96 protein-coding genes, 3 tRNA genes and 3 pseudogenes are annotated in these 102,168 nt (G+C 41.3%); 50 read left to right on the top strand and 52 right to left on the bottom strand.

Annotated elements, in window-relative coordinates; genetic code table 11:
• The 3 genes and pseudogenes from HHA43_RS04140 to HHA43_RS04130 form a co-directional block, all read left to right on the top strand.
• On the top strand, nucleotides 1-145 hold a 145-nt coding region (locus HHA43_RS04140; RefSeq protein ID WP_168460208.1), incomplete at its 5' end, for an integrase core domain-containing protein.
• 24 nt (nucleotides 146-169) lie between these two features.
• Nucleotides 170-529 (top strand): annotated as a pseudogene (locus HHA43_RS04135) (transporter); the annotation flags it as partial.
• Between the two features lie 249 nt (nucleotides 530-778).
• Nucleotides 779-1,849 (top strand): ArsO family NAD(P)H-dependent flavin-containing monooxygenase, encoded by a 1,071-nt coding sequence (locus HHA43_RS04130; RefSeq protein WP_416240599.1) that lies wholly within the window; start codon nucleotides 779-781, stop codon nucleotides 1,847-1,849.
• 130 nt (nucleotides 1,850-1,979) lie between these two features.
• Here HHA43_RS04130 and HHA43_RS04125 read toward each other — a convergent pair whose 3' ends face one another.
• Both HHA43_RS04125 and HHA43_RS04120 read right to left on the bottom strand, forming a co-directional pair.
• The gene (locus HHA43_RS04125) at nucleotides 1,980-2,672 is read right to left on the bottom strand and encodes a pirin family protein (RefSeq protein ID WP_168541770.1); all 693 of its coding nucleotides are present in this window, start codon (nucleotides 2,670-2,672) and stop codon (nucleotides 1,980-1,982) included.
• A gap of 204 nt (nucleotides 2,673-2,876) precedes the next feature.
• Nucleotides 2,877-4,136, bottom strand: coding sequence for a L,D-transpeptidase family protein (locus tag HHA43_RS04120; RefSeq protein ID WP_168526311.1), 1,260 nt, complete (start codon nucleotides 4,134-4,136; stop codon nucleotides 2,877-2,879).
• Nucleotides 4,137-4,407: 271 nt separating this feature from the next.
• On the opposite strand from HHA43_RS04120, the gene hemE reads away from it, so the two are divergent.
• The 5 genes from hemE (at nucleotide 4,408) to HHA43_RS04095 (ending at nucleotide 10,517) form a co-directional block, all read left to right on the top strand.
• On the top strand, nucleotides 4,408-5,478 hold the full coding sequence (gene hemE / locus HHA43_RS04115; protein ID WP_168526313.1) for a uroporphyrinogen decarboxylase: 1,071 nt from the start codon (nucleotides 4,408-4,410) through the stop codon (nucleotides 5,476-5,478).
• A 76-nt stretch (nucleotides 5,479-5,554) separates the two neighbouring features.
• Entirely contained in the window at nucleotides 5,555-6,388 is an 834-nt protein-coding gene (locus HHA43_RS04110; RefSeq protein WP_168417809.1) for a DUF817 family protein, read from the top strand.
• A gap of 155 nt (nucleotides 6,389-6,543) precedes the next feature.
• On the top strand, nucleotides 6,544-7,014 hold the full coding sequence (locus HHA43_RS04105) for a DUF3015 family protein (RefSeq protein WP_168541768.1): 471 nt from the start codon (nucleotides 6,544-6,546) through the stop codon (nucleotides 7,012-7,014).
• 95 nt (nucleotides 7,015-7,109) lie between these two features.
• Nucleotides 7,110-9,059, top strand: a complete 1,950-nt coding sequence (locus HHA43_RS04100) for a DUF4105 domain-containing protein (RefSeq protein ID WP_168541766.1) — start codon at nucleotides 7,110-7,112, stop codon at nucleotides 9,057-9,059.
• Between the two features lie 102 nt (nucleotides 9,060-9,161).
• Complete coding sequence (locus tag HHA43_RS04095) at nucleotides 9,162-10,517, top strand: diguanylate cyclase (RefSeq protein ID WP_168526332.1); 1,356 nt, start codon at nucleotides 9,162-9,164, stop codon at nucleotides 10,515-10,517.
• Nucleotides 10,518-10,606: 89 nt separating this feature from the next.
• Here HHA43_RS04095 and folE read toward each other — a convergent pair whose 3' ends face one another.
• The 5 genes from folE to HHA43_RS04070 all read right to left on the bottom strand — a co-directional run bounded on the left by folE (nucleotide 10,607) and on the right by HHA43_RS04070 (nucleotide 14,430).
• The gene (folE, locus tag HHA43_RS04090; protein ID WP_171062567.1) at nucleotides 10,607-11,155 is read right to left on the bottom strand and encodes a GTP cyclohydrolase I FolE; all 549 of its coding nucleotides are present in this window, start codon (nucleotides 11,153-11,155) and stop codon (nucleotides 10,607-10,609) included.
• A gap of 93 nt (nucleotides 11,156-11,248) precedes the next feature.
• On the bottom strand, nucleotides 11,249-11,938 hold the full coding sequence (locus HHA43_RS04085; protein WP_168526317.1) for a Smr/MutS family protein: 690 nt from the start codon (nucleotides 11,936-11,938) through the stop codon (nucleotides 11,249-11,251).
• Nucleotides 11,939-11,953: 15 nt separating this feature from the next.
• A complete protein-coding gene (trpC, locus tag HHA43_RS04080; RefSeq protein WP_168526319.1) occupies nucleotides 11,954-12,760 on the bottom strand; it encodes an indole-3-glycerol phosphate synthase TrpC in 807 nt (268 codons plus the stop codon).
• A 21-nt stretch (nucleotides 12,761-12,781) separates the two neighbouring features.
• Nucleotides 12,782-13,828 (bottom strand): anthranilate phosphoribosyltransferase, encoded by a 1,047-nt coding sequence (gene trpD / locus HHA43_RS04075; protein WP_168417737.1) that lies wholly within the window; start codon nucleotides 13,826-13,828, stop codon nucleotides 12,782-12,784.
• Nucleotides 13,829-13,845: 17 nt separating this feature from the next.
• Nucleotides 13,846-14,430: an anthranilate synthase component II gene (locus HHA43_RS04070; protein WP_168541764.1), complete on the bottom strand. Its 585-nt coding sequence runs from the start codon at nucleotides 14,428-14,430 to the stop codon at nucleotides 13,846-13,848.
• Between the two features lie 896 nt (nucleotides 14,431-15,326).
• Between HHA43_RS04070 and glnA the strand changes: the two genes are divergently transcribed.
• From glnA to HHA43_RS04050, 4 genes are all read left to right on the top strand, one after another.
• Nucleotides 15,327-16,742 carry a type I glutamate--ammonia ligase gene (gene glnA / locus HHA43_RS04065; protein ID WP_171501112.1) on the top strand — a complete coding sequence of 472 codons (1,416 nt, stop codon included), beginning with the start codon at nucleotides 15,327-15,329 and terminating at the stop codon, nucleotides 16,740-16,742.
• 208 nt (nucleotides 16,743-16,950) lie between these two features.
• Nucleotides 16,951-17,439, top strand: coding sequence for a chorismate--pyruvate lyase family protein (locus tag HHA43_RS04060; RefSeq protein WP_154320927.1), 489 nt, complete (start codon nucleotides 16,951-16,953; stop codon nucleotides 17,437-17,439).
• Nucleotides 17,440-17,453: 14 nt separating this feature from the next.
• On the top strand, nucleotides 17,454-18,332 hold the full coding sequence (gene ubiA / locus HHA43_RS04055) for a 4-hydroxybenzoate octaprenyltransferase (protein ID WP_168417739.1): 879 nt from the start codon (nucleotides 17,454-17,456) through the stop codon (nucleotides 18,330-18,332).
• Between the two features lie 218 nt (nucleotides 18,333-18,550).
• Nucleotides 18,551-18,808: a hypothetical protein gene (locus HHA43_RS04050; RefSeq protein ID WP_168417740.1), complete on the top strand. Its 258-nt coding sequence runs from the start codon at nucleotides 18,551-18,553 to the stop codon at nucleotides 18,806-18,808.
• 13 nt (nucleotides 18,809-18,821) lie between these two features.
• On the opposite strand, the gene HHA43_RS04045 is transcribed toward HHA43_RS04050, so the two are convergent.
• The 7 genes from HHA43_RS04045 to HHA43_RS04015 form a co-directional block, all read right to left on the bottom strand.
• Entirely contained in the window at nucleotides 18,822-19,265 is a 444-nt protein-coding gene (locus tag HHA43_RS04045) for a DUF2726 domain-containing protein (protein ID WP_168417741.1), read from the bottom strand.
• Between the two features lie 55 nt (nucleotides 19,266-19,320).
• A tRNA-Asn gene (locus HHA43_RS04040) sits at nucleotides 19,321-19,396 on the bottom strand.
• 116 nt (nucleotides 19,397-19,512) lie between these two features.
• Nucleotides 19,513-19,815 (bottom strand): hypothetical protein, encoded by a 303-nt coding sequence (locus tag HHA43_RS04035; RefSeq protein WP_168417742.1) that lies wholly within the window; start codon nucleotides 19,813-19,815, stop codon nucleotides 19,513-19,515.
• A 214-nt stretch (nucleotides 19,816-20,029) separates the two neighbouring features.
• A tRNA-Asn gene (locus HHA43_RS04030) sits at nucleotides 20,030-20,105 on the bottom strand.
• A gap of 6 nt (nucleotides 20,106-20,111) precedes the next feature.
• Nucleotides 20,112-20,187: transfer RNA gene (locus tag HHA43_RS04025), tRNA-Asn, on the bottom strand.
• Between the two features lie 146 nt (nucleotides 20,188-20,333).
• Entirely contained in the window at nucleotides 20,334-20,960 is a 627-nt protein-coding gene (locus HHA43_RS04020; protein WP_154320925.1) for a superoxide dismutase, read from the bottom strand.
• Nucleotides 20,961-21,140: 180 nt separating this feature from the next.
• Nucleotides 21,141-21,899 carry a Nif3-like dinuclear metal center hexameric protein gene (locus HHA43_RS04015; protein ID WP_168541762.1) on the bottom strand — a complete coding sequence of 253 codons (759 nt, stop codon included), beginning with the start codon at nucleotides 21,897-21,899 and terminating at the stop codon, nucleotides 21,141-21,143.
• 165 nt (nucleotides 21,900-22,064) lie between these two features.
• Here HHA43_RS04015 and HHA43_RS04010 point away from each other — a divergent pair, with 165 nt between their 5' ends.
• On the top strand, nucleotides 22,065-23,243 hold the full coding sequence (locus HHA43_RS04010; protein ID WP_168541757.1) for a S1C family serine protease: 1,179 nt from the start codon (nucleotides 22,065-22,067) through the stop codon (nucleotides 23,241-23,243).
• A 392-nt stretch (nucleotides 23,244-23,635) separates the two neighbouring features.
• Here the strand turns inward: HHA43_RS04010 and HHA43_RS04005 are convergent, their stop codons facing one another.
• The 3 genes from HHA43_RS04005 to HHA43_RS03995 all read right to left on the bottom strand — a co-directional run bounded on the left by HHA43_RS04005 (nucleotide 23,636) and on the right by HHA43_RS03995 (nucleotide 27,644).
• Entirely contained in the window at nucleotides 23,636-24,613 is a 978-nt protein-coding gene (locus HHA43_RS04005; protein ID WP_168526325.1) for a Tim44 domain-containing protein, read from the bottom strand.
• 134 nt (nucleotides 24,614-24,747) lie between these two features.
• Complete coding sequence (gene radA / locus HHA43_RS04000; RefSeq protein WP_070154081.1) at nucleotides 24,748-26,136, bottom strand: DNA repair protein RadA; 1,389 nt, start codon at nucleotides 26,134-26,136, stop codon at nucleotides 24,748-24,750.
• A gap of 152 nt (nucleotides 26,137-26,288) precedes the next feature.
• The gene (locus HHA43_RS03995; protein WP_168541755.1) at nucleotides 26,289-27,644 is read right to left on the bottom strand and encodes an alanine/glycine:cation symporter family protein; all 1,356 of its coding nucleotides are present in this window, start codon (nucleotides 27,642-27,644) and stop codon (nucleotides 26,289-26,291) included.
• 363 nt (nucleotides 27,645-28,007) lie between these two features.
• On the opposite strand from HHA43_RS03995, the gene lptM reads away from it, so the two are divergent.
• The 12 genes from lptM to serC all read left to right on the top strand — a co-directional run bounded on the left by lptM (nucleotide 28,008) and on the right by serC (nucleotide 40,832).
• Complete coding sequence (lptM, locus tag HHA43_RS03990; protein ID WP_168417744.1) at nucleotides 28,008-28,247, top strand: LPS translocon maturation chaperone LptM; 240 nt, start codon at nucleotides 28,008-28,010, stop codon at nucleotides 28,245-28,247.
• Between the two features lie 24 nt (nucleotides 28,248-28,271).
• The gene (gene lysA / locus HHA43_RS03985) at nucleotides 28,272-29,516 is read left to right on the top strand and encodes a diaminopimelate decarboxylase (RefSeq protein WP_168460185.1); all 1,245 of its coding nucleotides are present in this window, start codon (nucleotides 28,272-28,274) and stop codon (nucleotides 29,514-29,516) included.
• 12 nt (nucleotides 29,517-29,528) lie between these two features.
• Complete coding sequence (dapF, locus tag HHA43_RS03980; RefSeq protein ID WP_168417746.1) at nucleotides 29,529-30,374, top strand: diaminopimelate epimerase; 846 nt, start codon at nucleotides 29,529-29,531, stop codon at nucleotides 30,372-30,374.
• Nucleotides 30,375-30,505: 131 nt separating this feature from the next.
• A complete protein-coding gene (locus tag HHA43_RS03975) occupies nucleotides 30,506-31,132 on the top strand; it encodes an alpha/beta fold hydrolase (protein WP_154320917.1) in 627 nt (208 codons plus the stop codon).
• Nucleotides 31,132-32,046 (top strand): tyrosine recombinase XerC, encoded by a 915-nt coding sequence (xerC, locus tag HHA43_RS03970; RefSeq protein WP_168526329.1) that lies wholly within the window; start codon nucleotides 31,132-31,134, stop codon nucleotides 32,044-32,046. The genes HHA43_RS03975 and xerC overlap by 1 nt, the downstream gene beginning before the upstream one ends.
• Nucleotides 32,047-32,311: 265 nt before the next feature.
• Entirely contained in the window at nucleotides 32,312-32,683 is a 372-nt protein-coding gene (locus HHA43_RS03965; RefSeq protein WP_168541753.1) for a hypothetical protein, read from the top strand.
• 546 nt (nucleotides 32,684-33,229) lie between these two features.
• Nucleotides 33,230-33,979 carry an electron transfer flavoprotein subunit beta/FixA family protein gene (locus HHA43_RS03960; RefSeq protein ID WP_168417750.1) on the top strand — a complete coding sequence of 250 codons (750 nt, stop codon included), beginning with the start codon at nucleotides 33,230-33,232 and terminating at the stop codon, nucleotides 33,977-33,979.
• Between the two features lie 18 nt (nucleotides 33,980-33,997).
• Nucleotides 33,998-34,930 (top strand): electron transfer flavoprotein subunit alpha/FixB family protein, encoded by a 933-nt coding sequence (locus HHA43_RS03955; protein ID WP_168541751.1) that lies wholly within the window; start codon nucleotides 33,998-34,000, stop codon nucleotides 34,928-34,930.
• A 108-nt stretch (nucleotides 34,931-35,038) separates the two neighbouring features.
• Nucleotides 35,039-35,734, top strand: a complete 696-nt coding sequence (locus tag HHA43_RS03950; protein ID WP_228284148.1) for a hypothetical protein — start codon at nucleotides 35,039-35,041, stop codon at nucleotides 35,732-35,734.
• A 334-nt stretch (nucleotides 35,735-36,068) separates the two neighbouring features.
• A complete protein-coding gene (gyrA, locus tag HHA43_RS03945) occupies nucleotides 36,069-39,050 on the top strand; it encodes a DNA gyrase subunit A (RefSeq protein ID WP_168541749.1) in 2,982 nt (993 codons plus the stop codon).
• Between the two features lie 84 nt (nucleotides 39,051-39,134).
• Nucleotides 39,135-39,578 (top strand): DUF3887 domain-containing protein, encoded by a 444-nt coding sequence (locus HHA43_RS03940; RefSeq protein ID WP_168541747.1) that lies wholly within the window; start codon nucleotides 39,135-39,137, stop codon nucleotides 39,576-39,578.
• 174 nt (nucleotides 39,579-39,752) lie between these two features.
• Nucleotides 39,753-40,832 carry a 3-phosphoserine/phosphohydroxythreonine transaminase gene (serC, locus tag HHA43_RS03935; RefSeq protein WP_168460168.1) on the top strand — a complete coding sequence of 360 codons (1,080 nt, stop codon included), beginning with the start codon at nucleotides 39,753-39,755 and terminating at the stop codon, nucleotides 40,830-40,832.
• 103 nt (nucleotides 40,833-40,935) lie between these two features.
• Here serC and HHA43_RS03930 read toward each other — a convergent pair whose 3' ends face one another.
• Both HHA43_RS03930 and HHA43_RS03925 read right to left on the bottom strand, forming a co-directional pair.
• The gene (locus HHA43_RS03930; protein ID WP_168417755.1) at nucleotides 40,936-41,076 is read right to left on the bottom strand and encodes a hypothetical protein; all 141 of its coding nucleotides are present in this window, start codon (nucleotides 41,074-41,076) and stop codon (nucleotides 40,936-40,938) included.
• 420 nt (nucleotides 41,077-41,496) lie between these two features.
• Complete coding sequence (locus HHA43_RS03925; RefSeq protein WP_168417756.1) at nucleotides 41,497-42,429, bottom strand: hypothetical protein; 933 nt, start codon at nucleotides 42,427-42,429, stop codon at nucleotides 41,497-41,499.
• A 240-nt stretch (nucleotides 42,430-42,669) separates the two neighbouring features.
• Here HHA43_RS03925 and HHA43_RS03920 point away from each other — a divergent pair, with 240 nt between their 5' ends.
• The gene (locus HHA43_RS03920) at nucleotides 42,670-43,149 is read left to right on the top strand and encodes a YaiI/YqxD family protein (protein ID WP_168417757.1); all 480 of its coding nucleotides are present in this window, start codon (nucleotides 42,670-42,672) and stop codon (nucleotides 43,147-43,149) included.
• A 12-nt stretch (nucleotides 43,150-43,161) separates the two neighbouring features.
• Nucleotides 43,162-44,079, top strand: a complete 918-nt coding sequence (locus HHA43_RS03915) for a DMT family transporter (protein WP_168460166.1) — start codon at nucleotides 43,162-43,164, stop codon at nucleotides 44,077-44,079.
• Between the two features lie 67 nt (nucleotides 44,080-44,146).
• Here the strand turns inward: HHA43_RS03915 and HHA43_RS03910 are convergent, their stop codons facing one another.
• A complete protein-coding gene (locus HHA43_RS03910) occupies nucleotides 44,147-44,719 on the bottom strand; it encodes a PilZ domain-containing protein (protein ID WP_168460165.1) in 573 nt (190 codons plus the stop codon).
• 25 nt (nucleotides 44,720-44,744) lie between these two features.
• Here HHA43_RS03910 and HHA43_RS03905 point away from each other — a divergent pair, with 25 nt between their 5' ends.
• From HHA43_RS03905 to HHA43_RS03895, 3 genes and pseudogenes are all read left to right on the top strand, one after another.
• Nucleotides 44,745-45,980: a lipoprotein-releasing ABC transporter permease subunit gene (locus tag HHA43_RS03905; protein ID WP_168417760.1), complete on the top strand. Its 1,236-nt coding sequence runs from the start codon at nucleotides 44,745-44,747 to the stop codon at nucleotides 45,978-45,980.
• Nucleotides 45,973-46,656 (top strand): lipoprotein-releasing ABC transporter ATP-binding protein LolD, encoded by a 684-nt coding sequence (gene lolD / locus HHA43_RS03900; protein ID WP_168541745.1) that lies wholly within the window; start codon nucleotides 45,973-45,975, stop codon nucleotides 46,654-46,656. Before HHA43_RS03905 ends, lolD begins: the two co-directional genes overlap by 8 nt.
• Before the next feature lie 154 nt (nucleotides 46,657-46,810).
• Nucleotides 46,811-49,247: pseudogene (locus HHA43_RS03895) on the top strand (DNA internalization-related competence protein ComEC/Rec2).
• Here the strand turns inward: HHA43_RS03895 and HHA43_RS03890 are convergent.
• Nucleotides 49,204-50,193: a lysophospholipid acyltransferase family protein gene (locus HHA43_RS03890; protein ID WP_168541743.1), complete on the bottom strand. Its 990-nt coding sequence runs from the start codon at nucleotides 50,191-50,193 to the stop codon at nucleotides 49,204-49,206. The pseudogene HHA43_RS03895 and the gene HHA43_RS03890 overlap by 44 nt on opposite strands.
• Nucleotides 50,194-50,320: 127 nt before the next feature.
• Here HHA43_RS03890 and sppA point away from each other — a divergent pair, with 127 nt between their 5' ends.
• Both sppA and HHA43_RS03880 read left to right on the top strand, forming a co-directional pair.
• Nucleotides 50,321-51,343 carry a signal peptide peptidase SppA gene (sppA, locus tag HHA43_RS03885; protein ID WP_168541741.1) on the top strand — a complete coding sequence of 341 codons (1,023 nt, stop codon included), beginning with the start codon at nucleotides 50,321-50,323 and terminating at the stop codon, nucleotides 51,341-51,343.
• Entirely contained in the window at nucleotides 51,340-52,158 is an 819-nt protein-coding gene (locus HHA43_RS03880) for an alpha/beta fold hydrolase (RefSeq protein WP_168541739.1), read from the top strand. Before sppA ends, HHA43_RS03880 begins: the two co-directional genes overlap by 4 nt.
• Before the next feature lie 79 nt (nucleotides 52,159-52,237).
• Here HHA43_RS03880 and purN read toward each other — a convergent pair whose 3' ends face one another.
• Together purN and purM are read right to left on the bottom strand one after the other, a co-directional pair.
• Complete coding sequence (gene purN, locus HHA43_RS03875) at nucleotides 52,238-52,867, bottom strand: phosphoribosylglycinamide formyltransferase (RefSeq protein ID WP_168541737.1); 630 nt, start codon at nucleotides 52,865-52,867, stop codon at nucleotides 52,238-52,240.
• Between the two features lie 10 nt (nucleotides 52,868-52,877).
• A complete protein-coding gene (gene purM / locus HHA43_RS03870) occupies nucleotides 52,878-53,948 on the bottom strand; it encodes a phosphoribosylformylglycinamidine cyclo-ligase (RefSeq protein WP_168460155.1) in 1,071 nt (356 codons plus the stop codon).
• A gap of 135 nt (nucleotides 53,949-54,083) precedes the next feature.
• Here purM and cxpE point away from each other — a divergent pair, with 135 nt between their 5' ends.
• The 4 genes from cxpE to HHA43_RS03850 all read left to right on the top strand — a co-directional run bounded on the left by cxpE (nucleotide 54,084) and on the right by HHA43_RS03850 (nucleotide 60,438).
• Nucleotides 54,084-55,304, top strand: a complete 1,221-nt coding sequence (gene cxpE, locus HHA43_RS03865) for a chloramphenicol efflux transporter CxpE (RefSeq protein WP_168541735.1) — start codon at nucleotides 54,084-54,086, stop codon at nucleotides 55,302-55,304.
• A 14-nt stretch (nucleotides 55,305-55,318) separates the two neighbouring features.
• On the top strand, nucleotides 55,319-56,023 hold the full coding sequence (gene hda, locus HHA43_RS03860; RefSeq protein ID WP_168417769.1) for a DnaA regulatory inactivator Hda: 705 nt from the start codon (nucleotides 55,319-55,321) through the stop codon (nucleotides 56,021-56,023).
• Between the two features lie 122 nt (nucleotides 56,024-56,145).
• Nucleotides 56,146-57,966 carry a rhombotarget A gene (rbtA, locus tag HHA43_RS03855; protein ID WP_168541733.1) on the top strand — a complete coding sequence of 607 codons (1,821 nt, stop codon included), beginning with the start codon at nucleotides 56,146-56,148 and terminating at the stop codon, nucleotides 57,964-57,966.
• 57 nt (nucleotides 57,967-58,023) lie between these two features.
• Nucleotides 58,024-60,438, top strand: a complete 2,415-nt coding sequence (locus HHA43_RS03850; RefSeq protein WP_228284147.1) for a CSLREA domain-containing protein — start codon at nucleotides 58,024-58,026, stop codon at nucleotides 60,436-60,438.
• A 127-nt stretch (nucleotides 60,439-60,565) separates the two neighbouring features.
• On the opposite strand, the gene HHA43_RS03845 is transcribed toward HHA43_RS03850, so the two are convergent.
• The 5 genes from HHA43_RS03845 to HHA43_RS03825 all read right to left on the bottom strand — a co-directional run bounded on the left by HHA43_RS03845 (nucleotide 60,566) and on the right by HHA43_RS03825 (nucleotide 63,847).
• On the bottom strand, nucleotides 60,566-60,967 hold the full coding sequence (locus HHA43_RS03845; RefSeq protein ID WP_168460147.1) for a DUF3106 domain-containing protein: 402 nt from the start codon (nucleotides 60,965-60,967) through the stop codon (nucleotides 60,566-60,568).
• A complete protein-coding gene (locus HHA43_RS03840) occupies nucleotides 60,957-61,277 on the bottom strand; it encodes a hypothetical protein (RefSeq protein ID WP_168417773.1) in 321 nt (106 codons plus the stop codon). Before HHA43_RS03840 ends, HHA43_RS03845 begins: the two co-directional genes overlap by 11 nt.
• Nucleotides 61,274-61,888, bottom strand: coding sequence for an RNA polymerase sigma factor (locus tag HHA43_RS03835; RefSeq protein WP_168417811.1), 615 nt, complete (start codon nucleotides 61,886-61,888; stop codon nucleotides 61,274-61,276). The genes HHA43_RS03840 and HHA43_RS03835 overlap by 4 nt, the downstream gene beginning before the upstream one ends.
• 156 nt (nucleotides 61,889-62,044) lie before the next feature.
• Complete coding sequence (locus HHA43_RS03830; protein WP_168417774.1) at nucleotides 62,045-62,821, bottom strand: TrmH family RNA methyltransferase; 777 nt, start codon at nucleotides 62,819-62,821, stop codon at nucleotides 62,045-62,047.
• Nucleotides 62,822-62,875: 54 nt separating this feature from the next.
• On the bottom strand, nucleotides 62,876-63,847 hold the full coding sequence (locus tag HHA43_RS03825) for a class 1 fructose-bisphosphatase (protein WP_168541728.1): 972 nt from the start codon (nucleotides 63,845-63,847) through the stop codon (nucleotides 62,876-62,878).
• A 177-nt stretch (nucleotides 63,848-64,024) separates the two neighbouring features.
• Here HHA43_RS03825 and HHA43_RS03820 point away from each other — a divergent pair, with 177 nt between their 5' ends.
• Nucleotides 64,025-64,210, top strand: a complete 186-nt coding sequence (locus HHA43_RS03820; protein WP_168417776.1) for an NF038105 family protein — start codon at nucleotides 64,025-64,027, stop codon at nucleotides 64,208-64,210.
• A 219-nt stretch (nucleotides 64,211-64,429) separates the two neighbouring features.
• Here the strand turns inward: HHA43_RS03820 and pal are convergent, their stop codons facing one another.
• From pal to ybgC, 6 genes are all read right to left on the bottom strand, one after another.
• Complete coding sequence (gene pal, locus HHA43_RS03815) at nucleotides 64,430-64,999, bottom strand: peptidoglycan-associated lipoprotein Pal (RefSeq protein WP_168541726.1); 570 nt, start codon at nucleotides 64,997-64,999, stop codon at nucleotides 64,430-64,432.
• A 71-nt stretch (nucleotides 65,000-65,070) separates the two neighbouring features.
• Complete coding sequence (gene tolB / locus HHA43_RS03810; RefSeq protein WP_168541777.1) at nucleotides 65,071-66,354, bottom strand: Tol-Pal system beta propeller repeat protein TolB; 1,284 nt, start codon at nucleotides 66,352-66,354, stop codon at nucleotides 65,071-65,073.
• A gap of 195 nt (nucleotides 66,355-66,549) precedes the next feature.
• Nucleotides 66,550-67,785, bottom strand: a complete 1,236-nt coding sequence (tolA, locus tag HHA43_RS03805; RefSeq protein WP_168541724.1) for a cell envelope integrity protein TolA — start codon at nucleotides 67,783-67,785, stop codon at nucleotides 66,550-66,552.
• 3 nt (nucleotides 67,786-67,788) lie between these two features.
• Nucleotides 67,789-68,241 (bottom strand): protein TolR, encoded by a 453-nt coding sequence (gene tolR / locus HHA43_RS03800; RefSeq protein ID WP_168541722.1) that lies wholly within the window; start codon nucleotides 68,239-68,241, stop codon nucleotides 67,789-67,791.
• A complete protein-coding gene (gene tolQ / locus HHA43_RS03795; protein WP_168541720.1) occupies nucleotides 68,241-68,939 on the bottom strand; it encodes a protein TolQ in 699 nt (232 codons plus the stop codon). The genes tolR and tolQ overlap by 1 nt, the downstream gene beginning before the upstream one ends.
• A gap of 26 nt (nucleotides 68,940-68,965) precedes the next feature.
• On the bottom strand, nucleotides 68,966-69,373 hold the full coding sequence (gene ybgC, locus HHA43_RS03790; protein WP_004971791.1) for a tol-pal system-associated acyl-CoA thioesterase: 408 nt from the start codon (nucleotides 69,371-69,373) through the stop codon (nucleotides 68,966-68,968).
• Nucleotides 69,374-69,600: 227 nt separating this feature from the next.
• Between ybgC and HHA43_RS03785 the strand changes: the two genes are divergently transcribed.
• Nucleotides 69,601-70,179: a hypothetical protein gene (locus HHA43_RS03785; protein WP_168460138.1), complete on the top strand. Its 579-nt coding sequence runs from the start codon at nucleotides 69,601-69,603 to the stop codon at nucleotides 70,177-70,179.
• Nucleotides 70,180-70,245: 66 nt separating this feature from the next.
• On the opposite strand, the gene ruvB is transcribed toward HHA43_RS03785, so the two are convergent.
• The 3 genes from ruvB to HHA43_RS03770 form a co-directional block, all read right to left on the bottom strand.
• A complete protein-coding gene (ruvB, locus tag HHA43_RS03780) occupies nucleotides 70,246-71,253 on the bottom strand; it encodes a Holliday junction branch migration DNA helicase RuvB (protein WP_168460137.1) in 1,008 nt (335 codons plus the stop codon).
• Nucleotides 71,254-71,539: 286 nt separating this feature from the next.
• On the bottom strand, nucleotides 71,540-72,142 hold the full coding sequence (ruvA, locus tag HHA43_RS03775; RefSeq protein ID WP_168460136.1) for a Holliday junction branch migration protein RuvA: 603 nt from the start codon (nucleotides 72,140-72,142) through the stop codon (nucleotides 71,540-71,542).
• Nucleotides 72,143-72,254: 112 nt separating this feature from the next.
• A complete protein-coding gene (locus tag HHA43_RS03770; protein WP_168417784.1) occupies nucleotides 72,255-73,598 on the bottom strand; it encodes a deoxyguanosinetriphosphate triphosphohydrolase in 1,344 nt (447 codons plus the stop codon).
• Nucleotides 73,599-73,906: 308 nt separating this feature from the next.
• Between HHA43_RS03770 and purL the strand changes: the two genes are divergently transcribed.
• Together purL and HHA43_RS03760 are read left to right on the top strand one after the other, a co-directional pair.
• Nucleotides 73,907-77,743 (top strand): phosphoribosylformylglycinamidine synthase, encoded by a 3,837-nt coding sequence (gene purL / locus HHA43_RS03765; protein WP_168460133.1) that lies wholly within the window; start codon nucleotides 73,907-73,909, stop codon nucleotides 77,741-77,743.
• A gap of 177 nt (nucleotides 77,744-77,920) precedes the next feature.
• Nucleotides 77,921-78,238 (top strand): NGG1p interacting factor NIF3, encoded by a 318-nt coding sequence (locus tag HHA43_RS03760; RefSeq protein WP_168417786.1) that lies wholly within the window; start codon nucleotides 77,921-77,923, stop codon nucleotides 78,236-78,238.
• On the opposite strand, the gene HHA43_RS03755 is transcribed toward HHA43_RS03760, so the two are convergent.
• Both HHA43_RS03755 and HHA43_RS03750 read right to left on the bottom strand, forming a co-directional pair.
• Nucleotides 78,235-79,011: a nitroreductase family protein gene (locus HHA43_RS03755; RefSeq protein WP_168541718.1), complete on the bottom strand. Its 777-nt coding sequence runs from the start codon at nucleotides 79,009-79,011 to the stop codon at nucleotides 78,235-78,237. The genes HHA43_RS03760 and HHA43_RS03755 overlap by 4 nt on opposite strands.
• A 150-nt stretch (nucleotides 79,012-79,161) precedes the next feature.
• On the bottom strand, nucleotides 79,162-79,962 hold the full coding sequence (locus HHA43_RS03750; protein ID WP_168460130.1) for an enoyl-CoA hydratase-related protein: 801 nt from the start codon (nucleotides 79,960-79,962) through the stop codon (nucleotides 79,162-79,164).
• Between the two features lie 100 nt (nucleotides 79,963-80,062).
• On the opposite strand from HHA43_RS03750, the gene HHA43_RS03745 reads away from it, so the two are divergent.
• A complete protein-coding gene (locus HHA43_RS03745; RefSeq protein ID WP_168541716.1) occupies nucleotides 80,063-80,638 on the top strand; it encodes a nicotinate-nicotinamide nucleotide adenylyltransferase in 576 nt (191 codons plus the stop codon).
• A gap of 64 nt (nucleotides 80,639-80,702) precedes the next feature.
• On the opposite strand, the gene HHA43_RS03740 is transcribed toward HHA43_RS03745, so the two are convergent.
• From HHA43_RS03740 to dapD, 5 genes are all read right to left on the bottom strand, one after another.
• The gene (locus tag HHA43_RS03740; protein ID WP_168541714.1) at nucleotides 80,703-81,164 is read right to left on the bottom strand and encodes a peroxiredoxin; all 462 of its coding nucleotides are present in this window, start codon (nucleotides 81,162-81,164) and stop codon (nucleotides 80,703-80,705) included.
• A 70-nt stretch (nucleotides 81,165-81,234) separates the two neighbouring features.
• Nucleotides 81,235-81,639: a hypothetical protein gene (locus tag HHA43_RS03735; protein ID WP_168525778.1), complete on the bottom strand. Its 405-nt coding sequence runs from the start codon at nucleotides 81,637-81,639 to the stop codon at nucleotides 81,235-81,237.
• 13 nt (nucleotides 81,640-81,652) lie between these two features.
• Entirely contained in the window at nucleotides 81,653-82,324 is a 672-nt protein-coding gene (queC, locus tag HHA43_RS03730; RefSeq protein ID WP_168460124.1) for a 7-cyano-7-deazaguanine synthase QueC, read from the bottom strand.
• Between the two features lie 74 nt (nucleotides 82,325-82,398).
• Nucleotides 82,399-83,109 (bottom strand): 7-carboxy-7-deazaguanine synthase QueE, encoded by a 711-nt coding sequence (gene queE, locus HHA43_RS03725; RefSeq protein WP_168460122.1) that lies wholly within the window; start codon nucleotides 83,107-83,109, stop codon nucleotides 82,399-82,401.
• A gap of 79 nt (nucleotides 83,110-83,188) precedes the next feature.
• Entirely contained in the window at nucleotides 83,189-84,010 is an 822-nt protein-coding gene (gene dapD / locus HHA43_RS03720; RefSeq protein WP_168541712.1) for a 2,3,4,5-tetrahydropyridine-2,6-dicarboxylate N-succinyltransferase, read from the bottom strand.
• 303 nt (nucleotides 84,011-84,313) lie between these two features.
• Here dapD and carO point away from each other — a divergent pair, with 303 nt between their 5' ends.
• Nucleotides 84,314-85,060: an ornithine uptake porin CarO gene (gene carO / locus HHA43_RS03715; protein ID WP_168541710.1), complete on the top strand. Its 747-nt coding sequence runs from the start codon at nucleotides 84,314-84,316 to the stop codon at nucleotides 85,058-85,060.
• Between the two features lie 55 nt (nucleotides 85,061-85,115).
• Here the strand turns inward: carO and HHA43_RS03710 are convergent, their stop codons facing one another.
• The 7 genes from HHA43_RS03710 to HHA43_RS03680 all read right to left on the bottom strand — a co-directional run bounded on the left by HHA43_RS03710 (nucleotide 85,116) and on the right by HHA43_RS03680 (nucleotide 92,229).
• Entirely contained in the window at nucleotides 85,116-86,288 is a 1,173-nt protein-coding gene (locus HHA43_RS03710; protein ID WP_168541705.1) for an outer membrane protein transport protein, read from the bottom strand.
• Nucleotides 86,289-86,489: 201 nt separating this feature from the next.
• Entirely contained in the window at nucleotides 86,490-87,413 is a 924-nt protein-coding gene (locus HHA43_RS03705) for a CysB family HTH-type transcriptional regulator (RefSeq protein ID WP_168525785.1), read from the bottom strand.
• Between the two features lie 53 nt (nucleotides 87,414-87,466).
• Complete coding sequence (locus HHA43_RS03700; protein WP_168541703.1) at nucleotides 87,467-88,528, bottom strand: sulfate/molybdate ABC transporter ATP-binding protein; 1,062 nt, start codon at nucleotides 88,526-88,528, stop codon at nucleotides 87,467-87,469.
• A gap of 11 nt (nucleotides 88,529-88,539) precedes the next feature.
• Entirely contained in the window at nucleotides 88,540-89,433 is an 894-nt protein-coding gene (gene cysW / locus HHA43_RS03695) for a sulfate ABC transporter permease subunit CysW (RefSeq protein WP_168460110.1), read from the bottom strand.
• Nucleotides 89,430-90,263: a sulfate ABC transporter permease subunit CysT gene (gene cysT / locus HHA43_RS03690; protein ID WP_168460108.1), complete on the bottom strand. Its 834-nt coding sequence runs from the start codon at nucleotides 90,261-90,263 to the stop codon at nucleotides 89,430-89,432. The genes cysW and cysT overlap by 4 nt, the downstream gene beginning before the upstream one ends.
• An 84-nt stretch (nucleotides 90,264-90,347) precedes the next feature.
• Nucleotides 90,348-90,953, bottom strand: coding sequence for an alpha/beta hydrolase (locus HHA43_RS03685; RefSeq protein ID WP_168460106.1), 606 nt, complete (start codon nucleotides 90,951-90,953; stop codon nucleotides 90,348-90,350).
• A gap of 265 nt (nucleotides 90,954-91,218) precedes the next feature.
• A complete protein-coding gene (locus tag HHA43_RS03680; RefSeq protein ID WP_168541701.1) occupies nucleotides 91,219-92,229 on the bottom strand; it encodes a sulfate ABC transporter substrate-binding protein in 1,011 nt (336 codons plus the stop codon).
• 171 nt (nucleotides 92,230-92,400) lie between these two features.
• Here HHA43_RS03680 and pabC point away from each other — a divergent pair, with 171 nt between their 5' ends.
• The 5 genes from pabC (at nucleotide 92,401) to mtlD (ending at nucleotide 97,750) form a co-directional block, all read left to right on the top strand.
• The gene (gene pabC, locus HHA43_RS03675; protein ID WP_168541775.1) at nucleotides 92,401-93,234 is read left to right on the top strand and encodes an aminodeoxychorismate lyase; all 834 of its coding nucleotides are present in this window, start codon (nucleotides 92,401-92,403) and stop codon (nucleotides 93,232-93,234) included.
• Entirely contained in the window at nucleotides 93,227-94,291 is a 1,065-nt protein-coding gene (mltG, locus tag HHA43_RS03670; protein WP_168541699.1) for an endolytic transglycosylase MltG, read from the top strand. Before pabC ends, mltG begins: the two co-directional genes overlap by 8 nt.
• Nucleotides 94,292-94,293: 2 nt before the next feature.
• On the top strand, nucleotides 94,294-94,902 hold the full coding sequence (gene tmk / locus HHA43_RS03665) for a dTMP kinase (RefSeq protein WP_168541697.1): 609 nt from the start codon (nucleotides 94,294-94,296) through the stop codon (nucleotides 94,900-94,902).
• A 107-nt stretch (nucleotides 94,903-95,009) separates the two neighbouring features.
• Nucleotides 95,010-95,426 carry a PaaI family thioesterase gene (locus tag HHA43_RS03660; RefSeq protein ID WP_168460100.1) on the top strand — a complete coding sequence of 139 codons (417 nt, stop codon included), beginning with the start codon at nucleotides 95,010-95,012 and terminating at the stop codon, nucleotides 95,424-95,426.
• Between the two features lie 194 nt (nucleotides 95,427-95,620).
• The gene (gene mtlD / locus HHA43_RS03655) at nucleotides 95,621-97,750 is read left to right on the top strand and encodes a bifunctional mannitol-1-phosphate dehydrogenase/phosphatase (RefSeq protein WP_168541695.1); all 2,130 of its coding nucleotides are present in this window, start codon (nucleotides 95,621-95,623) and stop codon (nucleotides 97,748-97,750) included.
• Between the two features lie 178 nt (nucleotides 97,751-97,928).
• Here mtlD and nadB read toward each other — a convergent pair whose 3' ends face one another.
• Nucleotides 97,929-99,563, bottom strand: coding sequence for an L-aspartate oxidase (nadB, locus tag HHA43_RS03650; RefSeq protein WP_168460098.1), 1,635 nt, complete (start codon nucleotides 99,561-99,563; stop codon nucleotides 97,929-97,931).
• Nucleotides 99,564-99,893: 330 nt separating this feature from the next.
• On the opposite strand from nadB, the gene HHA43_RS03645 reads away from it, so the two are divergent.
• The 3 genes and pseudogenes from HHA43_RS03645 to HHA43_RS13145 form a co-directional block, all read left to right on the top strand.
• Nucleotides 99,894-101,276 carry a Do family serine endopeptidase gene (locus tag HHA43_RS03645; RefSeq protein ID WP_168460096.1) on the top strand — a complete coding sequence of 461 codons (1,383 nt, stop codon included), beginning with the start codon at nucleotides 99,894-99,896 and terminating at the stop codon, nucleotides 101,274-101,276.
• A gap of 146 nt (nucleotides 101,277-101,422) precedes the next feature.
• Nucleotides 101,423-101,869 (top strand): acyl-CoA thioesterase, encoded by a 447-nt coding sequence (locus HHA43_RS03640; RefSeq protein ID WP_168460095.1) that lies wholly within the window; start codon nucleotides 101,423-101,425, stop codon nucleotides 101,867-101,869.
• A gap of 93 nt (nucleotides 101,870-101,962) precedes the next feature.
• Nucleotides 101,963-102,168, top strand: a pseudogene (locus HHA43_RS13145) (hypothetical protein); the annotation flags it as partial.

Raw genomic sequence — 102,168 nt, 5'->3', positions numbered from 1 at the left:
GACCATACGTTATAGTTGGCTGAGCAAGCATTTATTTGATACTTTGGATGAAGTACAAGATTATGCAACAAACTGGTTGTGGCATTACAACCATGAAAGACCACATCAAGCTAACAAAGGAAAGCCACCTCTAATGGCTGCTTAACCTCTACTTTTAACTTCGGTTATTTATGGGAGGATTACCCCACAAGGTTGGGAGTTTTCGACCAAACTGTCTTATAGCTTCAATACTGAAAATGACGATACTAACTATCAATCGGGTGATTATTTTGCTGGGGATTATGCAATCGGTTATCAATTGAATGATCAACTCAAACTTGCGCTAGAAGGCTATATGTTTAAACAAACCACAGATGATGAAGTGAACGGTGCCAGTATTGGCAATAAAGGACAGGCGTTGGCATTTGGCCCTGCAATTCAATATAAGAAGGATAACTGGTCATTAGAGGCGAAGTTCCTGAAAGAAACCGAAGTGGAGCATCGTCCTGAAGGACATTCCACCACCTTGAAAATGGTGTGGGCGTTTTAAGGTCTAACTTTATCTAGCATTTGCTCTTGCAGCCTTGCAGTACAAAGCCAAGTTCTAGGACTTGGCTTTGCTTTTTTGGACATTCTTTTCTAAAAAGCTTGTTCTGTGGACTGAGTGTTAAATTAATGCTGTGCTTTATGTGTACTCTGCCCAAAAATGATCTAAAAGCTAGAGCAAAGATCATAGAGTAAACTGTTCACACAGGGTTAGAATCAAACATAGCATGTGCGTCTTGTATGCAGGAGAGTCATTTTGAGTCAAACAATTGATACCGATGTGATTATTATTGGTGGTGGACAAGCTGCATTAGCCACGGCTTACTTTTTAAAACGGCAAAAAATCAATTTTCTGATTTTGGATAATCAAACGCAAGCGGGCGGTGCATGGCAACATGCGTGGGATTCTTTGCAGTTATTTTCTCCAAATACATGGAGTTCTTTGTCGGGTTGGTTGATGCCTAAAACTGAACAGGAATATCCAAAGCGATTAGAAGTGATTGACTATTTAAGGGCTTATGAAGCGCGCTATCAATTCCCAGTGCTGCGTCCTGTGCAGGTCGAAAACATCATAGCTGAAGGCAATGATTTAATCGTTTGTTCGGCACAGCGAAGCTGGCGCGCCAAAGCGGTCGTGAGTGCAACAGGCACATGGAGTCAGCCTTTTATTCCAGCCTATGCAGGGCGTGAACAATTTTTAGGTACACAAATTCATTCGGCCCATTACCGCAATGCTGAAGCTTTTCAGGGAAAAAAAGTGATGATTGTCGGTGGTGGTAACTCTGGCGCACAAATTTTGGCAGAAGTGTCTAAAGTGGCTGAAACCTTTTGGGTTACACAGCAACCCCCAAGTTTTTTAGCCGATGATGTAGATGGACGGGTTTTATTTTTACGTGCCACGGAACGCTTAAAAGCCCAGCAAGAAGGTCGCAGCATTGAACAACCGATTGGCAGTTTGGGTGATATTGTGATGATTCCAAGTGTCAAAGATGCACGGCAACGCAATGTATTGCATGGCCTGCCGCCATTTGACTATTTAACTGAACATACTGCAGTTTGGGCAGATGGAAGTGAACAGGACATTGATGCCATTATTTGGTGTACAGGTTTTAAGGCAGCAGTGTCACATTTGCAAAGTTTGGGTGTGGTCAATGCACGCGGTACAGTCGATGTGTCAGAAAATCGAGCGCTACAACAGCAAAATTTGTGGTTGGTCGGTTATGGTGATTGGACTGGTGCAGCATCGGCAACTTTAATTGGCGTTTCCCGAACAGCACGAGATGTGGCAGCGCAAATCGCAGCGTATTTACAGACAACAGTGTAAGGTCATCATTGTGACTAAAAGTTATGATTAAAAACTGAAAACAGCAACTATAGCCATAAAAAAAGCCCTCTGTAGTAGAGGGCAAGAGGGTAACTTAAAAGTATTTACAGGCACTACTCAAAATAAGCAGTTACTGTTTTGGTAAATCAAACCAAATAAATTGGCTGTCTTGCTTTGCTTCAATCACGGCATCATCAGCAAATAACAAGGCATCGCCTGCTTTCACGGTCTGCTCACCAATGCTGATTTCACCACGAATCACATGCACATAGTTGACCGCTTGTGTTGCAGCAACATCTAGCTGCTTTCCTGCTTGCAATACTGCAGCTTTCACTTCGGCTTGTTGGCGTATATGCATTGGGGCATTGTCATTCGGGCCGACAATTAAATGCCACTGGTTCGGTTCAGCATTTGGGTCACGCTGAATTTGTTGGTAAGTCGGTTCCGCATTGCGTACATTGGGTTGAATCCAAATTTGCAACATGTGCACTTCTTCATCGCCATTGTTAATTTCGCTATGCTGAACGCCTGTACCCGCACTCATCAGCTGCCATTCACCAGCACTGATATGACGCTCATTGCCCATACTGTCACGGTGGGAAATCGTACCATTTAACACACAGGTCAAAATTTCCATATTGTCGTGGGGGTGTGTGCCAAAACCATTGTGCGCTGCAATACGGTCATCATTAATGACACGTAAAGCACTCACACCCATATATTTCGGGTTATACCAGCTACCAAAAGAGAAACTGTGTTTGGTGTCTAACCAACCCATTTTGACGTGACCACGTTTTTCGCTACAGTGTAAATAAGCATTCATGATCATGCTCCTATCATTTTTTTAACTTAAAGCCATCTTATGCTTTTTTATGTTGCCAACCTACAGCCGTTCTGCAACATGCCGTTCTAAAATTGCAACATTTAGGGTGGTGATCTGTAAAAGCATACTTTTTTCAAATATCAAAAAACCCACGTAAAACGTGGGTCATTCGCTGCCTAAGCAGGGGGATTATACGGTGTGCGATTATTCAAGGAATTTCACAGTCACACCAGAACGTACTTTACGACCTAAGTCATTGGCATCCCAGTTGGTTAAACGAATACAACCGTGTGATGCTGTTTTTGAAATAGTCGATGGGTTTGGCGTACCATGAATACCAAAGGATTTTTTACTCAAGCCAATCCAGATATTACCTACAGGGCCATTCGGGCCAGGTGGTAAAGACAGTGGTTTTAAGTTTTTACCCTGAATAAAGTTACTTGGTGAATAGCTATACCATGGGTTTGGCGCAACACCTGTAATTTTATAGGTACCTGTTGGTGATGGTGTATCTGCACTACCAATGGTTGCAGGGAATGAACCAACCATTTGGTTTTGCTTATTGAACAAATACAATTGTTTTGCGCCTTTGTGCGCCACAATCAGGTGAATGTCTTCTGGTAAGTCATTGCGGACATTGGTCACCAATAACTTTTCACCCGCTTTGTTAAATGTCGCATTTGGATTTAATTTCTTTAAGAAATTTTCATCCATGTGGAATTTTTCACCTAGCATTTCGCTGACACGGGTGTAGTACAAGCCTTTCATTTTGGCTTGTTCTGCATAGTCATGTGGAATGGACTTAGCATACGGACCTTTTAGGTCAGCTTCAGTAATTGTGTATTCTACAAATGCAGGACGTGAACCTTGACGTGCCACCAAAGCATCCCAAGTTTCTTGGGTTAAAATACCTGTAGGTTTAATGCCGTTCATTTGCTGGAAAGATGCAATGGCTTTCAGGGTATTTTTACCGCTGGTACCATCAATTGCACCCGGAGAAGCATGGGCATTATTCAACATGACATGCGCACGCGCATACACTGGAAATTGACCTTTGCCAATATTTTCATACCAAGTGGCATTATTAAGACCGTCTAAAGTCCACGAAGCTTTTGGCGCTGCAGTGGTTGTGGTTTCAACAGGCTGGCTTGGCGTGGTTGTGGTCGGTGCTGTGGTCGGTGCTGCACCTACATCGGCAGTGGTATCTTCAGTTTTGTGTAGATCATCTAAGGTTTGTGATGCCTTATTTAAATCATTTTGTTCTTGTTGCGTAATAGCAGTATCGGTTGCATTGAGCGTGCTTTGTGCTGCAGAAGCTTCTGTTGCTAAAGGATCAATTGGATCTTCAACCGCAGTATTGCTGATCACTTGTGGATTTAACGGTTGTTCAGCAGTAGATGCAGCAAAAGTAGTTCCTGCAAAAATGCAACTTAAACTCATTGCGAGTATTGTGCGAACGAACATGTAATTCAACCTTGAGAATTATTCATTTACATAGATAAAAACTAGCCAAGTATTGCAGAAAAACTAAGGAGATGCAGTAGTTGTTTTGTGTAAATGTGCAAGAGGATGATGCTTTTACCGATGCTTTTGTTTATGTGATGTATTTCACGAAAATAAAAATTGAAATTGCACGTAAAGTTTAGGATAAAAAGACCAACCAGAAATGAAGTTATTAAAACTTCAACCTTTTTGATATGATGGCTGCAAGATTGAAAATGAGTTGGGAAAGTAAATGACGACCTTAAAAAATGATCGTTTTCTTCGTGCCTTATTACGTGAGCCAGTAGATTGCACGCCCGTATGGATGATGCGTCAGGCAGGACGTTATTTACCAGAATATCGTGCCACACGTTCGCAGGCAGGAGATTTCCTTTCTCTATGTAAAAATACAGAATTTGCATGTGAAGTAACCTTGCAACCACTGCGCCGTTATGAATTAGACGCTGCTATTTTATTTTCAGATATTTTAACCGTTCCAGATGCTTTAGGTTTAGGACTGTATTTTGAGGCAGGCGAAGGGCCAAAGTTTCATAAAACCGTGCGTACTGAGCAAGATGTTGCCAATTTACCTAAATTCAATGCCAAGTCAGATTTAGACTATGTTATGAATGCAGTATCGACCATACGTTCTGCTTTGGGTGGACAAGTGCCTTTAATTGGTTTTTCAGGCAGTCCGTGGACCTTAGCGACCTATATGGTAGAAGGTGGTTCAAGTAAAGATTTCCGTTTTACCAAAAACATGATGTATGCACAGCCTGAAGTATTGCATGCGCTGTTAGGTCGTTTGGCAGACGCAGTGACTGAATATTTAAATGCACAAATTGATGCAGGCGCACAGGCAGTTCAAATTTTTGACAGTTGGGGCGGTGCATTAGCACATCGTGAATATATTGAATTTTCACTGAACTATATGCAGAAAATTGTGTCAGGTCTGCAGCGTGAAAAAGATGGCCGTAAAATTCCTGTTATTTTATTCACCAAAGGTGGTGGTCAATGGCTTGAGCCAATGATTGCAACAGGTGCAGATGCCTTTGGTTTGGACTGGACAACACCACTGAATGTGGCACGTCAAACTGTAAATGGTCGTGCGGCTTTACAAGGAAACTTAGACCCTGCCACTTTATATGGTTCACCTGAAGCGATTGCCAAAGCTACTCGTGCAATGCTGGATGATGCTTACGCCAATGGTGAAAAAACTGGTTATGTGGCCAACTTGGGTCATGGTATTACCCAATGGGTTGACCCTGAACGTCCTAAAGTGTTTATCGATACCGTACATGAATACAGCGCTAAATATCTATAATAAAAGCAATCATATAGATCAGTTAGTTGTAGATGGAAATGGGTAACGTGAGCTTCAGTCGGGTCGTCAAATCATGATGTGGCGAACATGGCTGAAGTCAGGATTTGAATTTTCGACTAAGGCAGCTTCGGCTGCCTTATTTGGAATTTTATTGCTGATTGCATTTGCATTTACAGCACCTATGGCCAGTCAGGAATATTTTGGCTTTTTTCGTTATGACTATTTGCTGTTTTATGCCTTAATCATTCAGGTTTGTCTTTTATATTTAAAACTAGAATCTTGGGCTGAAGCCAAGGTGATTGCTTTATTTCATATTTTGGCAATGATCATGGAAATTTTTCTGACCCATCCACAGATTGCTTCATGGCAATATCCGCAACCTGCTGTGTTTAAAATTATGACTGTGCCGCTGTTTGCAGGCTTTATGTATTCAGCAGTTGGTAGTTTTTTTGCACGTTCCTTGCGTTTGTATCGGGTATCGTTACTGAATTTGCCAACTTTCCCGAATATGCTGGCTTTAGCGGTTTTGTCTTATATTAATTTCATGAGCAAATTTTTTATTCCAGATATTCGCTACGGCTTATTTGCGTGGAGTGTGCTGATTTTCTGGAAAACCAAAATCCGTTTTCAATTGCAACAGCATCAATTGCAGCTGCCAATGTTACCTATATTGTTGCTATTGGCATTTATTATTTGGGTGGCAGAGAATATCAGTACCTTTTATCAAATTTGGCTATATCCAAGTCAGGTCGATACGTGGCACATGGTGGGTTGGGGCAAGTTGGGGTCTTGGTACTTGTTGCTGCTATTGAGTCTAGTTTTAGTCATGCAAATACTTGGTATTCGTGATGCTCAAGGACGATGGACACTTAAAGATGAGGCTCCGAAAACAGACTCAATTCAGGGATGATCTTACGCTACAAAAATAATGCATGACTTTGGTATAAATGTTTTGCGTTCTTAGTCGCATCTCGCTATCTTAAAGCGGTGTAATAAAAGTTACACAAAGCAATAATAATGATTCGAAGCATAACTTTTCGGATAATAAATTTCTGGAGTACGACTATGATGAAAAAATTAGCATTGGCTGCAGTGTTGGCAGTGGGTTCTACAGCAGCATTTGCAGACCGTGATGCAGGTTGTGGTATCGGTTCACAAGTTTGGGCAGGTCAGTCTGGTAAAGTGGCTAAAATTTTAGCAGCAACCACCAACGGTATTTTTGCTAACCAATTATTTGGTATTACATTTGGTACTTTAGGTTGTAGCGGTACAGGTACAGTAACTGCACAAGTCGTGACTTTTACCAATGAAAATGCTGAATCATTGGCACGTGATATGGCAGTTGGTGAAGGTGAAAGCTTAAATGTATTGGCTGAATTGCTAAACATTAAAGCTGAAGATAAAGCACACTTCTTTACAGTTTCTAAGCAAAACTTTGCTTCTATCTACTCTGCAGAAAACCAAACGTCTTTAGAAGTTCTGGCTTCTTTACAAAACGTAATGGCAAATGATGACGTATTAAAAGCATACGTTTAAGTTTGAATGAAAGCCCTGTGTAATTGCAGGGCTTTTTTATACCCAAATACAATGTTGAAATTCAAATTTGCCTATAAAAAACATATAAGATGTCCATGAAATTTTTTGTCTTGTGTACTGCTGCTTTTTTATCTCCTACGGTTTTTGCTTTATCTTCTGAAATATCAACCAGCCTGACTCAACAACTTTCTCCAAGTTCTGTGGCACAAAGGGCTGAAACTTTAGCCACATCTGCAAGCAATTATGTGCAAAAAGCCAAAGATTTGCACTTAGCAGAACAGGTGACTTGGCAGCGCTTAATGTATGCGCAGCAAGGCAAAAGTGAAGTGCAATATGCGGGCTATTTTGTGTCAGAACAAGGTGGAAGCAATTTAGACCAAGAGTTACTTCGCAATGTGCAGGCATTATTTGAAATAGCGCCTGCCAATCAATCGGTGCAGTGTAAATTTCCTGCACGCAGTCGTTGGCTGATTGAACAATTAAATATTCCTCAACAGGACTTAGCACAGGTGCAATGCCCTGAATTGGATGAATGGATTGGGCAAATTAAGCCCTATAAAGCAGTGCTGATTTATGCCACAGACTTTATGGGCAATCCAAGTTCTATGTTTGGGCATACCTTATTGCGCTTGGACCCGAAAGATCAAAAACAATTAAATCTTATATCCTATGCCGTGAATTATGCAGCAACCGTCACTGGCAGTGAAGGTTGGTCTTATGCGTGGAAAGGGCTTACAGGGCAGTATCCAGGTGAATATTCATTAATGCCGTATTACCGTAAAGTAAAAGGATATGGCGATTTAGAAAGCCGTGATTTATGGGAATATGAACTGGCACTGAATGAACAAGAAACCACATTTTTAGTGCAGCACATTTGGGAAATGAAGCATGTGCAATTCCCTTATTATTTTATTAGTGATAATTGCGCCTATCGTTTACTAGGGTTAATTGATCTGGTACGCCCTGAACTGAATTTACAACAACAATTTAAAGTGGCATCTATCCCAATTGAAACGTTGAAAGCTATAGAACAGGAAAACTTAGTTGCCGATGTAGTTTATCGTCCTGCTTTGGAAACCCAGTTATTGGCACAAGCTCGACAGCATGGTACGGCTTTGGCAAAAACAGCGCATCAAGTGGCTGAAGCAGAACCTCAGAATGTTGCTTCAATTTTGAAAAATTACAGCCAAAGCGATCAGGCTAAAATTTTAGAAATGGCCTATGACGATTTATACCTAAAACTGATTGGACGCAAAATTGAAGCTAAACAGGCACAGCCACGGCTTAGACAAATTCTAAGTTTAAGAAGTCACATCAATTTAGAAAAACAACGTCAGGATGCTCCGCGCCCTCAGGTTGATCCTGTACAGGGGCACGATGCACGAACTGTTGCGGTACACACAGGCGAGGTGCAAGGGGAGCACTTTATCGAATTGAACCATCGTCAGGCGTACCATGATTTACTCGACCCACAAGGCGGTTTTCGTACAGGGACGCAGCTGAATTTCTTAGACCTATCCTTACAATACCGTGAAGAGCGTTTAAAACTGAATCAGTTAGATGTACTTTCGGTGAACTCTTATAACCCAGTCACGCCATTTAAAACACCGCTCAGTTGGGGCTTTAATTTTGGTTGGCAGCAAGAAGCATTGAATTCACACGGAACTTTTAGTGAAACTGAGCAGCATGGCGTGATGAGCATCAAGACCCAGTTTGGCTATAGTTTGGCTAGTCAGACGCGTGAGCATTTATGTTATGCACAAGTGCAGAATCATATTCAAGCTGGAAAGGCTTTAGATAAAGGCTGGCGCGTGGGCATTGGCCCGACACTGGGTTGTCAAAATATCTGGTCAAAACGTATTAATAGCCTTGTTCAAGTGGAATTGCCGTATTGGGAAGATTCACATCAATGGCAATTTAAATTGAATAGTCAGTTTCAATATATGTTTCATCCACAACATGTTTTACGTTTGGGGTGGGAATATCAGCAACAAGACAAAAAGAACTGGGATAAGACTAGTTTAGGTTATGTGCATTTTTTCTAAATTGGCTTAATGTGACATTGTTCGCGTTTAGATAAAATTTAATTGAGTTATCCTTCAAATTCGTTAGAATTTGAGCGTTTAGATGGCAGTTGGATGGTTGGGATGTATCAAGAGTGTAAGCGTGAACTGGCAGATCAGTGGAAAATCGTTTGTGAGCAATATAGTCAAGCTGATTTAGAAGCTACATTTCAGTTCGTTCAAACCCATGCTGATGCTTTTGTACTTGAATTTTATCAACAAATGTTATTGGAAGAACAAGCTTTAGAGTTTCTTTCCGTTGAAATGGTACAAAACCGTTTAAAAAACTCATTACATCAATGGTTAGTATCTAGTTTTGAAGTACCATTCAAACAAAATTATTTAGAAATTGTTGAAAAGCAATTTAAAGTGGGTGATGTGCATGCGCGTGTGCATATTCCATCTTGGATGATTCTTCGTGGTGTGCGCATCATTATCAAAAAGGCCTTAACTTTTTTGGCCAATGAGCCTTATACCAATTTAAACCAAATTAATTATTTGTGCCAAATTCTGTGTTTTGCCACCGAAATTATGTGTCGTTCTTATGAACTTAAAGTAGAAGTTCATAATGATATGAAACATACCTACCGCTTATTTTCTGCAATGCAGGATGTTACCGTGCAAAAAGATCGTCAGCGCGGTACATTATTGGATTGGGAAAATGAGCTCATGTTTCAGGTTGTATCAGACCACAGCAAACTGACACAGCCAATTTTATCTAAAACTGAATTTGGTTTATGGTTTATTCATAAAGCTGCTTATGCATTTTCCAATACTGAGCAGGTCGGTACAATTACCGATCGCATCTATCAAGTTGATGAATTAATTGAACAAATTAAGAATTCTGAAAGCCAATCCCATGCAGTTGAAATGATTCAGTTGATCCGCGCTAAAAACCGTGAAATTTTACATTTGATTGATCAAATTTTTCAGGTTTCAGAATATATCAACTCAGGGAATGATGCTTTAACTCAGTTACTGAATAGACGTTACTTAAGTACTATTGTGGCGCGTGAAATTAACTTTGCGCGTAAAAATAATACACCGCTGACTGTGCTTTCCATAGATGCTGACCATTTTAAATACATTAATGACCGTTATGGACATGCAGCTGGCGATGAAGCCTTACAATTTTTGGCAGATTCTATTTTGCAATATACCAAGGGCAGTGATTATGCATTCCGTATTGGCGGTGAAGAGTTTTTACTTTTACAGGTCGATACCAATGTAGAGCGAGCGTTAAAAGTCGCTGAAAATATTCGTAAACGGGTTGCGGACAGAACGGTCAATACTTCTACTGGGGCGAGCTTTAATTTCACCGTTAGTATTGGGGTACATGAATATGATGGTCACCCAGACTATCAACGGTTCCTAGATGCAGTAGATAAAGCTTTGTATGTCGCCAAAAATAATGGGCGTAATAATGTTTATATGGGCTAAACATATAGCTAGACACTAAAATGCAAAAATCCCGAAATCAATTTCGGGATTTTTTTATGTAGGCTTGATCTATTTAGAGCAAACGTCATTTAAAAACTTTCAGGCACTGCACTTAAAAACTCACGACGTGCTTCTTTGTCGGTTTTAAAATCTCCCACAAAAGACACGGTACGTGTGGTTGATTCCTGTTTGCCTACACCGCGCATCATCATGCACATGTGGGCTGAATCAATGACTACAGCAACTCCGCGAGCTTTGGTCACTTCAGCTACAGCTTCAGCAATTTGCTGAGTCAGGTTTTCCTGAATTTGCAAACGACGAGCAAACATTTCGGTAATGCGGGCAAATTTAGACAAGCCCAATACATTGCCTTCTGGTAAGTAGGCAATATGCACACGACCATAAAATGGCAATAAATGGTGTTCACATAGTGAGTAGAACTCAATATTTTTAACCAATACCATTTCACGATTGTCGGATGGAAACACTGCATTATTGGTGACTTCGGCTAAAGTTTGGCTATAACCCGAAGTTAAATACGAAAAAGCTTTAGCAGCACGCATCGGCGTATCTTTGAGACCTGGACGATTAAGATCTTCACCAACGGCGGTTAGGATGTTTGCGTAGGATTGCTGCATAGACATAAGACGTGTTCACTTACACTGATATTGAACAAGGACGGCATTGTAACAGAAAACTATTGCAATGCCCTGTTTAAAAGATGAATCCGATTACTGTTTAAACTTTGGGTTCTTTTCACTGCGTTTAAGCAACACTAAAACCGCACCTGTACCACCTTGTTTTTCAGGCGCACTGACAAAAGCCAAAACATCTCGATGCTGACGCAGCCAACCATTCACATAGGTTTTTAAAATGGCTTCAGGGCCTTTACCATGTACAATTTTAATCACGTTCTGGTTTTCATCTTTGGCCATTTGAATGATTTGCAACACCGCAACTCGCGCTTCTTCTACAGTACAGCCATGTAAATCTACAGCTTCAAACCAGCGTAAGTTGCCTGCTTTTAAATCTTCAAAGACTTTATGCTGTAGGGTTGCAATCCGATAACTCAATGCAGCCTGACTACCAACAGGATTCAGCATGGCTTGCGTATCGGACAACAAAGTTTCATCTGTTTCCATTGGCCCCATTGCTGCAGCACGTTTGGCCAGTGTTTGTGCATCAGGCTTTTTTCTGGCAGGTGTTTCAAGTTTAGCAATATTGCCCGCATCCATTTTTTGGACACCTTGCATTTGCTGATGAAACAATGCCAAATCATCTTCCTGCTGTTGCTCGGGCGTCTGAACTTTGGGTTCAGACGGTTTGGCAATAGGAGCAGAATGAGGCTGAGTGATTTGCTTTTTAAAAGACTTCAGTAACTTGTACTGTTCTTTAGAAAGCGAGGAATCATGTTTACTCATGGTACTTTGAATGAATTAAAGATTTTCAGGCTGACCAAACAGTGCTTGAAAGGCAAGGTCTGGACGTTCTTGTTTCATAAAGCTTTCGCCTACCAAGAAACTGTGAATATCGTGTTCCTGCATCATGCGTACATCTTCAGGAGTCGTAATACCACTTTCTGTAACTAAAAGGCGAGAAGGGGACAAAAGATTTTTTAAACGCAACGAGTTATTTAAATCGACCTGAAAGGTTTTTAAATCGCGGTTATTGACCCCTAAAATGCAGCGTTCAGACAGTTTTAGTGCACGTTCGAGTTCGCTTTCATCATGCACTTCCACCAATACATCTAAATGATGTTCAAACGCCGTTTCAGACATTTCTTGCAATTGCTGATCAGACAAACAAGACACAATGAGCAAAATACAGTCCGCATGCAAAGCACGCGCTTCAATCACGCCATAAGGGTCAATTAAAAAGTCTTTGCGCAGGGCAGGTAGGCTGCAGTGCGAACGGGCAATTTGAATATTTTCATCTGCACCCTGAAAGAAATCTATATCTGTGAGTACAGATAAGCAGGCAGCACCTGCGGCTTCATATTGTTGTGCAATTTCGGCAGGATTGAAATTTTCACGAATGATGCCTTTAGATGGAGACGCTTTTTTAATTTCGGCAATTACAGCAGGGCGTTTGCTGTGCAAGGCTTGTGCAAAGCCACGTACAGGTGTTGCTGCACGTGCCAATTCTTCTAAGTCTGCATAACTACGTTGCTTCAGACGCTCGGCAAATTCTTCCTGCTTACGTTCTACAATTTTACCTAAAATTGTATTTGTAATATCAACCATGATGATTCTTCCTAACCTGTCTTAAGCTTCATACTGTTTAAGCGTTTTGGTAAATTCAGACAACACGCCCATTTTTTCCAAAGCTTGTCCACCATAAATAATGTCATGTGCCAAAGCCACACCTTGTTGGTAGCTGTTGGTCAAGCCTGATACATAAATACCTGCACCTGCATTGAGAGCAATCATATTGGCCGCTTTTTCGCCTTTGTCAGACTTGTTTTTACCTAAAGCATCTTTAATCAGTGCCAAGCTTTCAGCAGAGTTCTCTACAATCAGCCCCGTTAAGGTTTGAGATTCAATACCAACACTTTCAGGTGTGAGTTCCCATTCGGTAATTTCACCATCTTTGAGTTCTGCAACATAAGTACTCGAAGCAAGGCTAATTTCGTCTAAACCGTCTTTAGAATGCACGACCATGACATGTTCAGCACCGAGCTGCTTCATCACTTCTGCAATTGGACGGCACAATTCATTACTGAATACGCCAATCACGAAACGCTTCACACCTGCAGGGTTAGTCAGTGGGCCAAGCAGGTTGAAAATGCTGCGAATCCCCAATTCTTTACGTGGAGTCACCGCATATTTCATGGCTTTGTGATGATTTGGTGCAAACAAGAAACCCACGCCCATTTCACGAATACAGCGTTCAGTTTGTTGCATATTTAAATCAAGATTAATGCCTGCTTGTTCTAATAGGTCAGATGAACCTGATTTCGTGGAAACACCACGGTTACCGTGTTTGGCAATAGTTGCGCCTGCAGCAGCAATGACAAAGGAAGATGCTGTAGACACATTAAATAGGTTTTGACCATCACCGCCTGTACCAACAATATCCACCAAATACGGAATATCGCTGACATCAATTTTAATGGCAAATTCACGCATCACACGTGCAGCAGCAGTAATTTCATCAATACTTTCGCCTTTTAAGCGTAAGCCCATCATTAACGCACCAATTTGGGCATCAGTTGCTTCGCCCGACATGATGGCACGCATCACATCTTCCATTTGTGGCTGAGTCAGATGAATTTGTTTAGTAATGTGGTTTAAAGCTTGTTGAATATTCATGGTATCTGACTCGTTCATTAGGCGTAAATGTCCAAAAAGTTTTTAAAGATTTGATGTCCGTGTTGGCTCAGGATCGATTCAGGGTGAAATTGCACGCCTTCTACAGGCAAAGTCTTATGTTTCACACCCATGATTTCTTCCATCGAGCCATCTGCTTCGTTAGTCCAGCAAGTGACCTCTAAACAATCAGGCAAAGTCGCCTGATCAATCACTAAAGAGTGGTAACGGGTTGCAGAAAATGGTGAAGGCAGGTTGCTAAAAATACCTGTATTACTGTGATACATATCCGACAAACGACCATGCATGACAGTTTTAGCGCGCACAATGTTCCCACCAAAAGCTTGTCCAATACTTTGGTGGCCTAAGCACACGCCCAGTAATGGAATTTTGCCTGCAAAATGCTGAATGGCAGGAATAGAAATACCTGCTTCAGAGGGAGAACATGGACCTGGACCAATCACCAAATACTTGGGTTGCCATCGCTCAATGTCTTCTAATGTCACGGCATCATTACGAACGACTTTTACTTCCTGATTTAACTCGCCAAAATACTGGACGATGTTATAGGTAAAAGAGTCATAGTTATCAACCATTAAAAGCATGAGCTAACCTATTGAAATTTAAACACTAAATGTGTTGGTGAGTCTAAGATAATATGCTTTATTCCTACGCCTATAAATGAGAAAGGACTTTGTTTTTCTTGTCGAAAAGAAGATGGAATAAGAAAGCGCTTATCATCATAGCAAAAATTAAGCATTTTCTGCGGACTATTTATATGATAATCGCTGTTAAGGATTATCAGCAGAGTGCTGCATTGAATTTTTTTTAAGGTGAATTGAGTGGTATTCAATCTTTTAAGAAAATAAACGAAAGCAATTTTCTAGTAAATCAAAAATTGTTCATCGGGCTGTCATAGACAGGCTACAGACTATATGACTGTACTGATAAGATTGTTGTTGTGTTAAAAAGTTGCATCTTCTATGCGTAAATATTGAAAGGCTAAGCCAACTAAAACTTTAAAAACGTCAAAGAAAATATTGATGCTTGCTATGCTGTTTTTACGTGGATGTCGCTTAGAAATTAGGTAGGTTTATAATTTTTAAAGTATGTTGTTATTTTAGCTGAATAAAATAACAACATTTGCAGCACGCAATTTATTAGATAGAGCAATCATTATATAGATCATAACGATTACTGCCGCGAATTGAGCGAGTTTGACTGGTATTTTTAGTGGCACAGTTGCAGAAGCTTACAAAAAAATGCACTAAAACAGTGCTTTGTTTTGGCGTTTTTTATCAAATCAAATGAACAGTGTTTGAATATGGTGCAATTCGTATTTCTGACAGTATAATAGTGTCAAAGTAAATTATTTAAATGATGTGTTCTCATACGGAATTCATGGTTTTAGCATTGCTTTTAAAAGTTGGTACGCTAATTGCTTAATAACTACCAACTACTAACACGCACTTTCGGGTGCAACAAAAAACATCGGAGCAAAATGAGCATGGCGAACAAGGTCCTTCAACTCATCCAAGAAAGTGGTGCAAAATGGGTCGATTTCCGCTTTACAGATACTAAGGGTAAAGAGCAGCACGTAACTTATCCTGCAGACAGTATCGATGAAGATACTTTTGAAGACGGTAAAATGTTTGATGGTTCTTCAATTGCTGGCTGGAAAGGAATCGAAGCATCAGACATGATCTTACGCCCAGATGCTGCAACTGGTTTCATTGACCCGTTCTTTGCTGAGCCAACAGTGGTTGTGACTTGTGATGTCATCGAACCATCTACAGGTCAAGGCTATGATCGCGATCCACGCTCTATTGCTCGCCGTGCTGAAGAATATTTAAAATCTACAGGTATTGGTGACACGGCTTTCTTTGGTCCTGAACCAGAATTCTTCGTATTTGACGAAGTAAAATGGGACATCGATATGTCTGGCGCGCGCCATACATTAATCGCAGAAGAAGCAGCATGGTCTACAGGTAAAGACTATGAAGCAGGTAACTCAGGTCACCGTCCACGTGTGAAAGGCGGTTACTTCCCAGTACCACCAGTAGACTCTTCTCAAGACATGCGTGCAGATATGTGTGCAAAAATTGAAGAAATCATGGGTCCTGGTCGTGTAGAAGTACATCACCACGAAGTTGCTTCTTGCCAGTTAGAAATTGGTGTGAGCTTCAACACAATGGTGCGTAAAGCAGACGAAGTGCAACAGTTCAAATATGCAGTTTGGAACGTAGCACATCAGTACGCAAAAACAGCAACCTTTATGCCTAAACCAATGGTTGGTGATAACGGTTCAGGCATGCACGTACACATGTCAATTTCTAAAGACGGTAAAAACTTGTTTGCTGGCGATGAATATGCAGGTTTGTCAGAAATGGCGTTGTACTTCATTGGCGGTATTATCAAACATGCTCGCTCTTTGAATGCGTTAACTAACCCTTCTACAAACTCATACAAGCGTTTAGTACCGCACTTTGAAGCGCCTATTATGTTGGCTTACTCAGCACGTAACCGTTCTGCGTCTATCCGTATTCCTTACGTGTCTAGCCCGAAAGGCAAACGTATTGAAGCACGTTTCCCTGACCCAATGATGAACCCATACTTAGGTTTTGCGGCATTGTTGATGGCAGGTCTTGACGGTATTCAAAACAAGATTCACCCAGGTGAAGCAGCAGACAAGAACTTGTATGATCTTCCTCCTGAAGAAGAAGCAAAAATCCCAACTGTGGCACACAACTTAGAAATGGCGCTTGATGCATTAAAAGAAGATCAAGACTATTTATTAAAAGGTGGTGTATTCACTAAAGAGATGCTTGATGCTTATATCGAGTTGAAAACTGAAGATGTACGCCGTTTGAACACGACGACTCACCCAGTTGAATTTGATATGTACTACAGCTTGTAATACAACGCACATCTCGAATTTAAAAACCCGCTTCGGCGGGTTTTTTGATGTGTACTTGATTGATTAGTGCAGTGGTGCTTTCATAGTCTTTATCAAAATATAAGAATTCACCTGATTTTTTAAGATAATTGCATTGAATTGAGCGATAGGTCACAAAACTTTGCCTGATTTTGGGCTACACTAGGCTATCTTGTTAAGGTGGCGGAACATGCGAACACAGCCTATTTTTCCCAAGCAGGCAGATTTGCCTTCTGAATTAAAAACATGGCTCTATGCAGCAGGTTCTCTGACTCAACAACTGACCCAATTAGCAGGCGGACACTTTAAAGTCGAGCCGCTGCAACAATCTTATCAACGCTTAAATTTACAAGATGCTCAGTGGATGCAAATGCCACATTGGCACACTTCATGGGTGCGTGAAAGCTATTTATATGGCTGTGATGCAGAGCCTTGGGTTAAAGCCAAAAGTATTTTCCCAATTCTAAGTGTGCAGGGCAAAGCTCGATTGTTTAAGCATATTGGCAATAAACCGATTGGCTGGTTTTTGTTTCAGCGCACGAATCCTTTATGCCAAAGACGTGTGGTGTTACTGGAAGAGGGCTGGACACGGCAGAGTTGCTATACTTGGCATGGCTGTAAATTTATTGTGCAAGAAACTTTTTTACCGCGCTTTGAGCAATTCATTCAACAACATTAAGATACGAGAGTGGCATGGCATTGGCACAACAGATCACGTGGCGTGAGCGTTTAGAAGCATATTATTATCTGTGTCGTTTTGATAAACCTATTGGCACCGAATTAGTCTTTTGGCCAACTATGTGGGCATTGTGGATTGCCAATCAGGGGATGCCTTCTATAGGAATACTTATTCCAATGATTCTGGGCACAATTTTTATGCGTGCTGCAGGCTGTGCCATTAATGACTTCGCCGACCGTAAAGTAGATGGTCATGTGGAGCGTACCAAAACCCGACCTTTGGCCACAGGCGTGATTAGTGCCAAAGAGGCCATTTATGTATTCTTAGGTTTAGTGGCACTCAGTGCTGCTATGTTGTTGTTTTTACCGATTGAAACGTTTTACTGGTCGTTTGGGGCATTATTCTTAGCGTTTATTTATCCGTTTATGAAGCGCTATACCCATTTACCGCAAGTGTTTTTGGGTGCAGCATTTTCATGGTCTATCCCTATGGCTTATACCGCTGTTGGGGTTACACCTGATTTAACGTGTTGGTTACTGTACTTTGGTAATTTGGCATGGACGGTAGCGTATGACACGCAATATGCCATTACAGACCGAGAATACGATTTAAAAATTGGGGTGAAATCTACCGCAATTTTGTTTGGTCGTTATGACATTCAAATCATTTCATTGTTACAGGCTGTCAGTGTGTTATTAATTGGTACAGCACTGTGGCTGGAAAGTTTACTGATTCCATTCGGCTTAGCTGCATTATTGGTGGTGGTGGCAGACTTTATATATCAATGGAGCAAAACCAAAGATAAAGACCCGCAACGCTGTTTTTGGGCATTTCGTCATAACCGTTGGGTAGGGTTGATTATTTTTGTTGGCATCGTGCTGGCTTTAATGTAAATACTTTCACTTAAATCATCTAAAAAAGCATCTGATGTGATTGTTACTCAGATGCTTTTTTTATTGTGATCTCTAAGGCTGAGTGGTCCTGGAATGATTGAACTCGTATCGTGATGAATAGGTAACCGTGCATACGCATGAAAGATAAAAATTTTGTGCAGGCAACTGATTTTGTTATATTGAGCATCATTTTGATGAGTTTGAAGTAGGAAAACGCCATGTCACGGTCTGAACAGCAATCACCTGAAAAAAAGCCAAGTCTAAAAAAGATGATTCTCTTGGCCAGTCTAGGTTTGCTGATTCCTATTTTCTTAGTCAGCATGGCATTTCTTGCTGTGAATAGTGATGCTAAAAATCAGGAAAAATATAAACAACAACAAGCTGAAATGATTGCCCGCATTGAAGCGCGTGAAGCTGCAGAAAAACAAGCGCAGCAGGCGAGTCAAACTGAAGCGGCTTCAGAAGTTGCGCCTTAACACTACGGGTATTTTAATTTAAATCTTGTTGTAGTTGTCTGATACTCGGAATTTCGGTGTATCGGACAACACGATAGCCCGCTTCATGGAACATTGCATCACGTTCAGCATCTTCCTGTTCTTTACCAATATGCGAGGGGTCATCTAGCTCTACAATTGCGATGACTTGCAGCTCAGCATTTAAAATTACAAAATCAGTCACTTTGCGGTTAAAGAGCGCACGAATTTTATAATGAGTGTTGGTGATTAAGGCGCTAAAAGCTACTTGTGCCAGTACATGATGCTCAGGAAAAGCCTGTTTTAAGCGCATAAACATTCTGCGCTCAAAGGCAGTCATGATCGGTTTGGGATAAAATTTTTTCTTGGGAAAAAATAATTGCTGTACCAGTAAAAATAGCAGTGCGACACTGGCAAGGCATCCAATCACAAAGAAGGTCGATTGACTTGATGTAAACACGTGAAAATCCACAGCCATAAAAAAACCCACTCAAATGGAGTGGGTTTTTAGAATTTGGCTCTCCCACCTGGGCTCGAACCAGGGACCTGCGGATTAACAGTCCGTCGCTCTACCGACTGAGCTATGGGAGAATCTGACAGGCATTCTATGTGTCTAACTGGTTGGGGTCAAGTCAGAATTGAAAAAAAAGCGTTAAAAAGCAGATTAATTGCTTTAAAAATAAGCGCCTAGCCAGTTTTATAGCACTTTAAAGTGACCGAATCGCTTTTATATAATCTTCACGTGATTGTAGCGGATTGGCTTGACGGCAGGCTTGTATCAATTTCAGCATCTCTTGTTGCGTCATGTCGGTTTTGATCTGACTTTGTATTTGTTTTAAAGTGGTTTGCTTATGGGTAGGTAAATCTCGACTGCATTGATATAGGCGTTCGTACATAAGCGCAGCAGCAGTTTTATTGCTTTCAGATTTTTGCGTACATTGGAAAATTGCAAAAATCACCACAATAAGAATGGCCCAAAAAATAAGTGATTTTAACCAAGGTGCTTGCATGGGTTTTCAAATTTTATTGTTGTAGATGATTTAAGTTAGCGAAAAAAAGTATTGCTCACAAGTATCGACTAACGCTCTTTACAGCTTATGTTATTGTAGTGATGCTTGCTGATGAATCTTTGGATTTGGCTTGGCCATTTTTTTTGTTGCGATGATCCTGATTGAAAGCACATAAAAAAAGCCCACGTTATGATGCGTGGGCTTTTAAGAATCTTGGCTCTCCCACCTGGGCTCGAACCAGGGACCTGCGGATTAACAGTCCGTCGCTCTACCGACTGAGCTATGGGAGAATAGATTGGCTCTCCAACCTGGGCTCGAACCAGGGACCTGCGGATTAACAGTCCGTCGCTCTACCGACTGAGCTATTGGAGAATCTGAGGGGCATTTTAGGGATGAAAGTTAAAGTCGTCAACACGTTCAGCATCATAAATGCATTGTTTGCTTTATAAATATGCATTTGATGCCCAAAAATAAAAAAACTGCCCATAAAGAGCAGTTTTTCTATAGAAAAATAAAAATTATTTTTCTACACCAGCGTCTTGACCAGCATATTTAGCATTTGCATAGTCCCAGTTCACTAGGCTTTCTAAGAAAGTTTTGATGTAAGCAGGACGTGCGTTACGGAAGTCGATATAGTAAGCGTGTTCCCAAACGTCAATTGTTAACACTGCAACTTTGCCGTGCGCCATTGGAGTGTCAGCGTTTGAAGTTTTAAGAATAGAAAGTTTACCATTCACTTCGTCTGCAACTAACCAAGCCCAACCTGAACCAAATTGAGTGGTTGCAGCAGCAGCAAATTCTTCAGCAAATTTTTCGTAAGAACCGAAAGCTTCGTCAATTTTAGCAGCCAAAGCACCAGTCGCTTTACCACCACCATTTTTCGCCATACAGTTCCAGTAGAACGTGTGGTTCCAAACTTGTGCAGCGTTGTTGAATACGCCAGCTTTAGCTGCATCACCCGCAGTAGCTTTAATGATTTCGTCTAAAGTTTTACCTTCAAGCTCAGTACCTGCGATTAGGTTGTTTAGATTTACCACATAAGTATTGTGGTGCTTGTCGTGGTGGTATTCTAAAGTTTCTTTGCTGATGTGCGGAGCAAGATCTTCATAACCGTATGGTAAAGCCGGTAAAGTAATCGTTGTCATGTTTTCAATTCCTTGCATTTTGCTGGGTTTTAACATTAAGTGGCTCTATTGTAATAGATTTCAAGCCAAATTGCGCATTGTGTATAAATAACAATACAGAATAAGTCCTGAATGTATACATCTAAAGACCATGTCAAACACAGATGTCATTTATGTGAAACCGTAGAGTGCAACTAGGCATTAAATCGGATTATTTAATTCGAAATAACTATACTCAATATTAAACTGTTCTGAAATAGCTTTTGCGAGACGTTGCACGCCATAACGCTCAGTTGCATGGTGTCCGCAAGCGTAATAATGCACGCCTAATTCTTTAGCTTCGTAAAAGGTTCGCTCACTGACTTCACCCGAGATAAATGCATCACAGCCTTGTTCTGCCGCTTTGCTAATAAAATCTTGTGCTGCACCTGTGCAGAACCCGACTTTTTGAATGTGGTTTTTTTCAGCAGGAAGATGAATCGTATTAAAACCTAAACGTGCTGTTAAATAGTCGCGAAATTCTGTTGCACTCATGGCTTGTTGTAGAAAACCAATATTACCAATAGGATGACGTTCACTTGGGTCTAATGCTTGCAGATTTTCTAATTGTAAAAGTTCTGCAATGGCAGCGTTATTGCCTAGACTTGGATGTGAATCTAGCGGTAAATGATAGCCGACCAAAGAAATGTCATGCTGGATTAAACTTTTAATGCGTTTACCACGCATACCTGTAATCGGGTAGGCTTCACCTTTCCAGAAATAGCCATGATGCACCAAAAGTAAGTCTGCATTTTGGGCAATTGCGGCATCAATTGCATCTTGCGACGCAGTGACTGCGCATAAAATTTTATGCACTTCAGGCTTACCTTCAATTTGTAATCCATTGGGTGCATAATCTTTAAATTCATGCGTACTTAAAGTTTGATCACACCAGTGAATAATGTCTTTTAATTGCGCCATAACTCTCTCAAATTGCAGATTTTTCATTTATATCAAAACATATTTTGTATTGTAACTAAAGCAAGACAAAACTCTTCAGCTTTTTTATGTTTCTAGGTATGTTTCGTTTTACAATAGTGCATTCAATAACTTAATCATCAAAAAATTTATTTAGAGGTACAAAACGTGCGCCGGAGCTTTACCTGGTTACCTTGGGTGTTACTCATTCTGGTCATTATTGGCTTTGTCACTTGGCAACAATTACAAAAACCGAAAGCACCTGTAGCAACTGATGGTGTAAAAATGCCTGCCGAAAAAATAGAGCCTTTGATTGATACGACACGCACAGGTGGGGTAGTGTCGTACAGTGCTGCGGTAAAAGTGGCTGCGCCAGCAGTGGTGAATATTTTTACCACACAAAAAGTCAAACAGTTGGATCATCCATTACTGAATGACCCTGCGTTTCGTGAGTTTTTTGGTAACCAGTTACCCGATCAATTTAAGCAAGGTCCAAATGAAAACAGTTTGGGTTCTGGGGTAATTGTTCGTCCAGACGGTTATATTTTGACAAATAACCATGTGATTGCGCAGGCAGAACAAATTGTGGTGGCATTGCATGATGGTCGTCGTGCTGAGGCAAAAGTTGTTGGTACTGACCCAGATACGGACTTGGCGGTAATTAAAATTGAGTTAGAAAAATTGCCAGTCTTGCCATTTAAACTCAGTGGTAATGAAGTTGGCGATGTAGTTCTTGCGATTGGCAATCCGTTTGGGGTAGGGCAAACGGTGACTCAGGGGATTATTTCTGCCACAGGTCGTTCTGATTTAGGCATTAATACCTATGAAGACTTTATTCAAACCGATGCGGCAATTAACCCAGGTAACTCTGGTGGTGCATTGATTGATGTGGCAGGGAATTTAATTGGGGTAAATACTGCAATTTTCTCGCAATCGGGTGGATCATTGGGGATTGGTTTTGCGATTCCTGCGCAGGTGTGTCAGCAAGTTTTAAACTCTATTTTAAAAGATGGACGTGTGGTTCGTGGGTGGTTAGGTATTAGTTTATTGCCTGTAGAGCAAGACAATATTTTAGAGCCTGCACAAGGTGGTGTAGTGGTTGCAGATGTACTGCGTGGTGGCCCAGCTGCAGAAGCTGGTTTAAAACGTGGTGATAAAATTCTGAAAGTAAATAATGAAGCGATTACATCAACTTCGCATTTAATTAATTATGTGGCAGTACAAGCACCAAACAGCACAGTCACGGTATCGGTAGAGCGTGGTGAAGAGGCACTAGATTTACAGGTCGCTGTAGGTGAACGAAAAGTACAAAATTCAGATAAGCAATTTATTCCATTGCCTGAATAATGTATTGATCATCCGTAAAAAAGCCCTGCCAGTAGCAGGGCTTTTTTGTGTGACAGGAATCTGACCGAAGTTGCTGTAATCGTCTAAATGTATTCACTTTTGTATAAATCGAAGCTATGCCGTATTTAAGTTTATGGGTTATCTGTAAATATCAAGATGTTGTCCTACCTCAATCTAGAGCAGAACCTAGAAGATACTAAAGTCCTGTTTAATGTGTTTATTCAGTATCAAAGATACGTTGCTTTAACTACTATGTTTTTCTTTAATTTATGATGGATATGAATTAAAGAGAGATTTAAATTGCAAAGAAAGTTTTTGAATAGAAGCTATGTCTAATAAAAGATATAAATAAAAAACAGCGGCCTAGGCCGCTGTTTTAAATTATTTTGAAATTATTGCTCTTGTTGAATACCTGCCACTAACCAGTCTTGGTTTGAACCTGCAGGTTTTACAAAGTGCCAGATTTCTGTAAATGGCTGCGGTAGGCTGTTCAGGTCTTCGCTGACCGTACCAGTAAAGCGTACACTCACCACATATTGACCATTTTCAGTTGTAGAATCGACCACCATTGCATTTAAGTTAGAAAACTCTGCTACATCTTGGTCTTGGTTTGCCATAATATCCTGATACATTGACTGATATAAATCAGGTGTTAAATAACGCTGAATTTCTGCAATATTGCTTGCTGTATTCATAGACTGAATATGGTTAAAACGCTGACGTGCAACACGTAAGAAAGCCGCTGGCTCAGAACCATCAGGCAATTGGTTGCCACTGTTGGTATAAGCTGTGCCGAAAGGAGCATTGTTATTTGCTGCTTGGCCAAAAGGTGCTTGCGTTGCAGCTGCAGAACCACCTACAGACTGACCAAAAATATTTGTATTGTCGTTACGCGGAGCAGCATTTGCTGGAGTTTGCGCAAACGGTGCCTGATTGGCACCGCTGTTTGGCGCATACGGGTTAGGCGTTAGTTTTTTTTTTGCGCCCATCTTACGGAAAATGAAGAAGGCGACAGCAGCAGCGAGTAAAATCCAAATCCAGCTTGGAATACCACCTTTTTCCTCTTGTGCTTCGGCTGCACTGGCTTGGTCATCTGCCAAAGCATTCGCAGCAACAGCACCAATCGCTGCACCAGCAACACCTGCTGCAACCATACCACCTACGCCTGGGCCAGATTTTTGCTGAGCAGGAGCAGGTTGTTGTGCTGGCGTTGTTTGGCGAGGTTGTTGGTAAGACTGAGTTGGGGCTGCAGAACGGCTCATACCATGACTTTTACCGCCACCTGCACGTTTTGCCTCTGCTGCCAACGGTGCTACCAATAAGGTCGCTGTAAGCATTGCTGCAATCAAACCACGCTGTCGAACTTCCATCAAATTTTCCTATATTAAAATAAAGTTAAGCTGTGTATTTATGCAGGCATTTGCTACGAATTTCAATATAAAATCGGTATTTTTTCTACAAATGTTGAGAAATACATAGTGAAATGAATACGGCTAAAAAGTCTTTAGAGATTTTCACTTAAACTCATGGCTTCACTTAAAGCTTCATGCAAACGAGCTACCGCAATAATTTGCACACCTGCAATGGCTTTTTGTGGTGCATTGCCACGAGGCACAATAATGTATTTAAAGCCATGCTTAATGGCTTCTTTTAAGCGTTCTTGACCATTAGGCACAGGGCGGATTTCGCCCGACAAACCGACCTCACCAAAAACAGCCAATTGTTGTGGTAGGGCTTTGCCTCGTAAGCTCGAAGCACAGGCCAGCAATACTGCAAGGTCAGAGCCTGTTTCGGTAATTTTTAAACCACCAACCACATTTACATACACGTCTTGCCCTGAGGTTTGCACACCACCATGTCGATGCATGACCGCCAACAACATATTCAGACGGTTTTGCTCCAAACCTAAAGCTACACGTCTAGGTTGACCATGTGCATCATCCACCAAGGCTTGTACTTCAACCAAAAGGGGACGTGTACCTTCGCGGCTAATCATGACAATCGAACCTGGGATTGCTTCATCATAACGACTTAAAAATATCGCTGATGGATTGGCGACTTCACGTAAGCCTTTATCGGTCATGCCAAAAACACCCAGCTCATTCACTGCGCCAAAACGGTTTTTGACGGCCCGTATCATACGGTAACGAGAGTCTGACTGACCTTCAAAATATAGGACACAATCGACCATGTGTTCCAAGACGCGTGGCCCTGCCAAAGCGCCTTCTTTGGTCACGTGACCCACAATAAAGAGTGCTGTGCCACTGTTTTTTGCAAAGCGAGTTAGAAGTGCCGCCGATTCACGAATTTGTGAAACGCCACCTGGTGCAGATTGCAACGTTTCGGTATATAAAGTTTGAATTGAGTCTAAAACAGCCACAGCAGGGCGTTCATGCGCAAGCACTTCGCAAATACGTTCAACACAGGTCTCTGCCATGACTTTGAGCTGATCTGTGGGTAAGTCTAAGCGTTGAGCACGTAATGCCACTTGTGAAAGCGATTCTTCACCCGTGATATATAAGGCGGTGTTGTTGGCCGCAGCCATGTGAGTTGCAGTTTGCAGCAAAATGGTCGATTTACCGATACCTGGGTCACCACCAATGAGCACCACCGAACCTGTAACCAAACCACCACCCAATACACGGTCAAACTCACCAATGCCTGTGGTTAGTCTGGTTTCATGCGAAACAGATACTTTGTTTAATGTAGTAATTGCTGCAGCTTGTCCTGCATAGCCACCGCCCATTTTGGGTTGGGCACGATGCGTGACTGCAGGTGCAATACTCACTTCATTCAGCGAGTTCCACTCGCCACATTCCGAGCATTGTCCTGCCCATTTAGGATGATCTGCGCCACATTGTTCACAGCGATAGACACTTTTTACTTTTGCCATAAGTCCAGTCGTTGTATTTATTTGAAAACTGGCTACAGCATACAGAGTAAAGGCGGGGAAATGAATGTTATCTTGATCTTTCAAGGAAAATCATACAACCACAATGGTGATTGTATGATGGGTAAGGATGAAATTACATTTGTAGCTAAGGCTTAATACAACTCGCCAGATTTGCGTTTGGCAATAAAGTCCTTAGATTCTTTGGCAATCACACCAGACAGTAACAATAAGGCAATCAGGTTCGGAACAGCCATTAAACCGTTAAAGGTATCGGCAAATAACCAAACGAGATCGAGTGTCGCAATGGTACCAATGAACACCGAAGCAATATAAATCAGGCGGTAAATCAACACGTATTTTTCGCCAAATAAATAAGTACAGCATTTTTCGCCATAGTAGCTCCAACCTAAAATAGTGGAGTAGGCAAAGAAGATGATGCCGAAAGTTACCACCCAGCCACCGAAACCAGGTAATAACTGGTCAAAGACTTGTGTGGTAAGTACTGCACCTGTTACACCGCCAAAACTATTGTCGGCCATAATAAAGCCCATGACCAAAACAATACCTGTGATGCTACAAACAATAATGGTGTCAATAAATGTACCTGTCATAGACACTAAGCCTTGACGGGCAGGGTGGTCGGTCTTGGCAGCAGCAGCGGCAATTGGCGCAGAACCCATACCTGCTTCATTCGAGAACACACCACGTGCCACACCGTAACGAATCACGGCACCAATTGCACCACCTGCAACGGCTTCACCAGTAAAGGCATCCCGTAAAATCAGTTCAAATGCAGGAACAACGAGGTGCAGATTGTTTAAAATAATAATCAGGCCGCCTGCGACATACAGAATGGCCATAATTGGAACAATCACCGAAGATGCTTTAGAAATAGAGGTAATTCCACCTAAAATGACGAGCGCTGAAAATACCGTAATCACTATACCTGTCATCCAGGTTTCTACGCCCATACTATTTTGTACAGCCAAAGCTACCGTGTTGGACTGCACCGAACTGCCAATACCAAATGAGGCAACAGTACCAAAGAAGGCAAAGATAATCGCCAACCATTTCCATTTTAGTCCGCGTTCAATGTAGTACATTGGGCCGCCTGACATTTGCCCTTTTTCATTTTTAATTCGATATTTAACTGCCAGTACACCTTCGCCGTATTTGGTTGCCATCCCAAATAGCGCAGTCATCCACATCCAGAAAACGGCACCTGGGCCACCGAGTACACAGGCAGTTGCGACACCCGCAATATTCCCCGTACCAATGGTGGCAGAGAGTGCGGTCATCAGTGAGGCGAAATGTGAAATATCGCCAGGTTCTTTTTCAGCTTTATCATGTTTGCAAAAGACTTGTTTAAAAGCCAGAGGCAGCATGCGGAATTGCCAGAACAATAAACGGAAGGTAAGGAAAACACCCGTTCCCACAATGAGAATGAGCATATATGGACCCCAGACCCAGCCGCTTAAGGTTTCCATGATCGATTGTAAATTTTGCATAAATTTCTTCTTATAAACGCAGTGTTATAAATGCTTAAAATTGGCTGTAATTGAACAGTTGTAAAAATTAAGCAAGTGATATGCCAGTCTTTAAAACTTCCTGTTAAAAGAACGTGGTTTAAAGCACGCCCTATTTTTTGCATAGTTTTTGGATTTTGACAATTGATGCCTTGAAATATAATTCACTTTATCTGTGTCATAAGTCGCAATAATACTGACTGTACAGGGTGAATAAATGCCTGTAGAAAAAATATTGTGATTGCTGGTATTTTTACAAAGCTCAAGATAATCTCTGTGTTTTAGCACTTTGGTCACAGCGGTGATCACGTTATACTTCATCGAAAATATTTTATAGGTGGTCAGATGCGTACAGTCATTTGCTGCGTGAGTGTTGTATTCACAACAGTACTTTTGGTCGGTTGTGGTCAATCTGGGGCATTACAGCTTCCCAATGATCCAAACTATGACAAACGAGCAAAATATTTGTTATATCCAGATCATGCACCACAAAGTGTTAAACCATCTGAAACAGCTTCTGAGCAGGCAGCACCTGTACAACAGCAGTTTGCTTCACCTGCAACATCTACATCGACTACACCTTAACGCTTTCTAGAAAAGGATACATTCATGAGTTTTACCCGTATTCAAGGGGTTTTGCATGCCGAGCAATGTTCGCTACAACAACTCGCACAGCAATTTGGCACGCCACTTTATGTTTATTCAAAGGCAACTTTTGAAAAACATTATTTAGATATGGATCGTGCTTTTCACTTTATCGACCATCAAATTTGTTTTGCGGTAAAGTCGAACTCGAATATTGCGGTATTGAATGTATTGGCTAAATTGGGCGCAGGCTTTGATATTGTGACAGGCGGTGAGTTGGCGCGTGTGCTCAAAGCAGGTGGTGATGCATCGAAAATTGTATTTTCAGGTTTAGGCAAAACTGAAGCAGATATTCAAAAAGCACTAGAAGTGGGCATTGCCTGCTTTAACGTAGAATCACATGCTGAATTAGACCGTATTCAAAAAGTTGCGGCTCAAATGAATGTGAAAGCGCCCATTTCATTACGCGTTAATCCAGATGTAGATGCCAAAACTCATCCTTATATTTCTACAGGTTTAAAAGAAAATAAATTCGGGATTCCATCCGATTCTGTGTATAGCACCTATGAATATGCTGCATCTTTGCCAAACTTGGATATTGTTGGCATTGACTGTCACATCGGTTCGCAATTGACCGAAACACAACCTTTTGTGGATGCTTTGGATCGTGTCATTGTGATGATTGATACCTTAAAAGAAATGGGTATTCAACTGAAACACATTGATATTGGCGGTGGTTTGGGTGTGACCTATAAAGATGAAACACCACCAAGTGTTGAAGAATATGCCAATGCTTTGCGCCCAGCTTTAGAAAAGTTAGGTCTTAAAGTATATATGGAGCCAGGACGTAGTATTTCTGCCAATGCGGGAGTATTGCTGACTAAGGTTGATTTATTGAAACCGACCACACATCGTAATTTTGCGATTATTGATGCGGCAATGAATGACTTGATCCGCCCTGCATTGTATGAAGCGTGGATGGATATTCAGTCAGTGACGCCACGTACCGATGTTGAAAGCAAAGCATGGGATGTGGTGGGTGCAATCTGTGAAACAGGCGATTTCTTGGGTAAAGACCGTGAATTGGCGATTGCTGAAAATGATATTTTAGCCGTGATGGGTGCGGGTGCATACGGTTTTGTGATGAGCTCTAACTACAACACTCGTGGTCGTGCGGCCGAAGTGATGGTCGATGCAGATCAGGCACACTTAATTCGTGAACGTGAAAGCATTGAATCTTTGTGGGAAAGAGAGCGTTTATTGCCATAAGGGGAATTCGAGATGTTATTAGAATTTACCAAAATGCATGGTTTGGGCAATGATTTCATGGTGGTTGATCTCATCAGTCAGCGGGCGTATTTGGATGCACTGACGATTCAGCGCCTTGCAGATCGCCACTTTGGCATTGGTTTTGATCAATTGCTGATTGTGGAACCACCTGATTTGCCGAATGTGGATTTTAAATATCGCATTTTCAATGCCGATGGCTCTGAAGTGGAGCAGTGTGGCAATGGTGTGCGTTGTTTTGCCCGTTTTGTGCATGAACGTCAGTTAACTACTAAGACCAAAATCAAGGTGCAGACCAAAGCGGGTATTGTAGAACCTGAACTTGGTCAAAATGGTTGGGTGCGGGTGAATATGGGCTACCCTAAATTCTTACCGCAAGAAATTCCTTTTATTGCCGATGAACCAGATAATTTATATGACATCGCTTTAAAAGAGGGTGCTGCTTTGACCATTGATGTGGTGAATATGGGCAACCCACATGCTGTGACCATTGTGCCTGATGTTCTGACTGCAGATGTTGCAGGGATTGGCCCACAAGTGGAATCACACGAGCGTTTCCCGCAGCGTGTCAATGCAGGTTTTATGCAAATTATTGACGAAAAACATGCCCGTTTACGTGTTTTTGAGCGTGGCGTAGGGGAAACTTTGGCTTGTGGTACAGGCGCCTGTGCGGCAGCAGTGTCAGGTATGCGTCGTGGCTTATTGGCTAATTCAGTTGAAATTGAACTGGCTGGTGGTAAGTTGCAAATTGAATGGCGTGAGGGAGATGTGGTGTGGATGACAGGCCCAACCGCAAACGTCTACCATGGCCGTTTAGATTTAAGTTATTTTCAAGGTTGATGACGTACTCGAATAAGCATACGTCATAAATCTGCTGAAAAGCACTATTTTATAATAGTGCTTTTTTTGTATCTTGCAGTACTGTTCGGGTATGCTGTATTAAAAGTTATTCTAAAAATTTACAACGCTATATGCCGCAATTGATCTTTTTACCAGGCGCTTCAGGCAATACCGCATTTTTTCATCCTCTAATTGAAAAACTGCCTCAGTCAAATGCAAACATTGTGGCTTATCCAGAATTTGGACATCAGCCTGCACATCCATTTGTACATGATTTTGATAGTCTACAGACTTATGTGCTAGATCAGATTCCAGCTGATAGCGTTTTAATTGCACAGTCGATGGGCGGTATTTTTGCTGTCGCTGCAGCGTTGCAATATCCAGAAAAAATTAAAGGATTGGTATTGGCTGCGACATCAGGTGGCATAGATTTGAGTAGTTTTCAGCTTGAAGATTGGCGACAGGCTTATCAAAATCAATATTTGAATTATCCAGACTGGTTTGTGGGAGCAAAGGCCAATTACACGGCTGAACTGTGTAAGATTCAAATTCCAGTCTTATTGTTGTGGGGTGATCAAGACCTTATTAGTCCAATCGCGGTAGGTGAGTTTTTGCAGCAACAACTCCCACAAGCTGAGCTAAAAATTGTTCAAGGCGGTGATCATTTGTTTATAGAAGAACACGCAGATCAGGCGGCCAAATATATCTCTGCTTATTTATCTCAGTTGGATTTAGGCGCTCAATTGGAGCCTAAGTAATGTACGATCCGCAGCAATTACTCAGTATGTGGCTCAAAGAGCGAGAAATACAGCAGCAGTCACCGCATACTTTAAAAGCCTATGCACGTGATTTAACCGATTTTTTTACATTTTGCGAGCAGCAAGGGCTCAGCTTGCAGGATGTCGAGGCATCTGATTTAAGACATTATTTGGCGCAAAAAGTAGAACAGCAGCAGCTGAATGGCAGTAGCTTGCAACGTATGTTGTCAGCCATTCGCCAGTTTATGAAATGGGCTGAACAAGGGCAGTATCTACAATTTAACCCTGTCGATGATTTTCAATTAAAGCGTCAGCCACGCCCTTTGCCGGGTCTAGTTGATATTGAAACCATCAATCAAATATTAGATCAGCCTGAACCTGAAACTGAAGTACAACAACAGATGTGGCGACGGGATAAAGCAATTTTAGAATTGCTCTATTCAAGTGGCTTACGTTTGGCAGAAGTACAGAGTTTACGTATTCGGGATTTAGATTTTAATCGGCAATTGCTGCGCGTTACAGGTAAAGGCAATAAAACACGAATTGTGCCATTTGGCAGTAAGGCCAAAGATGCAGTGATGCAATGGCTACAGATTTACCCATTTTGGCAGGGCGATTTTGTACCAGATGCAGCGTTATTCATTACTCAAAAAGGTGAACCCTTAAAAGCACGACAAATTGAAAATCGGGTAAAATTTCAGGCACAGCGTGCAGGTGTAAATGTAGATTTACATCCACACTTATTGCGGCATTGTTTTGCCAGTCATATGCTGTCTAATAGTGGTGATATACGCGCCGTTCAAGAAATGCTAGGGCATAGTAATTTAAGTACCACACAAATTTATACCCATGTCGATTTTGACCATTTGGCACAAGTGTATGATCAGGCGCATCCACGTGCCCATAAAAAGTAAATTTTGCGACAATTTAGGTAAATAGGCACTATTTTTGCTTGTGATAGGTAGGGCTTTACAATTTGCAAATGCGTTTATTTAGGATGTAAGTCGCAATGCAAGAGCGCTTTCACTAAGATGTCATTGCAACTATTGTAGAATAATAAAAACTTGCGTTATGCAGTATAAAGAAGCAGAAAGAGTGGGTCACACGAATAATAGACATGGATGACATTATTTTTGTTCCACTGCATAACACTTTGGATATCAAATGATAGGCAAAACCATGATTTCAAATCTTCAAGTAAAATATGACCAGCTCAGTCCGAGTCAAAAAGAAATTTTTGCTGGCTATGGATTACGTCAGGTAAAACACTTTGTAGAGATTAGCTTGCCTATGATTGAGCAAGAATTGCCAGCGCATTGCCAAGTTCAGGGCATTAATGCAGAAGGTAAAATGCAAGCGATCAACCCACAGACTCAACAAAGCTATTTATGGATTTCAGATCAACAGTGGCAAGAACGTCCAAACAGTGCCAGTAAAATTGACCTGAAAGAAGACTTTTTGGCGGTTTGGGAAGTTTTTAATTTACAGGCCTATGAGCTGATTGATTTAAGCCATATTCACCGTGATTTCCTAGAAACTCAGCAAGTTTAAGCTGAGTTTTTTTATGCCTTAAATCATGAAGGTAATGGGGTTGTAGTGCATTGATACTCATTAAAATACAAAAGATTGCTTCTTTCTTATCCAATAAAAGCTTCAATGTTGTGAAGTGAACTAACAGTCACATTTAAAAAGGGTGTTTTTATCAGGAAAAAATAAGCAAATAAGGGCAGTTTCTATCTTTAATGACAGTTTAGTTAACGGTTTTTATGTAAGGAATTTTGCATATTTTGTAGACATCTTTGTATTTAAACTATTTTTCAATCAATCTTGTTGATGTTATAAATCAATAAAAAACATAATATAAATCAAAGCTTAAAATTGTTTATATAATCAGCGCTTTGATTGTGGATTTTTGCAAATAAAAAAGTATGAACGCATCGTTCAGTTTATTTTCGGCATTTTTCGCTTTGTTTAGACAATTCTGACTTGACCGAAATGCCGATCACATAGCAAGATAGGACACCTAAAAAATTTAAAGCGAAGAGTTATTATTAACTTTTCTCAATATTTACTTTTGCTAAAACAGCCGAGGATTACATGAAGGCTCTTGTTGCTGTAAAACGTGTGGTAGATGCCAACGTTAAAGTTCGCGTTAAGCCGGATAATAGTGGGGTTGACCTAACTAACGTTAAAATGTCAATTAACCCATTCTGTGAAATCGCAGTGGAAGAAGCGGTTCGTTTAAAAGAAAAAGGAACTGTTTCAGAAATCGTCGTGGTATCCATTGGTCCTAAAGAAGCGCAAGAACAAATCCGTTCTGCAATGGCGCTTGGTGCAGACCGTGGTATTTTGGTTGAAACAGCTGATGAGATTGGTGCACTTGAAGTGGCTAAAATCTTAAAAGGTGTTGTTGAGCAAGAACAACCACAACTTATTCTATTGGGTAAGCAAGCCATTGATGACGACTCTAACCAAGTTGGTCAAATGCTAGGTGCTTTACTGGGTGCAGGTCAGGGTACTTTTGCTTCAGAAGTAAAAGTAGATGGCGATAAAGTTCAAGTAACGCGTGAAATTGATGGTGGTTTGCAAACTGTTGAGCTTGCACTTCCAGCAATTGTTACAACTGACTTACGTTTGAATGAGCCACGTTATGCGGCACTTCCAAACATCATGAAAGCACGTAAAAAACCGCTAGACACCAAATCTCCTGCAGATTATGGCGTAGCAACAGGTACTAAGCTTAAAACTGTAAAAGTTGAAGCACCTGCTGAGCGTAAAGCGGGCGTACAAGTGAAATCTGTAGACGAACTTGTAGAAAAATTGAAAAACGAAGCGAAAGTGATCTAATACAGAAGGATAAAAATCATGAGTATTTTAGTTATCGCTGAGCACGACAATAAAGCACTTAATGGTGCAACATTAAACGTTGTTGCTGCAGCTCAAAAAATCGGTGGTGATATCACTGTATTGGTTGCGGGTTCTGGTGCGCAAGCAGTTGCAGACCAAGCAGCTAAAGTTGCAGGCGTAAGCAAAGTATTACTTGCTGATGATGCAGCTTATGCAAACCAATTGGCTGAAAACGTTGCAAAACTTGTTGCAGAATTAGGCAAAGGTTATAGCCATATCCTTGCTGCTTCTACAACCACAGGTAAAAACATTTTACCGCGTGCGGCTGCACTTCTTGATGTCAGCATGATCACAGACATCGTTGCTGTTGAATCTGCAAATACGTTCAAGCGTCCAATCTATGCAGGTAACGCGATTGCAACAGTTCAGTCTGACGAAGCAATCATTGTTGGTACTGTACGTGGTACAGCATTTGACCCTGTCGCTGCTGAAGGTGGTTCTGCTGCGGTTGAAGCTGTAAGCGAAGCAAAAGATGCTGGTATTTCTAAGTTTGTTTCTGAAGAAATTGTGAAATCAGAGCGTCCGGAATTAACAGCTGCACGTATTGTGGTTTCTGGTGGTCGTGGTGTAGGTTCTGGTGAGAATTATCACAAAGTACTTGACCCATTAGCAGACAAACTTGGTGCAGCACAAGGTGCATCTCGTGCAGCGGTTGATGCGGGCTTCGTGCCAAACGACATGCAAGTTGGTCAAACAGGTAAAATTGTTGCACCTGATTTGTACATCGCTGTGGGTATCTCGGGTGCGATCCAGCACTTGGCAGGTATGAAAGACTCTAAAGTGATCGTTGCGATCAACAAAGACGAAGAAGCGCCAATCAACGCAGTAGCTGACTACTGGTTAGTGGGTGATTTGAATACCGTTGTTCCAGAATTGGTTTCTAAAATCTAAGTTCTGAGTACAGTTCAAGACGCCTCTATGTGAATTGCATAGAGGCGTTTTTTTATGCGTTGAAAACGCAGGTGACTGTGTGATATGGGATATTTATGTTTCATTTGAATGAAAGCTGGTAGACTTCATCTTTCTTTTTTATCCTGCTTTGTAATGTCTCTGTCCAAAACTGTTCATATATTATTCATTAGTCTTTTACTGATCGGCATTTATCTAGGTATTTGTGTACATATCGCTATATTTGCACCTGTGAATGTGACCCAATTTCTGTTTAGTGAATCGGGACCATTTGAAACGCTTAGTGCATGGTTGTGGTATTTGTTAGCCCTTTTGTGTGTATTGAATACCGAGCTGATGTTAAAGACACGTTTTTTTACCTCTCTAGGTGCTGCACTGTTAGGTTTAAGGGAAATGGATTTTCACAAACGATTATTTGATGACAGCTTTATTAAAACCAATTTTTATCGAAGTGAAGAAATTCCTTTTATGGACAAGCTGTTAGGTATTATCTTGCTGCTGGTGATTCTTTTCGTTTTTTTTAATCTGGCAAAGATGTTTGTGCAGGGCATTCGCCAATTTAAGTTGAATCCTCATATTGCTTACTTATTTATTACCTTGACAATATTGTGTGGTGGTTTGAGTAAGCTATTGGACCGAAGTAGTTCGATTTTGAGAAATGATTTTAATATTAAGCTAATGCAGCACACAGAGGTCATTATTATGACTATTGAAGAAGGTGTAGAGATGCTATTACCTATTTTATTGGTGGTTGCAGTCACGAGTTACAGGAAAATACTTAACTAGTCTGATCGCAACATCCTTTGCTGGTTCAAGCACGTTAGTCTATAGAAAAGTTGATGTGTTTTTTTAAATTAATAATGCAAAAATCATATTGAATATATTCGGATAAAAGTGGACCAAGCTATATAAATTTAATTTTTAAATTAGTATAAAAAAACATCACTAAATTTAAGTAAATTAACAAGATTAAGATCATCTCTAAAGCACAAAAACACAGGTGTATATGCTATAATTTTTCGCTGTATTTTATTTTTAGCCTGCATTTCAGGCTAATCATTTGCAAGTTTTACGACATATAAAATGCAAGCAAAATTTGTTTGCAGAATAAGGAGTATGCATGAGCGTATCGGAAATTAGACCGATTGCCATTGAGGATGAACTCAAGCACTCGTATTTAGACTATGCGATGAGCGTGATTGTGTCACGTGCGCTGCCAGATGTACGAGATGGTCTAAAACCTGTGCATCGTCGTGTGCTATTCGCAATGCACGAATTGGGCAATGACTACAACAAAGCTTACAAAAAGTCTGCCCGTGTAGTCGGTGACGTCATCGGTAAATATCACCCGCATGGTGACTCCGCTGTTTACGAAACCATTGTTCGTATGGCGCAAGACTTCAGTTTGCGTTATCAATTGGTCGATGGTCAGGGTAACTTCGGTTCGATTGATGGCGATAGCGCAGCAGCTATGCGTTATACCGAAGTGCGTATGCGTAAATTAACCCATGAACTGTTGGCCGATTTAGAAAAAGACACAGTTGACTGGGAAGATAACTACGACGGCTCTGAGCGTATTCCTCAAGTCATGCCAACCCGTATTCCAAACTTACTGGTGAACGGTGCAGCGGGTATTGCGGTAGGTATGGCGACCAATATGGCGCCACACAACATGACCGAAGTAGTACATGCGTGTTTGGCTTATGCGGACAATCCAAATATTTCTATTGAAGGGTTGATGGAACATATTACAGGTCCAGACTTCCCTACAGGCGGTATTATTTACGGTAAATCAGGCATTGTAGATGCTTACCGTACAGGTAAAGGCCGTTTGCATATTCGTGGTAAGTACCATTTTGAGGAAGATCAAAAAACTGGTCGTACCACCATCGTCTTTACTGAAATCCCTTATCAGGTTAATAAAGCGAAAACCATTGAGCGTATTGCTGAACTGGTAAAAGAAAAGAAACTCGAAGGTATTTCTGAACTACGTGATGAGTCCGATAAGGAAGGGATGCGTATTGCAATTGACTTAAAGCGTGGTGAAAACGCTGAAGTGATTGTGAACAATCTGTTCTTGAATACGCAATTAGAAAACTCATTCAGCATCAACATGGTTTGCCTAGACAATGGTCAGCCAAAGTTGATGAACTTAAAAGATATTATTGCGGCATTTATTCGTCACCGACAAGAAGTAGTGACTCGCCGTACCATGTTTGAATTGCGTAAAGCACGTGAACGAGGGCATATCTTAGAAGGCTTAACCGTTGCTTTAGCCAATATTGATGCCATCATCGAAACCATTAAATCTTCTGCCAACCCAGCCGAAGCGCGCGAGCGTTTACAGGCAGGCGAGTGGGCTGCAGGCGGTGTCGTGGCGTTATTGGAAAAAGCAGGTTCAGTATCTGTACGTCCAGATGAAATTGAAGGCGAAGACCCAAATCGTCCATTCGGTTTGGAGGGACAGATTTACCGTTTGTCACCTACGCAAGTGACTGCAATTTTAGAATTACGTCTGCATCGTTTAACAGGTCTGGAACAAGACAAATTACATGCAGAATATTCTGAAATTTTGGCACAGATTGCTGAATTGACCGCAATTTTGAATGACTTTAATTTGTTGATGGGTGTGATTCGTGAAGAATTGGCGCAGGTTTTACAACAGTATGGCGATGCACGCCGTACTGAAATTGTAGAATCACGCATCGATTTCTCTCGTGAAGATTTAATTCCAGAAGAACAAGTGGTTCTGACTGTTTCACAAACAGGTTATGCGAAAACTCAGCCATTGTCTGATTATGCTGCGCAGCGTCGTGGTGGTCGTGGTAAATCTGCAACGTCAATGAAAGAAGACGATTACGTACAGCATTTAATTGTGACCTCTAACCACGCAACAGTACTGTGCTTTACCGATGTAGGTAAAGTCTATCGTCTGAAAGTGTTTGAAGTGCCGCAAGCATCACGTGGTGCAAAAGGTCGTCCAATGGTGAACTTGTTGCCATTAGATGCCAATGAAACCATCACCGCGATTTTACCTGTGATTGATGCACCGAAGAAATTTACAGAACGTCTGGCAGACTTCCGTAGCTATGTGAAAGCCAATGCGACACATCTACAGACTAATGCCATTATTGCTGCTCACTATGCTGAACTAGAAGCTGCTTTTGCTGAGCTTGCAGATGGTGATGATTTATCTGATGCACTGCGTGTTCAGTTAAAACAATTGGGTGTGGAGCTTTCTGCAACCGATCTAGATGATGAAATCATTGCTGAATTTGCTACACAAGCAGAAGCATTGCGTAAAAACTTCTATGTATTTATGGCAACAGCATCGGGCACAGTGAAGCGTGTTGAATTGGAACAATTCAGTAACGTTCGCTCAAATGGTTTACGTGCCATTGAACTGAATGAAGAAGATACCTTAATTGGTGTTGCAATTACTGATGGCGAACAACAAATTATGTTGTTCTCCAATGAAGGTAAAGCGATTCGTTTTGCAGAAACCGATGTTCGTTCAATGGGGCGTGCAGCCAAAGGTGTGCGTGGTATGCGTGTCAGCTTTGGTTCAGCACAAGTTGAAGACATCGAAGATGCAGAAGTAGATGGTGATGATGAAGACAGTTCAGATTCAGCATTTATCAGTCGTATTGTGTCATTAGTTGTTGTTCCAGAAACAGGCGAAGTGCTGTGTGCTTCTGCCAATGGTTATGGTAAGCGTACGCCTGTAGATGATTTCCCAACTAAAAAACGTGGTGGTAAAGGGGTTATTGCAATCAAAACCTCGGAACGTAACGGTGAATTGGTGGGTGCGGTTGCCATTGATGAAAGCAAAGAGCTGATGCTGATTTCTGATGGTGGTACTTTGGTGCGTACGCGTGCATCTGAAGTAGCGCAAACAGGCCGTAATGCACAGGGTGTTCGTTTAATTCGCTTGGGTGAAAATGAAACATTGGTGGGCGTAGAAGCGATTGAGACAGTTGAAGAAGAGGACGATTTTATTGAAGATCAGGAAACTGATGATTTAGAAAATTCAGAGACTTCAGAAACAGCAGCAGAAGCAACACCAACCGATGCAGCCAATGATCAAGAAAGTGCTGACTAAGTAATTCAATTAAGAGCAAAGAAAATGATAGAAATAAGGGCGCTTCGGCGTCCTTATTCTTACAGAGCCAAAATGGAAACAACGATGAAGAAAAAAGTAGCTTTGATCTTTGCTGCAACGATGCTGAGTTTAGTTGGCTGTAAGCAATCACAAGATCAGGTGCCTGAACCAACGGCGGCACAACAACAGGTTGCCTTTGCTGCCTATGATCAATTACGTGATGGTGAATATGAGCAGTTTTTGACACATCTTGAGCCTGAGTTGCAGCAGTATTTTCAGGACAATCAACGGGTCATGAAAAAGTTTTCCAAGTCTATTCCTAAAGATGCAGAGCGTTCTCGCACGTTGATGACTAAGAAAATTGAGCAACAAGCCAATCAGAGCAAGCAATATAAAATCAGTTATGAAATTGCTTATCCTAAAAACTTGGTGCAATACGATGTAAGTTTTGATGCTGTAGCAAATTCAGCAACTACAACGCAGCAACCTAAAATTCGGAATTTAAATATTCAGGTGTTTGGTGAGTAAACTGATCTATCCTGAAATTTTATGATGAATTGAGAATGCTACAAATAAATATTGTGAAAGATTGATTTTATGACTGCATCTGGCATTTGATATTGAAATAATTTTATGCAAGTCAGGGCAAGATGTGGTTAAATGCCATCATTTTATTGTGTTTCACATAGATAAGGAAAAATCATGCGCGCGTACAATTTCTGTGCTGGTCCTGCTGCATTACCTACAGCCGTTTTAGAAAAAGCCCAAGCTGAAATGCTGGATTGGCATGGCAAGGGACTTTCCATTATGGAAATGAGCCATCGTAGCAAAGACTATGTGGCTGTTGCAGAAAAGGCTGAAGCAGATTTACGCACTTTAATGAATATTCCTGAGAACTACAAAGTATTGTTCTTACAGGGTGGTGCATCGTTGCAGTTTTCTGCAATTCCGTTGAATTTGTTGGGTAAAAACAACAAAGCAGATTATATCCATACAGGAATTTGGTCTGAAAAAGCATTAAAAGAAGCACAGCGCTATGGCGATATCAATGTCGTAGAAGCGGGTATTCAAATTGAAGGCAAGCATGCCATTAGTGAACAAAGCCAATGGAATTTATCTGCCGATGCTGCTTATGTGCATTATGCCGATAACGAAACCATTGGTGGTTTACAGTTTGCCAATATTCCTGAAACAGATAAGCCATTGGTATGCGATTTCTCATCAAGCATTTTATCTGCACCTTTAGATGTATCTAAATTTGGTTTGATTTATGCGGGTGCGCAAAAAAATATTGGCCCTGCGGGTCTAACCATCGTCATTGTACGTGAAGACTTGCTTGATCAAGCTAAGCCAGAAATTCCAAGCATTTTGAAATATTCATCGCAAGCAAAAAATGATTCGATGGTGAATACTCCTGCAACTTATGCATGGTATTTATCTGGTTTGGTGTTTGAGTGGTTATTGCAAAATGGTGGTGTGGATAAAATTCATCAAGCCAATTTGGAAAAAGCTAGATTGTTGTATGGCTATATCGATTCAAGTGACTTCTATGCAAATCCAATTTACACAGCAAACCGCTCAATCATGAATGTGCCATTTACGTTAGCGGATGCAGCACTTGAAAAAGCATTTTTGCAAGAAGCCGAAGACAATCGTTTACTGAATTTGGCAGGTCACCGTTCTGTGGGTGGTATGCGTGCAAGTATTTATAATGCTGTGCCATTAGAAGGTGTGCAAGCTCTCGTGAACTTTATGGATGACTTTGCAAAACGTCACGGTTAATTGCTCAGCGAAAGCAAAAACCCAGCTGAAAAGCTGGGTTTTTTTTGGAATGAAGGTGAGTATTTGGCTTCAGTTTAGAGAATTCAACTTAGAACATTAGATATTAGAAAACAAAATAGTGTAAAGCATAAGCAGAGAGCAGCATGCCTAATGCAAAAAATAGGCAAGACATTGCATCGAGTTGGTAGCGTTGCTCTAACTGATGTTCAACATGCTGTAAGTTTTCTTCTTGCACGATTTTCATAGATATTATTTTCCGATGATCTATTTATCGTTAAATATGTAGTAAGCCATATTTTTAGCATAAAAAATTGATTAAATAAAGTACTAATTTTATTTTAAGCAGATTTAAGTATCGATATTGAAATAATTACAGTAGATTTTCCAAATCCTTGCTGTTTAAGGCTTTGCGATTATTTGATGTAATTCTATTTTAAATAATTTATCCACAACTTATATTTTAAATTGAGTTGATTTTTGAATTTATAATAAATTTAAAACTGTGGATAAATGAGCCTATTTTGAATTTAAAACGATTAAATAATCGGCAGTTTATCCACAATTCTTTTATAGAGGTAACGATTTAACCCTAAATAAAATAAAAAATCGCCCATCTTTTAGATACATTGTATCGATGGGCGATTAGAAAGGTTAAATAAATAACTTACTGTTTTTTATTGTGAATGTAGGCTTGAATCCAGATGTTGCCACGAATGTATTGTCCAATTTCAAAATTTTGATGGGCAGGGTTTTTAGTCGCAATACGAATCAAAATAGCAGGCTGATTTTCATCATGAATCAGGGTGACATCATAAACAGTATAGTTTTGATTCATGAATTCAAAACTGGTTTTGCCAACCACGTTGCCCTGAAACCATGCTTCATCTTCCTGACCAATATTTTCACCATATAAATATGCCACCATTTTAGAAAAATCGACGGTGACAGGTGCCTGATCATCTTCAGATTTGGGCTGCCATGCATCAATTTGTTCCTGCAAATTTGGTGGTGCAACGCCATCATTGGCAGCCAAAATATCATTTAAGGCACGGTGGTGTTTGATTGAAGCAGGATCATCTACCACTAATTGTTCACCTTCGGCCACGGTTTCCAGTTCGTATGCCCATGCATTTAAATGTACCCAATAGCTTTGGTCTTTTTGGTATTGCTGGTGGTTTACGCTATAGAGACTATCAAAGGCATATACAATACTGTTATTGCCTAAATTGAGTCTAAGCACCGCTTGGGTATTCGATTTACAGCAAATTATACGTTCAATTTTGGCTTCGACTTTGTATGGACTTTCAAAACACGGAAAAGCTATTTTAACAGCTTGTGGTTTATTATTTTCAACAGCAATTACTTGCGCCAACTGTACCGCTTGTTTGCTTGGCCCTTGAATGAGCCAAGTTGCAGGATCCATTTCTGATTCTTGGCGACATAAACCCATTGGCATAATTGGAGCATCTAGAGCCAGCCCTAACCATTTTGGAACTTCAGTGCAGGGTTCATCCGTCAGTAAATTCCAATGTTCTACATGGCTACCGAAGTTTTGATCTTCAATGCGGATGATTTCTGGTCTATTTTGATTGTTCATAAGCACTTTTAGATGTTGGGTTCTGTTCTTTACTATTAGATCGAGGGTTATTTTGATTTTTCAAGTCTTTGGCTGAAATTTCACAGAAATGTAGGGGATCATCGATATATTTAACATCAGCTAAAGCGATTTGAGATCGTAATGAAAAATAGTCGGCAGGATGCTTTCATCTGCATAATTTGAAATTTTAAAACAGGCTGTATTGCAGTGAGTTTGATACACTAGTTCAATATTATTGTGATGGGTTGTACTGTGCTGCCATTTAAACTTTGGGTCGATGCGGATGCATTGCCTAAAATTCTGAGAGAAGTGATTCTACGTGCTTCAGATCGTTATCAGCTAGAAGTTACCTTTGTTGCCAATCAATCTGTGGGCATCACGCCTTCGGTACGCATCAATTCCATTCAGGTCATGCATGGTGCAGATGCAGCTGATCAGGAAATTGTAGACCGCATGAAAGCGCATGACATTGTGATCACTCAGGATATTCCACTTGCAGCTCAGGTGATTGAGAAGGGTGGAATTGCGATTCATCCACGCGGTGAAGTGTATACGGTAGCCAATGTGAAAGCACGGCTGCATTTGCGTGATTTTATGGATACCTTACGTGGTGCGGGGGTACAAACAGGTGGACCTGCACCCATTTCAGAACGAGATAAACGTGAGTTTTCCAGTAGCTTAGACCAAACCATTCAAAAGCAAAAACGTAAAACTGCTTAATACGAGCCCGATATGCCATCTAAAACCAATATTATGATGACCTATGCAGGATTGGTTTTCATTTGGGCAACGACACCTTTGGCGATTGTGTGGAGTGTGTCGGATTTACCCGTGCTGTGGGCATTGGTGCTACGGTTCTTTCTAGCATTGCCCATGGCGGTGACTTTATTGTTGCTATTCAAAGTACATTTTCCATGTCATGCACAGGCATGGCACAGCTATTTAGCTGGCTCGTTTAGTTTAATTGGCTCGCAAATTTTTACCTACATTGCCACAGCTTATTTAAGCTCGGGCATTATTGCTTTAATGTTTGGACTTGCGCCAATTATGGCAGGCTTGATTGGTCGCTTTGTATTTCAGCAGCATTTGGCACGTTTGCAGTGGTTGGGTATGCTAGTGTCTATTACTGGATTGGGCATTATTTGTTTTGGTGGAGAAACGCAGCATGTGCACCCTGTCGGGATTGCTTTAATGCTGTTGAGTGTACTGACTTATGCGATGTCCATTTTCTGGGTTAAAAAGGTCAATGCAAAGATTGAACCTGTTGCACAAGCCACAGGCTCAATTTTAGTGTCTACTATTGCAGCCCTATGTATTGTGCCTTTTATTTGGCAAGATGTTCCGACAGCTTGGCCAAGTTTGAAATCTATGGCCGCTTTGCTCTATACCGTGATCATGGCTTCACTCATCGCCATGTTCTGTTATTTTAAGTTGGTGCAAAATATTCAGGCCACCACTTTATCGCTAACAACGGTGATGACGCCCATGCTGGCTTTATTGATTGGCGCATTGTTTAATCAGGAAGCATTGTCCATGATGGTTTTTGTGGGGGCATCGGTATTGTTGTTAGGCTTATTCCTGTATTTTTATCGTGATTTAAAAACTAGCCGCAGCTTGGCACAAAAAATAAAATCATCATCACCATCTTAAACAAGGCTTAAAGCTACATAGAATTTGAAAGTCACTTTCTTTTTAATTGTATTTTGTTAGGCTTTACTCAGATATCTTTACCTTGTTTTATTGCGACAGCTTCGGTAAGTTTGACGCGGTCTTGAGGGTGTAAGGTAATAAAATACGCACCTGTGCGATATTGGCCATTTTCTTCCTCACGGCTATACACCACTTGGGCAGTTGCCGCGATATGAAAGAAATTTTCAGGATGGCTGAGCGTGACATGAATATAACTGCCCGAATTTAATTCACGGTCACTATAAAAGCTCAAACCACTTTCTGAAAAATTGACCTGTTCAGGCACAGGTAACATGCTTTGTACAATTGCATCGTACAAAGACCCCGTAATAAGGTTTAATTTTTGGTTGAATAAGGATAAGATTCGAGCAATTTGTTGATCTTTTTCAGTTAATTGTTCTAATTCGTAGTTTAGGGCATGATCAAATTGATCTAATTCTGCGAGTAGTAGAAAATAACGCGGTAAAACAAAATTAGGATCGTAAGGGTCATTTAAGGCAACATCGTCTGAAATGATCTGATAATTGATTCTTAAGGCAGCATCAATTCGTGACATTACACGACGTTCGGACGGGACACTTTGATGCTGTAAATTTTCCATAATGTATTACCTCGGACTAGATGGTATGTTTAAACCAATCTCGCTATATATAGGGTTGAGATATACGCGCGCACGGCGCAGTAACCACTTTATTTCTTTTATTGCCTTAGTTTCAATGATCGGTCTAACTTTGGGTGTTGCCGTCCTCATTACCGTACTTTCGGTGATGAATGGTTTTGATCGCGAGTTAAAAAATCGTGTCTTGGGAATGATACCTCAAGCCACTGTTTCATCAACACAAATTTTAACAAATTGGCCAGAACTTGCAACGAAAGTTGAGCAGCATAAGCATGTAGTTGGGGCTGCTCCATTTACCCAATTACAAGGCATGTTAACTGCGCAAGGTCAGGTTTCGGGCATTATGGTGACGGGGATTGAACCCGAATACGAAAAGAAAGTTTCGATTATTCAAAACCATATGGTTGCAGGCAGTATCGATAATCTTAAAAAAGGTGAGTTTGGTATTGTCTTAGGCAAACAAATGACCGATGCCTTAGGCTTAGGTTTAAATGACAATATCACACTGGTTTTGCCTGAAGCGACACCTTCACCAGCAGGTGTAGTACCACGCTTTAAGCGTTTTAAAGTGGTGGGTATTTTTAGTATTGGCGCAGAAGTTGATTCAATGATGGGCTATATTGCCTTGAATGATGCATCTACTCTGTTGCGTTTACCCGATGGTGCACAAGGTGTGCGTTTAAAACTGGATGATATTTTTGCTGCGCCACAAGTGTCTCAAGACATCGTACAAGATTTGCCAGCGAACTTCTATGCTTCGGACTGGACCTATACCCACGGTAATTTATTCAGTGCCATTCAAATGGAAAAGGCGATGGTCAGCCTGTTGTTATTCCTGATTGTTTTGGTGGCTGCTTTTAATATTGTGTCTTCATTGGTTATGGTCGTGACTGATAAAAAGTCAGATATTGCAATTTTAAGAACCTTGGGGGCATCGCCAAGTACCATTACTAAAATCTTTATGGTGCAAGGGACTGTCATTGGGGTGATTGGCACCGTGTCAGGAGCAATTTTGGGTATTATTTTTGCTTCAAGCATTAGTGGCTTTATTGCATGGCTGAATAATCTTTTTGGGCTTAACTTGTTTGATGCTTACTTTATCAACTACTTACCTTCATATTTAAGATGGCAAGATGTGGTGGTGATTGTAAGTCTGTCGTTAATTTTAAGTTTCTTGGCAACCATTTACCCTGCGTTACGTGCAGCAAAAATTCAACCTGCAGAGGCATTGCGTTATGAGTAAAATTGTTCTTGAAGCGAAACAAGTTTCTAAGCACTTTACCGATGGCAAAACTACTGTAGAAGTGATTCGTGGATTAGATTTACAGGTACAGCAAGGGCAGTTTGTGTCGATTGTGGGTGCAAGTGGTTCAGGGAAAAGTACTTTGCTGCATGTGTTAGGTGGTTTAGATCGACCAAGTACAGGTGAGGTATTTTTAAATGGGCAGCGTTTTGATAATTTAGGTGAAGCAGAGCGTGGTTATCTGCGTAATCAGTATTTAGGCTTTGTCTATCAGTTTCACCATTTGCTGCCTGAGTTTACTGCGTTAGAAAATGTTGCAATGCCGCTGATGTTACGTGCAGGTACGCAATTTAAAGAAGTGAAAGCACAGGCAGAATACTTGCTAGAACGTGTCGGTTTATCACATCGTTTAACCCATAAACCTGGCGAATTGTCGGGTGGGGAACGTCAGCGTGTTGCCTTAGCACGTGCTTTGGTCACCAAACCTGCACTGATGCTTGCCGATGAACCCACAGGTAATTTAGACCGTAAAACTGCAGTCAAAGTGTTTGAACTTCTGCGCGAATTGCGTAGTGAAATGAACATGGCGATGTTGATTGTGACCCATGATGAAGAGTTGGCGAAATCTGCCGATACCATTTTGCACATGCAAGATGGTGTTTGGGTAGATGGTTAAAAATTCTTAAATTTGACCACGTCATTATTGACCTTAATGTAGGCCATTGTGGATAGTCGAGCTAAGCTGCATTAGTGGAATAAGACTCTTTTATTGAAGCCCGCTTCGGCGGGCTTTATGATGCTTGCCAATAAAAATAATAAACTGAATTTTCATGTTGCAATTCATTGGGCTAGCTTGGGTAATGGGAATTGCCTGTGTTGGAATACGCGTTTCATTTTTTCCTTTTGATACTCTAAACGCATTACCACGCGTGCTGGTATTCATTTTTATATTGTGTATTGGGCTGCAAGTTTATGTGCAGCAGCGTTTGCCTTCTGTGTATTGGAAATTATTGAATGGGGTTTTGGCCAGTCTATTGTGTTTTATTTTAGGCTGGTTTTACGCAGATTCACAGTTACAGCAGCGAATGCAGAATGCAGTGGCGTGAACTGCAACGTGACACAGCAGAGGTCATCGTCTATGTACGGCAATTAAATCAGTTAAAAGACAACAATGTTTCACAACCTATTGAGGTGTTGAATCGACATACACAAACTGTCACATGGCTTGCTTTAGCTCAAAACTCTGTATTACCCGACTTAGAATTAGGTCAGTATTATAAGCTCAGTGGTACGGTTTACCCTGCGCATAGCTATGCGACTGCAGGTGTATTTGATGTAGAGCAATGGTATTTGCAGCAAAATATCATGGGCAATTTCTGGGTAACTCATGTCCAGCCTATTTCTGCCCAACATATTTATAGCATGGGTTTGAGCAAGCATTGGCGTGCACAACACACGCTTAGGGCAAAATTTCGGTTATGGGTAGAGCAACAGCGTTATCAAATTCGAGCGTTTATTCAACAGCAGTCTTTGCAACATAAAGGTCTGCTTTTAGCGTTACTCACGGGCGATAAAAGTCTGTTATCTAGTGAAATTGAAGATCAATTTCAACGCTTTGGGATTAGTCATTTGCTGGCAATTTCGGGGCCACATGTGCTGATTTTTGCAGCAATGCTGTGTTGGTGTTTGGATCGCTTAATTAGGTGTTATCGCCCGCATTACTATTTGTGGATGCCCAGACAATACCTATTGTTGTTACCATTTTTAAGCTGTGTAGGGTTATACACGGCATTTGTCGGTTTCGAAATTCCAGCACTCAGAACTTTGTTGATGTGCAGTGTCGTCACAATAATGTTGCTGCTGAAGCAAAAAATAAGCAGTTTTGCCTTACTGATTTACAGCGCTGCTTTGTTGCTCTATTTAGATCCTTTGAGCGTATTGTCAGCAGCATTTTGGCTATCTTATGGTGCATGTTTTATTTTGCTGCGAATTTATCAGAGCCTGCATCATCAACCCAAACGTATTTATTTCAGTCGCTGGCAACAATTCTGGCAGGGCTTTAAAATTTTAGTTGAATCGCAATGGAAAATATTCATTGCCTTGTTACCACTGGTGATTGTGTTTTTTAAGCAAGTCTCTTGGATTGCTCCTTTAAGCAATATCGTGGCCATTCCTTTCATTGGGTTAGTGATTGTACCCTTAGATATTTTGGCAGGTCTTAGCTTTTTTCTATTTGAGCCATTGTCAGCAGTATTGTTTCAACTGAATGATAATTTACTGGCTTTGTTGTTACTGATATTTCGAGGTATAGACGCTTTATTTGTACCACAGCTATCTAGCATCGAAATGTCGGCTGCAGTTTATATTTGTTTATGTATAGGGTTGTTGTTGCTGTTTTTACCACAATCAGTTTTGCCTAAGACTTGGGCTGCCTTATGCTTTGTACCCCTCATTTTAATTGACCCGCAACGACAAAAGTTTGAGTTGGTTGTGTTGGATGTCGGGCAAGGGCAAGCCGTATTTCTGCGTTCTGGTTCGTACAGTATGATGATTGATGTGGGCGGATATTATGACGAAAGCAAGTTTAGTGTCGGGCAGCAGATTATACGTCCATTTTTATCTGTGCAGGGCATCAGTACGCTAGATCATGTAATGCTCACGCATTTAGACCAAGATCATAGCGGTGCTTTTGCTTATTTGAAAAATGAAATCAATATCCATAAGGTTAGTGCCAATCAAGCGGTGAATGTGACTGAAAATACCCAGTTTGAATTTTGTTACCAAGGGCAACAATGGAATTTACCACATCAAGTACGCATACAGGTACTCTCTCCAAAACCAAGTCAGTTACAGTATGCCGCACAGCAGCAGAATGAATACGCTTGTGTGCTACATATTCATGTGCCAAATGCACAACCTTATCAGGACTTTTTGCTGATGGCCGATACAGGCTGGGCAACTGAATATCAAATTTTACAGGATTATCCTGATTTAAACGTGGATGTTTTAATTTTGGGTCATCATGGCAGTAAACACAGCTCTGCTTATGATTTTTTAGCACATTTTCGGCCTAAACTCGCTGTGGCATCGGCAGGTTTTGACAATCGTTATGGGCATCCTAGCCCTATCGTTGAGCAACGTTTGGTCGATCTGAATATTCCATTCATGCATACGGCTCAGCATGGAAGTTTACGTTTTTATTTAGATGCGCCACAACGCATGCTTATACAGCCGTATCGGCAACAGAAGTTGTGGCTGCAGCGTTAACTTGATTCTGAGCTTGCATGCGCACAGCCTGAACATCAGCCAAGGCTTCATGCGCAGGCTTGTGATAAACCCCGCGTAAATCTGGATGGGCTTTGTATCGTTTATAACTCCAATGATAATGCGCAGGATAACGACGAATTAGGTCTTCAATTTCACGGTGAATAATTGCTGTACCAGCATTGGCATTACTTTCATAAATTTGTTCGTCAATCGCTTCGATATGAATATCAAAACCCTGATTTTCATTTCTCAATGCATATAAAAGTAGGGCGCTGGCTTTAGTTTTTTGAATTAGTTTGGCACTTAAGTTGCTCGATTCCAAAGGGATGCCAAAAAATGGAATCATTTCACCGCCCACATTGGGAGTATGATCAGGCAGAATCACCGTAGTACCGCCTTGTTTCAGGGCTTTAAAAATCTGACGCACGCCAGACTCATCAGTTGGAACTAAATTCGCCTGTTCACGGCTACGTGCCTGACGAACAAAGTCATCTGCAGCAGGATTTTTCACTGGCTTATACATAATGGTCATTGGGGTAAATTGTGCAATCCATGCATTCATAATTTCCCAAGTGCCAAAATGCGGCACAATCAACACCACGCCTTTTTGTTGGGCAAGTGCTTCTTGTAATAAATCTAAACCGTGTACTTGATGAATTCTTTGAATATTCTTTTGATTGCTTGAGCCCCAAATATGAAAAAACTCAAAATAAGAGGTGAGTTCGTTACGAATCGCTTGTTGGGTAACGAGTTTACGTTGCTGAACGTCTAATTCAGGAAGTGCAATTTGTAAATTCAGTTCAATGGTTTGTGAGGTTTTACTTAAACGTAGACGATTGACCAAAAAAGCCAACGATTTGGCAAAAATACGCGCAACAGACAAAGGCTGACGACTGACAAAATGCAGCAAGCGCGATAAAGACGTTGTAGGTGCAGGTTGGGTCATAATGACAGCGTCAATTGGTCAAAAGAATAAAGATGCGAAATATTATAGGAGAAAATACAGGCTTTAGACAGTTTTTGCCAATTCCGTGTATATAATGGAGCAAATTTACTATTTTTTGGATTGTTTCATGTCCGATTGGCCACCAAAACCACAAAATGAATCGCAGCAAATCCCACCACATGCACAGCAGCCAACAGGCAATGAGTGGAAACTATTAGAAAAAGCAGTTTTAGCCTCAGTTGAAGAACAACGTCGTGCACGCCGTTGGGGAATTTTCTTTAAGTTTTTAACTTTTGCCTATATTTTTTTGCTCTTGGTCATTATGGGCAAAGGCTGTAGTACCACGACGACGAATCCATCTGCCGCGAGTCCGCACATAGCGGTGGTTGATATTGTTGGAACGATTGCATCAGATAAGCAAAGTGTGAACAGCAACGACACCATTAAGTCGCTGAAAAAAGCCTATGAAAATAGCAACAGTAAAGCCGTAGTGCTGAACATCAATTCACCTGGCGGTTCACCTGTACAATCCGATGAAATTTGGCAAGAAATTCAATATCTGAAAAAACAGCATCAGGATAAAAAACTGTATGCTGTCATTGGCGATACTGGTGCCTCAGGTGCCTATTATATTGCCTCTGCTGCCGATGAAATTATTGTCAATCCATCTAGTTTGGTGGGTTCAATTGGTGTAATTATGCCAAATTACGGCCTGAGTGGTTTAATGCAAAAAATGGGTGTGGAAGATCGCACTATGACTTCGGGTGAAAATAAAGCCTTGTTGTCGATGACGCAACCTGTCGATCCTGCACAGAAAAAGCATGTGCAAGCAGTATTGGATAATGTGCATGGTCATTTTATTCAAGCGGTGAAAAATGGACGTGGTGCGAAACTGAAATCACAAGATCCTGCAATTTTCTCTGGTTTATTCTGGACAGGTGAGCAAGCAGTTACACTGGGAATTGCCGATAAAATTGGTAGTCTAAATAGCCTAAAGCGTGACTTAAACCTTGATAAAGCTGTGAACTATACGATTGAACATAGTCCTTTAGACTCTGTACTGGGTCGTATGGGGGCCGCAGTGGGAGAGGGTTTTGCCACTTCAATTTCTCAACAGCTTCAGACTGAGCAAAACGCGAAATTACAATGAAACCACTGATTCATTTTGCACATGCCAATGGTGTGCCATCAAAGGTCTATCAAAAACTCTTTGATTCACTTAAAGATGATTACGATGTGATTGATGTCCCGTTGCTAGGGCCAGATAAGCGTTATCCAATTGATAACCATTGGCATAGCTTAACCCAGCAAGTGATTGACAGTATTGTACGTCAATCGCAAGGCCGTAAAGTCATAGCGTTGGGACATTCTTTAGGTGCGGTCTTGTCTTTTCAAGCAGCATTGCAACGTCCTGAGTTGTTTGAGCAAGTGATTATGCTCGATCCACCTTTAATTATGGGCAAAGCTTCAGTATTTTTGCATTTTGCTAAAATGATGAAACTCAAAGCGGTTGATCAAATGTCACCCGCAGCTTTGTCTTTGCGACGTCGTGATCATTGGGAGAGTCGTGCGCATGCTGCAGAATTATTGCGTCCTAAAGGTTTTTACAAAGACTTTGATGCAGACTGTTTTCAGGCCTATATTGATCATGCGTTAACAGAAGACAGTGTTCGTGGTGGGGTAGAGTTGACCATTCCAAAAATGGATGAAGTCAATATCTTCAGAACCAATCCATCGCTTTGGTGGTTGCCGCAGTCTAAGCCGAAAGTGCCAATGCAATTGGTAATTGCAGAAAAAGGGCCATTTTTAAAGCCTGGTTTTCCACAGATTACTTCTAAGAAATTTGGGATACCGTATCAGGTTACGGCAGGCGGGCACATGTTCCCCTTAGAAAAGCCTATAGAGACTGCGCAGTTGATTAAAGACTTAATTCAAGCCCAGCAAACAAAAGCAAGCGTGGTGTAAAAAGATACTTGTTTGCACCGTGCATAAAAAAACGCCTGATAACAGGCGTTTTTTATTTTGTACCCATTAAGCCAATTGCTTAAACACGGCAAAACTGTACTGGTTGCTGTAACAGTTGCTGACGATACATCACGCCTTGTGCGGTGTGTTCAAGGCTACCATTGCAAATCCATTCAACCACTTGTGGGTAAATTAAATGTTCCAATACATGTACGCGATTGGCCAAACTTTCAGGCGTATCATGCAGATTTACCTGTAATACACCTTGTGCAAGTGCTGGGCCTGCATCCAGTTCAGCTGTGACATAATGGACTGTACAGCCATGTAAGGTATCACCAGTATTGAGTACACGTTGATGGGTATGCATGCCCTTATAATGTGGCAAGAGTGAAGGATGGATGTTGAGCATTTTTCCTTCCCAAGCCTGCACAAACTTGGCACTTAAAATTCGCATAAAGCCTGCAAGAACGACCAAATCGACATTCCAGGCCAGCAATTGCTGATGCATCACCTCATCAAAGGTTTCACGGTCAGGGTATTGCTTATGTTCAATGACGGCGGTTGGAATACCTGCATTTTGCGCACGGGTGAGGGCATAGGCATCAGGCTTATTGGAAATGACCCCAACAATATGCCCTGAAAGATTGGCATCTATCAGGGCTTGTAGGTTACTTCCGCTGCCTGAAACAAGAACAGCTATTTTGATCATGGGTGTTGAATCACGCAAAAATTACGCGAATTTTTTCATCTGCGCCTTCAACAGATTCGGCATTATCTTGAATGCGACCCATTACCCACGCTTTTTCGCCTAAGCTGTTGAGAAGTGCTACAGTTTTGTCTGCATCATTGGCATCTACAGCAACAACCATCCCTACACCACAGTTAAAGGTACGATACATTTCAAACTGTTCTACACCACCTTCGCGTTGTAATAGTTTGAATAGTTCAGGCCATTCCCAAGAAGATTCATCAATCACTGCTTGCGCACCATTTGGCAATACGCGAGGTAAGTTACCAGGTAGGCCGCCACCAGTGATGTGTGCCATAGCATGCACATCTACTTGTTTGCATAATTCAAGCATAGATTTAACATAAATGCGTGTTGGTTCCATGGCAACGTCAGCAAGTGGACGACCATCAACTAATTGAGTTAAATCAACATTTTTTACGTCTAAAATTTTACGAAGTAAAGAGTAACCGTTTGAGTGCGCGCCTGAAGATGCAACACCAATTAAAACGTCACCCGCTTTTACTTTAGAGCCATCAATAATTTTGCTTTGCTCAACCACGCCCACACAGAAGCCTGCAAGATCGTAATCTTCACCTTCATACATGCCTGGCATTTCTGCTGTTTCACCACCTACAAGCGCACAGCCTGCAAGCTCACAGCCTTTACCAATACCTGTCACAACATTGGCAGCAACGTCTACATTTAAGTGACCTGTTGCATAGTAGTCGAGGAAAAATAAAGGTTCAGCACCACATACCAACAAATCGTTTACACACATTGCGACTAAGTCTTGACCAATGGTGTCGTGGCGATTTAGGTTCAACGCTAAACGTAATTTAGTCCCTACACCATCTGTGCCAGATACGAGGACAGGTTCTTCATAACCTTTAGGAATTTTACAAAGTGCGCCAAAGCCACCTAATCCACCCATCACTTCAGGACGAGTAGTACGCTTAGCAACAGATTTGATACGATCGACTAACGCGTCGCCCGCTTCAATATCGACACCAGCATCTTTATAGCTTAAACCAGTGGTAGGGTTAGAAGTTGAGTTGCTCATAATGAAGTCTCCGCATTCGCGGGGCCGATTATACCTGAATATACGAAACTCTTATGTTATTTATGCGCCAAAATGCTATCTTTATTTAAATATTTTAGCTTCTATAACGAATAAACTGAAAAAAGGCGAATTTCTATGGTCGATCGTACCTTGCGTCGCATTTTTATCCTGTCTGGGATAGTTCTGCTCCTTTGGGTGCTGTACTTATTAAAACCGGTTGTCATTCCTTTTGTGGTCGCATTTTTCATGGCCTATTTATTTAGTCCATTGGTGGAAAACTTGTGCAAAGTCGGTTTGCCGCGCTGGTTGTCAATCAGTATTGTATTTATTGGAATTGGTATCGCGCTAACGCTTGCTGTTTGGTACATCATTCCATTGGTTTGGAAACAGTTGATTATTGCGCGTGACAGTATTCCTGTAGGTATTAACTGGATTAATTCGACCTTTTTGCCTTGGGTGTCGTCCACCTTCAATATTGAAGAAATGGAAATTGATACTACGCACATGACCACAATTGTGATGGATTATGTGCAGACCAATTACAGTGCCGATAGCATTCAAGCAATGGCCTTGCGTGTTGCACAGTCTGGACTGAATTTTATCCAGATTGGGGGGACGGTCGTACTTATTCCAATTATCGCTTTCTATTTCCTGTTGGATTGGCAGCGCATGCTCGACAGTTTACGTCGTTTAATTCCACGTCCGTATGAGCAAAGCACTTTGACTGTGGTGCAAGAATGTCACAGTGTTTTAGGCGCATTTGTGAAAGGTCAGTTTTTGGTGATGATTTTGTTGGGTGTGATCTATGCCACAGGCCTACAACTGATTGGTTTGGAGGTTGGCTTAATTATTGGCATGATTGCTGGTCTGGCCAGTATTATTCCATATTTGGGTTTTGCCGTAGGAATTGTTGCTGCAATCATTGCTACTTTCCTGCAATTTGGGATTGACTGGATGCAATTGGTCTTGGTGCTGGTGGTGTTCATGATTGGGCAGGCCGTGGAAGGCTACATTCTGCAACCATTTTTATTGGGTGATAAAATTGGACTTTCACCTGTTGCCGTGGTTTTCGCAGTTTTGGCAGGCGCGCAGCTCGCAGGTTTTATGGGGATGTTGATTGCCTTACCAGTTGCTGCGGTGATTGTGGTCTTGCTGCGGCATTTGCGTGATTATTATGAAAAAAGTTATCTATATGGACAGCCTGTGGTGGTGTCTGAAGATGCAGTGTCGGGTGATATCAGTATTGAAACCTCACAAGTGCATATTGATATCGAACTTGACTCTCATGCTGCAAATTCACTGCAACAGACTGAAAAATCAAGTAAGATAAAACCCTCAGATCAGCCAGACTCCTAGGTGATTACAGTTATATGCGTCAACTGCAGTTAGACATCGAGCCTCAATTAGATGCACGGATCAGTGACTTTTCTGGTCCGGGTTGGGGGCACGTCATTGATGCAGTACGACAGCTTCATGCAGGACTGGTCAACCGTTTTTATGTCTATGGCGGTGCAGGTACAGGCAAAAGTCATTTGCTATCTGCAATTTGTGATTCATATTTAGAAATTGGCAAATCTGCCATTCAAGTGTCTTTACTTGAGTTGCTCGATGCCCCAACCGAAGCAATCACGTCTTTAGATCGCTATGACTTGGTTGCCTTAGATGATATTGAAGCGATTAGTGGTGTGCCACATTGGCAACGTGCAGTTTTTCATTTGATCAACTACAGTAATGAAGTAGGTGGTCAGTTGGTATTTTCCTCCCGTTTTGCACCGATTGAATTGAAGTTGGAATTACCCGATTTACAATCACGCTTGACGCAAGCGGTGAGTGTTAAAGTACCTTCGGGCAGTTTATATGCAGACCGACAAGCACTGGTGAGTTCGGTGCTGGAACGTCGTGGTATCTTGATTGATCCTCAAATTATTGATTATTTGTTATTGCATGGGCCGCAACAAACTTCTATCTTGCTACAAAGCCTTGAGCAGTTGGTGCAGTTACTCAAAGGCGAAAAAACAAAATTAAGTGGCGCCAATTTGCGTCAGATTTATGCGCTGATTGACGAATATCGGTAAAAATTAAAATTACTTGAGAATTTGCCCAAGCTGTGCGAAATTATTGGGAAAATAATTCGAAGTTGCAGGGAATTTGCAACTAAAGAAGAAAAAAAACAAAGAAAATTACAAGGAGTACGCTTATGCTCAAGCAGAGCATCGGCATTGGTATGCTGTTTATCGCAGGTCATGCATATAGTAGTAATATCATTGTCACCACCACTGCAGACACAAAAGCAGATGATCAACAATGTTCTTTGCGTGAAGCCGTCGAATATATTAATTTAGGAAAGCCTGAACAAGGCCATTTGGGATGTGGCGGTGAAAATGCCTCCAATGTGATTTTATTAGAAAAAAAAGCGATTTATCAGCTAGATCAGCAACTTAAAATTACTGAAAGCTTGGAAATAAAAACCACTTACGATAGCAGTTTTAATGACAAAACCTCGCCAGGATTAAATAATGCCATTATTCAAATGCGTGGGAATGGTCGGATTTTCCATGTTGATGATAGCCAGGATCGTTTCCTAAATGTGTCACTGAAAGAGCTAACATTAGAAGGCTGTGGAGAGGAGCGCTGCCGTCAGGAACAAGGCGGTTTAATTCTGAATAATGAAAATTTAAATTTAGAGTACGTAAAGCTGAGTAAAGGTATTGCCAATCAAGGTGGTGCAATTTATAACTTGGCGCAAATCACTACTGATCTTGATCGTGTTGTTAGAGGCTTAATGCAGGTAAAAAATAGCCTGTTTGAAAATAACCAAGCGCAAGATGGCGGTGCCATTTACAGTAAAATTCCTAATTTTACAGTAACTTCATCGGTTTTTAAGAGCAATAAAACTACGAATTCAAACTCTTCCAATTTATATGTAGCTAGCAGCACAGCAGATGAAAATACCCAAGTTTTTTCAAATGATGTGAACAAGGTGACAAGTAGTACCTTTATTGCTAATGAAGGGTATGTGTTGAATGTCCTTGATGGTATTGGTATCAACAATGTCAGCATCCTGGGGAACACGCGCGGTATTTATTTAAATGCCCCTTTGGGTAAAGGCTATGTAGCGAACAGTATTGTTTTGGCGAACCCACATCCAGTGAATAGCCTAGCTTATAACTGTACCCAAGCAGGTTCAGATGCCACCGTATTACAAAATAATCTGGTTGGTGCAGGTTGCAGTACGGGCGATGCGAATTATCCAAACAGAATTTGGACGGGTAATACCATCTTTGCGGGTAATATGCTTGAAGGAGCATGTAAAACTCTGAGCGAAGATGCTGCAGCCTTATTTTGTCCATACCATGTGCCTGAAAATGCGTTCTTAGGTTTTGTTCGCCCACGTGTGTTGCTGACTGATCAAAGTTTGCAAGATTCTTTAGTGGTGAATAAAGGTCAACTTGCTAAAGCAGGGTTGCCTATGCAGGAGTGTACTTCAGCTGATCAGCGTGGGATGCAACGTGAATTTGATAGTACGTTATGCGATCGTGGTGCAATTGAGGTAATGGTGCCTGCATCTAGAGGCTTAATCGGTCAAGATATTCTGGCTGGCCAAATTGCAAAAATGACAGTGAGTGACTTACTTGGTGATAGTGACCTTGTGCCTAAAGAGTTTTGTGATCAAGTCTATCCGACGAATCCAACAGGGCAGCCTTGGCAAGCCGGATGTGTACAAATCGAACAATTAGATACCCGCTCTAAAGGTAAGCTGACGATTGATGAGTCTGGTAACTTGGTTTACACCCCTGATTCTGCTTGGCATGGGGCAGATGTTTTTAAAATTAAACTGGTCACGAGCACAACGCGTTTTAATAGTACTTCTCCTTATATGGAAGTGAAAGTTCAGGTCATACAAGAACATGAAAATCGCATGGAAAGCGATAAATTAAATGTTTCAGGTGGTGCGTGGAGCGCTTACGGATTAATGGCTTTATTGGGCTTGTTAGGTTTACGCCGTAAAAAAGCATAAAGGATAAATATGAAAAATAATAAAAAAACACTGTTAGGGATAATGGTGCTGTCAGCGATGTCACTTATGGCAGCGGATAATCGTGTTATTCAGGTGACCACCTTTGAGGATCAAAATGGTGAAGATCTGAATAATTGTTCCTTGCGTGAAGCCTTAGTCGCAGCCAAGAAAAATATTGCTTTTGGTGGATGTAGTGCAGGTAATACAAACCGTGGTAGTACAGACTATATTCAGTTGAAGGAAGGCGAGTACATTTTAAACTCAGAGTTACGTCCTGAATCTATGGTGAGGATTTATGGTGCAGCTGCTTTAGACTATAACCAGCGTGATCCGCTGACGCATCGTTATCCTTCTATTGCACCATTAAAAACCAGTATTAATGCACAAGGTAACAGTCGTATTCTGAATACTTCGGATACTCAAGCCAGTGTAGCCTTGTATGATCTGGTACTCAAAAATGGTAATGCCAATGGTGGTGGTAATCTTAATGCTAAAGATCAAGGCAAAGGAGGTGCTGTTTTTGTAGCAGGACCATTGTCTGCAAATAATATAGAAATCCAAAACTCAAAGGCCGAACAGGGTGGTGCAATATATGTAGTTGCACATCAGACTGAACGTCAGGTTAATTTGGAAAATGCATTCATTCATCATAACCAGGCAAAAGTAGGAAGTGTTCTGGCTATGGATTGCCAGGCTAATCTAGTCAATACACGTTCTGTTATTCACGTAAATCGTAGCAGTATTATCCAGAATGGGTCTACAGATAGTCAGAGTACATTTGATCTTTGTGGGCAGCCAGATCTTAAAGTAAGCACAAGCACAATTGCACAAAACCAGGCAAATGCTAATCAAGGACATATTTTTAATCTAGTTCATTCTGATCAGCATCCTTTAAGTACATTGTCTCAAGTATCTTTAGAAAGTAATACTATTGTTGAAAACCAAGCATTCAGTACACTGTATTATGATCAGCATCCGCGTATCGCACTCTTTTTTAATATGTTGGCCTTTAACCAAGGTAAATCTTGCCGATCTGCTCAAGATTTAAATCAGCAGCAACTCAATATCGTTACTGTACGCAATGCAATATTGCCAGCGAGTGCGACTGCAGAACAAGGTGAGTGTGATTTACCTGAAAAGGCTAGTAGTAGCTATGAATTGAGCAAGAATATTGATTTAACAGGCTTGAGTTTTGATCAGTTGCTTCAGCCTTTACAAGCACCTTCGGCTTATAACTTATTCTTGCCACTTTATTATCCAAAGCGTGGTGTAGACCCAAGTAAAGACTTGATTGATGTCGAAGGTTTTGGTTGTGCCGAAGAGGATCAACGTGGTTTGGCACGGGTTAGTAACGCGACACTCACTTTAAATCCGGATGCAAAAAATAGCTGCGACATTGGTGCTGTCGAAGTCATGCGTTTAAATGCTACAGATATTACCAGTTTGAGTAATATTTCGTATGAGAGATTATTAGATGGGTATCAAGAGCAAATTGATCGTACACAGGCTAGTATAGATCAAAACAAAACCAGTGATCAGGCTTTACTGACACAGGCACGTACTGATTTGAAAACTTTACAAGATTTGCTAAATCATACCAAAGCCAAACAACAATATCGTGCAATTTATATTGATCCATTTGCATTGGCGTTAAAGCAAGATGAGCCAACCGCAGATGGTCAGTTCGTTCAGTTAAAACAGTTAAACTCAGAGAATTTTAGTATTCAAACAGAAGCACTAGGCATAGGGGCTGTTTCTGGTACAGGAACAACGTTCAATGTAGATAAACTGACTAAAGACCCATTGTTTAAATGTGAGTGGGATGCTCAATTACAGCGTATCTTAATGTATCGTTTGAATGACAAAGTGACAGAGCTAACTGATTCTGCGTACTGTAAATATACCATTACCTCAAAATCGGACAGTAATCATCATTCATCAGGTTTGCTGGAAGGGAAATTTAATAATATTCAGCCAATTGCAAAAGATGATCGCATACGTATGGAATATGGGTCAGACTTGAAAGTTAGTTTTAATCCATTGGCGAATGATAGCGATGGTGGGGATGGCATAATCAGTACTTTAACTGAAAATACCAATAAACCAGCATTCTATAGAGACCATACAGGACAAGAGCTCGTAATTCGCTTTACACATATCCCTTCTAGCGTGGTGCTAACGGCAGATCGTAAAGCACCTTGTCCAGGTGATTATGCACGTGAAACCTGCTATGGAGGCAATATTCAGGTACAAGTGCGTAATAGTTTTAGCCCATTCGATTATGAACTGAGATATACCGTGTTTGATCATGAGCAGGCACTATCAGAAGAAGCGACTATTACTTTGGAGAATACAGCCAAGAACACCAACTATGAAGCCAGTAGTGGTGGTGGGGGAAGTTTGGGTATTTGGGGATTAATGACTTTACTAGGCTTGGTGGGCTATCGCCGTCACACGCGGTTCAAGTCTTAACTTAAACAGATGTTATAAAAAAGAAGCCCATTTCGGGCTTCTTTTTTTATGTGAGCAATTAATTATTTCTAGAAATATGCACAAAAGATTATGTCTTTTACGAGCATAGGCGTGCTATTTACCCATTCTAGTGATTGACGATGTTTGGTTGATATTTTTGAATATATTCTTGACGAATCAAGGGGCGTTGCTCTGGTGTGGCTTGTTGTAGCCGTTGACCTAATTCTCTGCGTTCCTGCGTACTCATTTTTTGCCAGGTTTCACGCATTTTTTGCTTTTCACTTTCAGGCAATTGGGTAAACCAATCCATGCGTTGTTGTAAAGCCACACTTTTATCTGCAGGGATTTCTTTCAGATTTTGATAACGCTTAATTAGCGCCATCTGTTCTTCTTCAGACAGCGTTTCCCAAGTTTCTGCAATTTGCGTGTCAGCATCTTTGGAAAAAATCCAAAAACGCTCAAACCCTGCAAAACTAGTTTGCAGAAAACCAAGTGCACAAAACGCAAATACAATTCGCTTAGCTGCCATGTGGAACTTTGTCCTCACCTAACACCATTAACATTTCTAAATCTTCCACCATTTGTGGAGAAAGTTTAGGTACAGACACAGCTTGATTTTGTGGTGCTGTGGTCATTTCCATTGAGTTTGGCAAGACCACAAAACCCGCAATCGCTGCTGCCAAAGCAAAGCCTGACATTTTCCAGAGTCCATAGCGCGAGCTTTTCTTGTCTTGAATATGGTCTAAGACATGGTTCATGACTGCTGCTTTGTCTTGATGATGGTGAGCGAGCCCATCTAGTTTGGAAGTGACTTGCTTTAAGAAATCATCTTGTTTCACTCTGATGACCCTCCCAGATTTGGATTCATGTGTGCCAAACTGTTACGTAAGGCTTGAATGGCACGGTGATAATGGGTTTTTACACTGCCTTCAGTACAATTCATAATTTGTGCTGTGGTGTGTGTGTCAAAGCCTTCCCATGCACGTAACATAAAAGCTTGTTGTTGACGTACAGGAAGCTTTGCAATTGCTGCTTGAATTTCGTCTACAGTGACGGCCTGGTCTAAAAACTCAGCTGGATTGAGTGCTTGTTCATCCACAATATCGAGTTGTTCGACATCGTCATCATCTAAACTGACTTTCTTAAACAATGAAAAGGGATGTGCACGTCGCGCTTCTTTGCGTCGCCAGTCTTGTAATTTGTGATTTAAAATCGTGTAAAACAGGGGATACCATTCATCTGTGGCTTTATCTGCATAAGATTTATGTAAGGAAATAAAGGCTTCTTGAACTAAATCCATGGCAATGCCATGCTGTCCTTGGGTTGCACTTTCCATCATAACTAAAGCGCGCCCAGTCACATCCTGCATAAAATTTTTTAGACGTTGTTCAGCCGTACTCTTTAGAGCACTCAAATTTTCCGAGTGTGACGACTTCGGGTTTAAATCCATAGAGATGGAAAATCCTGTCATTGGATACCCACCATTATTTTAAACATCATACTTATATAACGCTAAAAACAATGGTTTGGTTGACATTAAAATTTATTATTTTAAGTCTAATCTATTTTTTCTACAGGGCTAGTCTATTTAAAATAAATTAACCATTTACAGACGTTGGCGTACCATTTCAAAGAAACAAATAGAACCTGCAATCGCAACATTTAAGGATTCCTGACCACCAGGTTGTGGAATGCTTACTGCTTGTGCATGTTGCAAGGCATAGTCTGACACACCTTGTCCTTCGTTGCCCAAAATCCAGACACAGGCTTTACGCAAGTTTTTGCTATACAAGCTTTCTGCATGGTGTGAGCTGGTTACATATACCGGAATCTGAAATTGGGGTAAAACCTCTTCCAGTGTGACATTTTCAAAAGTCTGTAAGCTAAAATGTGCACCCATGCCTGCACGTAACACACGTGGTGACCAGAGTGATGCAGAACCTTTGGTGCAAATAATTTGTTCAATCCCAGCAGCGGCTGCAGAACGTAATAAGGTCCCTACATTGCCTGGGTCTTGCACATTTTCTAAAATCAGCGTGTCTGCTTTAAAGTCGAGCGTTTGACTTGAGCTTGGTAAATCGACAATGGCTAAACAAGCCAATGAAGTACCTAAAGTGCTTAAATCTTTGTATAACGATTCACTAATAACAAAGACTGCGCCAGTATATTTTGCCAAAATACGTTCATAGTCAGGGTGGCTGAGTGCATGTTCTGTGGTGAAAATCGAATTGATCTTTTTATTTTCATGTAACCACGCAAGACACAAGTGCGTGCCTTCAAGCACAGTTTGTCCTTGTTTTTTACGATAGCTATTTTGCTCAATTAAACCACGTAAGTGTTTAATTTTTGGGTTATCTTTTGATTCTAAAAAAATCGTAGGCATGCGATAAAATCCACAGCAATTGGCGCAATACCAATTGCTGTTATTGAAAAATGATTAATGATAGCTGCTGACTAAATCGACTTCATTTTTTGAACCAATAATGACAGGTACACGTTGATGCAGGTCGGTTGGTTCAATATCTAAAATACGCACACGGCCTGTAGTTGCAGCACCACCAGCTTGTTCCATGAGCATGCTCATCGGGTTGGCTTCATACATTAAGCGTAAACGGCCTGCTTTTTTTGGGTCTTTTAGGTCGTATGGATACATGAAAATACCGCTACGACAAAGGATACGGTGAATATCACCCACCATACATGCTACCCAGCGCATGTTGAAATCTTTTTCACGTGGGCCAGTCTTGCCTGCCAAAAGTTCATCGATATAGCGTTTTACAGGCGCTTCCCAGTGACGTTGGTTAGATGCGTTAATGGCGTATTCTTTGGTGTCTGCTGCAACTTGAATATTGTCTGCAGTCACTAAAAATTCTTGGCTTTCTGGATCAAAGGTAAAGAACACCACGCCTGCACCAACAGTGAGCGCCATCATAGTGGATGGGCCATAAAGAACATAACCTGCTGCCACTTGTTGTGTGCCTGCTTGCATAAAGTCTGCAGCCTGAGTCACCGCATTTTTTGCAGGTAAAATGGAGAAAATTGTACCCACACACATATTGATGTCGATGTTGCTTGAGCCATCTAGTGGGTCAAACAAGACTAAATATTGACCATTTTCTTGAGCAGGGGTGAATTCATCTAATTCTTCAGAAGCCAAACCACCAACATTTGGGTGTTTTTGTAATGCTTCAATTAAATAATCATTTGAAATGACATCTAATTTCTTTTGTTCTTCGCCTTGTACGTTTTCATTTTGTGCACTGCCTAATACACCTGCCAAAGCACCTTTCTGTAATGTTTGATCAATTGTTTTACAGGTATTGGCAATGGTTTCAATTACTTGAGCAAGTTCGGGTGTTAAATTTCCAGTTTGTTGTTGTAGAAATTGGGAAAGGGTACGGTATGACATGACTGGAAAACTCCGAATAACTGCAAAAATGAGGATAACAATATGCTGCAATAGTTTAGATGAGAACGCGTTAAAAGAAAAATTAAACTCGACTATTTGCTGTGATTTTACCCTTGCAAGTCTTGTAGAAAGTGCTATGTTGATGTGAAGGATTTAATTTGAGATAGGAGCACAGATATGACAACGTTAAAGTTTGATGCGACTCCAACGCCGAGCGAAGGGATTAGTTTAGACGATATTTCTGAGGACAAGATGAAAGCAGCTTGGAAAGATTACGAGTCTAAACCTGAATATAAAAAGTTCAATAAGCATGATTTGATTGAATCTATGCAAACGGCTAAATCAGATGCAGAGTCTGAGTAAATTGTTTTAAATAATTTTCAGATATCAAACGCTTAGGACTCAACATATTCAGTTTGCTAAGTTTTTAAATTGCGATTGCAATCCTAGGAATATAGTGAGTCAAAATAGTAAGTCAAATAAAAAGCGCTCTTAAACAAATTGTTTCAGAGCGCTTTTTATTGGATTTGAGAAAACACTTCTTAAAAAGTCTAGAAATGCTTTCTCAAAACATAACGACCATTATTTTAATAATGGCGGTACGGCTTCATAGTTAATTTCTACACGACGGTTTTCTTTCCAGGCATTTTCATCGTGCCCTGGATTGACTGGCATTTCTTTGCCATAACTCACAGCTTCAAGCTGACCTGCATTGACACCGTTGGTAATCAAGAAACTTTCAACTGCTTTAGCACGACGCTCACCCAAAGCCATGTTGTATTCACGGGTACCGCGTTCATCGGTATGACCTGTAAGTGCAACTTTAGAGTTGGCATTGGCCATTAAAAACTGTGCATGTGCTTGCAAAGTTTGGTAATCGTCATTTGATAATTCGCTGCTGTCGTAGTCAAAATGCACCACACGTTTTGCTAAGAAAGCTTTGTTGGCTTCAGTAACACCTTTGGCTGATGCACCTGTAAGGTTTTGCGCACTTAAAGCGGCATCTTCACTCAAGCCTTGGGTATTGACTGTCGTTGCACCACTTGGGTTTTGACCCGCTTGTAAGTCTGTAGCAGGTTTACGGTTTGCACAGCCTGTCATGACTAAAGCCGATGCCAAAACAGGGAGTACCAATAATTTAACTGCGTTCATCCTCATCTCCATGAAGCTTGATTTTTTGGTTTTAAAACAGAACTGAAAAAGTATTTACTTGCATGATTGAATTACTTTGGCGCCCATGCAGGTTCACGAACTTCACCTTGTTCACTTGGTAAGTTCATGCGGAAACGACCATCTAAAGACATAATCGACAATAAACCGCGTGCACCTTCACGTGTTGCGTATACCACCATTTGTCCGTTTGGCGAGAAGCTTGGCGACTCATCTAAACTGGTAGGGGTTAAAATATTGGTGATGCTGGTGTTGATGTCTTGAATCGCAACTTTATAGTTACTACCACTTGGACGATGTACCAATGCTAGTTTACGACCATCGGCACTGAGTGTACCGCGTGCATTAAATGCACCACGGAAGGTCACGCGCTTGCTGCTGCCTGTAGCAAAGTCATAACGATAAATTTGCGCTGAGCCACCACGGTCTGAAGTATAAATAAAGGATTTACCATCTGGGGCATAACGTGCTTCGGTATCAATCGCACTGTCATTGGTCATGCGTTGCAGTGCACGGGTGTTCAAATTCATTTGATAAATTTCTGGATTGCCATGCATAGATGCGGTGAACAACATGCTTTGACCATCTGGTGAGAAACTTGGAGCACCATTTAAACCACGGAAACTGGCTAATTTTTCACGCTGACCTGTGGCTAAGTCCTGAACATAAATTGCAGGGCGTTTAGTCTCAAACGACACATAGGCAATTTTTTTAGCATCAGGTGTCCAAGCAGGCGATAAAATCGGATCACGCGAAGTCAAAATAGTTTTGGGTTGCTCACCATCAGTATCGGCAATTTGTAGAGTATAGCGTTGCTCAGGTGTTGCAGGATTACGTAGCACATAGGCAATACGTCCACTAAAATCACCTTTAATACCAGTGAGTGCTTCATAAATGGCATCACTGATCATGTGTGCGGCAGAACGCACCCGTGAAGCAGGTACGCTTAATAGCTCATTCAACAAATATTGCTGTTTTTGTACATCGTACAGTTGGTAATGAACTTCATAGCCTCCTGCTGCTGTGGCTTTGACATTCCCTGTAACGACATAAGGTACACCCGCCGCTTGCCATGCAGCGGCATTCGGGTGGTTCATTCCTGCTGTTGCAGCAAGGTTTTTAGATGAGCTGGTAAATTTCCCAGAACGATTTAAATCATTTTCAACAATGGGATAAATACTTTGATCGTTTCCAAATGGCACAATCGCAATTTGTGGTGCTTCTTCTGGTGCTTTGGCAATTTCTAGATGCAGTTGGGCAAAAGATTGTGTGCTTAAAACTGGGCTGAGTGCAGTTAAAACGGCAAGGCAAAGTAGGTGTTTACGCGTTGTTTCCATCATTCGCTATTTTCTCAAATCAACATAACTTTTTTGGATGTAATTGTTGTACATAATGGCATGCTTTATTGGGAATGAAAGCATGAATGTATAATAAAACTGTTATAACACTGTGAAAAATGAAATTTATTTAAAGTCGTGAATATTTTTCTAGGGGAGAGTCTGAGTAAATGATTTTACTCAGACTATTTTAGCTTATTGTGCGGTAAAGGTTGAGGTGAAGCTGCGTGCTTCACGGCGTGCATCTGGGTCAGATGGCATTGGATAAGGCGCAGCAGCACGAACTGCAGCTTCTACACTGGCTTTCATGTCTGGGTCACTGGAATTGACCACTACAGATTGCACTGCACCACTGTCACTTAGAGTCACACGCGCAGTTGCACGTTTGCCCGATGAACCCACAGGGGTATCCCACGCACGTTTGATTTTATTTTCAAAATCACGTTTAGCTGTTGAAGCGATACGGCGTACTTCAGCTTTTTTCTGTGCGGCTTCTTCTGCGGCTTGTTTAGCGGCAGACGCTTTGGCTTCTGCATCAGCACGAGCCTTCGCTTCGGCATCTGCCTTGGCTTTTGTATCGGCATCTGCTTTACGTTTTGCTTCTGCGTCCGCTTTGGCTTTAGCGTCTGCTGCAGCTTTACGTTTTGCTTCTGCGTCCGCTTTGGCTTTAGCGTCTGCTGCAGCTTTACGTTTTGCCTCTGCGTCTGCTTTGGCTTTAGCATCTGCCGCGGCTTTACGTTTTGCCTCTGTATCTGCTTTGGCTTTAGCATCCGCTGCAGCTTTACGTTTTGCCTCTGCATCCACCTTCGCTTTTGCATCAGCTTCCGCTTTACGCTTTTCTGCTGCATTGGCTTCAAGTTTGCGTCTTTCTGCGGCTTCAGCTTTTTTTAGCGCTTCGGCTTCTTTACGGCGTATAGCCTCAGCTTCAGCACGTGTTTTAGCATCAGCCTTAGCTTTTGCTTTAGCATCAGCTTCACGTTGCGCACGTTCTTCAGCACGTGCCTGTTGTGCCTTTAAGCGTTCAGCTTCGACTTTTTGTTGTGCTGCAATTTGTTTTGCTTCAGCAGCTTGACGTTCTGCACGTGCTTGAGCTTCTGCCGCTTGCGCTGCTTTTTGTGTATCGACTTGAGGTTCGGGTGGCGTTGGAGTCGCTGCAGGTGTCGGAATGACTGGGGCAGGTTCAAGAGCAGGTTCAGCAGTTTGAGTAATTTGCTCCGCTACATTTTCATGTGTCGTTTCGGCAGATTCAGTTTCTAATAATGGTTTTAAATCTTCGGGTTTAATCAGTACGGTTTTAATGGGTTTAGGTGGCTCAGGCGCTTTACTCATACCCAAATAAAGCAAGCCAACCACAGCGATAATATGGACACCAACGGTGAACCCAATCGCAATAGCTTTTTGTTGAAAAGGTGGCTTTTTAAAATCTTTCATAAATTACTTTAAAGGCTCGGTCAGCAATCCAACTTGGGTTAAACCTGTATTTTGAAGTGTGTTCATCAGTGATATCACTTCACCATAAGGGCGTGATTTGTGGCCTTCAATAACTACTCTAAACTCTTTATTTTCTGACTTAGCCTGTTCCTGAGCTTGAGTGAGTATTGTTGTAAGTTCTTCAAGTGAAATAGGTTGGTTAGAACTAACATCTTTATATTTCAGGGAGTATCGCCCATCTTTATCTAAAGTTACCAAAGCATAAGCATCTTTAGATTCAATTGGATTACCATTGGCTTGCGGTAAATCGACCTGAATACCACTGGTAATCATAGGTGCGGTAACCATAAAAATCACAAGCAACACCAACATGACATCAATATAAGGTACAACATTCATGTCACTTTTCAGTGGTTTTTTGATGCGCTCGAAGCGTCCTGAGCGTTGAATGGCCATTAGTCGTGATCCTTAGTGTTGCCTAAAGATTGACGTTGTAATAAGGCCACCATTTCTTCAGCAAATAGGGCACGATCTGAATAAATACCTTCGCCCTTAGCTGTGTAATGGTTAAAGGCAAGTACCGCAGGAATGGCAGCAAATAAACCAATAGCTGTGGCAATGAGGGCTTCTGCAATACCTGGCGCAACGGTTGCTAGTGTGACTTGGTCAACATCAGCAAGTCCAATAAAGGCATTCATAATGCCCCAGACTGTACCAAATAAACCCACATACGGTGCGACAGAACCAATGCTGGCCAGTGCGCCTAAGCCTTGTTCTAGCTGAGCTTGGTCACGGCTTAAACCTACACGTAAAATACGTTCTGTACCTTCAATACTTTGTGTGGCAGGGGCGTGGCGTTTTTTAAGTTTTAAAAACTCCCCCAATCCCTGATAGAAAATATCTTCTAAGCCAACACGTTTTGAATTGAGCTGAGCGTTGTTATACAGCGTATTCAGCTCTGCACCAGACCAAAAGATTTTTTGGAAATGTTGATCATCTGCCTGTGCTTTTTTATAGCTCATGTGTAACTTGGCAATCAGATACCAGCTGTATAATGATGCTAAAAGTAGCGACAGCATTACCAGCTGAACAACAGGACTTGCTTGTAAAATAAGATCTGATACTTGAAGAGATGATTCGAGTTGTGTTGCCATAGTTACACATGTGCCAATTCATTTTTTTAATCTTGTCCTAATTCTTTCAGAATAAGGCTGCGAATTTCATCTGGCAGGCGACGCGGTTTCATATCTGAGCCCAGACAGGCCAATTCAACCTCACCAGATGCAAGCATGATTTCACCACGATAAATATTTTGTTGCAATACAAATGATGACGCTTTACACGAAACTACACTTGCTGTAACAGTAATCAGGTCATCCATTAAGATTGGACGTGAATATTTCACATTAATTTTATGTACGACAAAATTGTAGTCTTGTTGATGCCAGTAATGATCAACACCCGATGCACGAAGCCATTCGGTACGGGTACGTTCCATAAAGCGAATATGGTTAGCGTGGTAAACAATACCGCCTGCATCGGTATCTTCCATATAGATACGAATTTTAAATTCAAATTTATTCGCCATGATCGTGTTCCGCTTCTATGTTGCAAAGTTGTTGAGTCAGCAATGTCTATAGCTTAAGCCGTGTCTGTGAAAGTGACGTGAATAAGTCTAGAAGTCAAGCTGTGTACCGCGTGGCAGTTTATCATTCTCACCGCTTGGTCCAATGGCACAAGATTTCAAACATGCTTTTAAGTTAAAATTATCTGGCTGCGTATTTCATGCAGATGATCAATTGAAATGAGAAATGCATGAGTCGGTTAATTAAATTTTTGGTTGTTATCGCAATTTTGTGTGCGTTGTGGATAGTGTTATTTCAGTCAGATGATGGAATTTCTGATTCTGCAAGTTATCAATCCACGCAGCAAATCCATCAGTTTAAAGGTTATAACATTCGTACTTTAGAAACTTATGCAGGGGAGTTTCGTGTTTTAGCACGTGAAGATTACAACTTTGGACGTGAAGCTGAACTTAGCCCTGTCGATTTTGCCTTAGGATGGGGTGAAATGGCAAAGCCAGAAGTTTATAAGCAGCTGTCTATTCGTCAAAGCAACCGTTGGTATCATTGGCGTTATGAACAAACACCGCCTATTCCTGTTCAAGAGATTGCACGATTGAGTGCCAATACCCACTTAATTCCTGCAACCTCTGCTGTTGCTACACAATTAAAGCGTATAGATGAAGATGATTTGATTTATTTGAAAGGTAAATTGGTTGAGGTCACTGCCGCAGATGGTTGGCAATGGCGCAGCTCTTTAAGCCGTGAAGATACAGGCGCGGGGGCATGTGAACTGATGTTGGTTGAAGATGTGCGTGTCATCGAAAATTAGGGTCTAGCTACCGACCTAACTGATTTAAATGTTTAAGAGTTCAAAGGGAGATGAACTCCCTTGAAGTTATTTTTCTTTCGGCTCAGGCGGTGTCATGCCAAATTGCAAATAAGCCATATTGGTGGCAATACGTCCGCGTGCGGTTCGCATCACATAACCTTGCTGAATGAGGTATGGCTCAATGACATCTTCCAGTGTGCCTGAATCTTCGGCCATAGCGGCTGCCAGTGCCTCTACGCCTGCAGGGCCACCATCAAAACGCTCTAACAGCATTGATAAATAACGACGGTCTAAGGTGTCTAAACCATCTTTATCTACATTGAGCATATCTAGCGCACGTTGTGCCATGTCTTGCGTGACTTCACCCGTGCCTTTGACTTGGGCATAGTCACGTACACGACGCAACAAGCGGTTCGCAATACGCGGTGTACCACGTGAGCGACGAGCAACTTCTTTGGCGCCTGCATCGGTCATTGGTACATCCATCAGGTTGGCCGAGCGTTTAACAATATGGGTCAAATCTTCAACCGAGTAAAATTCTAAACGCTGCACAATGCCAAAACGATCCCGCAATGGAGAGGTCAGCAAACCTGCTCGGGTGGTGGCTGCCACAAGTGTGAAAGGGGGTAAATCAAGTTTAATGGAACGTGCTGCCGGTCCTTCACCAATCATGATGTCAAGCTGGTAGTCTTCCATTGCAGGGTACAAAATTTCTTCAATCACAGGCGAAAGGCGATGGATTTCATCAATAAATAACACATCGCCTTCTTCAAGATTGGTCAGCATGGCGGCTAAGTCGCCTGCACGTTCCAAAACTGGCCCTGAAGTGGATTTAAGATTGCCGCCCATTTCACGGGCAATAATATTGGCCAGTGTGGTTTTACCTAAACCGGGTGGTCCGAAAATGAGGGTATGGTCAAGCGCTTCACCACGGCCACGTGCTGCACCAATGAAAATTTCCATTTGTTCGCGCACTACAGGTTGCCCAATGTAGTCATCGAGGGAAGTTGGGCGGATGGCACGATCAATTTGATCTTCGGGTTTTTCAGAACCACTGATGAGACGGTCTTGCATAGGCGATCTAAACTTTATGTAAACTGATTTTAATTAGAAGTCTCGCAAAACATTTTTGACGGAGTCTTTCCAATAGAACTTTAATATGAGGAATAACCTGCGGTTTGCCTTACTTTTGTTTAGGCAAAAGTAAGCAAAACCATTGTCATTCGCAAAACTCGTCGAATTTTGATTCGTATCGATAATATCGCAGAAACATTTTTGTGCAAATGCCTCCTGCCTCAAACAGTTGCGAATGACTTCGTCGCGTATCAGATTAAGTGAATCAGGTAATATTAATGTGTGCTTAGCGATTCATCGACTTTAATGCCGCCCGAATAATGTCGCTGGCTTCGGTAAAATCGGCCTTGACTGCATTAATTAATTTTTGCGCTTCCGCAGGTTTGTAGCCTAAAGACTGCAGTGCAGCTTCGGCTTCAGCAACAGCAGAGTTACCTGTGAACTGAATTTGGGTGGTTGTAGAATTGTGACTGGTTGCTTCACTAGACATGGCTTTAAAGCGGTCACGCAATTCAATCATCAAGCGTTCAGCAGTTTTTTTACCCACGCCCGGCACTTTGATTAAAGTGTTAATATCTTCATGCTCTACAGTGTGAATCAGCAACTCCACACTTAAGGTCGATAAAATCCCTAAAGCCATTTTTGGGCCGACACCATTTACTTTTAATAAGGTGCGGAAAATGGTTTTTTCCTGTGCATCTAAAAAACCATACAATAATTGTGCATCTTCACGTACTGCTAAATGTGTCCACAAGGTGATTTTTTGCCCTTTTTGAAGTTGGCAAAATGTGGTGAGTGGGGTGTCAATTTCATAACCCACACCGTTGACATTCAGCAACACGGTTGGTGCTTCCAAAGCTAACACTTCGCCAATAAGACATCCGATCATATTTATGCTTCACACATTGGTTTTAAATGAATTAAGGTTTGCATACTAGAGTGCCTTGCCCTAAAAGGCAAAATCTGTATTTGCGTGATGATGTTGTTTGTATGCAACGTATTCATCCAAGTAGTCCGACCTTATTGCCCTGTAACTCCTGTGACAAATTATAGGCTTGGTGATCAGAAAACTTAGAAATAATATCTAAGACCTGCATAATATTTTCATAATGATTATGCGCAAAATCTGCCCCTGCACGCTGCAAAATAGACATTAAACGCTGCTCTTTAAAGCTGAGGGTTTTATGTGGTGTGGTCAATGGAATAAACGCATCCAAGATATTTTGTAAACTTTGATGTGCAATAATTTCAAGCCCCGCTTTTTGTGGATGCTCAAAAATTTTCTCACGGGCTAAATCTTTGGCGCGATTAATACCAACTTCAATATCTGCCGAGCAATACTGTAATAGGCTGCCTTGTAGTTGGCCCATTAAAATTTCTACATGATGTTTAGCAAAAGCCGTGGTGACTTCATCGACCAAACGCTTCATCACCCGACCACGTAAAGCTGCAATTTTCTGTTGCCATGTGGTACGCGGCATCGCCAATTCTTCAGGGATGCCATACTCACCAATCAGGTTTAGAAAAATTGGTTCAACTTCTTCATAGCTGAGCATATTTAGAATAATGCCATCTTCTAGATCAATCAGGGCATAGCAAATATCATCGGCTGCTTCTAACAAATAGGTGAGTGGATGACGACAATAGTGATAATCCCCCAATTGAATCAGTCCAAGCTGTTCTGCAATTTGTTGGAGTATCTCTTTTTCTGATTGATAACAGCCAAACTTTGCACGTTGGTTGGCAGGGCGATTGCCTTGTTCTGCAATGGTTTTGGAGAGCCAAGGGTATTTCAAATATGCACCTAAGGTGGCATAGGTTAAGCGCATGCCGCCATCATTTGGGTGATAATCAATTTTGGTGAGTAGACGTAAGCCTTGCGCATTGCCCTCAAACTGACGTACATCGGCTTCTTCTTCATCGCTGAGTTTGGCAAGAAAGTTACCGTGTGAGGCATCATCAAACCATTCGCGAATGGCATATTCACCAGCATGTCCAAAAGGTGGGTTGCCAATATCATGCGCTAAACAAGCCGCTTGAATAATGGCACCGACATCGGCAGGGGAAATCCACATGGGTAAGTGGTCTTTAATTTTTTCTGCGGCCAACATACCTAAAGAGCGTCCAATACAAGAGACTTCTAAAGAATGGGTTAGGCGAGTATGGATACCGTCATGCTGTGTCAGCGGGTGAACTTGAGTTTTACGGTTTAGCTGTCTAAAACTTTGCGAAAAAATAATACGGTCATAATCTTTATGAAAAGGGCTGCGCGCCTGTTCTGTACTTTGTTTTTTACTACCAATCCGAACTGTAGAAAGCAGTTCTAACCAACGCATTTGAGTCATTTATCATTATTCACTATGTGCTTGTTTGCATCATGCCAAAAAAAATGCAAAAGCTCTAGGGGAGTGCGACATGAGTTGTCTTTTAAAATACAGCTTTAACGTGTTTCTAAAATGGCAGAATCATCTAAGATGCAAAACCATCGGAAATCTATGCTTTATCTCAATATTCAGAAGTTTTGCTGCTGAAACGCAGCAATAAAACTGTTTTGCCATCTAGCTGATTTGGGCATTTCACAGTAGAATATGCGCTCTCTTCAAGTCACATTGTGGCATGGTCCAAAAGATCAGCCCGTGGAGCCAAAATCAGCATGTTTATCGTTGCCGGTGCACCTGCACATTCTTCTTTTAAGAAAACTCAACTCTTAAACCGTTTAGCGTCAATGAGTTCTGTTCAATCTTTCGATAGCCAATGGGTTTATTTATTTGACCAAGCGCTCGACGAGCAACAACAGCAATCTGCTTTACAGCTTTTAAACGATGGTGCGTCTTTTGAATTACGCCAAGCTGCAAGTGATGAAGTTCAAATTTTAGTCACTCCACGTGTGGGTACAATTTCACCGTGGTCATCAAAAGCAACAGATATTTTTGCTAACTGTAATACACCTGTGCACCGCTTAGAGCGTGGTGTTTTGTTCACCCTGAAAGGTATTTCAGCGGTATCGAATGAAGTTAAACAAGTATTGCATGACCGCATGACTGAAAGTGTGTTCAATCATATAGATGATGCGGCAGCGTTATTTACTGAAACTGAGCCAAAACCGCTCAACAGCATTGATATTTTGGGCGAAGGTAAGTCTGCGCTGGTAAAAGCCAACAGCGAATTTGGTTTTGCATTGTCTGATGAAGAAATTGATTATTTAACTGATGCATTTATCAAGTTAGGTCGTAATCCGCATGACATCGAATTGATGATGTTTGCGCAAGCTAACTCTGAGCATTGCCGTCACAAAATCTTTGGTTCTGAATGGACAATTGATGGCGAAGTACAGCCATTGTCATTGTTCCAAATGATTAAGAACACCTATAAAGAATCACCTACAGATGTTTTATCTGCCTATAAAGACAACGCTTCGGTCATTGTGGGTTTTGATACTCAGCGTTTTTATCCGAAAAAAGACGCAGCGACAGGTCACTACGTTTATAAGTACAAGAGCCAAGCTGCCCACATTCTAATGAAAGTGGAAACTCACAACCACCCAACGGCAATTGCTCCATTTGCAGGTGCTGCAACAGGTTCGGGCGGTGAAATCCGTGATGAAGGTGCAACAGGCCGTGGTGGTAAACCAAAAGCTGGTTTGACAGGTTTTACTGTATCTAACTTGAACATTCCTGGTTTTGAACAGCCTTGGGAAGAAAATTACGGTAAACCTTCACGTATGGCATCGCCATTACAAATTATGATTGAAGGCCCGTTGGGTGGTGCAGCATTCAACAACGAATTTGGTCGTCCTGCGTTAAATGGTTACTTCCGTACTTTTGAGCAAAACGTGAATGGTGAAGTCAAAGGCTTCCATAAACCAATCATGATTGCAGGTGGTTACGGTAACATTCGTCCAGATCATGTTGAAAAAGATCCAATTCAGCCAGGTGACTTGCTCATCGTTTTAGGCGGTCCAGCCATGTTAATTGGTTTGGGCGGTGGTGCTGCATCTTCTGTAGATAGCGGTACAATGGGTGAAAACCTTGACTTCGCTTCAGTACAACGTGAAAACCCAGAAATGGAACGCCGTTGCCAAGAAGTGATTGATACTTGCTGGCGTTTGGAAGATGCCAACCCAATCGTATCGGTGCATGACGTTGGTGCAGGTGGTATTTCTAACGCAATGCCTGAATTGGTGAATGATCACGAATTGGGCGCAGTACTTGATTTGCGTAAGATTCCATCTTTAGAACCTGGCATGTCGCCTATGGAAATTTGGTCAAACGAAGCGCAAGAACGTTACGTATTGGCTATCCGTCCAAGTTCTTTAGAATTATTTGAGTCGATCTGTGCGCGTGAGCGTTGCCCGTTTGCAGTATTGGGTGAAGCGACTGAAGCGCGTCATTTAACGGTTGAAGACCCGCTATTTGAAAACAAAGCTGTAGATATGCCAATGCAGGTTATGTTAGGTGGTACACCTCGCATGAGCCGTTCGTATGAAAGCATTGAGCGTAAAGGGGATGACTTTGCTGCGGCACAAGTCACCGATCTGAAAGATGCGATTTACCGCGTCTTGAAAAATCCAACAGTTGCTTCTAAATCATTCCTAATCACCATTGGTGACCGTTCAATTACCGGTATGGTTGCACGTGATCAGATGGTTGGCCCATGGCAAGTCCCTGTTGCGGATGCAGCGGTGACCACAACTAGCTTGCAAGGCTTCACAGGTGAAGCAATGGCAATGGGTGAACGTCCGCCTGTAGCATTGTTAAACCCAGCAGCATCTGCACGTTTGGCAGTGGCAGAATCAATTTCTAACATCATGTCGGCCAAAATTGATCAGATTAGCGATATTAAATTATCTGCAAACTGGATGGCGGCAGCAGGGCAAAAAGGTGAAGACCAAGCCTTGTTTGAAGGTGTTAAAGCCATTGGTATGGAAATGTGTCCTGCACTCGGTATTGCAATTCCAGTAGGTAAAGACTCATTGTCTATGCGTACCACTTGGAATGACGAAGGCGAAGAAAAATCTGTAACTTCACCAATGTCAGGTGTCATCACAGCCTTTGCACCTGTAACCGATGTACGCAAAACATTAACTCCTGAATTAAAAAATACCGATTCAGTGTTAGTACGCATTGACTTGTCTAAAGGTCAGTTCCGTTTAGGCGGTTCAATTTTGGCACAGGTGTATAAAGCCATTGGTTCAATCACACCAGATGTAGACAATTTTGATGAGTTCAAAGCTTTCTTTGCGTTGGTGCAAGATTGGAATGCACGTGGTCTGATCCAAGCCTATCACGACATTGGTGATGGTGGTTTATTGGCGACTGTTGCAGAAATGATGTTTGCTTCACGTTTAGGTGTGGCACTTGAAGATCAATCTGTTGCAGCATTGTTTGCTGAAGAAATTGGTGCAGTACTACAAATCTCTAAAGCAGATTGGGCTGACTTAGCTGCTGAAGTTGCTGCATCTACTTTGAAAGATGCAATTACAGTCGTGGGTACCGTCAATAACACAGACCAACTTACTGTAAATGGTTTGGTACTTGAACGTGCAGACTTGCAAGTGGCATGGACTGAAGTATCCCACCAAATCCAACGTTTACGTGATAACTCAGAAACTGCTGATCAAGAGTTTGCATTAATTACCGATAAAGCACACAAGGGTTTAATTGCACAACCAAGCTTTGATTTAAATGAGCCTGTAGAAGCACCGTATATCAACACACGTCGTCCTAATATGGTGATTTTACGTGAGCAGGGTGTGAATGGTCATGTAGAAATGGCGGCAGCGTTTGACAAAGTTGGCTTTAACACTGTTGACGTACACATGAGTGATTTACTTGCAGGTCGTGTCGATTTAGACGACTTTGAAGGTTTAGTGGCGTGTGGTGGCTTCTCTTACGGTGACGTATTGGGTGCTGGCGGTGGTTGGGCAAAATCTGTGTTGTTTAACCCGAAACTGCGTGATCAGTTTGAGAAATTTTTTAACCGTCAAGAAACTTTCTCATTGGGTATCTGTAACGGATGTCAAATGTTGTCACAATTAGCGCCATTAATTCCGGGTGCAGAAGCGTGGCCACGTTTCCATCGTAATACTTCAGAAGTATTTGAGGCACGTAGCGTTAACGTACGTGTGGAAAAATCGAATTCTGTCTTGTTACAAGATATGCAAGGTTCAATTTTACCAATCGCAGTGGCGCATGGTGAAGGTCGTGTCGTTGCACCAGAAGCGAATTTGGCTGCATTGAATGCAGGCAACCAAGTAATTTTACGTTATGTGGACAGTCATGGAAATGCAACGCAGCATTATCCAATGAACCCGAATGGTTCACCAGATGCTATTTCTGGGGTGACTTCAACCGATGGTCGTGCAACGATTATGATGCCGCACCCTGAACGTAATTTCCGTGCACTTCAACATTCTTGGAAACCTGAAGAATGGACTGAAGATGGTGCGTGGTTACGTATGTTCCGCAATGCACGTAAGTTTATTGGTTAAGCTTGAGCTAATTTGATAATGATGCAGATTAAGCCACCTTCAGGTGGCTTATTTGTTTTATCTGATTTAAATGATTAAGTGTTTTGTATAGAACAAGGCTGATTGCATAAATTCTGTTTAGACTATTTTAAATAGATTTTAACGAACGATTTTATTCATATGTTGATAAGGAAATATATGCTAAAACTCATCTACTACGTACCCGAATCACATCTTGAGGCAACCAAGAACGCTATTTTTACAGCGGGTGCGGGCGGTATTGGCAATTATGAGCATTGTGCATGGCAGGTTTTAGGCACAGGTCAATTTAAACCAGTACAGGGCGCACAACCATTTATTGGTGAGTTGGATACTTTAGAACAGGTAGCCGAGTGGAGAGTGGAAACCATTGTGCCTGAGCAATACGCCAAGGCAGTGGCAAAGGCACTCAAGGCAAGTCATCCTTATGAAGAACCTGCCTTTGAGTTTTTACAAATAATTGAAATAAAGGATTAAACCTTTTGAATAAATAACCCACGGTCAAAACGATATTGCGGGAAAAATACACCATCTTCGGCACGTTCACCTGCAGCAATAACCATAACTGGGTGCTGTTGATCATTCAGCTTTAATAATTTGCGTACCATTGGTTCATCAAAACCTTCCATCATACAACTGTCAAAGCCATGTGCACGAAGTGCTAATACCATATTTTCACAAGCGAGTGCGGTGGTTTTACTGGCCCAAAGTTTTGCATCGGCAGGGGTGAAGGCAGTGACAGGTAATTGTTTATCTAAACTACGAGCAATTTTAAATGCAACTTTCTTAAAGTTACCTACTGTGTTTAGGTAACCAGTCATGTAGTTATAAGGAATAAATTTGTAATACTTTTTCACTGCAGCAGGGGCTTCAGGAAAAGGAAATTCACTGATGTTCTTTTTGGCCATTTCATCCACCCGGTCTGTGCGTGCAATACACACAATGAGCTCTGCGGCAGTGCGTGCCGCAAGCTGTCCTAAACAGGCTTTGACCAGTTGCTTTTTCTTAGCAGGGTTTTGCACCACAACAAATGTCCACGGCTGCAAGTTAGATGAGTTTGGTGCAAGTAAGGCCATGTCTAAGCAATCATCTAAAACCTCAGCAGGTATGGCTTTGTCGGTAAATTTACGTACTGAACGACGGCTTTGAATGACTTTTTTAAAGTTTTCGACATCAATATCTTGTGGGGCAGCTTCAAAATAACGTTCTTTTTTCTCTGGTTTGGTGTCTTGAGTAAGCTTAGTAGACATTTCAGATAATCCTCAATTTTAATGATAGACAGCACTTAGCAAAATATGGGGGCGAATAAAGAAAAAACCACATTCGCTTAAGCCGAATGTGGTTAGTAGTTCTTCTTAATTCAGGTGATGTGTTGAATTCATTTTTAGTGAAACAGCAGCTTAATTAAACTGGCTAAAGTCAGGTTTACGCTTTTGCATAAAGGCTTGCACAGCTTCCATCATTTCAGGTGAGCCGACACGTTGCATGAAAATTTCGGCTTCATGGTCAATCCACGCCACAATTTCATCTACATTGTGTTTCATTAACGCTTTAGACTGTTTGAGTGAAGCCAATGGTAAAGCGGCCAATTGCGCTGCTTTTTGCTGTGCAGTTGCATAGACATCACTTTCAATACTATTGACTAAGTTTGCAGCCAAGGCAGTTTCACTATTAAATTTTTGTGCAGTCAGTAAAAGTTCAGCAGCTTTATGATAGCCTGCTTGCTCCACTAAAAGCTTGCTCGAAGCCCCTTCTGGCGATAAACCTAAACTCACAAATGGAATCTGGAATAGCGCAGTGTCATCGCTATAAACTAAATCTGCATGTAACAGAATTGTGACACCAATGCCAATTGCTACCCCACGAACTGCAGCAATTAGAGGTTTTGAAAACTTAGCTGCAGATTTTAGCAAGATGAATGGAGGGCCTTCCGCAGCAGGCAATTGCCCTTTAAGTGCAGCAGACTTCATAAAGTCTTGCATGTCATTGCCTGCACTAAAGTCGGCATCTGCACCACGTAAAATGACACAACGCACTTCATTGGCTTGATCTGCCTCATCTAAGGCTTGTGCAATCCATAAATATAATTCACCATACAGCGCGTTTTTTGCTTCTGGGCGATTGATGGCTAAAGTCAGTACACCATGCTCTAAATTCGCATTCAAATGTGGGTGGGGTTGTTGAATACAGCTCAGTGTCATCGTACTATCCTTGCTTTAATTGGGTTGAATTTATGGCTCATTATGTCGCAAATTCGCAGCGCTGGCACAACTCATGAGTTCATAAAAAGTTAGATTTATTATGCAATATACCTTTGATTATTTGGTTTTCATTGGCCGTTTTCAGCCATTTCATTTGGCACACTTGCAAACTATTCAAATTGCTTTGCAGCGCAGTCATTATGTGATTTTGGCCTTGGGTTCGGCTCAAGCTGAGCGTAATTTGAAAAATCCGTTTTTAGCCAAAGAACGTGAACAAATGATTTTGTCTAACTTTACGCCAGATATACAAGAGCGGATCAAATTTGTGCACGTGGTAGATGTGTATAATGATGAAAAATGGCAAAAACTGGTGAAATTTTTAGTAAATGAACTGATTCAACCGCAAGATCGAATAGGATTGATCGGGCATTTTAAAGATGATTCGTCTTATTATTTAAAATTTTTCCCTGAATGGGAAATGGTCGAGCTAGACAGTTTGCAAGGTGCGATGTCTGCTACACCTGCACGTGAAGCGTATTATCGTGGGGAAATCCAGCCTAATTTTTTCCCGCAAGGCACAATTGATTTCTTAAAGGCATTTCAAAACACAGCTATTTATCAACAGTTACAAGAAAAATATCAACAACAGGACAGCAGCAATTTGCTGGAAAAATGAATTTTTAGAGAGCAATGGATGATTGACAATGCGTCAATCATCCACAATTTTTCAAAGCAGAAAATTAAGCCTGTAAAGCGGTTAAGTCAGCCAAGACTTGTTCTGCATGCCCAGCAGCTTTGACTTTACGATATTCTTTTACCAGTTGACCTTGATGGAAAATAAAAGTCGAGCGTTCAATGCCCATCACTTTTTTACCATACATATTTTTTTCTTTAATTACATCAAACAATTGGCACAGCACTTCTTCTTTGTCACTAATTAAATTAATACCTAAAGATTGCTTTTCGGTAAAGTTCTGGTGGGCTTTGACCGAATCGCGTGAAATTCCAATAATGGTGGTATTCAGTGCATCAAACTGAGCTTTGAGTGCAGTAAAATCCACTGCTTGTGTCGTGCAGCCAGGCGTGGAATCTTTTGGGTAAAAATAAACCACCAACCAATCTGTACCAAGTTCGGTTAAGTTCACTTCACCTGTAGTTGCAGGAAAAGCCTGATTTGGTAATTGAATTGCAGCCGTGCTCATATTTTTCTCCAAGACCATACACATAAAAAACTAGCCACATAAAGTGGCTAGTTGAAATTGTTAAGAAAACTTATTTTTTCTCAGCAGCTTTCATTGCTTCTTCAGTTAAGGTTTTTAATTTACCTGTTAACTGTGGGCCAAAACAAGCTTGTAAATCTTTATTTTGCTTTTGTACAAAAGCTAAAGTACCAGGGCTCTTTTTCTGGTTAATGGCACTTTGAATTTCCCATTTCTGAGCGTTGGTCAATTTACCATCTGCTTCTACTGCACAAGTACAATACTTGTTCACTTCAGCAGTAGTTAGTTTTTTGCCTTTAGCAGTTTCTTCTTTACAAACATTAATTAAAGCTGCTTTTACATTGGTGCTTTTGTATGCCTGTTGCAACTTATCATTATTTGCGTGTGTTGTTGTTGCGAATAATGCAGCTACAGACACAATCGCAGAAACCATAATGTTTGATTTTAAATTTTTCATACACTTTACCTTATTATGACGGTATATAACGTGTTGGGTCTGCAACACCTGCATCGGCAAAACCTTGTTTGCGTAAGCGACAGCTGTCACATTTACCACAAGCACGTCCTTGGTCATCTGCTTGGTAGCAAGAAACCGTTTGACTATAGTCTACGCCATGTTCAATACCTAAGCGAATAATATTTGCTTTGGATAAATGTAACAATGGTGTTTCAAATTTTAGCGGTTTGCCTTCTACACCCACTTTGGTGGCCAGACGTGCCATATTGGCAAAAGCATCAATAAATTCAGGGCGGCAGTCAGGATAACCTGAATAATCTACCGCATTGATACCGATCACAATCGCTTCTGCATCAAATACTTCTGCTGCAGCTAAGGCATAAGACAGGAAGATGGTATTACGAGCAGGCACATAGGTAACAGGAATACCTTCTTGCTCATGGTCAGGTACTTCAATGCTGTGATCGGTTAACGCAGAACCACCTAAATTACCCAAATCAATATTAATCACACGGTGCTCAACGCCTGCTTTTTGGGTCAAGGTGCGTGCAGCATCCAATTCTGTGGTAGAACGCTGACCATACATAAAACTAAGCGCAATACATTCATAACGCGCTTGTGCCCATGCCAAACACGTGGTTGAGTCTAATCCACCAGATAACAATACAATGGCACGAGGGCGCATAGTTGAATCTCCAAAACTTTAAAAATTAAGATTTAAGGCCTGAGCAAAATACTGAGCAATTTCGGCAGTCAGCATTAGCGACCTGTTTCATCGTTCCAAAGCAATTTATGCAATTGTAACTGGAAACGAACCGGGAGATGGTCGGCTAAAATCCACTGCGCTAAATCACGTGCAAGCTGAGGCAGGCTTACTGCACCTTTTTCGACGGCAAATGCGGGGGAGAACCACACCGTGTCTACTTTTTTATGCAGTTGATATTGTTCAAGCTGCTGTTTTGCCCAAAGATAATCGTCATGATTGCAAATCACAAACTTGATTTGATCATGCGGAGTTAAAAAATCTAAATTTGATAATAAATTCCGCGACATTTCACCCGATGCAGGGGTTTTTAAATCCAGCACTTTAGATACACGATGATCCACTTTAGAGACATCTAAAGCACCGCTGGTTTCTAAAGACACTTCACAGCCTAAATCTGCCAGACGCTGCATAAGTGGCAGTGCATTGGGTTGAGCCAGTGGTTCTCCACCTGTGACACATACATAGGGGGTTTTAAAATCGAGCGTAGTTTGAATAATGTCGTCTAAAGACTTGCGTTCACCACCTTCAAAAGAATATGTGGTATCGCAATAATGGCAGCGCAAAGGGCAACCCGTAAGACGAATAAAGACAGTCGGTAAACCAGACGTATTGGCTTCACCCTGTAATGAGTAAAAAATCTCCGTAATGCGTAACCCCGCAGACGGATCAGAAACAGGAATAGCGGAAGATCGGAGCGTACTCATAATATTCATCACAGTATATAAAAAACAAAAATCCCTACGATCATTGCTGATCGTAGAGATGCTGAAGACTGAAAGGAAATTAGTCTTCGCGTAATAAATCGTTCAAGCTGGTTTTTGCACGTGTTTTGGCATCCACCTTTTTCACGATGATAGCCGCATATAGGCTGTATGTGCCACACTTAGATGGCAAGTTACCTGATACTACTACAGAGCCAGCAGGTACACGACCGTAGTGGATTTCGCCCGTTTCGCGGTCATAAATTTTGGTAGATTGACCAATATACACGCCCATAGAAATGACTGAGCCTTCTTCTACAATCACACCTTCTACAATTTCAGAACGTGCACCGATGAAGCAGTTGTCTTCAATAATAGTTGGGTTAGCTTGCAAAGGTTCAAGTACACCACCAATGCCGACACCACCTGATAAGTGAACATTTTTACCAATTTGTGCACAAGAACCCACTGTTGCCCATGTATCTACCATAGTGCCTTCATCTACATAGGCACCAATGTTTACATAAGAAGGCATTAATACAACATTCTTGGCTTGGAATGAACCTTTACGTGCTACGGCAGGCGGTACAACACGTACTCCTGCTGCTTTAAATTGCTCGTCAGTCCAGTCTGTAAATTTAGTATCAACTTTGTCGTAAAAACGAAGGTCACCAGATTCAATTGGCTTGTTGTCATTCAATTTAAACGATAGTAAAACTGCTTTTTTCAACCATTGGTGAACAATCCATTCACCGTTAATTTTTTCAGCTACACGTAATGTGCCATTGTCTAAACCCGCAATTGCTTGTTCAACTGCTTGGCGAATTTCAGCAGGGCAATCTGCCGCTGTAAAATTAGCACGGTCTTCAAATGCTTGTTCAATAATTGTTGAAAGCTGCGACATCGATGTAATTACCTGAAAAATTTCCCCAAGATTTTACACTATATTGTGTCAAGAATAGATTGAAAATTAAGCTTTAAATAAAGAAATTATAATGAAAGGTCGAAAGCTAAACAGATTATATACGGCTTAATTGTTACTGTTTTGAAATTAAATTGTTTAACAATCAACAAGAAAAAAGAATTTGTATCAAAAAATAACATAAACCTAGCAAATCTTGCATAAAAGATGAGCGCAACATGCCCTATAGTTTTTCCATGACAAAACGAATGAAAAATTTAAAAGTTTTAATTTGAGGAGAACACAATGAAATCTTTACACACAATTTTAGCCGCATCGGTATTGGCAGCAGTTGCAGGTTCTGCAATGGCAGATACAGCTGTTGTGCAAGATGGTTATGCATTTGACCGTAACCAACTCATTCCAACAGGTGTTCGTGCTGAAGCTGGTACAACAGGTTATGGCGGTGCCTTACTTTGGACTGCAAACCCATACGTTGGCTTAGCTTTAGGTTATAACGGTGGTGATATTTCTTGGTCAGATGATCTGTCTATCAATGGATCAAAGTATGATATGGACATGGACAATAACAATGTCTATTTGAATGCTGAACTCCGTCCATGGGGAGCAAGTGAAAATCGTTGGGCGCAAGGTGTATATGTAGCTGCAGGTGTAGCTTATTTAGATAATGATTACAAACTTGACCGCCGTGTAGGTGGTGTAACTAACTTCTCAGTAGGGAAAACTGACTTCCAGTCTGGTGCTGAGGGTGTACACATCAATGGTGAGTTACAATACGAAAATGATATTGCTCCATATTTAGGCTTAGGTTTTGCACCAAAAATCAACAATAACTGGGGCGTGTTTGGTGAAGTTGGTGCTTATTACACAGGTAATCCAACTGTATCTTTAAATCGTGTTTCTGGTTCAGCAACCAATAATAATGGTGTTGCTTTAGATACTGCATTGGAGAGAGAAGAAGCAGACATCCGTAATGATAATGAACACGAATGGATGCCAGTAGCGAAACTAGGTGTAAGCTACCATTGGTAATTCAAGTCAGTGTTTGAGTAAACATAAAACGAGCTTCGGCTCGTTTTTTTATGGACTAAAAACGGTGTGCAAGTTTGAGATGATAAATCCAAGCGTCCCGTTCTTCGAGTTGTGAAAAGTGTGAGCTTTGTGAAAGCAAAGAAGACCCTTGTTCATTCTTTGGTTGATTAAAGTACAGATAATGAATACCGCTAATCACAAAAGTTTTAGGGGTGAAATTATAAATAAGGCCAGTACCTAAACCTAAATAACCATCTACAGGGTTGAAGCTGGAAGCCGGGTTTCCTGCACCTGAGTCCCACAATCCTTCAACAGCAGTGATCCATTTTGGTGACCATTGATGCGCTACACCCAAACGTGCCGACCACTGATTTTTTTGGTAATCAATCAGATTTAAATTCATATTAGGTACTTGCTGTAGCATTGCAGCATATTGTGAGGGCTGAATTTCAAAATCTTGCCAATTCACCCATCTTAAGGATGCATAGAGAAAATTTTGTGCAGGTAAACCTGTATGAAAATCGAAATTAATTGATTCTGGTGTTTGAATAGTAGTCGCATGCTGTGGTGCAATCTCTAGAGGAAACCCCAAAAAACTTTCGCTAGCATTGGTATGGTGCTTAATTTTAGAGCGGTAGGTAATAGCTGTAGTGAAAGCATATTCAGGAAGTTGATAGCTGATACCTGCCAGCCAGCCCCATGCGTGATCTTTAGGGAAGTGCACATCATAATCAAAATAAATATTGTCGACGTGTGTACCAATTCTGAGATTCCCTGAAAAGGATTGGTAGCTCACACCCGTAAACAGATTCCAGTTTGCATTTGGTTGGAAGCCAACCAGTGCAGTCATGTTGTTTGAATCGAATTCAACGTCTGCAATTTCTGAAGAGGGGTGAGTCGTTTTGAACTGATAACCCACATCCGTAAAAAAAGGTTGGTCAAATAATAATGCGACCGAAATTTGTGGATGCGGTTGTAGTTTTAAGGCGGCTTGAAAGTAGTGTTGCTTATTCACCATATCACCTGTAGAAAACTCTGGACTCCCTACAGATGAAACAGGTTGCACTTTTCCTGAAACATTCGGGTTGACTTGCAGCATAGACACTTCTGCATAATTGCCTTTTTCAAAGAAAGCTTGAATAGATTGATTACTGCGTTCTAAGCCTGCAGCATAAACATGACCGATGGGCAGCACGTAGAATAACGCAGTATAAATGTGATATTTCATGTTACGCCCTTGGTCGAAATTATAGAATCGTATTTAAAATCGAATCGTATTTTTTATTTTAGATTCTATATTATTCATGGTTTTTATAAAATATAAATCATTATTTCAATTATTTGCTGCACAAAAAGATAAACCAATTTCATAGCAAAGTGATGAAACATAAGCACGTCAATTTACGTGCTTATGTTGGTCTAATTTGGCTTATTCCTCAGGATACGCAATACGCTTCAAGGCTTTAATATCTGCATCTGGGGCGCATAATGAAATAAATTCATAGCCGTAGCCACGCAGTAAATGACCTTTGTGCACCGCAATCCAAGTGGTATTAATGCCAAAAATATCGGTCTGAATTTGTTTGAGACGATAATCGCGTTCAGCATCGTATGCCACATTGTTGACCACACCAACGCCCATGCCTAATTCCACATAGGTTTTAATGACATCGGCATCCAGTGCTGACATTACAATATTGGCATCAATCCCTGCATCGGTAAAAGCCTTGTCAATTTTAGAGCGACCCGTAAAACCACCGTGATACGTAATAATTGGGTAGTCTGCTAGATCGGTCAGCTGAATGTCAGTTTTACTCGCTAAAGGATGATCTTGCGGGGTGATAATGCTGTGCTGCCAGTTATAGTAAGGCACACTGGCCAAGTTGTCTTCTGTGGTTAAAGACTCCGTTGCAATGCCAATATCGGCTTCACCCTGAAGTAGCATTTCTGAAATTTCGATAGGGCTGGCTTGTTGCAAAATCAAATGAACTTTAGGAAATTCCTTTTTAAATTGATTTACAATTGGTGGCAATACATAACGTGCTTGGGTGTGGGTTGTTGCAATGGTAAGCGTGCCTTCATCGACTTTGTTAAAGTCATCGGCAAGGCGTTTAATGTTGTCAGCATCGACCAACATGCGCTCTACAATGCTCAGCAAGGCTTGCCCGGGTTCGGTGAGCCCCAGTAAGCGTTTGCCTTTACGCACAAAGAGTTGTACCCCTAATTCATCTTCAAGGTCTTTAATGTGCTTACTGACTCCAGATTGAGAGGTGTACAGTGCAGCTGAGGCTTCAGTTAAATTAAAGTTCTGTCTAACCGTTTCTCTAATAATTCTAAGTTGTTGGAAATTCATAGTGGTGAAACCTTAAAAGAGGATGGGGCATGTGACGCCCCATCTTAATGTCCTTATGCAACTTGATTTTCAAATAAATGTAAAGTGCTGACACTTAACCATACTGTTTGATTTGGGCGGAATTGGTGGAGCTTGGCTTCTTCTGCACTTAAGGCAATTTCAATTAAATTACCTTGACGATCTTGCAATTCTGCAACCACTTTACCTGCAATCCAAACCTCACGTAAGAAGGTGGCTTGAATGCAATTTTCTTGTGGTTGTGCATGAATATGCAGTTCATCTGGACGTGCAAATGCAATCACGTCACCCTGCGGTGCATTGGGTTGATCCAGCAGTTGTACCCGATCTTCACCAATTTGAACAAAGCCATTGTGGTGTTGGCCTTCAAAACGGTTGGCTTGACCCAAGAAGTCAAATACAAATGGTGTGGCAGGTTTTTCATACACTTCACGTGGCGAACCAATTTGCTCAACATTACCTTTGTTCATAACAATAATCTGGTCTGCAACTTCTAGTGCTTCTTCTTGATCATGGGTCACGAAAATAGACGTGATGTGTAGCTCATCATGCAGGGTTCTTAACCAGCGACGTAATTCTTTACGTACTTTGGCATCCAGTGCGCCAAAAGGTTCATCGAGTAGTAATACACGTGGTTCAACCGCTAGGGCACGTGCTAAAGCAATACGCTGACGTTGACCGCCAGATAGCTGAGCAGGGTAGCGGTCAGCTAAAAAGCCAAGTTGAACCAAATCTAATAAACGGGTAACACGTTTTTTAATTTCAGCTTCTGAAGGTCGGGTTGAACGAGGACGTACACGTAAACCAAAAGCCACGTTGTCAAATACAGTCATGTGGCGGAACAAGGCATAGTGCTGGAATACAAAACCAACCTGACGTTCACGGACATGCACATCGGTCGCATCTTGACCTTCTAAAATTACTTGGCCACGATCTGCAGATTCTAAACCTGCAATAATACGGAGCAGGGTGGTTTTACCACAGCCTGATGGCCCAAGCAGTGCCACCAATTGACCATCTGGAAAATCGAGAGAGATGTCTTTGAGTGCATGGAATGCACCAAAATTTTTTTCAATATTTTTAACTTGAATACTCATGTGGTCATTCCTTAAGAAACGGTTGAATCTTCATTACGTTGGTTTTGTTTTTCTTGGCGAATTTCTACCCAGGTTTTTAAAATTAGGGTTACAATAGCCAAGAGTGCCAAGAGTGATGACACTGCAAACGCAGCACTAAAGGTATATTCGTTATAGAGAATTTCGACGTGAAGTGGCAGGGTGTTAGTTTCACCACGAATATGCCCAGACACAACCGATACTGCACCAAACTCACCCATCGCACGTGCATTACACAGAATCACGCCGTAAATTAAACCCCATTTAATATTGGGTAGAGTGACTTTCCAAAAGGTTTGCCAGCCAGAAGCACCCAATACAATTGCTGCTTCTTCTTCTTCTGTGCCTTGTGCTTCCATTAATGGAATTAATTCACGGGCTACAAAAGGTACAGTAATAAAAATGGTTGCGATAACAATTGCAGGAACGGCATATAAAATTTTGATGTCATGTTCCATCAGCCAGCCACCCATCCAGCCTTGTGTACCAAAAATCAATACCAGCATTAAACCAGCAATGACTGGAGAAACTGAAAATGGCATATCAATTAGCGTGGTGAGGATAGATTTGCCTCGGAAGTTGAATTTGGCGACTGCCCATGCGGCTGCAACACCAAAAACCACGTTTAAAGGGACTGCAATGGCTGCGGTCAGTAAGGTTAATTTCACTGCCGATAGCGTGTCTGGATGTACCAGTGCTTGTGCATAAACCCCTACACCTTGTTTAAAGGCTTCTACAAAGACCAGAATCAGTGGCAAAATTAAGCAGCTTAAAAAGAAGATTAAGGCAATCGCAATTAGGGTATAACGCACCCAAGTCGGTTCACGGGTGGCATCACGTGACTGTAATTTTTCAGCCAAAGCATTGCTGTTGGTATTTAAACTCATCGTGCAGTTCTCCCTGTGCGACGGCTTGCCCATGCTTGTAATAAATTAATAAGGAATAGCATCACAAAAGAAATCAGTAACATCACCACAGCAATGGTGGTTGCACCTGCGTAGTCATATTCTTCCAAGCGAGAAATAATCATTAACGGTGCAATTTCAGTTTCAAAAGGCTGGTTACCTGCAATGAAAATAACAGAACCGTATTCGCCTACACCACGAGCAAAGGCCAAAGCAAAGCCTGTGATTAAGGCAGGCAGTAAAATAGGAAAAATCACTTTACTGACAATTTGAAAACGGTTTGCCCCTAGTGCCGATGCAGCTTCTTCCAGTTCGGTTTCTAAATCACTTAATACAGGTTGTACGGTACGTACCACAAATGGAATACCAATAAAAATCAAGGCCAAGGTAATCCCGATTGGGGTATAAGCGACTTTAATACCAATCGGCTCTAAATATTGACCAATCCAACCCGTAGGCGCATATAAAGAAGTCAGCGCAATACCTGCTACTGCGGTTGGTAGGGCAAATGGTAAATCGACCAACGCATCTATAATACGTTTGCCTGGGAAACTGTAGCGAACTAGACACCATGCCAATAACAGGCCAAAGACCACGTTAATAAAGGCAGCGATGAGCGCAGCACTAAAACTTAATTGCAAAGATTTTAGAATACGTTCTGAACTTAAAATTTCCCATAAACCATCCCAACCAATACCAAGCGATTTAATAAATACTGCCGATAAGGGAATAAGAACAATTAAGGATAAATACGCTAGGGTAAAGCCTAGAGAAAGACCAAATCCTGGCAGCACTCGGGATCGCTGCGACATGATGACTCCTCAAAGAGAGAATTGTGTTTGAAAACAAACAGAGCAAAGAAAATGTAAATTCGGCACAAGCATAGTTTGCAAGGGTTAAATTGCAAATTTAAATAAATACTTGCTGTTATCAGTATTGCTGATATGCGACATCGTATTTTGTGAGATGAGATAATGATGAATCTCAGGGAAAGCACCAAAGCCAGAAGCGACATTAATATGTCCAACTTGACCTAAATTAATAGGCTTTAATTGCCATGTTTGCGCTAAGGCTTGCGCATCTTCAAAGCTTAGCCATGGGTCATTTTCGCTAATTAATAATTGAGTCGGTACAGACCATTTGAGCTGCTTAAAATAAGCCAAATAGTTGTTTTGGCTTTGCTGTGCAAAACCTGATTCACCAAAACGTGCAGGGTTAGCAGGCGCAACCAAAACTACATTTTTAATTTTTTCTTGTAGTTCAGGATATTGTGCCAAGGCTGCAATTGTGGTCAGACAGCCAAAGCTATGTGCCACGATTTGGATATCGTCCTGAATAGGCGCAACAGTTTTCACAAACTCAGCCACCCAATGACTTAAAATTGGTAAATTCCAGTCTTGTTGTTGCACACGTGAGCAAGACATGAGTTGTCGTTGTAACCAAGACTGCCAGTGAGCATGTTCGCTGCCACCCACGCCTGGAACAATTACGGTATGAATCATGTCGATGCTCCTGAAAAATATATGTACATTAATGACGTTGCTGTTCCACTTTTTGAGTGGAAGGTCTGGTTAGGTTTGCAATTCAAATCACTAGACCATTGTTTAAAAGTCATTTTTGAAACCTGCACGAAGAATAGCGAGAGTTTCTATGCAAAAAAAATAATTAAAAATGAATTTTATATGAATAAAAAAGATATATAAGAAAATAGGGTAAAAAAGCACCCCTATTTTTCAATGAGGGTGCTTGCCCAAGTCCTTCACATGCTTATTTTGCAGCGTTGGCTTTTACAATTTGATCGAAAATACCACCATTTTCAAAATGGACTTTCTGCACTTTTTCCCAGCCACCGAATTCTTGATCAATGCTGACCAATTTTAAAGGTTTGAATACGTGCTGATACTTGGTCAATGCGGTTGCGCTGCGTGGGCGGTAAAAATGCTTACCTGCTAAGTCCTGCCCTAAAGGAGAGTACAAGAAGTTTAAATAGCCTTGAGCAAGATGCTGATTGCCTTTTTTCTCGGCATTTTTATTGACAATAGCCACAGGTGGTTCTGCCAATACAGAAAGGCTTGGGGTAATAATTTCAAATTTACCCGGCTGTTCACGAATCGCTAAATGAGCTTCATTTTCCCAAGCCAGTAAGACATCTCCAATACCACGCTCTGCAAAAGTGGTGGTTGAACCGCGTGCCCCTGAATCAAGAACTTTGGTTTGTTTATAGATTTGACGTACAAACTCTTGGGCTTTGGTATCATTCCCAGCAGGTTGATGTTTAGCCCATGCCCAGGCTGCTAAGTAATTCCAGCGTGCGCCCCCTGAGGTTTTCGGATTTGGTGTGATGATTGCAACATTTGGTTTAACTAAATCGCCCCAGTCCTTAATATTTTTAGGGTTACCTTGGCGGACTAAAAATACGATGGTTGATGTGTATGGAGTTGAGTTATTCGGTAACTTTTTTTGCCAGTCAGCGGGTAATAGTTTGGCTTTTTCTGCAATAACATCTATATCCGCTGCTAAAGCTAGGGTTACAACATCGGCATTTAAGCCATCAATAACCGCACGTGCCTGTTTACCTGAGCCACCGTGTGATTGCTTGAAATTAATAGTTTGTCCAGTGCGTTTTTTCCAGTAGTTGCCAAAGTGTTGATTGACATCTTCGTATAATTCACGGGTAGGGTCGTAAGAAACATTGAGAAAGTCTTTTGCAGATACACTCAGTGCTGTGCTAGAAAGTATGGCTGCCAGTACCCCAATTTTAAATTTTGAAAAGCTCATGATTGACCTCATTGGTTTATGCTTTGTTGTGTGCTGAGTTGAATGAGGCAAGCATATAGTCAGTTCATTTTCTTAAAAAATAATTTAAAATGCGGTGAATATCAGCAAATGATAAATATAAATTTCTTCATTCTTTTTTATATTTTGTGATAAATCATGAGTAAGTTGTCTATGCAGTGTTATAAAAATGCTGAGCCTATTGAGCACATCCACCTGTTAGACCGAGCATTTCATTATGGCGATGGCTGTTTTAGCACTGCACGGATTCGTAACAATCAAGTTGAGTTGCGGCATCGCCATTTAGCGCGTTTAGCGCATGCCAAAGAACACATGCATTTAACTGCAAATCTTGAACTTATTAACAAAACACTGGCCGATTTAAAACAAAAACAGGGCAAGTTGAATGGCACATTAAAGATTGTGCTGAGTCGTGGTGAAGGTCAGCGTGGTTATAGCTTGCCTGAACATCCTGCCGATGTATGGGTATTCTTTTATCCTCAAGTGCAAGAAACTTTAGGGGCAGAATACCACTACGAAATCATTCAAAGCGGTGTCTTAGAACAGACTATTGGCTTGACGATGCCGCAGTTGGTTGGTGTGAAAAGTTTGAACCGTCTTGAACAGGTTTTATTAAAACAAGAGGCAGATCAAATGGGGTGGCTTGAGGCTTTGGTAACCGATGTGCAGGGGCGTGTGGTTGAAGGTGTGAGTAGTAATTGTTTCATTCGTATAAACAATACATGGATTACGCCACAACTTGGTTATAATGGCGTGCACGGTGTCATGCGGGCAGAAATTTTATCGCGCATGCAACAGCAGAATTTGCGTTGTGAACAGCGTGATGTTCATGAGTCGGAAATTGCGCAGATTCAAAGTCTGTTTTTCTGTAATGCTTTAACGCCCATGAAAATTGTCAGCCATTTAGGGCAGCAGGTTTTAGATGTGCAACCGTGTGTGGAACTATTTAAGCAACTTCAACTGAATCAGATTCATTCTTATGTCTAAGCGTCCATCAAAATCTAAAAAGAAAACCAAAACTATGCGGTCTAAGCGTGCTATTCAAGGTGCGCTTATTTTTATACTCGGACTATTTTTGGTCGTTGGCATGATCTTATGGTCCAGCTTATTTAAAGATTATCCAGTTGAAGGAAAAAAACAATTATTGGCGATTAATGATGGTGATACTTACTCACGTTTTATTGACCGTTTGGCAGAACAAGATCATGTGAATTTTCCAATTGTTTTAAAACTCTATCAACGGGTGATGATTCACGACAGCATGAAAAAAGGCGTGTATGAAGTCCGTCAGGGCATGAGTGTACGTCAGGTTTTGGAAATGATCGCCAATGCTGAAAATGCACAAATGAACCGTATTTTGGTGATCGAAGGTACGACCTTTAAACAATTGATTGAGGCATTAAAGAAAGATGATTTGGTCAGTAAAGAAGTAGTGCATTTACCTTATGCAGAATTGCTGAAAGCTTTAAATATTCCTTATGCACATCCAGAAGGGTTGTTTGCACCGAATACGTATTTTTTCGCTAAAGGTGAAACTGATCGTAAAATTTTAACCGATTTATATCAGCGTCAAATGAAAGCATTAGATGATGCTTGGAATAATCGAGCAGCAGATTTACCTTATAAAAATAAATATGAAGCCTTGATTATGGCCTCAATTATTGAAAAAGAAACCAATGTCGATGCTGAATTACAGCAAGTGTCTGGGGTGTTTGTACGCCGTTTAAAACTGGGCATGCGCTTGCAAACCGACCCAACTGTTATTTATGGAATGGGCGATAAATATCAGGGTAATATCACCCGTCAGGATTTACGCACTCCAACGCCATACAACACCTATACCATGAGTGGCTTAACGCCAACACCAATTGCCTTGCCAAGTCAAAAAGCCATTGAAGCGGCGATGCATCCAGACCAATCTGACAACATTTATTTTGTCGCGACAGGTAATGGTGGACATAAATTTAGCACCAATTTGCAAGATCATAACCGTGCCGTGCAGGAATATTTAAATGTACTGCGCGCGAAAAAATCAGGGGAATAAGCATGTTTATCAGTTTTGAAGGCACCGAAGGGGTAGGCAAAACGACACTCATTCGCCGTATTCATGATTATTTTACTGCACAAGGTCAAGAGGTGGTTTTAACCCGTGAGCCAGGTGGAACCCCTATGGCAGAGCAAATTCGTGCTTTGTTACTCGCGGTCAACCATGAAGAAAAAATGTGTTCAGACACTGAGTTATTGTTGATGTATGCAGCGCGTGCTCAGCATTTAGATCAGGTGATTTTACCAGCAATGGCTGCAGGTAAAACTGTGTTATGCGACCGTTTTAGTGATGCAAGTTTTGCCTACCAATGTGCTGGCCGTGGTTTAAGCGTAGCGAAGTTGAACATGCTGAATAGCCATTTTGTGGCACGTATGCCTGACTTAACTTTCTGGTTGGATGCCCCAATTGAGCTGGGTATGACCCGTGCACGTGCGCGTGGAGCGCTTGATCGTTTTGAGCAAGAGAAAGCCACTTTTTTTGAGAAAGTAAGGGGTGGCTATCAATCTTTGTGGGAGCGACATCCTGAGCGGGTGAAGCGCTTGGATGCGACTCAAAACCCAGATCAAGTCTTTGCACAGGCAATGCAATATTTACAGCCAAATACTTAACAAGCGAATCAGTCATTCTTGTGCATTTGATTGCATTAAAAAATCTTCTATAGTGATTGTGCTTTAGAAGATTTTTTATCATTTAGAAAAATAGTGAATCGAACAACATGAGCATGACCAAAGAAGAAATTATTGAATTTTTAAAAGTAGAGTTTCCGCAAAGTCTGGAAAAATGCGAAATTGTGTCCATCACGCCACGTGGGGCATTGGTGAATTATCACATCGATGAACGTGATTTACGCCCAGGTGGTACGGTATCAGGGCCGACTATGATGACTGTTGCAGACTATGCACTTTATATCGCCATTTTAGGGGAGTTGGGTTTGGTGGCTTTGGCGGTGACCAGTAATTTAAACATCAACTTTTTACGCAAGCCCGCAGCAGGGCGTAATTTACGTGGTGAATGTCGCTTAATGAAAGTAGGGAAAAACCTCGTGGTCGGTGAGGTTTGGGTATATTCCGAAGGTGTAGATGATGCCGTGGCGCATGTCACAGGGACGTATTCGATTCCACAGATTGGCTGAGAATAAAGTCAGCTTTATCTTAATTTTAGTTACTTATATTTACCATGTGGTTACATATGTACACATACCACATGGAAATCAGGGTTTGATTGGTTAAAAAATAATCACAAATATTTCATTTTATGTTTTTCATATAGATCAAATCTGCTTTTGTCTAAGCTAGCAACCCGTAAGTGATAAAACAAGGGAGCTAAATGCTTAAATTTAAGAACAATATTGTTCATGGAGCAATCTTTGATATGGATGGAACAATGTTTGATACTGAACGATTACGGTTTCAAACATTGAAGCAGGCATCTCAGGAGCTCATTGGCGTTGAATTTTCAGACGTATACCTCATGCAATGTTTGGGTTTGAGTGCAAAGAGCGCTGAACAACTGGCGCAAGCAGAATATAGTGCAGACATTCCTTACCGTGAGATCCGTCAGCGTGCTGATGAACTAGAACTAGAAAGTGTGCGCAATTTTGGTGTGCCCATTAAAAAAGGTTTGTTGCAGGTATTAGAGCGGTTACGAAAGTCTGGCTTGAGAATGGCGGTTGCTACGTCTAGTCGTCGTGCCATTGCCGAAGAATATTTGATTAATGCCAATGTCTATAAGTTTTTTGATGTATTAGTTTGTGGCGATGAGGTGCAACAGGGCAAGCCACATCCTGAAATTTTTATAACAGCCGCACAAAAAATTAATCTAGAACCCAGCGAATGTTTCATGCTGGAAGATTCTGAAAATGGAATCAAATCTGCACATGCAGCGGGTGGCATAACCATACTATTTCGGGATATCAAAAAACCTAATGCTAATATGTTGTCACTCACGCAGCATTATTACGCAAGTATGCAAGCTTATTTAGATGACTTAAATCAAGTTATTCCTGTATTGGAAATGCCGAGTTTACAAGAGGCCTTCCCGCAAACTTTAAATCAGTTGAGTGTGGGGATTCATGGTTTTGGTGCAATAGGTGGGGGCTATTTGGCCCAAATTTTATCGCACTGGGATGGCTATACCCGTCCTAAACGTATTTATGCTTCTACACGGAATACCTTATATCGTTCTGCAGTAAACGCCTTTGGAACGTATTCAATTCGTTATGGACAATGTTCTTATGATGAACGAATTGAAAATATGCACATCATTGATGCGGAGAACTTGCAGCAGATGCAGCAAATGTATGTGGAGTCGAGCCTAATTGCATTATGTTTGCCTGAACATGCTTTACAGCAAGAGGCTAAAGTAATTGCGCAGGGCTTATATGCCCGTTTTATAGCGCAAGTTGAACTCCATCAGCCTTTAACTATTTTGGTAATTTTAAATAAAGTTGGGGCAAAACAGCTCTTGATGACGCATATTCATCAGGCGTTAGAGACGTTGTTGGATCCCGATACGGCAGCCAAAATTATGGCGCAGCATTATTTTTGCGATACTGTCGTAAATAGAATGGTCTCTAAATTAAGCGATCAAAACTTATATCGCCAATTACGCATCAAGTATAATATTTTTAAGCAATTTCAGTTGGATGACGAAGCAGAGCCAATTGAAATTGAAGACAATACTCGATTGCAGCCTGAGCAAGAGCGTCAAGCGACCTTATATGTAGAAGATTTAAGACGCAATTTTCAGCCCAGTCACATTTTGCAAAGTATGGATTTAATTTTATTTCATGCTGAAAGTGACATGCCTATTTATGTGGAAAATGCCAGTCCATTATTGCAACACATGCGTCAAATGATTTTGGTAGATGATATTGCCGAAATCCAACTCATTAAAAATCGTTTATGGAATGGTGTACATGCCATGATGGCTTGGTTATCCAGTTTAATAGGGCATAACAGTATTGGTGTCGCAATGGCAGACCCATTGGTTGCAGATTTTACCCGCGCTGTTTCGGCACAAGTAGCGTTGGGATTAGCTGTACAGTTGCCGCATCGTCAGCAAAACTTAAAGCATCTGGCACAGAGCTTTCTGGACTCATGTGAACATGCCTATAAAGACCCGTGTCAGCGTGTGGCACGTGACCCTTTGCGTAAACTCTCAGCCAATGAACGGGTGATGGGTGCTTTGATTTATCATCTGCAGCATGATTTAGCTGCAAATTATGTGAAGAAAGGAGTGGTGTTGGGCTATCTGTATGCAATTAAAATGCAGCAGTTGGGGACTCAAGCAGCATTACAGCATTTGTCAAAACAATTGCAAAATGCGCCTATATACGAACAGACACGGCAGCAATTGCAGTACACAATTAGCCACCAATTACAGCAACTATTGGCTGGTCAAGTTCGCTTAGAAGCATTTATTCAAGATGATACTCAAGTTGCAGCCGTAATATAAAACTCAACTTGATGAATTTTTAGGAGGAGGTTTAGTAAGTTAACGTCATCATATTCAAAATGATAAAATACCGAATCGTGTTATGGAATACGATTCGGTGCTTTCTTGCATTAGAATTCGAATGCACTTTATTCACAGATACTTTTATGCAAATGCTGTTGCGTAACAAGCAATCAGATCACTCATTCACCAATGGAGTTTCCACTTGGAAATTAGGTGGAATGAGCACAGTTTTACGCAATTCAGGCGCAAGCTCAGGATAATCCAGCGTGAAGTGTAAACCACGTGATTCTTTGCGTTGCATGGCACAGCGTACAATCATTTCAGAAACCAGAACCAAATTACGCAGCTCAATCAGGTTTTTACTAACTTGGTAGTCCTGATAATACTCGGTAATTTCACGTTTCAGCATTTCAATACGGTGCAAAGCACGTTCTAAACGCTTAGTGGTGCGTACAATACCGACGTAGTTCCACATGGTTGCACGAAGTTCATCCCAGTTTTGTAAAATTACAACATCTTCATCAGGGTTGGTCACTTGAGAATCATCCCAAGCAGGAACTTCAGGTGAGCAATAATCTGTAGTGTGATGTGCTTCAATATGTTTGGCCGCTGCCATTCCATATACAAAACATTCTAAAAGAGAGTTACTTGCCATGCGGTTAGCGCCATGCAAACCTGTATAAGACGTTTCACCAATCGCGTATAAACCAGAAATATCGGTTTGGCTATGTTCATTGACCATCACCCCACCACAAGTGTAGTGGGCAGCAGGTACAACCGGAATCATATCTGTAGTGATATCAATGCCTAATTCCAGCAAACGTGCATACAGTGTAGGGAAGTGTTCCTTGACAAATTCTGCAGGCTTGTGGGTAATATCTAGCCATACATGACGAATACCCAAACGCTTGATTTCATAGTCAATTGCACGTGCCACAATATCACGCGGAGCGAGTTCTGCTCGTTCATCAAAACGCAGCATAAAGCGTTCGCCATCAGGTAAACGTAAATATGCACCTTCACCACGCATGGCTTCAGTAATTAAAAAAGAACGCGCCTGAGGATGATACAAACAGGTTGGATGGAATTGGTTAAATTCCATATTGGCTACACGGCAACCCGCACGGAAAGCCATGGCCATACCATCGCCCGTCGCAATGTCTGGGTTTGAAGTGTAAAGGTAGGCTTTCATTGCACCGCCGCAGGCAAGAGCGGTAAATGGAGCAAGGAAGGTATGTACTTTTTGAGTACTTTCATCTAGTGCATATAAGCCTAATGAACGATTAGCTTCGTTTAAACCAAGCTTTTGTGAGGTAATCAGGTCAATGGCGATATAGTTTTCAAATATAGTGATGTTTTGCTGTTCTTGAGCACGTTGCACCAAAGTCGTGGAAATTGCACGGCCTGTAGCATCGGCAGCGTGAATAATACGGCGCTGAGAATGGCCGCCTTCACGGGTTAAATGCAATTGCTCTTGTTCGTCTAAGGTAAACTGCACGCCATGTTTGAGCAGAAAATCTACCGAAGGTTTGCCGCCTTCCACCGTTTGTTTTACGGCGTCAATTTCACACAAATGCGCACCTGCAATCATGGTGTCATCTATATGTTGTTCGATCGAGTCGGTTTCATCAAGGACTGCAGCAACACCACCTTGCGCATAAAAGGTGCTGGCTTCAGTGAGGGTAGATTTTGCCAAAACGGCGATTTTGAAATGCTGGGGTAATGAGAGCGCTAAACTCAAACCTGCACCACCACTTCCCACAATAATCACATCAAATTGATGTGTTGTGTTTAAATTAGACATGTCCATCAGCTAATTTGAAAAAAGTTGGATAATGACACCCCTTTTTGCAGAAAAACGCAAGTGCGAAGTGGGCATGAATAATGAAAAAAAAGAATAAACGGGAAACTTTTATGGAATATTCCAACTTTTATCACAATTTTGTCCAATCTATTTCAGATGTTGAGCTTTAAGTCAGATTCAGAGAGGTTAAATATTCAATCTCATCAAACTGATTTAATTGCAATAAACTAAAAGCCGAAACTGAAAAGATTCAACATTTTATTACGCAAAACCTAGTAATTTTGTGATAAATAAGATGGGTTCGAAGTCATAATTATTATTGAGTGAATGCTATTTATGAAAAATCGCAATTTAAAAAAAGGTTTATATGCGGCTGTTTTTACTATGGCAACTGTGCAGACTCAAGCAGCACCACCAGTAGACTTTTCTAATTTGGTTGAGCAGGTGAGTCCTGCTGTCGTGAGTGTCAATGTTGTCAAAAAAATGAGTCAGGAAGAACTCTTACAACAACAAGTTCCAGAAATTTTACGCCGTTTTTTTGGCAATCAAGTCATTATTCCACAACAACAATTGCCACAAGAAAAAACAGGTTATGGCAGTGCATTTTTTATTAGTAAAGATGGATACCTTTTAACGAACCACCACGTGGTTGAAGATGCTTCAAAAGTCACAATTGTACTGAATGACCGCCGTGAGTTAGATGCAACTGTTGTGGGTAGTGATGAACGTACCGATGTCGCTTTATTAAAAGTGCAAGGTGTGAGTTTCCCAGAGTTGCGTACAGGCAATGTCGATCAATTGCGTGTAGGTGAGCCTGTACTTGCAATTGGTTCTCCATTTGGATTTGACTATTCTGCATCGGCAGGGATTGTCAGTGCAAAAATGCGGAATATGATGGGTGAAACCTCAGTACCCTTTATTCAGACCGATGTAGCTTTAAACCCAGGTAACTCAGGTGGGCCACTGTTCAACCAGCGTGGTGAGGTTGTGGGCGTGAACTCCCGTATTTTTAGTGGTACGGGTGGTTATATGGGGTTGTCATTCTCTATTCCTATTGATGTAGCAATGGACGTGGCCGATCAGTTAAAACGAAATGGTAAAGTGACCCGTTCTTATTTAGGGGTGAGTTTGCAGGATATTGACCGTAATTTGGCTGAATCTTATAAACTGAGCAAACCAGAAGGGTCATTGATTACTCAAGTTGCACCAAATTCACCTGCTGCACGTGCAGGCTTACGTGCGGGTGATGTCATTCTTAAATATAATGGTACGCCAATTTCTAGAACTTCGGAATTGTTGAACTATTTAAACCGTTCAGTGCCAAATCAGAGTATTCAGCTTGAAGTATTACGTGATGACAAACGCCGTAATATTACCGCTACAGTCAGCACAGCACCAGATGATACGCCTGCAAAAAACAACCCTGAAACTGCTGCTAAAGGCCCTGTTTTAGGTGTGTCTATTCGTGACTTAACTGTTGCAGAACAACGCCAGTTAGATATTAAAGGTGGTGTGCTCATTCAGGAAGTGCGTCGTGGTGGTTCAGCAGCTCAGGCGCGTATTATGCCGGGAGATGTGGTGGTACAACTGAATAATACTCCAATTCAAAATGCCAACCAGTTTGTTGAAACGGTATCTACCCTGAAAAAAGGTTCAGTCGCTCGGGTCGTGATTATTCGTCAAGGGCAACGTGCCATTATTGGGATGCGTATTCAATAAGTTAAAGCATCTGCCAGGATTGATTTGATTTCAATATAAATGATCAGTCGTATAATAGTCGCTCTTCAAACAGAGCGACTTTTTTATGCAAATTGAATATTTTTGATAAACTAAGCAGACACGGCAGTTTCTAGTAAAAGGATGCAATGAGCAGCATATTTGATTTAAAAATCACGGTTCAACCCGAACATATAGATATTTTGGGCCATGTAAATAACGTGGTTTATGTGCAATGGATGCAAGATGTGGCATCGGCGCATATAGAACAGCTAGGTTTGGGTGTACAAGAGTATTTGAAACTGAAACATGCCATGGTTGCTGTAGAACACCATGCGCAATATCGTAAAGCGGCTCTTGAAGGTGAGGAGCTAATTTTACGAACGTGGCTCAGTGATTTGAATGCACTGTATTCATTTCGTCAGTATGCATTTTATCGCCCGCAAGATAAAAGCCTGGTATTCATGGGTAGCACACAATGGGCATGTGTAGAAATTGCCACAGGCCGTCCAAAGCGTATGTCACCTACCTTTACGCAAGCTTATCAGCCACTGGCTACGGACGTTAATCCTTTAGATTTTAGTGCTTATGATTAAGTTGAGGGTAATTAATAGTATCTATTTATATAGACAAATATATACATATATGCATAATTCAAGTATGTATAATTAAGCATATAGGCGGATTGAATGGAAGGCTTTATTGAGGGTTTAAAAAAAGTAGAACAAGACCTAGCTTATTTTATATGCCCTAAAAACAAGAATGGCTTTGTTAAGGAATTTGCATCTTGGGTATGCAATGAATGGTCAAAGAACGAGTTCTATGAAACCGATATTGTAGATTTAGGCTATGATTGTTCTTCGCACCCTAAAAAAACAAATCAATCGCTCTCCGA

The organism is Acinetobacter sp. A2, assembly GCF_012371325.1.
Classification (GTDB): Bacteria; Pseudomonadota; Gammaproteobacteria; order Pseudomonadales; family Moraxellaceae; genus Acinetobacter.
The sequence above is the reverse complement of the archived record's forward strand: the minus strand, read 5'-3'. Positions and strand labels throughout refer to the sequence as shown.

Coding starts and splice junctions, on each gene's coding strand:
- HHA43_RS03680 (WP_168541701.1), bottom strand. CDS start 92,229: ATGAGCTTTTCAAAATTTAAAATTGGGGTACTGGCAGCCATACTTTCT.
- trpD (WP_168417737.1), bottom strand. CDS start 13,828: ATGAATATTCAACAAGCTTTAAACCACATTACTAAACAAATTCATCTG.
- lysA (WP_168460185.1), top strand. CDS start 28,272: ATGAGTTTTACCCGTATTCAAGGGGTTTTGCATGCCGAGCAATGTTCG.
- cxpE (WP_168541735.1), top strand. CDS start 54,084: ATGGTCGATCGTACCTTGCGTCGCATTTTTATCCTGTCTGGGATAGTT.
- cysT (WP_168460108.1), bottom strand. CDS start 90,263: ATGTCGCAGCGATCCCGAGTGCTGCCAGGATTTGGTCTTTCTCTAGGC.
- HHA43_RS03995 (WP_168541755.1), bottom strand. CDS start 27,644: ATGCAAAATTTACAATCGATCATGGAAACCTTAAGCGGCTGGGTCTGG.
- HHA43_RS04050 (WP_168417740.1), top strand. CDS start 18,551: ATGTCACGGTCTGAACAGCAATCACCTGAAAAAAAGCCAAGTCTAAAA.
- HHA43_RS03785 (WP_168460138.1), top strand. CDS start 69,601: ATGAGTCGGTTAATTAAATTTTTGGTTGTTATCGCAATTTTGTGTGCG.
- rbtA (WP_168541733.1), top strand. CDS start 56,146: ATGCTCAAGCAGAGCATCGGCATTGGTATGCTGTTTATCGCAGGTCAT.
- glnA (WP_171501112.1), top strand. CDS start 15,327: ATGAGCATGGCGAACAAGGTCCTTCAACTCATCCAAGAAAGTGGTGCA.
- tolQ (WP_168541720.1), bottom strand. CDS start 68,939: ATGGCAACACAACTCGAATCATCTCTTCAAGTATCAGATCTTATTTTA.
- HHA43_RS03820 (WP_168417776.1), top strand. CDS start 64,025: ATGACAACGTTAAAGTTTGATGCGACTCCAACGCCGAGCGAAGGGATT.
- HHA43_RS04015 (WP_168541762.1), bottom strand. CDS start 21,899: ATGGCGCAATTAAAAGACATTATTCACTGGTGTGATCAAACTTTAAGT.
- HHA43_RS03910 (WP_168460165.1), bottom strand. CDS start 44,719: ATGGAAAATTTACAGCATCAAAGTGTCCCGTCCGAACGTCGTGTAATG.
- HHA43_RS03760 (WP_168417786.1), top strand. CDS start 77,921: ATGCTAAAACTCATCTACTACGTACCCGAATCACATCTTGAGGCAACC.
- ubiA (WP_168417739.1), top strand. CDS start 17,454: ATGGCATTGGCACAACAGATCACGTGGCGTGAGCGTTTAGAAGCATAT.
- HHA43_RS03955 (WP_168541751.1), top strand. CDS start 33,998: ATGAGTATTTTAGTTATCGCTGAGCACGACAATAAAGCACTTAATGGT.
- ruvA (WP_168460136.1), bottom strand. CDS start 72,142: ATGATCGGATGTCTTATTGGCGAAGTGTTAGCTTTGGAAGCACCAACC.
- HHA43_RS04095 (WP_168526332.1), top strand. CDS start 9,162: ATGTATCAAGAGTGTAAGCGTGAACTGGCAGATCAGTGGAAAATCGTT.
- tolA (WP_168541724.1), bottom strand. CDS start 67,785: ATGAAAGATTTTAAAAAGCCACCTTTTCAACAAAAAGCTATTGCGATT.
- hda (WP_168417769.1), top strand. CDS start 55,319: ATGCGTCAACTGCAGTTAGACATCGAGCCTCAATTAGATGCACGGATC.
- HHA43_RS03755 (WP_168541718.1), bottom strand. CDS start 79,011: ATGTCTACTAAGCTTACTCAAGACACCAAACCAGAGAAAAAAGAACGT.
- gyrA (WP_168541749.1), top strand. CDS start 36,069: ATGAGCGTATCGGAAATTAGACCGATTGCCATTGAGGATGAACTCAAG.
- dapF (WP_168417746.1), top strand. CDS start 29,529: ATGTTATTAGAATTTACCAAAATGCATGGTTTGGGCAATGATTTCATG.
- pabC (WP_168541775.1), top strand. CDS start 92,401: ATGCAGTGTTATAAAAATGCTGAGCCTATTGAGCACATCCACCTGTTA.
- ybgC (WP_004971791.1), bottom strand. CDS start 69,373: ATGGCGAATAAATTTGAATTTAAAATTCGTATCTATATGGAAGATACC.
- nadB (WP_168460098.1), bottom strand. CDS start 99,563: ATGGACATGTCTAATTTAAACACAACACATCAATTTGATGTGATTATT.
- HHA43_RS03965 (WP_168541753.1), top strand. CDS start 32,312: ATGATTTCAAATCTTCAAGTAAAATATGACCAGCTCAGTCCGAGTCAA.
- purM (WP_168460155.1), bottom strand. CDS start 53,948: ATGAGCAACTCAACTTCTAACCCTACCACTGGTTTAAGCTATAAAGAT.
- mtlD (WP_168541695.1), top strand. CDS start 95,621: ATGCTTAAATTTAAGAACAATATTGTTCATGGAGCAATCTTTGATATG.
- serC (WP_168460168.1), top strand. CDS start 39,753: ATGCGCGCGTACAATTTCTGTGCTGGTCCTGCTGCATTACCTACAGCC.
- hemE (WP_168526313.1), top strand. CDS start 4,408: ATGACGACCTTAAAAAATGATCGTTTTCTTCGTGCCTTATTACGTGAG.
- HHA43_RS04035 (WP_168417742.1), bottom strand. CDS start 19,815: ATGCAAGCACCTTGGTTAAAATCACTTATTTTTTGGGCCATTCTTATT.
- HHA43_RS03940 (WP_168541747.1), top strand. CDS start 39,135: ATGAAGAAAAAAGTAGCTTTGATCTTTGCTGCAACGATGCTGAGTTTA.
- HHA43_RS03770 (WP_168417784.1), bottom strand. CDS start 73,598: ATGACTCAAATGCGTTGGTTAGAACTGCTTTCTACAGTTCGGATTGGT.
- HHA43_RS03700 (WP_168541703.1), bottom strand. CDS start 88,528: ATGAGTATTCAAGTTAAAAATATTGAAAAAAATTTTGGTGCATTCCAT.
- HHA43_RS04100 (WP_168541766.1), top strand. CDS start 7,110: ATGAAATTTTTTGTCTTGTGTACTGCTGCTTTTTTATCTCCTACGGTT.
- HHA43_RS03705 (WP_168525785.1), bottom strand. CDS start 87,413: ATGAATTTCCAACAACTTAGAATTATTAGAGAAACGGTTAGACAGAAC.
- HHA43_RS03975 (WP_154320917.1), top strand. CDS start 30,506: ATGCCGCAATTGATCTTTTTACCAGGCGCTTCAGGCAATACCGCATTT.
- pal (WP_168541726.1), bottom strand. CDS start 64,999: ATGAACGCAGTTAAATTATTGGTACTCCCTGTTTTGGCATCGGCTTTA.
- sppA (WP_168541741.1), top strand. CDS start 50,321: ATGTCCGATTGGCCACCAAAACCACAAAATGAATCGCAGCAAATCCCA.
- mltG (WP_168541699.1), top strand. CDS start 93,227: ATGTCTAAGCGTCCATCAAAATCTAAAAAGAAAACCAAAACTATGCGG.
- HHA43_RS03905 (WP_168417760.1), top strand. CDS start 44,745: ATGTTTAAACCAATCTCGCTATATATAGGGTTGAGATATACGCGCGCA.
- HHA43_RS03735 (WP_168525778.1), bottom strand. CDS start 81,639: ATGAAAAATTTAAAATCAAACATTATGGTTTCTGCGATTGTGTCTGTA.
- HHA43_RS03930 (WP_168417755.1), bottom strand. CDS start 41,076: ATGAAAATCGTGCAAGAAGAAAACTTACAGCATGTTGAACATCAGTTA.
- HHA43_RS03845 (WP_168460147.1), bottom strand. CDS start 60,967: ATGGCAGCTAAGCGAATTGTATTTGCGTTTTGTGCACTTGGTTTTCTG.
- HHA43_RS03645 (WP_168460096.1), top strand. CDS start 99,894: ATGAAAAATCGCAATTTAAAAAAAGGTTTATATGCGGCTGTTTTTACT.
- HHA43_RS04110 (WP_168417809.1), top strand. CDS start 5,555: ATGTGGCGAACATGGCTGAAGTCAGGATTTGAATTTTCGACTAAGGCA.
- dapD (WP_168541712.1), bottom strand. CDS start 84,010: ATGTCGCAGCTTTCAACAATTATTGAACAAGCATTTGAAGACCGTGCT.
- tolR (WP_168541722.1), bottom strand. CDS start 68,241: ATGGCCATTCAACGCTCAGGACGCTTCGAGCGCATCAAAAAACCACTG.
- HHA43_RS03915 (WP_168460166.1), top strand. CDS start 43,162: ATGCCATCTAAAACCAATATTATGATGACCTATGCAGGATTGGTTTTC.
- HHA43_RS03710 (WP_168541705.1), bottom strand. CDS start 86,288: ATGAAATATCACATTTATACTGCGTTATTCTACGTGCTGCCCATCGGT.
- HHA43_RS04105 (WP_168541768.1), top strand. CDS start 6,544: ATGATGAAAAAATTAGCATTGGCTGCAGTGTTGGCAGTGGGTTCTACA.
- radA (WP_070154081.1), bottom strand. CDS start 26,136: ATGGCAAAAGTAAAAAGTGTCTATCGCTGTGAACAATGTGGCGCAGAT.
- HHA43_RS04020 (WP_154320925.1), bottom strand. CDS start 20,960: ATGACAACGATTACTTTACCGGCTTTACCATACGGTTATGAAGATCTT.
- HHA43_RS03880 (WP_168541739.1), top strand. CDS start 51,340: ATGAAACCACTGATTCATTTTGCACATGCCAATGGTGTGCCATCAAAG.
- tolB (WP_168541777.1), bottom strand. CDS start 66,354: ATGGAAACAACGCGTAAACACCTACTTTGCCTTGCCGTTTTAACTGCA.
- HHA43_RS04070 (WP_168541764.1), bottom strand. CDS start 14,430: ATGCTTTTAATGGTTGATAACTATGACTCTTTTACCTATAACATCGTC.
- HHA43_RS03950 (WP_228284148.1), top strand. CDS start 35,039: ATGAAAGCTGGTAGACTTCATCTTTCTTTTTTATCCTGCTTTGTAATG.
- ruvB (WP_168460137.1), bottom strand. CDS start 71,253: ATGCAAGACCGTCTCATCAGTGGTTCTGAAAAACCCGAAGATCAAATT.
- HHA43_RS04120 (WP_168526311.1), bottom strand. CDS start 4,136: ATGTTCGTTCGCACAATACTCGCAATGAGTTTAAGTTGCATTTTTGCA.
- lptM (WP_168417744.1), top strand. CDS start 28,008: ATGCGTACAGTCATTTGCTGCGTGAGTGTTGTATTCACAACAGTACTT.
- HHA43_RS03750 (WP_168460130.1), bottom strand. CDS start 79,962: ATGACACTGAGCTGTATTCAACAACCCCACCCACATTTGAATGCGAAT.
- xerC (WP_168526329.1), top strand. CDS start 31,132: ATGTACGATCCGCAGCAATTACTCAGTATGTGGCTCAAAGAGCGAGAA.
- carO (WP_168541710.1), top strand. CDS start 84,314: ATGAAATCTTTACACACAATTTTAGCCGCATCGGTATTGGCAGCAGTT.
- HHA43_RS03640 (WP_168460095.1), top strand. CDS start 101,423: ATGAGCAGCATATTTGATTTAAAAATCACGGTTCAACCCGAACATATA.
- HHA43_RS03745 (WP_168541716.1), top strand. CDS start 80,063: ATGCAATATACCTTTGATTATTTGGTTTTCATTGGCCGTTTTCAGCCA.
- HHA43_RS03925 (WP_168417756.1), bottom strand. CDS start 42,429: ATGAACAATCAAAATAGACCAGAAATCATCCGCATTGAAGATCAAAAC.
- HHA43_RS03825 (WP_168541728.1), bottom strand. CDS start 63,847: ATGTCATACCGTACCCTTTCCCAATTTCTACAACAACAAACTGGAAAT.
- HHA43_RS04125 (WP_168541770.1), bottom strand. CDS start 2,672: ATGAATGCTTATTTACACTGTAGCGAAAAACGTGGTCACGTCAAAATG.
- HHA43_RS03740 (WP_168541714.1), bottom strand. CDS start 81,164: ATGAGCACGGCTGCAATTCAATTACCAAATCAGGCTTTTCCTGCAACT.
- HHA43_RS03920 (WP_168417757.1), top strand. CDS start 42,670: ATGGGTTGTACTGTGCTGCCATTTAAACTTTGGGTCGATGCGGATGCA.
- HHA43_RS03660 (WP_168460100.1), top strand. CDS start 95,010: ATGAGCATGACCAAAGAAGAAATTATTGAATTTTTAAAAGTAGAGTTT.
- HHA43_RS04005 (WP_168526325.1), bottom strand. CDS start 24,613: ATGGAAGTTCGACAGCGTGGTTTGATTGCAGCAATGCTTACAGCGACC.
- purL (WP_168460133.1), top strand. CDS start 73,907: ATGTTTATCGTTGCCGGTGCACCTGCACATTCTTCTTTTAAGAAAACT.
- trpC (WP_168526319.1), bottom strand. CDS start 12,760: ATGGTTGATATTACAAATACAATTTTAGGTAAAATTGTAGAACGTAAG.
- queC (WP_168460124.1), bottom strand. CDS start 82,324: ATGCGCCCTCGTGCCATTGTATTGTTATCTGGTGGATTAGACTCAACC.
- HHA43_RS03835 (WP_168417811.1), bottom strand. CDS start 61,888: ATGGATTTAAACCCGAAGTCGTCACACTCGGAAAATTTGAGTGCTCTA.
- folE (WP_171062567.1), bottom strand. CDS start 11,155: ATGCAGCAATCCTACGCAAACATCCTAACCGCCGTTGGTGAAGATCTT.
- cysW (WP_168460110.1), bottom strand. CDS start 89,433: ATGAGTTTAAATACCAACAGCAATGCTTTGGCTGAAAAATTACAGTCA.
- purN (WP_168541737.1), bottom strand. CDS start 52,867: ATGATCAAAATAGCTGTTCTTGTTTCAGGCAGCGGAAGTAACCTACAA.
- HHA43_RS03890 (WP_168541743.1), bottom strand. CDS start 50,193: ATGACCCAACCTGCACCTACAACGTCTTTATCGCGCTTGCTGCATTTT.
- HHA43_RS04060 (WP_154320927.1), top strand. CDS start 16,951: ATGCGAACACAGCCTATTTTTCCCAAGCAGGCAGATTTGCCTTCTGAA.
- tmk (WP_168541697.1), top strand. CDS start 94,294: ATGTTTATCAGTTTTGAAGGCACCGAAGGGGTAGGCAAAACGACACTC.
- HHA43_RS04085 (WP_168526317.1), bottom strand. CDS start 11,938: ATGAGTAAACATGATTCCTCGCTTTCTAAAGAACAGTACAAGTTACTG.
- lolD (WP_168541745.1), top strand. CDS start 45,973: ATGAGTAAAATTGTTCTTGAAGCGAAACAAGTTTCTAAGCACTTTACC.
- HHA43_RS03850 (WP_228284147.1), top strand. CDS start 58,024: ATGTCACTTATGGCAGCGGATAATCGTGTTATTCAGGTGACCACCTTT.
- HHA43_RS03960 (WP_168417750.1), top strand. CDS start 33,230: ATGAAGGCTCTTGTTGCTGTAAAACGTGTGGTAGATGCCAACGTTAAA.
- HHA43_RS03685 (WP_168460106.1), bottom strand. CDS start 90,953: ATGATTCATACCGTAATTGTTCCAGGCGTGGGTGGCAGCGAACATGCT.
- HHA43_RS03830 (WP_168417774.1), bottom strand. CDS start 62,821: ATGCCTACGATTTTTTTAGAATCAAAAGATAACCCAAAAATTAAACAC.
- queE (WP_168460122.1), bottom strand. CDS start 83,109: ATGAGTACGCTCCGATCTTCCGCTATTCCTGTTTCTGATCCGTCTGCG.